Origin of the sequence: Exiguobacterium aestuarii, assembly GCF_020171655.1 — a bacterium.
In the GTDB taxonomy this organism is placed as follows: domain Bacteria; phylum Bacillota; class Bacilli; order Exiguobacteriales; family Exiguobacteriaceae; genus Exiguobacterium; species Exiguobacterium aestuarii_A.
On record NZ_JAIVAC010000001.1, the window covers coordinates 403701 to 519043 of the forward strand.

Here is a 115343-nt window from a genome sequence, read left to right on the forward strand (position 1 = left end):
GTCTAGCGACGCTCTATCAATTAAATTTAGAAATCGATGGTACCGGATTTGTCACATCGCAATCGATTGGCAAAGGGAAACCTGTCAAAACGGGCGCCTCCTTGAAAGTGAAATTGGAGACACCATCGAATTAACGCACGAGATGAAGAGGGCTGCGGCTCTCTTTTCCTATGTATGAGGAGGAAGTTTGAATGGAACAATTGACAGTTCAAAAATTAGCGTCTTGGTTTGGGATTGACGTGGAAGACGATCGTCTCGTCGAACGCGTCGCCACAGATTCGAGAGATGAGAATGGGGCAGGACTATTTGTCCCGATCGTCGGTGCACGTGTTGACGGTCATGACTACATCGAAGCAGCGATTGAGAAAGGGGCCATCGTCACGTTTTGGGAAGAAGGTCGCCCTCAACCGGACAATGTGTTCGTCATCCCCGTCAAATCGACGATCGAAGCCTTGCAAACGGCAGCGGCACGCTACTTAGAGGAAATCAATCCACTCGTGGTCGCGATTACCGGATCAAACGGAAAAACGTCTACGAAAGACATGATTGCCGTCGTACTTGAAGAAAAATTCAAGACGCACAAGACAGCTGGAAACTTCAACTCGGACGTTGGTTTACCGCTCACCGTCCTTCGCATGCCGCGCGACACGGAAGTGGCCGTGTTAGAGATGGGTATGAACGGATTTGGTCAAATCGAGCAATTATCGAAAATTGCCAAACCGGACGTGGCATTTGTCACGAACATTGGGGAGTCACACGGTGAACAAGTCGGCGGACGCACAGGGATCGCGAAAGCGAAGCTTGAAATCAAGGCTGGTCTGAAACCGGACGGACGATTGATTGTCGATGCGGACGAACCACTTCTTGCCGGTCAAGGGTATCGCGTCGGATACGATGAGACGGCGGACGGGAAAATCGAAGTGATCGAGACGACGTTTGACGCATCCATCTTTAAATACAATGGTGACTTGTACGAGCTGAAGGTGCTCGGTGCCCATCAAATCCGAAATGCGGCTTATGCCATCGCGTGTGGTCTCGAGTTCGGACTCGATCATACGATGATTCAACGCGGTCTTGACCGCATCAAACTGACGACGATGCGAATGGAGAAGCAGATGTTCGGTGAAGCGCATCTCATCAACGATGCATATAATGCGAGCCCGACATCGATGATTGCGGCGATTGAAACAGTCAAGTCGCTCGAAGGCTTCTCGAAGCGCGTGCTCGTCCTTGGCGATATGTATGAGCTCGGAGCGGATGAACAAGCCCAGCACACACAAGTGGGTGAAGTCGTAACAGCTCCTGTGACGGATTGTATTCTCGTCGGTGAAAAGGCGAAATGGATTGCGGATGGGATTCAAGACACGCGTGTGAACGTCACATCTGTTCCGAACGTGGAGGAAGCGAAGGCGCTCCTTCATCGTTATCAACGTCCGGATACTGTGGTATTGTTAAAGGCATCTCGAGGACTGGCGCTTGAGCGTCTCGTTCAATAAATAGAGTAGTGAGGTAGCAACATGTTAATTAGTTTAATTGTCTTAATCAGTGCATTATTAAGTGTATTAATCGTCATGCCGCGAGCTATTCCGGCATTGCGTCAGTTGAAATTTGGACAAGAGATTCGTGATGAAGGTCCGGGCTGGCACCAGAAGAAATCGGGAACGCCGACGATGGGCGGAATCGTCATCTTGCTCGCCATCTTAGTCGGCTTCATCGTATCTGTCATCTTCGGGGAAGCGGTCGCCGGATTCGGGACACTTCTATTCGTGACGATGGCGTTCGGGGTAATCGGCTTTTTGGATGACTATATTAAAGTCGTCAATAAACGAAACCTCGGGTTGACTTCACTTCAGAAGTTGATTGGTCAAATTGTCGTATCCGTTCTGTTCGCCTGGTTCCTATCACTTGGTGGAGAGCTTGATACATCGATTTCGATTCCATTCACATCGATTTCATTTGAGACGGGTTGGTTCTATATCGCCATCGTCATCTTCTGGCTCGTCGGCTTCTCAAATGCCGTCAACTTGACGGACGGCCTTGACGGTCTCGTCTCATTCTCGGCGATTCCGACGTTCACATTCTTTGGAATTTATGCGCTCGCACAAGATGAGCTTGGGATTGCCTGGTTCGCATTCGCCGTCGTCGGCGCATTGATCGGGTTCCTCGTTTTCAATAAGTATCCGGCGAAGATTTTCATGGGCGATACGGGTTCACTCGCGTTAGGTGGGGCCGTCGCTGGACTAGCACTCATGTTAAAACTTGAGTTGCTCCTCGTATTCGTCGGGATCATCTTTGTCATCGAGACGTTGAGCGTGATCTTGCAAGTTCTTTCATTCAAAACGACAGGGAAGCGCATCTTTAAAATGAGCCCGATTCATCATCACTTCGAAATGGTCGGTTGGTCGGAATGGCGAATCGTCCTTACGTTCGGTGGAATCAGTTTAATTACAGCAGGTTTATCATTACTACTCATGTAAAAGGGTGAGACAGATGGAAAAGCAATGGCACGGTAAAAAAGTTCTCGTCCTCGGCGCCGCTAAGAGCGGAATCGCAGCGGCGACGTATCTGCATCATGCGGGAGCTGATGTGACGATTAATACGGGGAATATCCCTCCCGAAGACGAGCAGGAAAAAATTCAGGCACTTGGGATTCAATCGGTGTTTAATGACCACCCTCTCGCTTTGTTGAATGAGACAGAGTTGATTGTGAAAAATCCAGGGATCCCGTATCACATTCCGTTGCTTCAAGAAGCGATATCCCGTGAGATTCCAATCTACACGGAAGTCGAGCTCGCCTACATGGCAACCGAGGCAGAATTCGTCGCAATCACAGGCTCGAACGGAAAGACGACGACAACGACACTCGTCTATGAGTTACTCAAAGGCGGAGAGCGCCCGGTTCATCTCGCGGGAAACATCGGATTCCCGGCTATCGAAGTCGCGACAAACGCGAAGGCGGGCGAATTGATTGTTATTGAATTGTCGAGCTTTCAGTTGATGGGGGTCGAGTCCTTCCATCCGCGTTCGGCAGCGTTGCTGAATCTATCAGAAGCCCATCTCGATTATCACGGCGACTTCGAATCGTATGCCGATGCAAAAGGAAACTTGTTCCGTCAGATGACACGTGACGACCAAATCGTCGTTAAAGTGACAGACTCCGAAGTGATGAAACGTGTCCCGGCTCATCTTGAACCGAATACGTTCAGCTTTGAGCGAGGAGATGCTTCCGTCGTGGACGGTTGGGTCACGGTACGCGGAGAGCGACTCATTCGTGTGAATGAATTGGCATTAGGTGGTGCCCATAACGTTGAGAACGTACTAGCGGCTCTTCTGTTAGTCGAACCGTTTGCACTTCCAAAAGCACACGTCGAGCGAGTATTACGAAACTTTGGCGGTGTCGCACATCGAACTGAAAGTTTAGGTGATGTTCTCGGACGTGCCGTCTACAATGATTCGAAGGCGACGAACAACGTTGCGGCGGAAGCGGCGCTACGAGGATTTGATGCTCCGATCGTGTGGCTTTGTGGAGGACTCGAACGTGGAGCGGACTTATCTTCGCTCGCGCCAGCTCTCTCAAACGTAAAAGCTGTCGTCGCGTATGGTGAGACAAAAGAGCGTTTTAAAGAGCTTGGGGAGTCCCGACAGATTCCATCTTACACGGTCGAGACGTTAGCAGACGCCGTTCCACTCGCGTTTGAACAATCTGAGACGGGAGATGTCATTCTCTTATCTCCTGCTTGTGCGAGTTGGGACCAATTTAAAACGTTTGAAGAACGAGGCGAACAGTTCGTCCATCTCGTTCGCGCATATGAGGAGGCGAACCGATGAAAGTCATGATTTCTGGTGGAGGTACCGGTGGTCATATTTATCCGGCCCTCGCATTGATTGAGACGTTACAAAAACGTCACCCGAATTTACAGGTACAATACGTTGGAACGGAGAATGGGTTAGAAGCCGATCTCGTTCCTCGAGCAGGTGTCCCGTTCAAATCGATTCAAATCGCTGGATTGAAACGGTCCCTCTCTCTTGAGAACTTAAAGACGGCGTACTGGTTCTTGAAAGCTGTTCGCTCTCTTAAAAAAGATATGGCAGCATTCAAACCGGATGTCGTCATCGGAACGGGCGGATTCGTCTCAGGACCGGTCGTCTATACGGCGCAACAACTCGGCATCCCGACTATCCTACATGAACAAAACAGCATCCCAGGGTTAACGAATAAGTTTTTATCGAAAAAAGCGGATCGGGTCGCCCTTTCCTTTAAAGGGTCCGATGTTCACTTCCCTGGGGCAAACGTTCGCTTGATTGGAAACCCGCGTGGAAGTGAAGTGCTACAAACGAAAGTGGACGATGCAGCTGTACGAGAACAGTACAATCTCGATGAACGGCCTATCGTATTGATTTACGGAGGGAGTCGTGGCGCCGAAGCAATCAACCGTGCCGTCATTGAGGCTATCCCAGCGCTTTCGGACTTACCAATCAACGTGCTCTACGTCACAGGGAAAGTTCATTACGAATCTGTATCGAAAGAAGCCCCATCATCTGAAAACGTACACGTTCATCCGTACGTCTATGACATGCCGGCCTTACTCGCTTGTACGTCAATCGTCGTCTCGCGTGCGGGAGCTTCGACGATTTCTGAATTGACCGCCCTCGGCTTACCGAGCGTATTGATCCCGAGCCCATATGTTACAGCAGACCATCAGACGAAGAACGCCTCTGCCCTAGTTGAAAACGGTGCGGCGTTACTCGTGAAAGAGGAGTCGTTGACAGGGGAGACGCTCGTCGAAGCGATTCGCCAAGTACTCGGCAAACAAGAAGAGATGGCGAACGCATCCCGTGCCCTCGGATTCCCGGACGCGTCAGATGCACTAGCCGACTTAGTAGAAGAAGTCATTCGATAAAGGAGTAGAATCCGATGGAACCAAGCCAACAAACGGTACGCAGTCTAGAAGACCGTATTCCGTACATGAAAAAGCAGCGACGGAAAAAAGCGAACCGTCGGATGTTCTCCGTGCTTTCTTTGTTTGGAATTCTCATCTTACTCGTGGTCTATATGCAAACTTCGATGTCGAACGTGAAAGAAGTGAACGTATCTGGGCTATACTGGCTTGATGAATCCTACGTGTTTCAAAACATGGAGCTCGACACATCGACAAAATTTGTCAGTCTATCACCGAGCAAGATGAGTGACCAAATGGAAAAGTTGCCGGGTGTCAAACGGGTAGACATGGACCGATCTTGGTATAACGTCGTTCACGTCAATGTGACAGAAGAGAAGATGATTGCTTATGCTCGTGCGGAGACGGGAGATGTCGTCGTGTTAGCAGACGGCTCACTTCATCCGACAGGCACCATCACCGACCCTCAGAAGTTAAAAGATGGTCCACTGCTAAGAGAGTTCAATTCGGAAAAAGAACTCGAAAAGATTGCCAGTGAGTTGGAACAAGTCGATGACGCGACGCGAGCCCGTATGTCGGAAGTCATCTTGTCTAAACAAAAGGGAGAGCCGACACGTTACGAGATCTTTATGAATGACGGAAATACGCTTCTCACCCCGACGCTGAAGTTAAGTGAGACCGTTTCGAAATATGGAGAAATCTATGAAAACATTCCGAAAGGTCAGCAAGGAACAGTCGTCATGGATGGTGGTTTTTATTTTGTTCCATACAAGAAAACGAATGAATAATCAGTTATATTACAGCCCTTAGACACATAAGGGCTGTTTTTTTGTCTTTTGTAAACGAATTGATAACGCGAAACCGCTTAAATTGTAGGATTCTACCTTTTCTCACTATCTTATTTGTTGTAAACTTAGACGTGAGATATCTTGTCGAAACCAACAATTTTTTTGGATATCTGTCATATTTGTCATGTAATTTGTACAGGAAAATTATAGAGCGGAGGTGTTTCCCTTTTGGAAGCGAATGGTTATGTGGCCGCATTAGATATTGGAACGTCAGAGATTAAGCTCGTCGTCGGTGAATTGCTCGGCGGAACGCTTAATATTTTGGCAGAAGGGTGTGCACCGTCTGCAGGGGTGAAACGTGGTGCTGTCGTAGACATCGATAAAACAGTCCAAGCGATCAAACAGGCCGTTGAACACGCGGAGACATCGTTAGGTGATCAAATTCGATCTGTATACGTTGCCATCGAAGGGGAACATATCCAAATTGCCCCATGTCATGGAATCGCATCCGTGAAGCGGGAAGATCAGGAAATTACAGATGCAGACGTGATGGAGGTCATCAATTCAGCACAAGTGATGCGATTACCGGATGAGATGAGTGTCATCGATGTAATCCCATCATCATTCACGGTGGATCAACAAACGGGCGTCGTCGATCCTCGTGGAATGCTTGGTTATCGACTAGAAATGCATGGGAAAATGGTTACTGGATCGAAGACAATTTTACATAGTATTCGTCGTTCGATTGAACGTGCCGGATTACACCTCGAAGGATTTATTTTAGGGAACCTCGCGCTCGGCATGAGTGCAGCTTCTGTAGATGAAATCGACCTCGGCATTGGTCTTGTCGATGTCGGGCACGAAAAGACGACGGTCTCGGTATTTTATCGCGGAGATCTCGTTTACTCGTATATCCTTCCAGTCGGTGGAGACCATATGACAAGAGACTTGGTCTATAAGCTAAATTGCAAATATCAAGACGCCAAAGTGGCGAAAGAAGAATACGGTCTCGCACTCGAAGAAATGGCCGATGGAACAGAAGGTTTCTCCTACACGAACATCAATGGGGAAGTGGCGTTCGAACCACAGTCAGAAATTAGCTATGTTTTAGAGGCGAGAATAGAGGAAATGTTTACCCTTATGTTGAATAAGGTTCAAAAAGTAGGTGTTCCGATGCTGAATGGCGGATACTTACTCTGCGGTGGAGCTGCTGCTCTACCAGGTATTCAAGAGTTAGCGACTCGTGTCATGGGTCAAAAGACGAGATTGTATCAACCGTCGTCGATTGGCGTCAGACATCCAAAATACGCGACAGCAGTCGGTGTTTTGAAATATGTCTTAATGAGTGATCATCACGTTTCAAAATCTCAACTCGAAAAACCGGAAGTTCGCTACGAAACGCTTCACAATAAGCAGGAACCGACCGATACTCATGTTGGAGAGAACGAATACGAGACCGATCAAGAGTCGAAAAAAGGTTTTAGTCGTTTGATGGAAAAATTATTTGGCGTTTAAGCTGACGTTGTAATACAACTTGGAAAATAAGTAGGGGGATACCTGAATGATGTACTTTGATGAGGCGATTGACGCCGTAGCAAAAATTAAAGTAATTGGAGTCGGAGGCGGCGGTTCAAACGCCGTTAACCGTATGATTGAACATGGGGTACAAGGAGTTGAGTTCATCGCTGTCAACACGGATGCTCAAGCCTTGAATATGTCGAAAGCCGATGTAAAACTTCAACTTGGTGCCAAATTGACACGTGGTCTCGGTGCTGGTGCGAATCCGGATATCGGTAAAAAAGCGGCAGAAGAAAGCCGCGAACAATTGATTGAAGCGCTTGATGGAGCGGATATGGTTTTCGTCACAGCTGGTATGGGCGGCGGAACAGGAACTGGTGCTGCACCGGTCATCGCTGAGATTTCAAAAGAAATCGGCGCGCTCACAGTCGGTGTCGTCACAAAACCATTCATGTTTGAAGGCCGGAAGCGCATGCAACACGCGCAACATGGGATTCAAGCGTTTAAAGAAAAAGTAGATACACTCATCGTCATTCCAAACGATAAGCTTCTTGAAATCGTGGAACGCAACACACCGATGATCGAAGCCTTCCGTGAAGCGGACAACGTCCTTCGTCAAGGTGTACAAGGGATCACTGACTTGATCGCCATCCCTGGTCTCATCAACCTTGACTTCGCTGACGTGAAGACGATCATGACAGAAAAAGGATCTGCACTCATGGGTGTAGGTGTTGCTACAGGTGAAAACCGTGCCGTTGAAGCAGCGAAGAAAGCAATCTCTTCACCACTTCTCGAATCTTCAATCGAAGGAGCGAAAGGTGTCTTGATGAACATTACAGGTGGGCTCAGCCTTAGCTTGTATGAAGTGACAGAAGCAGCTCAAATCGTTCAAAGTGCCGCAGATGAAGAAGTGAACTTGATCTTCGGTTCAGTCATCAACGAAAACTTGAACGATGAAATCATCGTCACCGTGATCGCAACTGAATTTGCTGAGGAAACACAAGGGGCGAACCCGTTCCTTCAGCAGCCGAAAAAACAGCCAGAGGTTGAGAACAAGGAACCCCAACCAAAAGCAAATGAAGCGGCTCAACAAGACGAAGGGAACTTCCATCGCCCAGTGTATGGAGGAGACGTCCCAGACGAGACGATCAACATCCCTGCGTTCGTGAGACAACGCCGTAACTAAACAACAAGGGGTGCCGTGACTCGGCATCCCTTTTTCTAAAAAAGGAGAAACCGATGCAACTGTTACATACATGGGAAACCGAAACGAATCGCTATCATGCTTACGTGACGACACGGACGAACGGACACAATGCCGGAAACGTTGGTCTTCATGTCGGCGATGATATTGATGGAGTCATTCAAAATCGTCAATGGTTCTTTCGACAGGCGAATCTTTCGCTAGAAGACTCTGTTTGGGCCGACCAAGTGCACGGGATAACGGTCCAAAGCGTGGATTCAGCGGACAAGGGCAAAGGTGCATTTCGATATGACGAGGCAATTTCGCAAACAGACGGACTCATCACAAAAGAAGAAGCTTTGCCGCTCGCTCTCGTCTTTGCAGATTGCGTACCTCTCTTTTTCTGTGCGAAAGACCATGGAGTCATCGGTGTCGCTCATGCGGGTTGGAAAGGGACCGTCGGCAATATCGTCACGTCCATGATCCAAGCGTTTGAAGATCAAGGCATCGATGCGACAGAAGTGGACATGCTCGTCGGTCCAGCGATTGCTGGGAATGAATATGAGGTCGATCGTCGAGTGCTAGATGCGGTTCAATCCGTTTCGCCGATTGCCTATCAACGAGCCGTTCGACAGGAGTCGGGCGACCATGCCTTGTTGTCACTCCAAGCAGTCAATGAAGTATTGGCAAACGAACATGACGCGTCCGTCATGCAATCGAATTTATCGACTGGCGCAAATACTCCGTTTTTCTCGTATCGAGACGGAGAAACGAAACGTCGGTTTGCGGCAGTCATCGTCAAGGAGCGTAAATTGTGAGTATTTCAGATAACGTAAAACAAGTTCAATCTATCATGGCAGCCCACGTTCAAGATGTGGAGCCTACTTTGATTGCCGTCACGAAATCGGTAGGCGTAGACGTGGCCAATGCTCTCTACGCAGAAGGAATTCGTGACTTCGGTGAAAATCGTCCAGATTCCTTACTTGAAAAAGTGAACGGCATGCCAGAAGACGCAAAGTTTCACTTCATCGGCACGTTACAGACACGTAAGGTGAGACAAATCATCGATCACGTGGCAGCTATTCACTCATTGGACCGTTTATCACTCGCTGCAGAAATCGATAAACGAGCGAGCGAGACGATTGATTGTTTCGTTCAAGTGAATACGTCAGGAGAAGATTCAAAACATGGTCTTGAAATAGAGGAAGTTATGCCTTTCATCGAGAACTGTAAACAGTATCCTCACATTCGAATCATCGGTTTGATGACGATGGCGCCGTTCACGGAAGAAGAGTCAGTCCTTCGTGAGACGTTCGGTCGTTTACGTCGATTACGTGATGAAGTGAACGCAAAAGGGTTTGAACACGCCCCTTGCACGGAGCTATCGATGGGGATGTCAAACGATTATCCAATCGCGATTGAAGAAGGCGCATCGTTTGTTCGTATTGGTACCGTACTTGTGCAATAATATATCTTAAGGAGGAATCCGTTATGTCAATCAAAAACAAAATGAAAGATTTCTTTGGACTCGAGGAAGATCCGAACAGCACATACGAAGAAGAAGAGTTTGCCGTCGCAAACACATCAGCAACTTCTTCAACTGAAACAGCGGTCGTGAGACAAGAGGATCGCCCAAAATCAGCAAATAATCTCGTGGCATTGAATACGAAGAAGAAAGAACGCTCGAAAGTCGTATTGGCTGAACCACGTGTATTCGCTGAAGCGCAAGATATTAGCGATCAATTGAAAGAAAACCGTGCTGTCATCGTCAATCTTCAGCGCATGTCAAAAGAGCAATCACGTCAAGTCGTCAACTTCCTTTCCGGTGTCGTATATGCGCTAGAAGGATCGATGACTTCGATTGGACATAACACGATTCTGTGTACTCCGAACAATGTCGAATTGACTGGTTCAATCTCAAACTTGATTTCGGAGGATGAACTTCATAGTAAAGGGTGGTAACTGAATGGAAAACGTAATCCCTGCCTTAGGCAATACGTTAAGTACTTTGCTTGGTATTTATAGTTGGGTCCTGATCGGCTATATCTTATTATCATGGTTCCCGAACGCGCGTGAATCCATGTTCGGACAAATTTTATCATTTTTATGTGAACCATTTTTAGCACCGTTCCGACGGATTATCCCACCAATCGGTGGCATGCTCGATATCTCTCCAATCGTCGCATTGTTCGTGCTTCGGATGGCACAAGCCGGTATCGCTGCCATTTTCGGGTGATGTATGAGCGTTTATGACCACTACCGACCAAGTGAACGGGCGTTCGTCGAACAAGTCTTGGATTGGGTACAACAAGTCGAGAACAGCTATGTATTAAAGTTGACGGACTTTTTAGACCCTCGTGAACAGCAAATCGTCAAACAGCTTGTCGGTAAACAGCTCGTCATTCACGACGATGGCGGGTTTGAAGGAGCTGAACGACGTCGGCTGATTTTGGCGCCAGAGTATTATGAGCTAAATACCGATGATTTTGAAATTGAGATTCGTCGCATCGAATATCCGACAAAATTTGTTGACCTGACACATCGGCAAGTGACTGGAACTTTACTGAACGCTGGATTAAAGCGTCAAAAGTTTGGCGACGTCGTCCTGGAAGAGGAAATCGTCCAGTTTGCTACGACCCGCGAAGCGGTCGGGTTCATCGAAATGAACTTGGAACGTGTCGGAAAAGCAAGAGTTCGCATCTCCTCTGTTGCGAAGGATGACATTCTCGTCGTTCCGAAAACAGAGTGGGTCGAAGGGTTCGGCATCGTGTCCTCGTTACGATTTGATACGGTTGTGAGCGAGGTACTCAACATATCTCGTCAGAAAGCTCAGGCGCTCGTGAAACACGGTGACTGCAAAGTGAATCATAAAGTCATTGAAGATCCGAGCTTCTTGCTTGAACCAGATGATCTTTTATCCGTCCGTGGATACGGTCGTATTAAGATGATGGAGATCCTTGGTTCGACTAAACGTGAAAAGATTAAAATCCAGTATGGGACCATACGTTAAATTTTAGGAGGAAAGTCGAATGGCGTTGACACCGATTGATATTCATAATAAAGAATTCTCTTCCCGTTTTCGTGGGTACGACATCGATGAGGTCAATGAATTTTTAGATCAAATCATTAAAGAGTTTGAACTATTGATTCGTGAGAATCGACGGTATGAAGAACTTGTCAACGATATGCAAGCTCGCATTGACTACTTCTCCTCGATGGAAGATACATTGAACAAGTCGATCATCGTCGCGCAGGAAGCAGCGGAAGAAGTGAAGAACAACGCGCAAAAAGAAGCGAGCCTCATCTTGAAACAAGCGGAGCGTGAAGCGTACGCTCGTGAAGAAGAAGCGGCCCGTAAAGAGCAACTTGCAGAACGTGAAGTCGTTCAAATGCTCAAAAAAGTCGAGTTGTATCGCACACGTTTCCGTGTCCTCGTTGACGCCCAAATGGAGCTCTTAAACAGCACCGAGTGGGAGACGATTGTCGGGGAGCCGCCTGTGCAGACGGTTCTTGACGATAGATCAGAACTTGCGTATAATGACCACGAAGTCACACAGAATGAAGAACAACATGGATAAATGATCAACACGTTGAGTAGGACGCGTCGATCGAGTCATACCTACGAAGCGACTTAGGGACGGTGAGAGCCTAAGAGAAAGACTCGAATCGGTATCCCCTATGAGTCGTCACGCTGAACCAGAGTAAGCGTGACCGCCTGACCTCGTTATCGGTTACCGAGAGCGGTCTCACGAACGTGAGACTAGTAGGGTGGTACCGCGAGTCAACCAACTCGTCCCTATCAGGGATGGGTTGGTTTTTTTTGTTTTCTAAAAAATGTTGATGGAGGAGTTTCGATGAACTACAAAGACACGCTATTAATGCCAAACACAGAATTCGCAATGCGTGGGAATTTACCAAAACGCGAACCAGCGATGCAAACAGAATGGGAAGACATGGACCTTTACAACAAGGTGCAAGAAAAAAATGCAGGGAAACCACAATACATCTTGCATGATGGTCCTCCATATGCGAACGGCGACATCCACATGGGACATGCGATGAACAAAGTATTAAAAGACATCATCGTGCGTTTCAAAGGGATGAACGGATACCAGTCTCCAATGATTCCAGGTTGGGATACGCACGGTCTTCCAATCGAGAACGCCCTTCAAAAAGCTGGCGTCAACCGTAAAGAAATGACGGTCGCTGAATTCCGCGAAAAGTGTGCAGAATATGCAATGGAACAAGTGAACTCGCAACGTGAGCAGTTCAAACGTCTCGGTCTTCTCGCAGACTTTGAAAATCCATATATCACGCTCCTTCCGGAATATGAAGCGGCACAAATCCGCTTGTTCGGGACGATGGCTGAAAAAGGATACATCTACAAAGGAAAGAAACCAGTCTACTGGTCGCCGTCTTCGGAGTCTGCACTCGCAGAAGCTGAAATCGAATATTACGATAAAAAATCACCAGCCATCTACGTGGCATTCCGCGTCGTAGACGGAAAAGACACATTGACGTCTGACGATCATTTCGTCATCTGGACGACGACGCCTTGGACAATCCCGGCGAACCTCGGGATCGCAGTGAGTGATGAGTTGACGTACACGCGCATCGAACACGAAGGAAAAGGCTATATCGTCGCAGAGACGCTCGTTGAAGAAGTGACGACTGCGCTCGGCTGGACTGATTACACTGTGAGCGGTTCATGGAACGGTCGCGACTTTGAATATATGACGGCCCAACATCCGTTGTATGACCGCACGTCACTCGTCATGCTCGGCGACCACGTCACAGCGGATGCGACTGGACTCGTCCACACGGCTCCAGGGCACGGGGAAGATGACTATCGTGTCGGACAGGCTTACGGCTTGGATGTCCTTTGTCCGGTCGATGACCGTGGTTACATGACGGCTGAGGCGCCTGGTTTTGAAGGGTTGTTCTATGAAGATGCGAACAAACAAATCGGGATGAAACTTGAAGAGAACGGCTACTTGCTCAACTTGAAGTTCATCAAACACTCGTACCCGCATGACTGGCGTACGAAAAAACCGGTCATCTTCCGTGCGACACCACAATGGTTCGCTTCAATCAAAGATTTCCGTGAAGACATGCTCCGTGAAATCGAAGAAGTGAATTGGGTTCCAGAATGGGGAATGACACGTCTTTACAACATGGTCCGTGACCGTGGGGACTGGGTCATCAGTCGTCAACGTGCATGGGGCGTGCCGATTCCAATCTTCTATGCAGAGGATGGAACGGAAATCATCACGAACGAGACAATCGACCACGTCGCAAACTTGTTCCGTGAGCACGGCTCGAACGTCTGGTACGAGCGCGAAGCAAAAGACCTTCTTCCTGAAGGGTTTACACATCCGAACAGTCCGAATGGCGAATTCCGTAAAGAACTCGATATCATGGACGTCTGGTTCGATTCAGGTTCTTCACACGCTGGTGTATTAGAGGAACGTGAAAACCTTCGTCGCCCCGCAGACCTTTACCTTGAAGGATCTGACCAATACCGCGGTTGGTTCAACTCGTCACTCTCAACAGCTGTTGCGACGACGGGCAAAGCGCCATACCGAAACGTCTTGAGCCACGGTTTCGTCCTTGATGGGGATGGACGTAAGATGTCGAAGTCGCTCGGTAACACGATTGCGCCAAACGATCTCGTGAAGCAATATGGTGCTGAAATCGTCCGTCTATGGGTCGCGTCAGTCGACTATCAGTCTGACGTTCGCGCTTCGCACGACAACTTTAAACAAGTGTCAGAAGTATACCGGAAGATGCGTAACACAATCCGTTTCCTTCTTGGAAACTTGAACGGGTTTGATCCGTCGATGCGTGTCGCATTCAATGACATGCCAGAAGCAGACCGCTTCATGGCAACGAAACTGAAACAGCTCCAAGCAAAAGTGGTCAAAGCGTATGACACGTTTGACTTCATGGCGGTGTATCATCTCGTTCATAACTTCTGCGTTAACGAGTTGTCATCGTTCTATCTCGACTTTACAAAAGATATCCTTTATATCGAGCGTGAAGACGATCTCCGCCGTCGTGCCGTTCAGACGGTCATGTACGATGCGGTCGTCCTTTTGACGAAGCTCTTGGCTCCAGTCCTTCCACACACTGCCGATGAGGCGTGGAAAGAGGTGCCTGGGAAGTCGGAAGCAAGCATCTTCTTGACGGATCTAGAAGAAGTGGATGCATTGACTGCTGACGAGCAAACGTTATTAGAGAAATGGTCGAAATTCCTCGTCTTCCGTGACGATGTCCTCAAAGCGATCGAAATCGCACGTGGCGAGAAATTGATCGGGAAACCGCTCGAGGCGAAATTGATTCTCGCACCGAAAGCAGAGACTGCGGCGTTATTGGAAACAATCGATAACGTCAGTCAGTTGCTTCAAGTATCACAAGTAGAATGGGCTGAGACGGCAGACGTCGATTATGCGACGACGAAAATCACAGTCAAGAAAGCAGATGGTGCTGCTTGTGCACGTTGTTGGACATACTCGACAGAGCTTGGACAAAACGAAGAGCATCCTGAGCTTTGCCCACGCTGTGCATCAGTAATCGGTTAAGACGAACCGGAGTGGCGTCCCCACTCCGGTTTCTTAACGGCTTGAAAGGAGACGCATATGAAACGATATTACGGATTGGCCGTCATCTTGATTCTGCTCGATCAACTCACCAAATGGGTGGTTGTTCAGACGATGACAATCGGTCAATCGATTGAAGTCATCCCGAACTTGTTATACTGGACCTCTTATCGCAATAAAGGAGCGGCTTGGGGGATGTTAGAAGGACAGATGGCGTTCTTTTTCGTCATCACGATTCTCGTCGTTGTAGGCCTTGTTTACTTCCTGCATAAAGAAGTGAACGGGTATCAGCTTCTCGGTTATAGTGTTGGACTGCTATTGGCCGGTGCAATCGGTAACTTTATCGATCGCCTGTTCCGCGGTGAAGTCGTCGACTTTGTCGATACGTATCCGTTTGGCTACAACTTCCCGATTTTTAACGTGGCCGATATGGCGCTTACGTTTGGGGTCATTTTAATGGTCATCGGGATTTTATTTGAAGAAAAATTACACAAAGAAAGGGGACAATCGTAATGGAATCCTATACTTTTGTCGCCGATGAAAAGGCAAGGATTGACAAGTGGGTGAGCGACCGTGGAGAATGGTCACGCTCACAAGTACAAGAATGGATTAAGACCGGAGCACTTCTCGTTAATGGGAGTGCCGTCAAACCAAACTATAAGCTTCAAGTGGGCGATGAAATCGAAGTGAACGTCCCGGAAGCGGTGGAACTCGAAGTGTTACCTGAACACATTCCGCTTGAAATCGTTTATGAAGATGAAGATATGATTGTCGTCAATAAAGCACGTGGGATGGTCGTTCACCCTGCTGCCGGTCACACGTCTGGAACGCTCGTCAATGCGCTTCTCGGACATTGTGATGACCTCTCAGGCATCAATGGCGTCAAGCGCCCTGGAATCGTGCATCGAATCGACAAAGACACGACAGGTCTCCTTATGGTCGCTAAAAATGACTTGGCTCATGAATCACTTGCGAGCCAGTTGAAAGACAAGACGATTAAACGTGAATATATTGCGCTCGTTCACGGCGAACTCGTTCACGAACTCGGGACAATCGAGGCACCGATTGGTCGCGATACAAATGATCGTCAGCGTATGACCGTGACGGACAAGAACGCGAAAGAAGCGGTGACGCATTTCCGCTTGCTCGAGCGCTACAAAGACTTCACGCTCGTCGAGTGTAAACTCGAGACAGGTCGTACACACCAAATCCGTGTGCACATGCGCTATATCGGGCATCCGCTCGCAGGCGACCCGAAATATGGACCACGTCGGACAATTGATTTAGGCGGTCAAGCCCTACATGCGGCGACGCTCGGTTTCCACCATCCACGTACGAAAGAATGGATGGAATTTGAGGCACCCCTTCCAGAAGACTTTAAGACAGAACTCGCAAAGTTAGATAAAATCGAGAAAACTCGTTGACTTCTGTCACGTTCCGATTTATAGTCTAGGAAGCATAACACCTTTAAACCCAGTCCAGAGAGGCTGTGAAAGGATTGTGACCGCGGTCACACTAACGTCAATTCAACCCGGCATCAGACTGCCGTTTTTGATGAAGACTCCCTTTCCAGTCGGACGAGGGAGTCTTCTTTTTTTGAATGAAGCATGAAAGGAGGAGTGACGTGAAACAGTCAGTCATTTTAGATGAATCAGCCATCCGTCGAGCGTTGACACGAATCGCTCATGAAATCATCGAGCGGAACAAAGGAATCGATGATGTCGTCCTCGTCGGGATCAAGACGAGAGGTGAGACGCTCGCTGACCGACTCGCGCGCCGAATCGAAGAGATTGAAGGCAAGCCGGTCGCACTCGGGAATCTCGACATCACGCTTTACCGGGATGACTTATCGAAGAAGTCGTTAGATCCAGAAGTGAAGGCAACAGAGTTGCCGCATGACATTAATGGGAAGACCGTCGTCCTCGTCGACGACGTCCTATATACCGGTCGAACAGTCCGTGCCGCAATGGACGCACTCGTCGACCACGGTCGCCCAGACTATATCCAACTCGCGGTCTTGATTGACCGAGGACATCGGGAGCTTCCGATTCGACCTGATTTCATCGGGAAGAACGTTCCGACATCGAAGTCCGAGCAAGTCGTCGTCCGACTCAGTGAAGTCGACACGGCAGATGAAGTGACAATCAATCAGCAATAATCTTAAAAACCTTTAAGGTGGTCCAGAGAGGCCAGGAAGGAGAAATTCAATATGAAACAACCCGTTCTACACATCCACGAGCGTCCAGCTCACTTTCCACAATGGCTGTTATTCAGTCTTCAACACGTCTTCGCCATGTTCGGAGCGACGATTTTAGTCCCGATTTTAACAGGATTGAATACATCGGTCGCCCTCGTCGCTTCCGGAGTGGCCACGCTCTCATTCTTAGCGATTACGCGCTTCAAAGTCCCAACATACCTCGGTTCAAGTTTTGCCTACATCGCCCCAATCATTGCGGTCAGTCAGCAATGGGGTGTCGAAGCGGCACTGTTCGGCGGAATCATTGCCGGCTCGGTATACGGTGTCGTTTCCTTGATCATCTATAAGACAGGCGTCAACTGGTTGCTCCGGTTGCTCCCACCAGTCGTCGTCGGACCGGTCATCATGGTCATCGGTTTGTCGCTCGCGCCGGTCGCCATCGACATGTCGATGAATCAAGACGGAGCTTATAATGGAACGTTCATGACAATCGCACTCCTGACACTTGGAATCACGATGCTCGCCATGACAAAACTGAAAGGGGTTTGGGGAGCGGTTCCAATCCTTTTCGGAATCGTCGGAGGTTACGGGATTGCCGCAGCATTCGGAATCATCGATTACTCACCAATTCAACAAGCAAGCTTGTTCCAACTCCCTGACTTCACGATGGTGTTCGTCGACTACATGCCAATGTGGCAAGTCGGTGCACTCCTCGCGATCGTACCGGTCGCACTCGTCACGATGACCGAGCATATCGGCGATCAAATGGTCACATCTAAAATCATCGGACGAGAGACGATAAAAGATCCCGGCCTCCATCGCACGCTACTCGGTGACGGGGTAGGGAAAGCAGTCGCTTCCGCACTCGGTGGTCCACCATGTACGACATACGGTGAGAACAACGGCGTCATGGCCATCACACGCGTCTACAGTGTCTATGTCATCGCTGGAGCGGCGCTCATGGCCATCAGCTTCGGATTCCTCGGTCATATCGAGGCATTCATCTCAACGATTCCGAATCCAGTCAAAGGTGGCATCTCGATTCTCTTATTCGGGGTCATCGCGTCGAACGGACTAAGGACGATGGTAGAGAGCAAAGTCGATTTGGCAGAAAAACGCAACTTGATCATCTCATCGGTCATCCTCGTCATCGGGCTAGGTGGTGCGATGATTCAACTCGGCAGCTTCCCTGTACAAGGGATGGCGCTCGCGACGGTCGTCGGAATTCTCTTAAACGCCATCTTACCGAAAGAGGAAGTCGAGACGGTCGTGGAAGTCAGCACAACTGAAGAAACGAAACAAGCAAGTAACTTTTAATTCGATCCCGTGAGGTCGGCAAAGTGAAGGCTCGTTTATTTGGGTGTACCTTGCCCAAATGAAGGCGTCCCTTCACATCGGTGAAGAGACGCCTTTTCTCTTTGCCTCTAACAAAAGGAGGAGACGAACATGAATACGATGCAAACGAATGTCAAACCAGTCAAACACTTCGTCAGCTTAGACACACTCTCGCTCGATGAGATCATGGGCATGATTGAAGAGTCATTGCGCTATAAGCAAGGGGACCTACCCCCACTATTCGATGGGAAGACGGTCGCAAACCTGTTCTTTGAAAACTCGACGCGTACGAAAAACTCGTTTCAAATGGCCGAGCGACACTTGAACATGCAAGAGATTCCGTTTGATGTGACGACGTCATCGGTCACGAAGGGAGAGACACTCTACGACACGTGCAAGACGCTCGAAGCGATTGGAGTTGACGCACTCGTCATCCGACATCCAGAAGCAGGATACTATCATGAACTCGTTGAGAAGTTGAAGATCCCGGTACTCAATGGGGGCGACGGGAGTGGCGAACACCCTTCCCAATCACTACTCGACCTCGTCACAATCTTTGAAGAGTTCAGAACGTTCCAAGGATTAAACGTTGCCATCTGTGGAGACCTCGTTCATAGTCGCGTCGCTCGATCGAATGCGAGTGTGTTGAAGCGTCTCGGGGCAAACGTCGTCGGATGCAGCCCAGCCTCATGGTGGGATGATTCGATGGGGCTTGAGCGTAAAGAACTTGATGATGTGCTAGCAGTAAGTGACGTCATCATGCTGTTACGGGTTCAGCACGAGCGTCATATCATGGGAGACATTTTCTCGAAAGAGGAATATCACACACGATATGGACTGACGGTCGAGCGAGTCGAGCGGATGAAAGAAGGGGCCATCATCATGCATCCGGCACCGGTCAATCGGGATGTCGAGATTGCGGGCAGTCTGATCGAACATGAACGGTCACGCATCTTCCCGCAAATGAAGAACGGCGTCTATGCACGCATGAGCATCTTAAATCGAGCATTAGGAGGACAACAATGATACTTCAACACGCGACATGGTATGACAACGGGACAAAACGCACGACAAACATCCTATTGAAAGACGGAAAAATCGAATCGCTCAATTATAACGGGTCGACAGCCGGGGAAGAAGTCATCGATGCGACAGACTACCTACTCGCACCAGGACTTGTCGATGTTCACGTCCACTTGCGTGAGCCGGGAGGCGAAGCGAAAGAAACGATCAAAACGGGAACGATGGCGGCAGCGGCGGGTGGATTCACGACAATCTGTTCGATGCCGAACACGCGACCGGTACCAGACGATCGCGTCACGATGGACGCGCTCCTTCAAAAGATTGAGCAAGATGCGGTTGTCCGTGTCCTTCCATACGCTGCCATCACGAAGCGGCAGCTCGGTGAAGAACAGGTTGATATGGAATCTCTATCAGATGCATTTGCCTTCACCGATGACGGGGTCGGTGTTCAATCGGCGGCGATGATGCGACAAGCGATGCGTGAAGCGAAACGGTTGAATAAGGCCGTCGTCGCGCACTGTGAAGACAATACGCTAAAAGCAGGATCGGTCCACGAAGGGAAGTTCAGTGAGGCGCACGGGATTCAAGGGATTCCAAGTCTTGCAGAGAGTATCCATATCGCCCGAGATGTGCTGATCGCCGAAGAAACGGGCTGTCATTATCACGTGTGTCACGTCTCATCGCGGCAATCGGTCCGTGTCATCCGAGATGCGAAGCGGGCAGGTATTCAAGTGACGGCAGAAGTGACTCCTCACCACCTCGTCTTGAGCGAAGACGATATCCCAGGGCTCGATGCCAACTTCAAGATGAATCCTCCGCTCCGAAGCGAGGACGATCGACAGGCGCTTCTTGAAGGATTATTCGATGGAACGATTGACATGATTGCGACAGACCATGCCCCACATACGGCAGAGGAAAAAGCGCAAGGGATCGAGCGTGCACCGTTCGGGATTACCGGATTTGAGACAGCGTTCCCGCTTCTGTACACGACGTTCGTGAAGACGGGCATCATGAAAGAACATCAGTTAATCGACTGGATGACGAAGCGTCCGAGCGACGTATTTGGATTAGCAAGAGGTGAACTGAAAGTTGGGGCGGATGCCGATTTGGTACTGATCGATACAGATAAGACGCGCGTGGTGGATCCGTCGACGTTCTATTCAAAAGGAAAGAACACACCGTTTACGGGGAAACAACTTGTCGGATGGCCGGTCATGACGATGGTCGGTGGCGAAATTGTATATAAGGGGCGATTTGATGAAACGAACATTATGGCTTGAGGATGGAATGAAATTTGTCGGTAAAGGATTCGGGGCACCAGCGGATACGATTGGGGAAGTCGTCTTCCAAACAGGTATGACCGGTTATCAAGAAATTTTGTCGGATCCGTCGTATTGCGACCAGATGATCGTGCTGACGAACCCGTTGATCGGAAACTACGGTGTCAATCGTGAAGACTTCGAAACGACAGTTCCGATGGCAAAAGCATTGATTGTAAAAGAGGCTTGCGACACACCGTCGAACTTCCGTTCCACGGCGACGCTAGATGCAACGCTTACTCGCTTCGGCATCCCAGGGTTATCCGATATCGATACGCGCATGTTGACACGTCACTTACGGGCACAAGGTGTCATGCGAGGTGTCCTCGTTGATGGTGAGTTGACATGGGACGAAGTACAGTCTCGCTTTAACGAACTGTCTCCGAACGACCAAGTCGCACGCGTCTCGACGAAACGGACGTATGTAAGTACTGGTACGGGGCCACGGATCGCGTTGATCGACTTTGGGGCCAAACTTGGCATCATGCGCGAGTTGATGAAGCGGGACTGTGAAGTCATCGTCTTTCCACATGACACTACGGCAGAAGACGTGTTGCGGTACGAGCCAGATGGCATCATGTTGTCGAACGGACCGGGGGATCCGAAAGACGTCCCGACAGCGATTCCACTCATTCAACAACTCATGCCGACGACACCGATGTTCGGGATTTGTCTCGGTCATCAACTGATCGCGCTCGCGAACGGGGCGAACACATTCAAACTTCCGTTCGGACACCGTGGAGCGAACCATCCTGTCCTTGAATTGGAGACAGGCGCCGTGACGATTACATCTCAAAACCATGGATACGCAGTAGAGGAGGCATCACTACTCGATACAGCGCTCATCGTGACACATCGTGCGGTCAACGACGGAACGATCGAAGGAGTGAAACATCTGCATCATCCGACATTCTCGGTACAGTATCACCCGGAAGCAGCACCAGGACCATATGACGCCAACGATTTATTTGACCGTTTCATGCAACTCGTTCAAGAAAACAAACAGAAAGTGGGAATTTGACATGCCAAAACGACCAGATATTCAGAAAATCCTTGTGATCGGATCAGGACCGATTGTGATCGGACAAGCAGCAGAATTTGATTATGCTGGTACACAGGCATGTCTTGCCTTGAAAGAAGAAGGCTACGAGGTCATTCTCGTCAACTCGAACCCGGCGACAATCATGACGGACCCAACGACAGCGGATCGCGTGTATATCGAACCGCTCGAACCCGAATTCGTCGAGCGAATCATCCGCCAAGAACGCCCCGATGCGCTACTCGCGACACTCGGTGGCCAAACAGGATTGAACTTGGCGTTTGAACTCGATAAGCGGGGAGTATTACGCGATTGTGGGGTAGAATTACTCGGAACGAATCTAGCCGCCATCGTACAAGCTGAAGACCGTGAGCAGTTCCGTAACCTCATGTTCGAGCTCGGGCATGGCGTTCCTGAGAGTGAAATCGTTCATACGCTCGATTCTGCTTGGGGATTTGCAGAGCGTATCGGATATCCGATCATCATTCGACCTGCTTACACGCTCGGCGGAACCGGTGGAGGGATTGCCCATGACCGTGAATCGTTCGAGCAAATCGTCGAATCTGGTTTAAAGGCGAGTCCAGTGACGCAAGTGTTGTTAGAGAAGTCGATTGCCGGGATGAAAGAAGTCGAATTTGAGGTGATGCGTGACTCGAGCGACCAGGCCATCATCGTCTGTGCGATGGAAAACTTTGACCCGGTAGGTGTCCATACAGGAGACTCAATCGTATTCGCACCGACTCAGACGTTATCGGACCGCGATTATCAGATGCTTCGTAGCGTCTCGCTCGACATCATCCGGGCACTCGGGATCGAAGGAGGATGTAACATCCAGTTCGCTCTCGACCCAGATAGCTTCACATACTACGTCATCGAAGTGAACCCACGTGTTTCACGAAGCTCGGCGCTCGCATCAAAAGCGACAGGCTATCCGATCGCCAAACTCGCTGCAAAAGTCGCTGTCGGCTATAAGTTGTCAGAATTAAAAAACCCGGTCACCGAGACGAGCTACGCATCATTCGAGCCGGCACTTGATTATGTCGTTGCCAAAATCCCTCGTTTCGCTTTCGATAAGTTTGAGTCCGCGGATCGCCGCTTAGGTACACAAATGAAAGCGACGGGTGAAGTCATGGCCATCGGTCGAAACTTAGAAGAGGCGCTTTTAAAAGCCGTGCGCTCGCTCGAACTTGGGATGGAGGAATTATATCTCCCGCAACTTAAGGACTTGAGCACAGAACAGCTCGAGCACGGTCTCGTTCACCCGACAGACGAGCGCTTGTTCATGGTATATGAGGCTCTTCGCCGCGGATACACGGTAGAAGCGCTTCATCAATTGACGAAAATCGATCGTTTCTACTTACACAAACTGAATCATATTTGGCAGACCGAGCAACAACTTGCATCGGAGCCATTGACGTCAGAGCGTTTGCTCGACGTGAAGCGACTCGGCTTCAGTGACGTCGCCATCGCCCGAATCCTTGAGACAGACGTTGAAACGATTCGTGCGCAACGTCACGGATGGAACATCCGCCCTGTGTATAAGATGGTCGACACGTGTGCGGCGGAATTCGCATCGGAGACGCCATATTTCTACGGGACCTATGAAGTGGAGAACGAAGCGGTGAAGACAGACCGCCCATCGATCCTCGTCCTCGGATCAGGTCCGATCCGAATCGGTCAAGGTGTCGAGTTTGACTATGCGACCGTTCATTCCATTCAGACGATTCGTGACGCCGGATATGAAGCCATCATCATCAACAACAACCCAGAGACGGTCTCGACAGACTTCTCCATCTCCGACCGCCTGTACTTCGAGCCGTTGACGACGGAAGATGTGTTAGAAGTCATCGATAACGAGAATCCGCTCGGCGTCATCGTTCAATTCGGTGGACAGACCGCCATCAACTTGGCGGCATCGCTCGAAGCGAACGGCGTGAAGATTCTCGGGACGTCATTAGAAGACATCGATCGCGCCGAAGACCGGAAGGCGTTCGAGGCAACCTTGTCAGCTGAACGATTGGCCCAACCACCAGGGAAGACAGCGACGAACGTCGAAGAGGCGGTTGCATGTGCGAATGAACTCGGTTACCCGGTACTCGTCCGACCATCTTACGTCCTCGGGGGACGGGCGATGGAGATTGTCTATGAACAGTCAGAGCTCGAGCGTTACATGCGAAACGCCGTCATCGCCTCGAAAGATCGTCCGGTTCTCATCGACCGCTATTTAACGGGAATTGAGATTGAAGTCGACGCGATTTGTGACGGGACGGACGTCTATATCCCAGGCATCATGGAGCATATCGAACGTGCCGGTGTACACTCTGGTGACTCGATCGCTGTATATCCACCACAACGCCTCAGTGACGCGCTGAAGCAAAAAGTCGTCGACTACACGATCAAATTGGCGAAAGCGTTCCGCATCAAAGGACTTCTGAACATCCAGTTCGTCTATGCAGATGATTTGTATGTCATCGAAGTAAACCCGCGTGCGAGCCGAACGGTTCCGTTCATCTCAAAAGTGACAGGTTTACCGGTCGCACGAATTGCGACGCAAACAATTCTCGGAACGAGCTTGAAAGAACTTGGTCTTGGAACAGGCATCCATCCCGAGTCAGAGAGCATCTCTGTCAAAGTGCCGGTCTTCTCTTTCGCGAAATTAAAAGAAGTCGATCCGTCGCTTGGACCTGAGATGAAATCGACAGGGGAAGTCATGGCAACAGACCGGACTCTTGAAAAAGCGCTCTATAAAGGTCTTGTCGCAGCTGGAATGAACATCGCCTTAAAAGGAAACGTCCTCATGACAATCGCAGATCACGACAAGGATGAGGCGATTGCCTTAGCCAAACGATTTGACCGTCTCGGCTTCCGTCTCATGGCGACGAGCGGTACGGCAGATGGACTAGAAGCGGAGCAGATGCGCGTCCGTCGGGTCGGGAAGATTCAAGAATCAGGTGAGACGATGCTCAGCGTGATCGAACGCGGGGAAGTCGACTTGATCATCAATACGACGAGTCGCGACGCACTCGTGACGAAAGACGGCTTCTTGATTCGACGTACGGCCGCCGAGCAAGGCACAGTGTGCCTCACATCGCTCGACACGGTCGAAGCGCTATTACAAGTCATTGAAAGTCTGTCATTCCAAACGGTCAGCATTCCAGCATTCACGAAGTTCGGGGTGATGGTATGAGACGTGACGTAACCATCATCAGCAATCGCCAAATCGCAAAAGCGACGATGGAGATGAAAGTACGTTGCCCTGGGGTGGAAGTCGCCCCTGGGACGTTCTTTCACATCAAGACGTCCGGCTTGTTACGTCGACCGTTGTCGGTGGCGAACGTTGAAGGAGAAGAAGTCACATTTTTATATAAGGTAATCGGAGAAGGGACTTCCGAGTTGGCAAACAAGCGTGTTGGGGACACGCTTGACGTCCTCGGACCGCTCGGAAACGGCTTTCCGCTCGCACAATATGGGAAACGGGTTGTCCTCGTCGGTGGTGGAATCGGGGTACCTCCCCTTTACTACGTCAGACGTCGTCTACATGAGATGGGGATTGAGACGATTGCGATACTTGGGTTTGATTCAAAAGAGAGCGTCTTTTATGAAGAAGCATTTCAAGCGCTCGGGGAAACGATTATCACGACCGTTGACGGGAGCCACGGGGAACGCGGATTTGTGACGGGACCACTCGCACGCATCGATGCGGACGTATTGTTCAGCTGTGGCCCGGAAGCGATGTTGAAGGCGGTCGCCGCTTCGCCGATTCCGGAGCGTTACGTCTCGATTGAAAATCGAATGGGTTGTGGCATTGGCGCTTGCTTTGCTTGCGTCTGCAAAGCACCGGAAGGCTATGTAAAAGTATGTAGCGATGGACCGGTATTCAATGCGGAAGAGGTGCTGTTATGAGATTACATGTCGAGTTACCAGGACTCCAGTTGAAAAATCCGATCATCCCGGCTTCTGGATGTTTCGGATTCGGGGAAGAGTTTGCCAAACTGTATGACCTCTCCATCTTAGGCGGCATCATGATCAAGGCAGCGACAGAAGAGTCACGATTCGGAAATGCGACGCCACGTGTCGCAGAGACGGCGCAAGGGATGCTCAATGCGATCGGCCTTCAAAATCCAGGGGTCGATGCAATCATCGAGGAGAAATTGCCGTTCCTCTCCACTTTCGATACAGAGATTATCGCCAACGTCGCCGGGTCGACGCCAGACGAATATGTGGAAGTCGCACGTCGCATCAGTGCGGACCCGACCATCAAAGCCATCGAGCTGAACATCTCATGTCCGAATGTGAAGTGTGGGGGGATGCAGTTCGGGACGGATCCTGTGATGGCTGCGGAATTGACGAGACTCGTCAAAGCGGCTTCAAGTAAGCCGGTCTATGTGAAGCTGTCCCCGAACATCACGTCGATCACTGACATGGCGCGTGCAGTCGAAGCGGCTGGGGCGGACGGCTTGACGATGATCAATACGCTCGTTGGGATGCGAATCGATATCCAGACCGGGCAACCGATCTTGGCGAATCGAATCGGCGGATTATCAGGTCCAGCCATTAAACCGGTGGCGGTCCGGATGGTATATGAAGTCGCGCAAGCGGTCGATATCCCAATCATCGCCATGGGCGGGGTTCGGACGGTTGACGACGTTCTCGAATTCATCTATGCGGGAGCGTCCGCCGTTGCGGTCGGTACCGCAAACTTTGAAAATCCATACGTCTGTCAAGAAATCATCGAGGCATTACCGTCACGACTCGATTCACTTGGGATTGAACACATTCTTGATGTGAGGGGGAAAGCATATGCACAACTTGTATCTCGCCCTTGATGTGGAGACACGCGATGAGGCGCTTCATTTATTAAAACCTTTCTCAGACCGACCTGCTGTCAAAGTAGGGATGGAACTGTTTTATCGGGAAGGTGGACGCTTTGTCGAAGAGTTGGTCGACCTCGGATATCCGGTCTTTCTCGATGTGAAAGTACATGATATTCCAGAGACGGCACGTCGCACGATGCGTCAAATCGGAAAGCTTGGGGTCGAGATGACGAACGTGCATACGCTAGGCGGTGAAAAGATGATGCGCTATGCGTTGGATGGGCTTCGCCAAGAAAATGACACGACCCGTTTGATTGGTGTCACCCAATTGACATCCACGGATGAACAGATGATGCAGACGGAGCTCGGGATAACGGGTCGACTTGATCAAGCTGTCATCCGTCAGGCATCGCTCGCTAAGCAGGCGGGACTTGATGGTGTCGTTGCATCTGTTCAGGAAGCGAAGATGATTCATCAGGAACTCGGTGACGCGTTTATGACGGTCACACCTGGGATTCGACTCGGTCAAACCGATGACGACCAGGTACGTGTCGCGACGCCTCGTGAAGCGAGACTGGCCGGTGTCCACGCGATCGTCGTCGGTCGCCCGATCACACGCGCAAATGATCCGTTAGCCATGTATGAACAATTTATGATGGAATGGGGACAATCATATGAAACAAATCGCTGAAGCCTTATTACGAATCAAAGCCGTCACATTATCACCGACGGAGCCATATACATGGTCGAGCGGGTTGAGAAGCCCAATCTATTGTGACAACCGATTGACGCTCAGTTATCCCGATATCCGTAACATGATCATCGATGGATTGGTGGACGCAGTCGGATCAATAGAAATCGATGTCATCGCGGGAACGGCCACAGCCGGTATCCCACACGGCGCTTTACTTGCCGACCGTCTCGGTCTTCCATTCATTTACGTCCGCTCGAGTGCGAAAGGACATGGGAAAGGGAATCAAATCGAGGGGAAACTCGACGGTGGAGCACGCGTGCTCGTCATCGAAGATTTGTTGTCGACAGGTATGTCAAGTATCGATGCAGCCCATGCGATTCGTGAAGCGGGCGGTGAGGTCGTCTGCATTCAAGCCATCTTCTCTTACGGATTGCCGATTTTAGAGAAGAATTTAGCGGATGCAAATCTCAGTGCCACTTCATTGACGACATTCCCTGAATTGGTCGAGGTTGCGGAATCGACAGGGAACTTAACCCAATCAGAGATTCACTCTCTTCGCGAGTGGCAACAAGATCCTCGCGCCTGGAGCGACCTCGTCACGTCTTAAGAATCCACCTTCGGGCGGATTCTTTTTCAATTCGGCATATGTCATACTTCATGGTAAACTGATGAAAGTGAACCAAGAAGGAGAGGCATATGGCGTATTCAAGAAGCAAAGAAAAAACATGGAGCGCACGATTCCGGGCAATCCCGAAACATCGTAAAATCGCCTTCGGTCTCGTCTTGACGGTCATCCCAACGCTCTTTCTCGTGAATTTATTCGTATTCAGCCATTTGTTGGCGTTAGGGGACCAGTATGAAGATCGATACCAAATGAAGAAGTTACGACTTGAGACGTATCATGGGAATGTCGAGTTCGTGCGTAGTACAAATGAAAAAGTACAAATCGAAGTGGTGCAGACCAATTCGAAAGAACGACGTATCAAAGTCAAATCGGTCGGCGATACCATCTATGTCGTCGAGCGGTATGGGTGGTTCAGCTATTTCGGCAGTCGGGCCAGTGATGAACCGTCCCGCTATAAGCTTCGCGTTGCCTTACCGAGTTCGATGACCTCGGTTCATCTCGGGGCTGAACAAGTGACCGGGCAAGGGTTAAACGTGAAAACGATTGTGATGAATGCGAACGCTGTCAATTTGAAGCAAATTGATAGTGATCGTCTGCGAATTGAGACGAAGAGTGATACGACAATCGAATCCGCACGTCTCGTAACGGGAGATATCCGTTCTTATCGTCATGCGACCATCACAGACGTCGTCGTGAACCAGGCGATGACGGTTCAAACGGAGGCAGGAACGCTTAGTTATGCGCCAAAACATGCGACAGGGCAAGTGAACGTGACGACGGCTGGGAAAATTTCTAGTAGCGACCGTTACAAAGAAGTCGAACCAGGTGTCTATCAGTTGTCGACATCGAATCGACCTGTCGTTGAGTTGATTTCTGAGACAGGGAAGGTCGAACTGAAATGAATGGAAAACGCTACATCCCGAAAATCGGGCTTCGTACGTTAAAGACCGGGATTGCTGTATCGATCACCGTCGCAATCTCGTGGTATGTATTCGGAATTTATTCTGGAATGGGTGCAATCGCAGCCGTTGTGGCGATGCAACCGACCGTCAAGCGCTCGTCTAAAATCGTGTTCAGTCGAATATTCGGAACGGTCGTCGGTCTCATGTGTGGGCTGTTCATCGTCTATTTGTTCGGCGTCAATCCCATCTCCATTGGTCTAGCGGTCATCGTGTCGCTCACGCTCAATACGACATTCGATAAGACACACATGTCGACGTATGCGGCGTTCGCCATCGTCATGATGTTAGAAAACCCGACTTCGGATTTCTTCCATTATGCATGGACACGCTCATTGTTGACGGCAGTCGGTGTATTCGTCTCGCTCGGTGTGAACTATGCGTTCTTGCCACCGCGGTATGAAGATCGTTTGTTGAGCGAGGTCAGAAAGACCTCATCTTATTTGTTCCACCATTGGCGTGAACTCGTCGGTTCCCCGGCGGAACTATTAGAGACGCGTGCCCGCATCCTCGGTCATCAGGAGTTGCATATGATGCTTCAAGAGGATATGAAAGTGACGAACGTGAAATTAAAGTATATGACAATCAAGCAGTATCGATTGCTCATTCATCTCGAAGACAAGCTCGTCTTACTACTAGAAAGTCTAGCCGAGCATCGGGAAGCCTTCTTACTCATGAGCGAGGAAGAACGTCAGGCGTTCGAATCGGAGTTCTTATATTTGCTCGCGCACCATCATGATATTCTCTATACGTGTGATAAACCGTATTCGCTCTTTAGGTTGCCGCACGAAGATTTATCCGTTTCAGAAATTTTACACGGGCATTTGCTCGATTATCATGAACAGCTCGAAGCGTTTAAGCATGACCCGAAAGCGTAAATCAAGTTGTTTCCTTACTAAAAACCCGCCATCAGAACATGGCGGGTTTCGTTTATGACTGTTTCAGCGACTTCATCAATTGCTCATCCGGTGTCACGTAGACGGTCTGTTGATCCGTATAGATGACAAACCCGGGTTTGGCACCGCTTGGTTTTTTCACGTAGCGGGCGCGCGTATAATCGACGGGCACACCGCTCGATGCGCGTGCTTTCGAGAAGTAGGCAGCGACCGATGCGGCTTCAAGAAGCGTCGTCTCATCGGGGTCCGTGGAACGAATGATGACGTGAGAACCCGGGATGTCTTTGACATGAAGCCAAATCTCATCACGGCGTGCGAACTTGAACGTCAGATGGTCGTTTTGGGTATTATTCTTCCCGACGAAGAATTCTGTTCCCGTCGAAGACGTGTACGCTTCAAGCGAAATCTTTGGATTCGCTTTTTTCTTTTGACGTTTTTGACGGATGTATCCTTCTTCGGCGAGCTCTTCCCGAATCTCGAGTAGGTCGGATGGAGAGGCGACATCGAGCTGGGCGGTGAGCGTCTCCAAATAGTCGATTTCCGCGTCGTTTAATTCGAGTTGTTTTTTCACTTCGACTTTAGCAACTTTTAATTTGTTGTACTTCTTATAATATTGTTGCGCATTCTCGTTCGGCGTTTTGAGCGGGTCAAGCGGAATCGAGATGGTCGCACCCTCTTCATCGTAGTAATCGACGACTTCAGCGACACGCATCCCTTTTTCAAGCTGGAACAAGTACGTCGTCAACAACTCGCCAAACTTTTGTAACTCGTCCGCTCGTTCTGTCGCCTTTAAGTCCTCTAAGAGACGGCGGCGCTTCAACAAGTTCTTCTCGAGTTCGGATTTCAAGAGACGCTCCACATCGTGGGCTTGTTGTCTGACGCGGTCACGGTTCGCTTTCTCATAGAAGAAACGGTCGAGCACTTCTTTACTCGATGCATATGTTTCCTCGGATACGATTTCTCCTGCCGTCAATACGATCGGGGCGAAACGTTCCTTTCCAGAAGCGAGTTGTTGGAACACATAAGGTCCTTCAAGCTGACACAATACGTTCTCGAACGCTTGCTGAATCGATTCACGGTTCGGCATCTTCGAGAGGTGCACGACTTCTTGAGCGATTTGAGGGCTGACCCCAGCGAACGTGGCGACGATCTGTTTGTCCAATTTGCCGGCATTCCAGTCGATTCGCTTCAACCCTTCCGTCAAATCAGACAACGGGTCGAACTTATGTTGTTCTGGCGGGAGGAGGTATTCACTACCCGGCATGATCGTTCGATACGTGTTTTGCGAAGGCGGGAGGTGTTTGATTGCATCTAATATTTTCCCGTCTTCTGTAGTTAAGACGACGTTCGAGTGACGTCCCATCAACTCGATGTAGACTTTTTTCGATTCTTCATCACCGAGCTCGTTTCGAGAGCGGACGGAGATGACGATGACACGGTCACGACCGATTTGTTCGACCGCCGTGATAAATCCGCCTTCTACATGTTTTCGTAGCATCATGCAGAACATCGGCGGTTCTTGCGGATTTTTAATCGGTGTATCCGTCAATTGAAGACGGGCATACATCGCGTTTGCTGATATGAGTAGTTGCGCGTTCTGTCGGTTCGAACGAATTTGGAGCATCAAATCGAGAGAATACGGTTGATGTACTTTGTTGATTCGTCCTCCGACGAGCGATTGTAATTCTTGTACGACACGATATGTCATTAATCCATCATAAGCCAATGATCTCATCACCTTTGTTCATTTTCTGTCTCTACGTTATCAGAAAAACAGAAAATATGGTACGATGGAGTAGGAAATCCGAACTTCTTCTTGCCGGGACAATTGATTGACTGCTATTATAATTAAATGTGATGTTAGAAGATGGAGGGCTTGCAGTGAATTTTAAAGAACGAGGATTATTAATCGTTTTGTCTGGACCGAGCGGTGTCGGAAAAGGGACCGTTTGTCGTGCTCTTCGCGAGGAAGAGGACAATAACCTTCAATATTCGGTGTCGGCGACGACTCGAAAGCCACGTGAAGGGGAAGTCGAAGGAGTGCATTACTTCTTCAAATCGAGAGAAGAGTTCGAACGCATGATCGAACAAAAAGAATTGCTCGAACACGCCGAGTTCGTCGGCAACTATTACGGGACGCCTGTAGAGTGGGTGCGTGAAACGCTCGAAAGCGGCCAAGATGTCATTCTTGAAATTGAGGTGCAAGGGGCGTTCCAAGTGAAGGAACTTCTCCCGGAAGCCGTCTTTTTATTCTTGGCACCACCAAGTCTTCAAGAACTTCGCAATCGTCTAATCGGACGAGGCACGGAGTCTGAAGAAGTCATCAAGCAACGCCTGCTCGTCGCGCGTGAAGAAATCGAGTTGATGGACGCCTATGATTACGTCGTCACGAACGACGAGGTCGACAAAGCCATCGATCGGATTAAAGCGATTGTGACAGCTGAGCATTGTAAACGTGAACGTGTTGCGTCACTCTATAAAAAAGCCATGATGGAGGTCATTTAATGTTATACCCTTCGATTGATGCCTTACAACGTACTATCCCGTCAAAATATACGATCGTTACGGTCGCTGCGAAACGGGCGCGTCAGATTCAAGATGGAAAAGCACCGAAAGTCGCCGAGCCAAAATCATATAAGCCGGTCGGTCAAGCGTTAGAAGAACTATTTTCGGGTGATACGACAATCATCGTGAACGAAAAAAACAACGGATGAAGTGTGACCCAAGTCGTTTGCGACTTGGGTCTCATTGTCTATAAGGGGGAGTTTGGGAATGGTGAAGGATCGTACTATTTTGTTATGTGTGAGTGGTGGCATCGCCGCCTACAAGGCGTGTGCGCTCACATCGAAATTGGTTCAAGCCGGAGCGAATGTTCGCGTCGCGATGACGAAGTCGGCAGAACAATTCGTGGGTCAGGCGACCTTCCAGGCGCTCAGTCGAAATCCGGTCTATACCGATGTGTTTGAAGAGCATGATCCAACAAAGATTGCACATATCGATGTCGTCGACTCGAGTGACTTGATCGTCGTCGCTCCTGCGACGGCCAACACGATTGCGAAATTAGCGAACGGGATTGCAGATGACTTCATCACGACGTCGATCCTAGCGGCGAAGTGCCCGGTGATTGTCTCACCGGCGATGAATGTGAACATGCTCGAACATCCTGCCACACAGCGAAATATCGATACATTAAAATCATACGGCTATCAATTGATCGAACCAGGTGTCGGTAACTTGGCATGTGGCTGGATTGGCGGTGGACGTCTGCCGGAACCAGAAGATTTGGTGCGCATCATCGAAAGCCAGTTCGTCCCGAAACTATACCTCGGAAAAGAAGTATTGATTACGGCTGGTCCGACGGTAGAACGCATCGACCCCGTCCGTTACTTATCAAATGACTCGTCAGGAAAAATGGGCGTGGCACTCGCGGAAGTGGCACGTGATATGGGTGCCCGTGTCACCCTCGTCCATGGTCCGCTTCAAGTACCCGTACCAGACGGTGTGACGGCCATTCCCGTCAAATCGAGCGAAGAGATGTTGCAGGAAGTGACAAGTCGTTTCGAATCACTCGACCTCGTCGTGAAGTCAGCGGCAGTCGCGGATTATCGTCCTAAAACGGTCCATGCAGAGAAACATAAAAAAGTGCATGGTCCACTCACAATCGAACTCGAAGAAACGACAGACATTCTCAAGACACTCGGTGAACGAAAGACCCATCAAGTGTTAGTCGGCTTTGCTGCGGAGACGGAACGACTCGAAGAACATGCGGCAGCGAAACTGAAGAAAAAGAACGTCGATTTCCTCGTCGCAAACGATGTATCCGGTAGTGACGTCGGATTCGGTGCAGATGATAATGAGGCTGTCCTGTTCCACGCCGACGGGACAAAGCTCCAGCTTCCGAAACAGTCGAAGAAACAGTTGGCGTTCGAACTGCTCACACACTTTAAGGAAGCGGTCCAATGATTGCCCATGTCCATGTTGATGCACCGGTGATCACGATTGATCGTCCGTTTGATTATGAAGTACCCGAACAGTTCGAATCCTTGATTGAACCGGGGATGCGTGTCTCCGTTCCATTCGGTTCACGCCGTCTGTTAGGAATCGTCGTTGGCACATCGGACGGGACGAGAGATGGATTGAAGCCGCTCGAAGCCTTATTAGATGAAGAATCCTCACTAACGGATGAACTGCTCGACTTGTCCATCCATGTGAAGGAGACGACGCTATGCTTCCGTTCTTCTGCACTCCTTGCGATGCTACCGGCAGCGCTAAAAGTTAGTTACGACAAAGAAATTAAAGAGGGGCATGTGCCTGAAGGTGTTCGTCTCGGGACACATTTATCGGAATATCCGAAAGACATTCAATCGGTCATTCTCGGACTTGCTAAAAAAGGGGAGCTTACCCTCGCTCCCGTTCTGAAAGAAAAGAAAACAGTCAAAACAGACATCGTCGTCGAACTGCTCGATCCGACAGTCGTCTCGAAACGTGCGAAAAAGCAACTAGAAGCGATTCAAGCGTTAGAAGAGACGCCACGTATGTATTGGTCGGCATTACGCCAAATCGGGTTGACTCGACCCCAACTTCAAAAGCTCGAAGATCTCGGTGCGGTGCGGTTGACCGAAGTGGAATTGAATCGTGACCCGTACGCGACGATTGAACAAGTACAGGAATCGGTGCAGTTAAACGATAGTCAGGCGAACGCGGTCCAGGCAATCCATGAGGCGGATGCAGGCGAGACATTACTTGTACACGGTGTGACCGGTAGCGGAAAGACCGAAGTGTATTTAGAATCGATTGGGCAAGTCATTGATGAAGGCAAGCAGGCCATCTTGCTCGTGCCGGAAATCAGTTTGACGCCGATGATGGTAAAACGTTTTAAACGTCGCTTCGGTGAACGCGTCGCAGTCTTACACAGTGCCCTTTCTAAAGGGGAAAAGTATGATGAGTGGCGTAAAATTAAGCGGAAGGAAGTCGACGTCGTCGTCGGTGCTCGTTCGGCCATCTTTGCGCCGCTCGACCGTCTCGGTCTCATCATCTTAGATGAAGAGCATGAGACGACGTATAAACAAGAAGAGAACCCGCGCTATCATGCGCGCGATGTCGCCATCTGGCGGGCCCGCTATCATGGGTGTCCCGTCGTGTTGGGGAGTGCGACACCTTCGCTCGAGTCATACGCCCGGGCGCAAAAGGGTGTGTATCGCTACTTACACTTGAAAGAACGGTACGGTGGAGAAATGCCACCGGTCCACATTATCGATATGCGCCGTGAACTGGCAAAAGGCAATACGACGATGTTCTCTGAGGAATTGTTTAATGGAATCCTCGACCGGATCGAGAAAAAAGAGCAATGTGTCATTCTGTTGAATCGCCGTGGGTTTACGACATTTGTCATGTGTCGGGACTGTGGGGAAGGAATGACCTGTCCGCATTGTGCCGTCAATTTGACGTATCATCAATATGGTGATCGATTGAAGTGTCATTATTGTGGCTATGAAGTCGGCATGCCGTCGACGTGTCCATCGTGTAACAGTAAGAAAATCAAGCAGTTCGGATCAGGCACCCAGAAGATCGAGACGGAGTTGTTGAATCGGATTCCGGAGGCGCGGATCATCCGAATGGACCAAGATACGACGTCGCGGAAAGGGTCACACGAACAATTGTTACGACGCTTCGAAGAAGGAGAGGCCGACATTTTACTCGGCACCCAAATGATTGCCAAAGGACTCGACTTCCCAAACGTCACGCTCGTCGGAGTACTTGCGGCAGATGCGACGCTCGGGATGCCTGATTTCCGTGCGACCGAGCGGACGTTCCAACTTGTCACCCAAGTGGCAGGGAGAGCCGGTCGTGGAAAACTTCCAGGTGAGGCGTTCGTCCAAACATACAATCCGGACCATTATGTCATCGAGACAGCGAGTGAACACGACTATGAGACGTTCTTCGCCAAAGAAATGGGTCTTCGTCAAGTCGGGAACCATCCGCCGTATTGGTTTTTGACGCTCGTCACGTTCTCGGCAGAAAATCCGCTCGTCGCCAAGACGGAGGCGGAACTGTTTGCATCAGACTTTTTACAGGCACAAGTGGAGAACAGCCGCTTGAACGGTCCGATGCCTGCCCCGTTATCAAAATTAAAGAATGCGTATCGTTATCAGGTGTTCATTAAAACGAAACAACCTGAAACGCTCTACGCGGAGTTAGCTCGCCTTCAACAAGCAAGAGCGAAAGCGATCAGTAAGAAAGAATATCAAATGAGTATCGATGTGAACCCATACGTATTCATGTGAGGTGGAGAGACATGTATAAAGTAGTAGAAGTACCGAACGATATATTACGCGTAACATGCGAACCGGTAACGAAGTTCGATAAAAAATTGCGTCAAACGGTCGACCGATTGTTTGATACGATGTATGAGTATGATGGAGTCGGTGTTGCGGCACCACAGGTCAACTTGAATCAACGACTCGCAGTCGTCCATACCGATGATGAGACGGGTCCTCTCGTCTTGATCAATCCTGAAATCATTGAGACGTCAGGACGTGAGGTCGGACTCGAAGGGTGTTTGAGCATCCCGGGCGAATTTGGATTCGTGGAACGCCATGAGTCGATTGTCGTCAAAAATCAGGACTTGAAAGGACGGACACATACCATTCAAGCGAGCGGCTTTTTCGCCCGGGCGATTCAACATGAGATGGATCATTTGGATGGCGTCTTATTCACAGATAAGCTCGCGGTTCCAAACCCTGGAAAAGACAAACGGATCGTCTTCATGGGAACTCCGACATTTGCAGTATCTGTACTTGAGCGACTGCTCGAAGAAGGATACAATGTCGTAGGTGTCGTCTCACAACCGGACAAACCGGTCGGACGAAAACGTGAACTGAAACCAACGCCTGTGAAAGAGTGTGCACTCCGTCACGGCATTCCTGTCTTGCAACCTGAGAAAGTTCGCACGGATTATGAAGAAATTTTAGCGTTACGTCCGGACCTCATCGTCACGGCAGCGTATGGTCAAATCGTGCCGACCGCATTACTCGAGGCACCGTCTCATGGAGCAATCAATGTCCATGCCTCGCTACTTCCGAAATATCGTGGAGGTGCCCCGATCCATCAAGCCATCATCGATGGTGAGTCGGAAACAGGTGTGACAATCATGTATATGGTCGACAAATTGGACGCAGGTGACATGATTGCCAATACGATTGTTCCGATTGAAGAAATGGATACGGTCGGAACGTTATTTGATAAACTGGCTGTAGCAGGAAGCGATCTTCTCATCCGTACACTTCCAGCTTTCTTAGAAGGATGGATTGAAGCGGTCCCTCAAGATGAGCGGGATGTGACGTTTGCACCGAACATCAGCCGTGAGCGCGAACAAATCGACTGGGGTATGGGTGGGGAAGCCATCTATAATCACATTCGCGGGATGAATCCATTCCCGACTGCCTATTCGATTCTTGACGGCGAACGCGTGAAACTGTTCATGGGAGAGAAGACGACGGGTGCAGGTCAACCTGGAGAAGTCGTCCGACTTGAAGAGGACGGATTCGTCGTGGCGACTGGGAACAGCGTTGCCATTAAAGTGACGGACTTACAACCAGCAGGGAAAAAACGAATGGATGGTGCGACCTTCATGCGTGGAGCTGGACAGAAGTTGCGTGTTGGTGACCGATTAGGAGGAACTCATGAACGTACGTGAAGCAGCGCTTGATACGCTGATAAAAATTGAACAAGGCGGCGCGTATTCAACGATTGCCGTCAATGATGCATTAAAACAAAAGAAAGTCGCTCCAAAAGATGTCGGTCTTTATACCGAACTCGTTTATGGGACACTCAGTCGAAAAGGAACGTTGGATTACATCTTAAACGATCGAATCCGTTCGCCGAAGAAGCTCGATAAGTTCGTCCTTCCGCTTCTTCGGATGAGTGTATATCAACTCTTTTACCTCGATAAGGTGCCAGATCGCGCCGTCTTACACGAAGCGGTCGAAATCGCGAAAAAACGAGGACACCATCTCGGAACGAGTAAATTCGTGAACGGGGTGTTACGTAACGTTCTCCGTGAAGGGTTCCCTGACTTTAGCGAATTGACAGATGCGGAAAGAATCTCAATCGAACATAGTCATCCGAAATGGCTCGTTTCCGATTGGATTGACCTATATGGGGTGGAAACGGCAGAAGCCATCTGTCAATTAAACAACGAACCGGCTCCTGTCACGGTTCGCGTCAACCGTAAACGCGCGTCTGTCGACGACATGATGAACCGGTTGGCCGACTTAGGTGTCTTGACGTCACGCTCTGAACTATCAAGCGATGGACTCGTTGTCGAATCGGGCAACGTCCATTCGACCCCGTTCATCGAGGAGGGCTTCTTATCGATTCAAGATGAGAGCTCGATGCTTGTCGCAGATGCCCTCGGTGTATCGAAAGATGATCAGATTTTAGATGCATGTGCCGCCCCTGGTGGGAAAGCGATGCACACAGCAGAACGGATGGAGAACGGTTCGCTCACAGCGCTCGATCTTCATCCACATAAAGCGAAATTGATCGACCAGCAAGCCAAACGTCTTCACATCAATGGAGTGACCGCACTTGCCCTTGATGCTCGTCTGGCAGGTGAACGGTTTGAAAAAGAGAGCTTTGACCGTATTCTTCTGGATGTTCCTTGTTCGGGTCTTGGTGTCATTCGTCGGAAGCCAGATATCAAATGGACGAAAGACAAAGCCCAGTTAGAAAACTTACCGAAGATTCAACGACAAATCATTGATGCCGTATTGCCACTGCTCAAACCAGGTGGTACGCTTGTTTACTCGACATGCACGATTGATCCGTCCGAGAACGAGACGCAGGCTGACTATGTATTGTCAAAAGGATTGGTGTGGGACGAGACGCTAAAAGAGCGTCTGCCGCAATCTGTTCGTCCGATCATGGCATCGGACCGTGCTGAATTAAAACTATTACCGACGACATTCGGGACCGACGGCTTCTATATCGCCGCATTTAAGAAAGAGGTATAAAACAATGAATCCAAAAGCAGTAGAAAAGAATCCACTTTTAGGCGCAAAACCGTCACTTTATTCGTTGACGTTCCCTGAACTTGAGGCGTGGGTCGTGGAAGCAGGAGAAAAATCATTCCGTGCGAAACAATTATATGATTGGATGTACGTCAAACGTGTCACGTCATTCGACGATATGACGAACGTTCCAAAAGCACTTCGTGACCAATTACAAGAGTCGTTCCAACTGACAACGTTGAAAGAATTGGTCAAACAAGAATCGCAAGACGGTACGATCAAATTCTTGTTCGAACTTCAAGATGGCTATTCAATTGAAACGGTTCTCATGCGTCACGAGTACGGGAACTCCATTTGTGTCACGACACAAGTCGGTTGCCGGATCGGCTGTACGTTCTGTGCCTCAACACTTGGTGGGTTGAAACGTAACTTAGAAGCTGGTGAAATCACGGCACAAGTTCTTGATGTACAGCGCGCCCTAGACGCGACAGGCGAACGTGTTGACTCGATCGTCGTCATGGGAATTGGTGAACCGTTTGATAACTATGATGAGTTGATGCGCTTCTTACGTACGGTCAACCATGATAATGGCCTTAACATCGGTGCCCGTCACATCACGGTATCAACGAGCGGAATCGTTCCAAAAATTTATAAGTTTGCCGATGAAGGTATGCGCATCAACTTCGCCATCTCTCTTCATGCGGCTTCGACAGAACTACGTACACGTCTCATGCCAATCAACCGTGCGTTTGACTTGAACAAGTTGATGGATGCCGTCCGTTACTATACGGAGAAGAGCGGTCGTCGGATCACGTTCGAATACGGATTGTTTGGTGGCGTCAACGATACGGAAGACCATGCCCACGAATTGGCTGACTTGTTGAAAGGCATCAAATGCCACGTCAACTTGATCCCAGTCAACCACGTATTGGAACGCGACTACGTACGCACACCGAGAGCTCAAATCTTTGCCTTCGAAAAAGTGCTCAAAGACCGCAATGTGAACGTGACGATTCGTCGCGAACAAGGTTCGGATATCGATGCTGCTTGTGGGCAACTTCGAGCGAAGGAGCGCGAACAAGAAACGAGGTAATCAGAAAGATGGAATTAGCATTTCGAACAGATCGTGGACAAGTACGCACACAAAATGAAGATGCAGTTTTAATCTTAGGCGATGCCTTCTCAGGAATTGCGCTCGTTGCCGACGGAATGGGTGGACATGCAGCGGGAGAGGTCGCGAGTCAAATCGTGATTGAAGAGTTTCGACGGGCTTTCCCGTCTCTCCCGTCGACCCCTGTCGACATCGAACAATGGTTCCGCCATCACATTCACTTGGCGAATGAACAAGTGTTGCAGTTTGCGAAACAGTCTAACCTCGTCATGATGGGAACGACTGTGGCGGCCGTTTGTTGGAACGGAGAGACAGTTGTCATCGTTCATATCGGCGATAGCCGTGTCTATGCCCTGCAAGCGAACGAATTAAGGCGTCTTACAGAAGACCATTCTTACGTCAACGTGCTCAAACAGCTCGGTGAATTGACGGAAGAAGAGATGCGCGTTCATCCGAAACGAAATGTCATCACCCGAGCGATCGGTTCAAGCGAACAAGTCGAGCCTGACGTACAAGTGCTCGCTGACCCTGAGTTTGATGTGATTTTAATTTGTACGGATGGATTGACGACACATCTGACCGATGGGGCGATTCAACACGTTTTACAACAAGCTGTATCAGCTGATCAAAAGGCAGATCAACTGATTGCGGAAGCCAACCAATTGGGAGGGAGCGACAACATCACGGTCGCCCTCGTTCAATTCACAGATAGAAAGAGAGGATGAATCCGATGCGAAGCGGAGAACGAATCAACGATCGTTATCGGATCGAACAACAAATCGGCAGCGGAGGCATGGCAAATGTCTACCGGGCTCATGACGAGATTTTAAACCGAACCGTCGCCATCAAGGTGTTGCGATCTGAATTCTCACATAACGAACAATTTATACGTCGGTTCGAGCGAGAAGCCCACGCGGCTACGAGTCTGAACCATCCGAATATCGTCGCCATCTACGACGTCGGCGATGAAGATGATTTATACTATATCGTCATGGAGCACGTCGATGGCGTGACGTTAAAACAATATTTGCAGGAAGAATACATATCTGTCGATGAGGCGTTGCGCATCATGGGGCAGATTTGTGATGCGATTGACCACGCCCATGCGAACCGAATCATTCACCGGGACATCAAGCCGCAGAATATGATGATCGATCAGCATGGAAACGTGAAAGTGACCGATTTTGGGATTGCTGTCGCGATGTCGAATGCGACGTTGACGCATACGATGTCCGTCCTTGGTTCTGTCCATTACTTCTCACCCGAGCAAGCTCGTGGGAAATTTGCGGATGAAAAATCGGACATTTACTCGCTCGGTGCGGTTCTTTATGAATTGTTGACGGGTCGTGTACCGTTCATCGGCGAGACGCCGGTCGCGGTCGCCCTTCAACATTTGCAAGATGACCCGATTCGACCGATGGACTTAAATCCGAATATCCCACAAGCGCTTGAGAACTGTGTCATGCAAGCCTTATCAAAATCACCGGGTGCCCGACATGCATCGGTCGCAGCCTTTAAAAAAGATTGCATGACCGCGTTGAGCCGTGAACGTGCCAATGAACCGAGACGACTCTCGGCAAATCAAGACGAGTTCGACCAGACGCTCGTCATGGCACCGGTCGTGCCGGAAGAAAAACAAGATGTGCCCGTGACACCACCACCGGTCACGCCACCAAAAGAACAGGAACCGGAAGAGGTGCCTGTGAAAAAGAAGAAACGAAAATGGTGGATTTGGATCTTACTCATCGTTCTATTGATTGGTGGAAGCATTGCCGCTTACGTGGTCGCCGACGAGATGTCGCGTTCCGTCGTGCCGGATGTCGTCGGCATGAGTATCGGGGATGCGACGACAGAGCTTGAAGCTTCCGGGTTTGTCGTCGAAGTGACAGAACGGGCGAGCGATGATATTGCGGAGGGTGAGGTCATTTCGCAAAATCCGCAAGAAGGACGTAAGCCAAAACGCGGAACGACCGTGACGATTGTCGTATCGGCTGGAAAAGAAACAGTCGAAATGCCAAACGTAGAAGGTCTCTCGCAAACTGCTGCCGAACGTATGTTGAAAGACTTGGCATTCAGCGACCTTGAAATCACAACAGAAGCTTCCGAAACGGTGAATAGCGGAGACGTGATTTCGCAATCGGTCGACCCAGGTGAAGAGGTCGTTCCTTCAGAGGTGACGGTCACACTCGTCGTGTCGACAGGAAGCAACAAAGTGGAACTATCGAACCTTGCTGGATATACGTTCGACGAAGCATCCATTTATGCTGAACAGAACAAATTGAAAATCGTGAAGCGGGATGAATTTTCGACAAGTGTTCCAAAAGGTCAAATCATCCGTCAACTTCCGACAGCCGGGACAGCAGTCGACCCGGGAACGGAGCTCACGGTCATCGTATCGGAAGGCGTTGAACCGACTGATATTTCAATTGAACGTGAAGTGACCGTGGAAGTCGAGCAACCGGACAAAGACAAGAAACCGAAGACGGTCGAAGTCGTGATTCGTACGGTTGACGCACGCGGTGAGATTGAGGTGCTTCGTGATCAAATCACAGAGACGACAACGTATTCGTATACGCTCGTCATTGCCCCTGACGAAGTCGGGACGGCGACGATTGAAGTCGATGGTGAGATTGTCCGAACAGATTCAGTCACATATGCACAAGCTGAAGAGGCACAATAAAGAGGTGACGGTGTCGTCACCTCTTTTTTAAAGGAGGTAGTCATAATGAAAGGAACAATCATTCGCCTTCAAGGCGGGTTTTACGATGTGATGACCGAGACGAATCAAGAGATTCGTTGTCGGGCCAGAGGAAACTTTCGAAAACGCAACATCTCACCGGTCGTCGGCGATGATGTGGTGATTCAAGATCAAGAAGATGGGACCGGCTATATTTTAGAGGTGGAAGAGCGTCAAAACCACCTCGTTCGCCCGCCGATTGCCAATATCGATCAGGCGTTCCTCCTCTTTTCAGTAAAAGAACCGGCGTTTTCATATCATTTACTCGACCGTTTCCTCGTCCTCATCGAGTCAAAGCAAATTCATCCAATCATCGTCTTGACGAAGATGGACTTGCTCGGTGAACATGAAGTCGAGCCGATACAAGAAGCGATTGCACGTTATCGCGCCATCGGGTATGACGTGATTGAGACATCGACGGAGCATGCTCACGGAGTCGATGAAGTGCGCGGTCTCTTCAAAGGGAAGACGAGTGTCTTCGCCGGTCAGACCGGTGTCGGAAAAAGTTCGTTACTTAACGCCGTCGCGCCAGAGCTCGAGTTGGCGACAGGGGAAATCTCTAAATCACTCGGTCGAGGGAAGCATACGACGCGACACGTGACGTTAATTCAATTAGCGGATGGGCTTGTTGCCGACACACCTGGATTTTCAAGCTTGGAGTTTCCGCAAGAACTTGAGGCAGATGAACTCAGATGGTGCTTCCCTGATTTCGTGGAACGCCATGACGATTGTAAGTTCCGCGGATGTGCTCACCTGAATGAACCGGGATGTGCCATCAAACAAGCCGTTGAAAATGGTGAAATCGCTTCAACACGGTACGAGAATTATGTTACCTTTATGGAGGAGTTAAACGATCGAAAACGGAGGTATTGACAGATGATTAAAATTGCACCATCTATTTTAGCGGCCGACTTTGCCAATTTGGAGGCGGAAGTGAAAGCTGTCCAAGAAGCGGGAGCGGACTATATCCATTTTGACGTCATGGACGGACAGTTCGTGCCGAACATCTCGATTGGTCTGCCGGTCCTCGCAAGCTTGCGTAAAAAATCAGACATGGTCCTCGATGTGCATTTGATGATTGACCAACCGGAACGCTATGTCGAAGACTTCGTGAAAGCGGGAGCGGACATCGTGACCGTTCACGTGGAAGCGACGAACCATTTGCATCGCGTCTTGCAACAAATCAAAGCGGCTGGCGCAAAATGCGGAGTCGTCTTGAACCCGCATACACCGCTCTCGACGATTGAACACGTGCTTGCGGACATCGACATGGTATTGCTCATGACCGTCAACCCAGGGTTCGGGGGACAAGCCTTCATCGAATCGGTCGTACCGAAAATTTCAGCACTCAGTCAGCTCCGCCAAGACCGTCAGCTTGATTTTGAGATTGAAATCGATGGTGGTGTCAACGCGGAAACGGCAAAATATTGCATCGACGCAGGGGCTGATGTCCTTGTTGCGGGATCAGCCATCTATAATCAACCAGATTATAAAGCAGCCATCGATAGCATTCGTGGCGCATCTCGTGTATAATCGACGATAGAACAACAAGATAGAGTCGCAAGGGGTGTCACATAATGTGGCTGAGAGGCATACGCTAACCCTTTGAACCTGTTCCGTTCACACGGACGTAGGGATGTGGCGAAAATGCACGTTGCGAATCCAAGCAGCATGGCGTTTACGTCATGCTGCTTTTTGTCGTTCAACCAAATAAAGGAGGAAGAAAGATGAAATCACGTTTCAAATTACAAGCGCTCATTGAAATTTCATTGTTTGCAGCGCTCGGGCTCATTTTTGATTTGCTCATTCCATACCGTTTGCCACAAGGGGGATCCATCAGTTTAGCGATGCTCCCGATCTTTGTGATGGCATTCCGCCACGGATTAAAAGGTGGTCTCGCAACAGGTGCCCTCGTCGGGACACTTCAACTCTTGTTCGGTGCCTATATTTTCACGCCTGTACAATTCCTGCTCGACTATACGGTCGCTTATGGTCTCGTCGGAATGGCCGGAGTGTTCGCGGGGCGTGTGAAGCAAGCTGCGAGCAACGGGGCGACGAAGACGCTTGCCACATATTTAGTACTCGGGGCGCTCCTTGGTTCGATGTTACGATACGCGGCGCACGTCATCTCGGGAATTGTCTTCTTTGCTGAATATGCAGAAGGTCCGGTCGTCGCCTATTCACTCGGCTACAATGCTACGTATATGGCACCATCCTTTGTCATCTCAGCCATCGTGTTAGTGCTCCTCTTCACGACAGCACCACGTTTCACGCGTGTGGCGACACGGGATCTCCGTCAATGAATATATTGATCGTCGCGGCTAGTCCGGAACCCATTCCGGACTTACCGCGTGATGCCGATTTTGTCATCGGTGTCGATGGTGGATATCAAAGATTATTAGATGAAGAGATCATGCCAGACGTCGTGGTCGGGGACTTTGATTCGTTTAAAGGACTACCGCCTGAGGAGGCGCTACGCTATCCTTCGGAGAAAGACGTGACGGACTTAGAGATTGCACTAGCGTTCGCGAGAGAACGCGGGGCGACACGGATGGATGTATATGGTGGCTTAGGCGGACGCATCGATATGACGTTTGCGAACGTCGGCTTACTTGAAGCGTATCCGGAGATGGTTCTTCACGGAGAAGGTCAAACGGTTTATCTCGTGAGAACAGGTAGCGAGGTCATTATGAAGCGAGACGGGCACTATCTTTCCTTCATGCCTTGGAAGACGGCCACGATCTCGATTGAAGGTGTCAAATATCCACTCGACCATCATGAGGTCAAGAGTGGGGAGGCGTTGACGATTTCGAATGAATGGACCGAAGCGTCTGCCCGATTGACGGTCCATCACGGAATGGTTCTTGTCATGATCATCAAAAAATAAGCAAAAAAAAAATCCCATCGGCGAATGCCGCTGGGATTTATTCGTTCGTGTATAAGTATTATACGCGTTCAACGAGACCTGATTTAAGTGCGCGAGCTGAAACCCAAACGCGTTTCGGTTTACCGTCAACGAGAATACGAACTTTTTGTACGTTTACACCCCAAGTACGTTTTGTCTTGTTGAGTGCGTGCGAACGGTTGTTACCTGATTTAGGTGATTTACCTGTTACGTAGCATTTACGTGCCATGCGTTTCCCCTCCTTTTTTATGTGGGTTCGTCCTAATAGACACTCGTTTATATTAGCACGGCTTTTTTCCCGATGCAACTAGAAAATCGTACCATGACAAGAAAAAAACTTGACATTACTCTCAAGGATTTGAATAATGAATGAGGTTATCGCGTTAATTGACCGAGTTTCTGGAGCAGGTTCTTTTAATAACTAGGTACTTATTGTAGAATGTACATTAGGAATCATTCCGAATAAAGGAGGCTACTCCATATGGCAATTGAAATGAAGACAACATATGGCAATATTGACATCACAAGTGACGTCATCGCGACACTCGCAGGTGGTGCAGCGATGGAATGCTTCGGTGTAGTCGGCATGGCTTCACAAGCACAATTGAAAGACGGCATTGCTGAATTGTTAAAACGTGAAAATTACGCGCGTGGTGTCGTCGTACGTCAAGAAGATGAAGACGTACATATCGACATGCACATCATTGTAAGCTACGGAACGAAAGTATCTGAAGTTGCATACAACGTGCAGAGCCGAGTGAAGTATACGCTTGGAGAAACTTTAGGATTAAACGTTTCGTCGGTAAATATATTCGTTCAAGGCGTTCGTCTGACGAATGACTGACGAAAACGGAGGAGGATTTGGTGTGGGTTTAAAACGTTTAGATGGATTGGCGCTCTCAAACATGATCGCGAACGGAGCGGCCAACTTGAGCCAAAACGCAGATTATGTGGATTCGCTTAACGTCTTCCCGGTTCCAGACGGAGATACGGGAACGAACATGAACTTGACGATGACGTCGGGTGCGAAAGAAGTAGCAGCGATGAACTCATCAGATATCGCAGAGGTGTCATCGAAGTTTGCTCGTGGACTACTTATGGGAGCACGTGGAAACTCAGGCGTTATTTTAAGTCAGTTGTTCCGTGGATTCGGTAAAGCGGTTGAAGGCAAAGCGGAACTGACAACGGTTGATTTTGCAGAGGCGCTCAAGCGCGGTGTCGATACGGCATACAAGGCGGTTATGAAACCGGTTGAAGGAACGATTTTGACGGTTGCTCGTGAAGCGGCCGACGAAGCGCTCCTTGCGTCAGAGTCGACAAGTGATTTCACTGAATTTATGAAACGTGTCATCGTAGAAGCGAAAGCATCGTTAGACCGTACACCGGACTTGTTGCCGGTATTAAAAGAAGTCGGCGTCGTCGATTCAGGCGGTCAAGGTCTTCTCGTCATCTACGAAGGATTCCTTGCAAGCCTTGAAGGAAAAGAACTCGAGAAACCACATGCACCTGTCATGGATGCGTTGATCGAGGCAGAACATCATGCTCATGCGGCACAAGGGTTCATGTCAACAGAAGACATCGAATTCGGCTACTGTACGGAGATCATGGTTCGTTTCCAAGACGATAAGTTAAAGGATACGCCGTTCAATGAAGACACATTCCGTAACGAATTGTCAGAACTAGGGGATTCTCTCCTTGTCGTCGCGGACGAAGAACTCTTAAAAGTTCACGTTCACGTCGAGACTCCAGGTGAGGTCATCACGAAAGGTCAGCGTTTCGGTGAACTCGTTGCAGTCAAAATCGAGAACATGCGCCAACAACACTCGACGATCCTCGAAGAAGAACACGGCGCAAATCAGCACGGTGTTCAACAGGCAGAGAAGCCAAAAACACCATTTGCAATCGTAACGGTGGCAATGGGTGAAGGCGTCAGTGAATTGTTCCGTTCGCTTGGGGCGGCACATGTCATCGAAGGCGGTCAGACGATGAACCCATCGACAGAAGATATCGTCAAGGCGATTGAATCTGCACATGCGGAACATGTCTTTATCTTCCCGAATAACTCAAACATCATCATGGCTGCTGAGCAAGCGGCGTCTGTCGCACCATGCGGCGTCTCTGTCATCCCGACGAAGACGGTCCCACAAGGTCTTGCGGCGGCAATCGCCTTCAACCCAGAGGCAGATGTCGAGATGAACGAACAAGCGATGAAAGCGGCTGCCGCGACTGTGAAGTCTGGTCAAGTCACTTACGCTGTTCGTGATACGAGCATCGATGGTGTGGAAATCAAGAAAGACGAGCATATGGCAATCGCAGAGAAGAAAATTGTTTCTTCATCGACGTCAAGCCTCGAAGCGGCTAAAAAGTTGGTCGATGCACTCGTCGAAGCAGATGATGAAATCATCACGATCTTAACAGGTGAAGGCTCATCTGAATCAGACGTGGAAGCGTTGACGTCATATATCGAATCTGTAAATGATGAGATTGAGATTGAAGTACACGACGGAAAACAACCGCTTTACTCTTATATTTTTAGTGTGGAATAAGCTGTTTCAAGTCCCTACCTTCTGTATAATGAAGGTAGGGATTTTTGAAAGGGGGAAAATGAAGTGAAATATCGTAGTGTGTTTGACATTATTGGCCCTGTCATGGTCGGACCATCGAGTTCGCATACGGCCGGTGCCGCACGCATCGGACTGATGGCAGGGAAATTATTCGGGCGAACGCCCCGCACCGCGCGCATCACGTTTTATGGATCATTTGCGGACACGTATCGGGGTCACGGTACGGATGTCGCGATTGTCGGTGGAATCATGGGATTTGATACGTTTGACTTGCGGATTCCACAGGCGTTAGACATCGCCCGCGAAAAAGGAATCGAGGTCATCTTTGAGACGAGCGACTTGTTGACGGATCATCCGAATACAGCGCGTGTCTTGCTCGAAGATGAGTTCGGGACATTTGAAATCGTCGGGATTTCAATCGGTGGGGGAACGATTGAGATTACGGAACTGAATGGGTTCCCGTTGAAATTGACAGGTGGGGGACCTGCGCTCGTCGTCTTGCATCATGACCGATTCGGCGCCATCGCTGCAGTGACTGGCGTTTTGGCAAACCATCAATTGAACATCGGGCATATGGAAGTGAGTCGTCACGAAAAAGGAATGCAAGCTTTGATGGCGATTGAGATTGATGAAACGATTCCTGCTGAAGTGATAGCAGAACTGGAACGGTTACCGCAAATCGAACGGATAGCTATTTTTGGGGAATAAGGAGAATGTGAGATGTTTAAATCAGTAGAAGAGTTAGTGACGATTGCCACAGAACGAGGCATCCCGATTTCTGAAGTCATGATCGAACAAGAGATGCACGTCAGACGCTCGAGCCGGGAGGACATCGTCGGGATGATGGACCGAAACCTCGAGGTCATGGAAGAAGCGGTTGAACGCGCCCTTCAAGGTGTCACATCGGTGACGGGATTGACGGGGAACGATGCCGTACTCATGCAAGAGTATATCCAATCAGGCAAATCACTGGCTGGAGACCTCATTTTAGATGCCGTGTCAAAAGCCATCGGGACGAACGAAGTAAATGCGGCGATGGGACGGATTTGTGCGACACCGACTGCGGGGAGTGCAGGCGTCGTACCTGGAACGTTATTCGCTGTGAAAGATCGTCTCGAGATGGACCGCGATGCGATGATTCGCTACTTGTTCACGTCAGGCGCTTTCGGTTTCGTGGTGGCGAACAACGCCTCGATCTCGGGAGCGGCAGGTGGTTGTCAGGCAGAGGTCGGTTCAGCGACCGGAATGGCTGCAGCCGCCATCGTCGAAGCAGCCGGCGGGACACCGGACCAGTCGGCGACGGCATTTGCGATCGCCCTTAAGAACATGCTCGGTCTCGTCTGTGACCCGGTGGCAGGACTCGTTGAAGTCCCATGTGTAAAACGAAACGCCATGGGTGGTGCCAATGCCATTGTTGCGGCGGACATGGCCCTCGCGGGAATCACATCCCGCATTCCTTGTGACGAAGTCATTTCAGCGATGCATGAAGTCGGTCAAATGATGCCGACCGCATTGAAAGAGACGGCGAAAGGCGGACTGGCGAATACGCCGACGGCTCGTCGCCTCGAACGAAATATATTTGGAGCGAAAGAAGATGCAAAACAATGAACGACTGACGACTCTGAAAGGTGTCGGGCCGGAGATGGCCAAAAAACTAGAAGTGATGGGACTTGTTCGAATCGAGGACGTGCTAGAGCACGTCCCGTTTCGTTATGAGAATTATAATAGTGGGACCGTAACGACTGCCGTTCATGGTGACCTCGTCAAGTGGAGTGGGACAGTCCAGGCAGAACCACTCGTTCGCTACTATAGTAAAGGTAAGAATCGACTTCAGTTCAGATTGTTGTTAGAAGAACGTTATGCGGTCCAAGTGACGATGTTCAACCGTGCGTTTTATAAAGAGAAGTTAGCAATCGGCGAGACCGTCACGGTCAAAGGGAAATGGGACATGAATCGGATGACGATCAGCGCGACCGACCTCGAGTTCGGTGCTCCTTCAGGCGGACTTCAACCAATCTATTCATTACGAGCGGGACTGACGCAAAAGAACTTTAGTCGGATCGTCAAGTTAGCATTCGAACAAGTGAGCGAGCTTCCGGAGCGGGTGCCGCCGTCCATACGGGCCAGGTATCGACTTGAGGACCGGATGGATATGCTACGCGGCATGCACTTTCCGGATACCGTGGAAACGTATAAGCAGGCGAGACGGAGTTATGTTTATGAAGAATGCCTCATGTATCAATTGAAATTACAGGCGTTTCGGAAAATGGAGCGGTCAGGAAACGGTCGGGCCCTTCAACTCGATAAGCATCAACTGAACGAGTTCGTCAAACGACTCGCATTCCCGTTGACGGGAGCCCAGACACGGGTCATCCGTGAAATCGTATCCGATTTGGAGAAGCCAGAACGGATGAATCGATTACTACAAGGGGATGTCGGGAGCGGGAAGACCGTCGTTGCCGCGATTGCCTTGTATGCGACCGTCATGGCGGGGTATCAAGGGGCGTTGATGGTGCCGACTGAGATTTTAGCAGAACAACATGCGACGTCTTTACAGGAATTGTTCGAACCGTTCGGCATCACCATCGCCCTCTTGACGAGCTCGGTGAAAGGAAAGGCGCGAGAAGCGCTTCTAACGGCAATTCAATCAGGAGACGTCAACATCATCGTGGGGACACATGCACTCATTCAAGGACCCGTCGAGTTTTCGAACTTACATTTGGCGATCACAGATGAACAACATCGATTCGGTGTCGAACAACGAAAGAAACTTCGCGATAAAGCGGAATTTGCGGACGTCTTATATATGACCGCGACCCCGATTCCGAGGACACTTGCCATCAGCGCGTTCGGAGAGATGGACGTCTCGACAATCGATGAGATGCCGAAAGGCCGAAAACCGATTGAAACGTACTGGGCGAAGCAAGACCAAATCGACCGTGTCCATTCGATGGTCGACCGTGAACTGTCTCTCGGTCGTCAAGCATATGTGATCGCACCACTCATCGAGGAGTCGGATACGCTTGAGGTCGAAAGTGCGACGGCTTTGTATGAATTGTTGAAAGAACGGTTTCCGAACTATTCTGTGGGGCTGATGCACGGAAAGTTGTCGAGCGCAGAAAAAGACGACGTGATGAAGTCATTTGCTGACAATGCGACGCAAATTCTCGTATCGACGACGGTTGTCGAAGTCGGGGTGAACGTTCCGAACGCTTCACTCATCATCATCCATGACGCCGAGCGTTTCGGTCTCGCGCAATTGCACCAGCTACGTGGCCGCGTCGGTCGTGGTGCCCATCAATCGTTCTGTATCCTCGTCGGGGACCCGAAGTCAGATGTCGGGAAAGTACGACTGAAAACGATGACAGAGACGAACGATGGATTCGCATTGGCAGAGAAAGATTTAGAGTTACGTGGTGCCGGTGATTTCTTTGGTACCGCCCAAAGCGGTCTTCCGAGCTTCCGGGTCGCAGATCCCGTTCTCGATTTAAAAGTGATGGAAGTGGCCATGCAAGATGCCGTGAAACTTCTCGGGAGCGACGCCTTTTGGCATGACGCCCAATACGAAGGATTACGTGGCTATTTGAAACAACTCGACCTTCTCGTTGGGGAAAGGTTAGAATAATACTTGAAAATGACGACTAAAGAATATATACTGCTATTAGTACCAGGTATTAAGTTCTTTAGCGATTAGTTTAGGAGGGAACTGAATGCGGGTACCTAAGAAAGAGCGGCAACGCTTGTTACAAGAAACGATTGAGCGCAACCCGTTCATCAAAGACGAAGAACTATCAAAACAGTTTTCCGTCAGCATCCAGACGATTCGACTCGACCGGATGGAATTAAAAATTCCAGAAGTGAGGGAACGAATCAAACATGTGGCTTCCGAGCACCTCGATGAAGTCAAATCGCTTTCAATGAGCGAGGTCATCGGTGATATGATTGACTTGAAACTCGATGACTCTGCGATTTCTGTCCTCGATATAGAAAAAGAACACGTCTTTAGCCGCAATGAGATTGCACGTGGGCACGTCCTGTTCGCGCAAGCCAACTCGTTAGCGGTGGCGCTCATCAATGATGAATTGGCGTTGACCACTAAAGCGGAAATCCGGTTTAGTCGCCAGGTTCATCTTGGAGAGCGAGTCGTTGCCAAGGCTCGTGTGATGAAGCTAAGAGGGGACGGGAGAACAGACGTCACGGTCGAAAGTTATGTCGGTGAGGAGCGCGTTTTTGAAGGCGACTTCACGATTTACCGACGTGGTGAGGAGGAACAAGCATGAAATTAGCAATTGATGCAATGGGTGGCGATCACGCACCGAAAGCAATCGTAGAAGGTGTGAAACGGTTCGTCGAACAATATCCGAATGAACCGATGGAACTCTTTCTAGTCGGTGATGAGGTAAAAATTGCCTCTTACGGACTTGACGATCCTCGTGTGACGGTCGTTCCAGCAAGTGAAATCATTACAGGTGAGGATGAGCCTGTTCGTGCGGTCCGCCGCAAAAAGGACAGCTCGCTCGTCGTAGCGGCAAACCTTGTTAAAGAGGGGAAAGCGGATGCTCTCGTGTCTGCCGGGAACACCGGTGCCTTGATGGCAGCTTCTCTCTTCGTCATCGGACGAATCCCAGGAATCGAGCGTCCGGCACTATCTCCGACGTTCCCTACATATACAGGTAGTGGTGTCGTCGTGCTGGATGTCGGAGCGAATCCGGATGCGAAAGCCGAACATCTTGTGGATTATGCAATCATGGGTTCACTGTATGCAGAACATGTCCGTGGCATCAATTCACCGCGTGTCGCCCTTCTCAATATCGGGACGGAAGCCGGAAAAGGAAATGCGCTCACGAAAGAAGCGTTCCCCCTCCTTGAACAGGCCCCTGTCCACTTTGTTGGGAATGTCGAAGCGCGTGAAGCGATGTCGGGAGACGTGGACGTCATCGTGACGGAAGGATTTGCCGGAAACATCTTGTTAAAAGGTGTAGAAGGGTCCTCAGCGATGCTCATGAAGATGATGAAAGAACAATTCACGAGCAACCTTGTATCAAAACTTGCCGCTCTCATCTTAAAGCCGAAATTAAGACGATTGAAAGAAACGCTTGATTATCGTGAACATGGGGGAGCCGGATTATTCGGGATCAATGCGCCTGTCATCAAGGCACACGGATCGAGCGACGCACTTGCGATTGCGAGTGCGTTGAAACAGGCGAAAATCATGGTAGACCACGACGTCGTCGATAAAATCAAGCGTGCCAAAGCGATAGACTAAGCGAAAGCAGGTGAGGACATGGGGAAAGTAGCATGGGTGTTCCCGGGACAAGGCTCTCAAGCCGTTGGAATGGGACAGACCTTTTTAGACCAACCTGAAGCCCTTCAGGCAATCGGGCGTCGACTCGGATTTGACCTTCTTGAAGTCATGTCTGCCGGGTCGAAAGAAGACCTACAAGAAACAGAAGTCGCACAACCAGCAATCGTGGCACATGCCTCGTTGCTTGCACAAGCCTATGCGGCAAACGGTGCGACACCGGATGTCGTCATCGGACATAGCGTAGGAGAGTATGCGGCGCTCGTCTCAGCGGGGGTCATCGATTTAGAAGAGGCGACCGTGCTCGTTCGAGAACGTGGTAATTTGATGTCTTCTGTAAAAGACGGGACGATGGCGGCAGTCGTCGGAATGACCGATTTACAAGAAGCGCTTCATATCACTGAAAAAATTAGTGCGAGTGGGGACTTGGTTCAAATCGCTAACTTGAATTGCCCTGGTCAGTTTGTCATTTCCGGGCAAATCGATGCGGTCGAACAGGCGAGTGTAGAACTGAAGGCAGCCGGCGCGAAACGGGTATTGCCGTTAAACGTCTCCGGTGCGTTCCACAGTTCATATATGATGCCGGTGGCGACACGTTTCCAAGATGTCCTCGCCTCATCACCGTTCCAAGAAGCGTCTGTCGATTTCATCTCGAACGTGGATGCGGCTGTGCATCGTGATCCCGAACATCTGAAAGCGTTGTTGACGAAACAACTGTATTCGTCTGTTCGTTTTGAAGAATGTGTTCGAAAAGCGATTGCAGACGGGGTGGACACGTTCATCGAATTCGGTCCATCGTCACCACTTTCGGGGTTGATTAAACGAATCGATTCGAATGTATCGATTCAAAAGGCGACCACGTTGGAAGAAGTCGCCTCGTTAGGAGGAGAAGTTCGTGCATGATCAAGTAGCGATCGTGACTGGCGCGTCCCGTGGAATCGGTGCGGCCATCGCGAAACGTTTAGGGGAAGACGGCTTCCGAGTCGTCGTGAATTACTCGGGTAGTGAAGAAAAAGCAAACGCTGTCGTGGCGGCCATCATTGAAGCAGGTGGCGATGCTACGGCCGTGAAGGCGGACGTCTCAAACGCTGACGACGTTAAAGCGCTCGTCAAGACGACGGTCGATACGTACGGACGCGTCGATTGTCTTGTGAACAATGCAGGCATCACACGTGACGGGTTACTCATGCGGATGAAAGAAGCGGACTTCAATGACGTCTTATCGACGAACTTGAAAGGCGCGTTCCTCACATCGCAAGCGGTCACACGATCGTTGCTCAAATCAAAATCGGGGCGAATCATCAATATCGCCTCAGTCGTCGGGATCACTGGGAATGCCGGACAAGCCAACTATGCGGCTGCAAAAGCAGGATTGATTGGGTTGACGAAATCAGTGGCACGCGAACTCGCAAGTCGTCATGTGACGGTCAATGCCGTTTGCCCAGGTTTCATTCAAACCGATATGACTGATGCCTTGACAGATGAACAGCGGAACGCTACACTCGAGCAAATTCCGTTCAATCGTTTCGGACAAGTCGAAGATGTGGCGAACCTCGTCTCATTCTTAGCATCTGAACAAGCCGCTTACGTGACGGGTCAGACGATTGCCGTCGATGGCGGCATGACGATGGCGTAAAAGAGAACTTTACCAATAGACAGACATTTAATATACTTACCTTTGGAGGGATTTTATCATGACAAAAGAACAAATTTTAGTAGACGTACAAGAAGCAGTAGCAGAGAAGCTCGGGAAAGACATTTCTGAGATCACTGCAGAGAAATCGTTCAAGGACGACCTTGGCGCTGACTCGCTTGAAGTAATGGAAATGGTGATGGACCTCGAAGACAAATTCGACATCACGATTGAAGACGAAGACGCTGAGAAGCTCGCGACTGTTGGCGACGTAGTAGCGTATATCGAAACAAAAGTGTAATCAAGCCATCCCACCGCTCGGTTTCGAGCGGTGGGCTTGTGCTTATTCATGGAGGGAACTATGACAAAAGACAAACGACGGTTTGACCGTCAAGGGTCGGCGCAGCGTCGCCGGCGTCAGGAAATGGAACGGGCACGCATCTTAGAATTATTCAAGTCATTAGAAGAGCGTTTAGACGTTCAGTTTTCGAATCACGACTTGCTCATGCAGGCGTTCACACACTCTTCTTATGTGAATGAACAACGTGGACTACGAAAAGACAATGAACGCTTAGAATTTTTAGGGGATGCCGTGTTAGAGTTGACCGTATCCCGCTTCCTATATGAGACTTATCCGGAGCGCTCCGAGGGGGAATTAACGAAATTACGGGCGGCGATCGTTTGCGAACCGTCACTCGTGAATTTTGCGGAGGCCTATGCTTTCTCTGACTTCATCTTGCTTGGAAAAGGTGAAGAGTTGACCGGTGGACGAAAACGTCCGGCACTACTTGCCGATGTCTTCGAATCCTATATCGGTGCTCTTTATTTAGACCAAGGGATTGAGGCAGTCGAACGATTCCTCGCCGAAGCGGTTTTTCCGAAAGTCTTAGCGGGTGTATTTGAAGAACAGACCGATTTCAAGAGCCAGTTGCAGGAAAGTGTGCAACGGGAAGGCTTAGGTCCGGTCACGTATGAAATCATCGAGGAGCGAGGACCGGCGCACAGCCGTGAATTCGTTGCCCATGCACGTCTCAGCGACGACATCGTCGGGGAGGGAGTTGGGCGCTCAAAAAAAGAAGCCGAGCAGTTGGCTGCTAAAGAAGCGCTCATCGCGTTCAATCGACGTTACGCTGATCTATAAACAAAAAGGAGTGGACCATTCACAATGGTTCCACTCCTTTTTCATGTCAATTGACCGAGTTCTTCGACAATCCCGTCGACTTCCGATAAAGAGAGGGAAGAACGTGTCATTACGTACTCGTAAATCTCTTTCACCGCTGATGGGTCAGCCGCATTATATTCTTCCGCCTTGATTGCACCGCGGTTAATAATGTTCATTTTGTCTAAAATCGCTTCAATCATCTGTTCATTCGTCATCTGTATTCCCCTTTCTACAGTTCTTTTAAGAATAGCATGATTCTGTCATTTTGACGAACTGTTAACTGTGGTAAAATATACAGATGAATGCTTACTGCGGATAGGATGGTCACGATGCACTTAAAACGAATCGAACTCGCTGGCTTTAAATCATTTGCCAAGCGAATTGAATTAGATTTCCGTCCCGGCGTCACGGCTGTAGTAGGGCCGAACGGAAGCGGAAAATCCAATATATCGGACGCTGTTCGCTGGGTACTTGGAGAACAGTCGGCCAAATCACTTCGCGGTGCCAAGATGGAAGACGTCATCTTTGCCGGAAGTGAAGGTGAGAATCACCGAAACGTCGCAGAGGTCACGCTCGTCCTCGATAATCGCGACGAACAGTTACGTCTCCCTTATGAAGAAGTGAGTGTGACCCGTCGCGTGACCCGAAGTGGGGACAGCGACTATTTTATGAATAAAAAACCATGTCGTCTAAAAGACGTCATTGACCTCTTTTTAGACACAGGTCTTTCCCGTGATGCATTCGCGATCATCGGGCAAGGTCGAGTCGAACAAGTCATTTCCGGTAAGCCGGAAGACCGCCGTGCCGTCATCGAAGAGGCGGCGGGTGTCCTCAAGTATCGCCAGCGTAAAAAACAGGCTGAGCGTAAATTGCAAGACACTGAATTGAACTTGTCACGTGTCGACGACATTTTGTTTGAATTGGCCGATCGGGTGGAACCACTTCGTGAGCAGGCGGCGCTCGCTCGGGAATATACAGTGGCCAAGGCCCGTCATGACGAGCTCGAGACGGGGATCATGGGTGCCGAAATTCAGTTGCTCCAACAAGAAATTGAACAAGTGACGGTACGTCATACAGAATCAATCAAGCAATTATCGGATTGTGATCGTTCGGTACAACACCTCACGGAGGAACGTACTCAACTTGAGGCTACGCTATCGACCCTTCGTGACGAGTTATCCGAGATGAACCAAAAAGAGCGCGAACAGTCGACGTATGTCGAACGTTTGACCGGTGACATCAAGCTCGCGAAAGCACAAGAAGAGCATGGAGCCGAGATGAAAGAGCGTCTCGTCCGTCAACGTGAAGAAGTGAGCGCCGAGATGGAAGAGCTAGAGACTCGACTGGTGGTCGTTCGTGATGAATTGTCTAAAAAAGTAGATACGTTGCGACAAACGACCGAGGCGAGAGATACGCTTCAACAACAGTTGACAGCCGCCTCGCGTGATTTCAATGCCGAGATCGAAGCGTTACAAAGTGAGGCGTTCGAACTCGCGACAACACGAGCGACAATCAGTAACCAACAAAAGCGGGAGCAACGGGATATCGATGTCGCCATCGAGTCGAAAGAACGTCTCCTTCGTGAGAACAAACATCGTCTTGATGATCGGTCTTCACAAGAAGCAACACTCGAAGCGACACGGGAACGATATGAAGATGTGCAAGGTCGTTTCGAATTACTAAGTAAAAAAGAAGCGGAACTTCGCGACCAAGAGACGGCGATCCGCGAAAAGTTGACACGGGCAGAAACGTCTTACTATGACCTCGAACGTCGTCGTCAAAAGACGGAAGATCGGATTGAGATGCTCGAACGGATGAAGCAATCGTATGAAGGATATTTCCATGCGGTTAAGTTTGTATTGAAAGACCGTTCATCAGGTGTGCTTGGTGCCGTCGCTGAACTGATTCGTGTTCGTCCTTCGTATGAAGCCGCCATCGAGACGGCTCTCGGACAGACGCAACAACATGTCGTCGTCAAAGACGAGACAGTCGGACGTCATGAAATCGATCGATTGCGCAAAGCGAACGCAGGTCGCGCGACGTTCTTACCGATGACGACGATCAAACCAAGATTTGTACCGACTGAGGTGTTACATCGCCTCGAATCGATGACTGGATTTGTTGGGGTGGCATCTGATTTAGTCGAGACGGACGAGTCGTTCGAAACGTTGAAAAAATCACTTCTCGGTTCGGTGCTCGTCGCCGAGACATTAGAAGTCGCGAACCGGATTGCGCAAATGACCGGATACCGTTTCCGCGTCGTCACGCTCGAAGGAGACATCGTGAACGTCGGTGGTTCGATGACCGGTGGGAGTCGTAAGCAAGGGGTGGCCTTGTTCACGCAATCGCGTGAGTTAGACGACTTGAAACAAGGATTGACGCAAGGGCTTGCGATGCTTCATGAGCAAAAACAACGTCTTCAAGAATACACGGAAGCGTTGAAGACAATCACTGAAGCATTATCAACGCTCCGAGACGAGAAACGTACCGTCGAAGGATTGCTTCGAGAGGTCGAGGCAGCTTACCGTACCGCCGAACGCGCCTCGCTTGATGCCAAGTCACAACTTGAACTGTTCGATCATGAGATGCTGCGTTACGAGAAAACGATTGAGACGTCGACAGCCGAACTCGAACGTTTGACGAAAACGTTGGCAGATACGGATAAAGAGCAAGCAGACATTCGTGTTCGTCTAGAGTCGCTTCGTGCCGAACAGGCAAAAAGTGCCGAAAGTACGGGGCAACTTGAAACGTTGCTTCGTCAAAACGAGCTCGACCTACAACGCCATACGCTCGAAGAAGAACGGGTTCGTTATGAAGTGGAGCGCTTGACGACTGAACGGAAACGTCTACAGGAACGCACTGATCAGATGAATCGTGAGCTCACGCGACTCGACAGTGGGGAAGTCGTCTCATCTGCCGAGTTAGAAGAGACGCTCGCTACGGCCAAACTTGAATTCAGCAACATTCAAGGGCGACTTCAAGAGATGACGGTAACGCTCAAGTCAAACGAGGAAGCGTACCGCATCATGCGTCAGCGCGTCGATCAGGCAACGGAAGCACGGCGTCAGGCGGAAGCAGTCGTTCGAAAACTAGAGACGGCGAAACAAGAGTTTGAATTAAAACGACAGTGGAAGCTCGATGCGTTAGAGGAACACGGGCTCGTTGCAGAACTCTTACCGGCGCTTGAGATTCCTCTTGATGAGGCGAAAGAAGAGTTCAAATTACTCGTTCGTCAAATTGAAGAGATCGGACCGGTTAACTTGAATGCGATCGAGGAGTTCGATAGCGTTCACGAACGCTTTACGTTCTTGTCTGAACAGCGGGATGACTTGGTCAGTGCGAAAGAAGATTTGTATGAGATCATCGCCGAGATGGACCGTGAAGTGACACGTCTTTTCAAAGAGACATATACGAACGTGCGGGCACACTTCAAACAGACGTTCACCGAGTTATTCGGTGGGGGCGAAGCCGATTTGAAATTGGTCGATGAGTCCGACTTGTTGAATACAGGGATTGAAATCGTCGCCAAACCGCCTGGCAAAAAGCTGCAGACGCTCAGTCTGTTGTCTGGAGGAGAACGTGCACTCACGGCAATCGCCTTACTGTTTGCGATTTTAAAAACGCGTCCGGTACCATTCTGTGTCCTCGATGAAGTCGAAGCGGCGCTTGATGAGGCGAACGTACATCGGTTCGGGGAATATATTCGCACGCTCTCAATCGACACGCAATTTGTCATCATCACGCACCGAAAAGGTACAATGGAAGCGGCAGATACGCTTTATGGCGTCACGATGCAACAGAACGGAGTGTCCGAAGTGTTATCGGTCGAACTGTCTGAAGCAAAACGTGTCGTAGAAATGGATGAAGAGATGGAGGAATCACGTTGAGTTTTTTCAAGAAATTAAAAGAAAAATTAACGACATCTACCCAAGAGGTGTCACAAAAGTTTACAGACGGATTGACGAAGACGCGTGACGGATTTGCGAGTGCCGTCAACGACCTCGTTTACCGTTTTCGCGAGGTGGATGAGGACTTCTTCGATGAACTCGAAGATCTGCTCATCCAAGCGGATGTCGGCGTCACGACGACGATGGACCTTGTCGAAGACTTGAAAGAAGAAGTCAAACGGCGCAACTTGAAGGACCCGGTCGCTGTTCGGGATGCTCTCGTTGAAGTGGTGGCGAAACGCCTTCAGGAAGACGAATCTGACCGCGAACTGAACATGCAAGACGGGCTCACGGTCATCTTGTTTGTCGGTGTGAACGGGGTCGGAAAGACGACGACAATCGGGAAACTGGCGCATCAATTGAAGTCGGAAGGTCGTAACGTCATGCTCGCGGCAGGAGACACGTTCCGTGCAGGAGCGATCGAGCAACTTCAAGTATGGGGCGAACGCGTCGGAGTACCGGTCATTCGTCAAACGGAAGGGTCTGACCCGGCTGCCGTCGTATACGATGCAGTTCAATCTGCGAAGTCACGTAACATGGACGTGCTCATCTGTGACACGGCGGGACGCCTTCAAAATAAAGTGAACTTAATGAAAGAACTTGAAAAAGTGAAGCGGGTCATCGAACGAGAAGTCCCGAACGGACCACATGAGGTGTTACTCGCATTAGATGCAACGACTGGACAAAACGCTATGATTCAAGCAAAAGCGTTCAAAGAAGCGACGAACGTGAGCGGGATCGTCTTGACGAAACTCGACGGTACAGCAAAAGGTGGGATTGTTCTCGCGATTCGAAATGAACTCGATATTCCGGTCAAATATGTCGGTCTCGGGGAGAAGATGGACGATTTGCAAGAGTTTGACCCAGAGCAGTTCGTCCTGGGGTTGTTCGGAGACGTTTTCGAGGACAAATCAGAAGAGGACTCAACTGAAAATGAGGACACAAACAAAGACCTCGCCTAAGTTTTACTGTTAAGAAAAAAACTTGACAAGTACTAGGCACGGCTGTACTATTGGTAGTTGTAAAGGGATTTCACTTAACATGTGGAGGTGAAAGGTTTGACGCTCGAAAAAACGAATCGCATGAACTATCTCATCGATTTCTATCAAGCGCTCCTCACACCGAAACAGCGCAATTATATGTCTCTTTATTACCTAGATGACTACTCGCTCGGAGAGATAGCGGAAGAGTTTGAAGTCAGCCGTCAAGCGGTCTACGATAACATAAAGCGTACAGAAACGATGCTTGAACAGTACGAGGAAAAGCTCGCTCTATTCGAAAAATTCGAACAGCGTCAGCAACTTCTTCAGACCCTCAAACGTCAAGTCGAGCTCACGGATGACGTGCAGGCTACGATTTCTGCGCTTGAGAATTTAGAGTAGGGGGCTGGAGCATGGCATTTGAAGGATTATCAGAACGGTTGCAATCGACGCTTTCAAAGATGCGCGGTAAAGGGAAAATCTCTGAGGCTGATGTCAAAGAGATGATGCGTGAGGTTCGCCTCGCCTTACTAGAAGCCGACGTCAACTTTAAAGTGGTCAAGCAATTCGTCAATGACGTGAAAGAACGTGCAGTTGGTCAGGATGTCATGAAATCATTGACGCCAGGTCAACAAGTCGTCAAAATCGTTCACGAAGAGTTGACGAATTTGATGGGAAGCGATGTCGTCCCGATCTCATTCAGTCAGAAACCACCGACAGTCGTCATGATGGTCGGTCTGCAAGGGGCAGGTAAGACGACAACGACCGGGAAGCTAGCGAACTTGATTCGCAAAAAGCATAACCGCAGTCCACTTCTCGTCGCGGCGGATATTTATCGTCCGGCGGCAATCAAGCAGCTCGAGACACTCGGAAAACAACTCGATTTACCGGTCTTCTCACTTGGCGATCAAGTGAAGCCGGAAGAGATTGTGACGAAAGCACTCGAGTACGCAAAAACAAATCATCACGATTTCGTGTTGATCGATACGGCGGGTCGCCTTCATATCGACGAGACGCTCATGGGTGAGCTCGAAAATGTGAAGACGATTGCCAAACCAAATGAAATCTTCCTTGTCGTCGACTCGATGACAGGTCAAGATGCGGTCAATGTGGCCGACAGTTTCAATGAGAAACTCGGAATCACCGGGGTCGTGCTCACAAAGCTCGACGGAGATACACGAGGCGGGGCAGCCCTTTCGATCAAGGCAGTCACGGGAGCGCCGATTAAATTCGTCGGTCTCGGCGAAAAGTTGGATGCCCTCGAACCATTCCATCCAGAACGCATGGCGTCACGGATCCTTGGAATGGGGGACGTGCTCTCGCTCATTGAAAAAGCCGAGACACAGATGGACCAAGACGCAGCGAGAGAGCTAGAAAGCAAAATTCGTGACGCGTCATTCACGTTCGATGATTTCATTGAACAGTTGGGTCAAGTGAAAAACATGGGCCCGATTGATGAATTACTTTCGATGTTACCTGGTGCAGGTAAGATGAAAGGGTTGAAGAACGTCCAAATCGACGAAAAACAACTCGATCACGTCGAAGCGATCATTCGCTCGATGACGAAACATGAGCGTTCCAACCCGGAAGTGCTCAACGCGAGTCGTCGGAAGCGGATTGCAAAAGGGAGCGGTCGCTCGATTCAAGAAGTGAACCGTCTCATTAAACAGTTCGATGACATGAAGAAGCTGATGAAGCAAATGTCAGGACAAATGAAAGGGAAGAAAAAGGGCTTAGGTCTTCCGTTCTTCTAACAAAAACTTTTGTCAGTCGGACAAAAAAGCTGTATACTATAAAAGTTGTCAATTCTTAAACACATGATGGAGGTATATTACCATGGCAGTTAAAATTCGTCTTAAGCGCATGGGCGCAAAAAAATCACCTTTCTACCGTATCGTTGTAGCAGACTCACGTTCACCACGTGACGGTCGCTTCATCGAGCAAGTTGGTCACTACAACCCGGTTGCAAAACCAGAAGCTGAAGTTCGCATCAACGAAGAACTCGCTCTCAAATGGTTGGCAGACGGCGCGAAGCCATCTGACACAGTACGTAACTTGTTCTCTAAAGCAGGGATCATGGAGAAATTCCACAACGCGAAAAACGCGAAGTAATGATGTGGCCGACCTTTTCTGAGGTCGGCCTATTTTGTTGAGGAGGGAACGCGAATGGATTGGTTATACGTTGGGAAAATCGCCAATACGCACGGCCTTAAAGGGGAAGTAAAGATTTTGGCGGCGACAGATTTTCCGGAAGAACGCTTTAAAAAAGGGAACACGTTGTTCCTTGACGTGGACGGAACGAAACAAGAGATGACGATCACAACTTATCGTCCGCATAAGCAGTTCCATCTCGTCACGTTCAAAGGGTTTGAGAATATCAACCTCATTGAGAAATATAAAGGCTTGAAGTTATATGTTCATGCCGAACACGTGCATAATCTCTCGGAGAACGAATATTACTATCATGAGATTATCGGTTGTGAGGCAATTGTCGATGGTGAGTCGATCGGTGTGATCGATGATATCTTTGAGACGGGTGCGAACGACGTATGGGTCATCAAACGCCCAGGAAAATCGGATGCCCTCATTCCTTATATCGAATCGGTCGTGAAAGAGATTGACGTCGAATCGAAACGTGTCGTTATCACCCCGATTCCCGGAATGATTGACGATGAAGATTGATGTGTTGACGTTATTCCCGGACATGTTCAAGACGCTCGACCATTCCATCGTCGGCCGCGCGAAAGCGCTCGGACAAGTGGAGATGTCGTTCATCAATTTCCGGGATTTTTCAACGAACAAGCATCATAAGGTTGACGATTATCCGTACGGGGGAGGGGCGGGCATGTTGCTCACCCCACAACCGATCTTTGATGCGTTTGACTCGATCGAGGCGAAGTCACCACGTGTCATCCTTACGACACCGACCGGAAAGCCGTTTAATCAGCAGATGGCGGAAGAATGGGCACGGGAAGAACACCTGATCTTTTTGTGTGGGCATTATGAAGGATTCGACCAACGCATCCACGATGAACTGGCGACAGACGAAGTGTCGATTGGTGACTTTGTCTTGACGGGTGGCGAGCTTGCGACGATGGTGATGATCGATGCGACGGTGAGACTGCTCCCGGACGTCCTCGGCGATCAGGCAAGCCACGAGGATGATTCGTTCTCAACCGGTCTACTGGAATATCCGCACTATACACGACCTGCCGATTTTCGTGGGTTGAAGGTACCGGACGTCCTCCTCTCTGGCAATCATGCCCGCATCGAGACGTGGCGACGCGAACAATCACTCGAGCGAACGTACAGACGTCGACCGGATCTACTCGAGCAACTCGAGCTGACAGAAGACGATAAAAAGTTTCTCCAATCGTTGCGCGATTGAGAAATATATGCTATGTTTGAGCATGTGGGTTAAACCCATCGATTACCGATGTTCCGCTATTGGATGCTTGGGCATATGAAGATATGAACATTGAAGAAAAAGGAGATATGATTCATGAACACACAAAAACTGTTCCGTGAAATCACAGAAGAACAATTCAAATCGGACGTACCTGCTTTCCGTCCTGGTGACACAGTACGTGTCCACGTTAAAGTTGTAGAGGGAACGCGTGAGCGTATCCAGATCTTCGAAGGTGTTGTAATCAAGCGTAAAGGTGGCGGCATCAGCGAAACATTCACAGTCCGTAAGATTTCTTACGGCGTAGGTGTTGAGCGTGCATTCCCGCTTCACTCACCACGCGTTGCACAAATCGAAGTCGTACGCTACGGTAAAGTTCGCCGTGCGAAACTTTACTACCTCCGTAACCTTCGCGGTAAAGCAGCACGTATTAAAGAAATCCGTCGTTAAGATGGGAATTAAGCTTGTCGCTTGCGACAAGCTTCTTTTTTTCTAGTACAATAAGTTCAAATGGATAGAGGAGTGAGTGAAGTTGAAAGAAGTGTTTAGTTGGCTCAAGGCCATCGTTGTCGCTCTTGTCATCGCGTTCGTCATCCGGACGTTCATCTTCGTTCCTGTCATCGTTGAAGGGGAGTCGATGATGCCGACACTCCACAATGCGGATCGAATGATCGTCAGTAAAATTTCGAACTATGTTGGTGAGCTAGACCGAGGTGATATCGTCGTATTCCATGCGACAGAATCAAAAGATTATATTAAACGTGTCATCGCCATTCCAGGCGACACGCTCGAATATCGAGATGACGTGCTCTATATTAACGGTGAAGCGGTAGAAGAACCGTATTTAGACGAGTTCCGCGCACAGATGAACGGGTTCCCGCTGACGGAGAACTTCACGCTTGAACAAGTGACAGGCGAGTCAGTCGTCCCTGAAGACTCATACTTCGTCATGGGAGACAACCGTCAAAACTCGAAGGACAGTCGTGAAATCGGATTTGTGTCGAAAGAGGAGATTGTCGGTAAGACGAACTTCATCTTCTGGCCGCTCGACGATGTTGGCACGGTAGAAGATTAAGGTGGTGCTTTTTTGGCAATTCAATGGTTTCCTGGTCACATGGCCAAAGCAAGAAGACAAGTAACTGAAAAATTAAAATTGATCGATGTCGTCATCGAGCTCGTGGATGCACGTGTGCCACAATCGAGTCGTAACCCGATGGTCGACGAGATTACGGCTGGTAAGCCAAGACTCATCGTCCTCAACAAGGCGGACATGGCCGACCCTGTCGTGACGGACGCGTGGTTACGTGCTCTGAAGCGAGAAGAGGTCGAAGTCGTCGCGGTTGATGCAAAGCATAGCAAAGGCTTGAAACAGCTCATCACAGGCGCGCAAAAGTTGATGCAAGAAAAACATGACCGCATGCGTGAAAAGGGACGTAACCCTGGCCCGATTCGTGCGCTCATCATCGGGATCCCGAACGTCGGGAAGTCGACGCTCATCAACCGTCTCGCAGGTCGTAACATCGCTATCACAGGCGACCGACCGGGTGTGACGAAGCGTCAACAGTGGATCAAGATGAAAGGTGGCGAGATGGAGCTCTTGGACACGCCGGGTATTCTCTGGCCGAAGTTTGAGGACCAACTCGTAGGATATCGTCTCGCCGCGACCGGCGCCATCAAAGACGAGATTCTCAATTTAGATGATATCGCCTTGTATACGGTTCGTGAGTTGCATGCTCGTTATCCGGAACAATTAAAGGAACGGTTCAAACTCGAAACGTTACCGGAGGACGGCGTGGAACTTCTTGAGATGATTGGGAAGAAGCGCGGTCTCATCAGTGGCGGTTACGTCGATTTTGAGAAGGCGAGCGAACTACTTTTGAATGAACTACGGCATGAAAAAATCGGACGGATCTCGCTTGAGACACCGGCTGACCATGAAATGGCGTAAAGTCCTGTGTAAACAGGGCTTTTTTGAATAGGAGGAAGAACGTGACGATTCAACAGATTAAACAACAACTAGCGGACATCCGATATGAAGAATGGGTACAAATCTTCCCAACCTTGTCACAAGACCCCCGTGCAGGCGTGCAAACGTTGCTTCGGCAAAAAGAGCGCCAATTTGAGCGAGAACAGGCATTGCAGGACGATTTTGAGCGTCGAATGACGTATGAACGTGAATGGAAGGCGCAAGGGTTCACTCGAATTGTCGGAGTCGATGAGGTCGGGCGTGGACCGCTCGCAGGACCGGTCGTGGCAGCTGCCGTCTTGCTACCGGAAGGGTTTTATATCGCGGGGTTGGACGATTCGAAGAAAATGTCGAAAACGGCGAGAGACACGGCATACGATCACATCATGGAAGTCGCAGAAATCGGTGTCGGAATCGTCGATCCTGCGGTAATCGATGAGGTCAACATCTATGAGGCGACGAAGCTTGCGATGATGGAGGCGATTCGTCAAGTCGGGGAGGTCGACGCTTTATTGATTGATGCCATGAAACTGGACCTCGACATACCTCAGCAGTCCTTGATTAAAGGGGACACGCTCAGCGTCTCAATCGCTGCGGCGAGTGTTGTCGCTAAGGTCGTTCGGGACCGGATGATGGAAGAATACGACCGGACGTATCCTGGTTACGGGTTTGCCAATAACGCCGGGTACGGGACGGAGACTCATTTAGAAGGATTGAGACGTTACGGGGTGACACCGATCCACCGTCGTACATTCGCCCCCATCAAGCATATGTGAAAGGAGTGATGGCGTTGCGCATCGATCATCAAGGGGTTTTACCATTCAAAGTGACCGAACAGACGTCGCGACCGCTTTTGCTCGGGAATACAATTGTCGGGAAGGTGTTACAACTTCTGCCCGGAAACGAGGCAGTCATGCAGTTGCCGCAAGGAATATTCCGGGTCGGTGTCAATGCGAACGTGAAAGAGAACGTGACGTATAAGATGGTCGTCACGGACGTCGAGCCGAAGCTCGTCTTGAAAGTCGTCCCACAAGCGACAGAAGCGCTCGTGGCTTCCAAATCACCTCTCCAGACATTAGGGGAACAACTTGCCCGTTTCATACGTGAACCGATTCCGACACCAGAATCGGTCAAGACAGCCGGGAAAACGATGCTAGAGAGTGGAGCGGGGTCTGATGTAAAGGCGCTCGTCGGCGAACTTTTCAAAGCGAAAGGCGAGCCGAAGTTCGAGCAGTTCGTGCGAGCTCAGGAAGCGTTCAATGCGACCCAAAGCCCTCCATACGTCGCTCAAGCATTTCACATACCGCATTTAGGTCCATTTGAAAACGTTCAACTTCGTTTAGAAGCACCAAAACGAGAGGCGATTGATTCTGATCATGCCCGAATCGTCTTGTTTCTTGAAACGCCACGATTCGGCGAAACGGGAATCGATGTGTTGATTCAAAAACGGTATGTATCCGTTCGGGTATTTAATGAGCAACATGATTTGAGTCCATACGTCCGTACATACGAACCGCTTCTAAAAGAAGGGTTGAAACGCGTCGATTTCGATTTGTCTTCTTTTTCATACGAAGCAAAGCGTGAGCGTGTGCCAGAAACATTTGCGCCTCTCGGAAAGGTGGATCTCCAAATATGAACGATCCAAAGAAAGCAATCGCTCTGTCATATGAGCAATCAATGGATGCCCCGCACGTCGTGGCGAAAGGGACGGGGATTGTCGCTGAGCGGATGCTTGAGATTGCTCAAGCGAACGGAATTCCTGTTCATGAGGACCCGGCACTCCTATCCTTACTCTCAGCATTAAACATCGAAGAGCAGATTCCGGAGGACGTTTATCAAGTCATTGCCGAACTTTTTGTCTTTCTTTATCAGATGGAACAAGATAAAATTTGATTTGTCTAGGGTTATATGTGAAAAAAAGATGAAAACTTAAAGCAAGAACGATAGACAGCGCTTTCAGTTTTTCGTTACAATAGACGTGCCGATATTAAAGGGGACTAAGGGGGAAAACATATGAATATCCATGAGTATCAGGCGAAAGAATTGCTAAGAGAGTTTGGGGTAGCCGTTCCGACGGGTTATCCAGCCTTTACTGTTGAAGAAGCTGTAGCAGCAGCTGCTAAGCTTGACGGTGAGTTGAAAGTTGTAAAAGCTCAAATCCACGCAGGTGGCCGCGGTAAAGCAGGTGGCGTCAAACTTGCGAAGACAGATGAAGAAGTGAAGCAATACGCGACAGAGATTCTCGGAAAAACGCTCGTGACACACCAAACAGGTCCGGAAGGAAAAGTTGTCCAGCGTCTCTATATCGAAGAAGGTTCTGCGATTGACCAAGAATTTTACTTAGGACTCGTGCTTGACCGTTCGATCGGCCGAATTGTCATCATGGGTTCATCAGAAGGTGGTATGGACATCGAGGAAGTCGCTGAACATACACCTGAGAAGATTCATAAAGAGATCGTCGATCCGGTTGTGGGCTTGCGTCCATTCCAAGCACGTCGTCTCGCATTCAAAATGGAAGTCCCGACGAAACTTGTGAACAAGTTCAGTGACATGGTCATGAAGTTGTACAAAGTATATGTCGAGACAGATTGCACAATCGCGGAAATCAACCCGCTCGTCACGACGAAAGACGGAAACGTCATCGCGCTCGATGCGAAGTTGAACTTCGATAGCAACGCACTTTATCGTCACTCAGATATCCTTTCGCTTCGTGATACGACGGAAGAAGATCCACGTGAAGTCGAGGCATCAAAACATGACCTCAGCTATATCGCACTTGATGGAAACATCGGTTGCCTTGTCAACGGTGCAGGCCTTGCGATGGCAACGATGGATATCATCAAACATTACGGCGCTGAACCCGCTAACTTCCTCGATGTAGGTGGCGGTGCGACAAAAGAAAAAGTTACAGAAGCGTTCAAATTGATTTTGTCTGATGACCAAGTCAAAGGAATCTTCGTTAACATTTTCGGTGGAATCATGAAGTGTGACATCATCGCAGAGGGGATTGTCGCAGCTACGAAAGAAATCGGACTCGACTTGCCACTCGTTGTTCGCTTAGAGGGAACGAACGTTGATGCCGGGAAGCGCATTCTCGATGAATCTGGACTTGCGATCACGACAGCTAGCTCGATGGCTGACGGTGCGGAAAAAATCGCAGCACTTGTTCGATAAGGGGGAAACGACATGAGTATTTGGGCGAATAAAGATACGAAAGTCATCATTCAAGGGATTACAGGGAAGCAAGGTTTGTTCCATGGTGAACAGATGCTTGCTTATAACACGAAATTAGTCGGCGGGGTAACACCAGGTAAAGGTGGTACGACCGTTCTCGACAACGTTCCAGTCTTCAACACTGTCTCTGAGGCGGTCGAGACGACTGGTGCAAACGCATCGATCATCTACGTACCACCAGCTTTCGCAGCTGACTCAATCATGGAAGCAGCGGACAGTGGCATCGAACTCATCATCTGTATCACTGAAGGCATTCCTGTAGTGGACATGATCCAAGTGAAACGCTATCTCGAAGACAAGCCGGCTCGTTTGATTGGACCGAACTGTCCTGGAATCATCACTCCAGGAGAAGCAAAACTTGGAATCATGCCTGGCTATATTCATACGAAAGGGCATGTCGGAATCGTGTCACGTTCTGGAACGCTCACGTATGAGGCGGTTCATCAGTTGACAACGGCAGGAATCGGTCAATCGACAGCTGTCGGAATCGGGGGAGACCCAGTCAACGGAACAAACTTCATCGATACGCTCAAGGCGTTCAACGAAGATGAGGACACGAAAGCTGTCATCATGATCGGGGAAATCGGTGGAACGGCTGAAGAAGAGGCGGCTGAATGGGTGAAAGCGAACATGACGAAACCAGTCATCGGCTTCATCGGCGGACAGACGGCTCCTGAAGGCAAACGTATGGGACATGCCGGCGCAATCATCTCAGGTGGTAAAGGGACGGCTGCTGAAAAGATTAAGACGTTGAACGCGAATGGAATCGAAGTAGCTGAAACACCAGCTGTCATCGGTGAAACGTTGATTCGTGTCTTGAAAAATGAAGGTCTATACGAAGCGTGTGTCACGGGTCAACCGACGACATAAGAATCATGAGGGATGCTTGCATCCCTCATTTTTTTAAAGGAGAGATTGTGATGAATCAAACAATAGCTCGGTTTGCCGCTGCACGAATTCCGGTTGAGTTTGTGCATCATTATTTGAACGGAACGCTAGAAGCACATCGCACTCATTTTTCTTCACATGTCTGGAAGCGAGCTAGTGCTGCGCTCCGATCGTCCGAATCGTTTAATCGATTTGTCACTTGGGAAGATGAAACGTTCCCGAAACGCTTGCTCGAGATTCCCAACCCGCCGTACTGTTTGTTTTACGATGGAGATTTAGAGGTACTACAAGAAAGAACGACCGCGATGGTCGGAAGTCGTGAGTTGAATCGAATTAGTCAATCGTTAGTGCAACACTATCACTCTTTAATAGAAGAAACTGTTTCCGTTTCGGGTGGAGCGCTTGGCATTGATGGTCTCGTCCACCATCATGCAGTAAATGAGAATCGTCCGACCGTGGCGGTGCTCGGAGCTGGACTGAACAACCTCTATCCAGCAGCGAATCGACAGTTGCTCTTACGGATTCCAAAGCAAGGGATTCTCTTGAGTGAGTATGCCCCAAACACACCTGTTCAAAAATTTCAATTTTTGGAAAGAAATCGATTGGTGAGCGGTCTCGGTGAAACGCTCGTTGTCTTACAGGCGAGACGAAAGAGCGGAACGATGAATACGGTCGGACACGCGCTAGAGCAGGGAAAGACGGTGTTCGCCGTACCCGGTTCACCGCTTGATCCATTGGCGGAAGGACCGAATCGATTGATTGAAGAAGGCGCGATTCCATTGACGAATTCCGATCAAATTATTCGAGATCTCAGGATTGTACGTTGACAAACCGGTGAGAACATGAATATTATGGTAGGGATTTAAATGACCTCTAAAAGGGGAGCAGATGTATGGCAAAATATTTGGTGATCGTTGAGTCACCTGCGAAAGCAAAAACAATTAAACGTTATTTAGGTCCGAATTATATGGTCAAAGCTTCGATGGGACACGTCATCGATTTACCGAAGAGTCAACTCGGTGTAGACGTCGAACACGACTTTGAACCGAAGTATATTACCATCCGTGGTAAAGGACCCGTATTGAAAGAATTGAAGACAGCGGCGAAAAAAGCCACAAAAATCTTTCTCGCAGCCGACCCCGATAGAGAAGGGGAAGCGATTGCCTGGCATTTGGCTCGCGCTCTCGGCGTAGATGAAACGACTGAATGTCGTGTCGTTTTTAACGAGATCACAAAAGATGCAATTAAAGAATCATTTAAACATCCACGTAAAATCAATCATGACCTCGTCGATGCGCAACAAGCACGACGGATTTTAGATCGTCTCGTCGGATACGGGATGAGTCCGTTATTATGGAAGAAAGTCAAAAAAGGACTATCTGCTGGACGAGTTCAGTCGGTTGCCGTGAAGATGATCATCGACCGTGAACGCGAAATCAATGCGTTCGACCCAGAAGAATATTGGACGATCAAGCTCGACTTGAATCATGATGGGGAAACGTTCGAGACTTCATTTTACGGAAAAGATGGGAAAAAGATGGAATTGAAGTCGGAAGAAGACGCTCAAGCTGTCCTTGATGCCATCAACGACGAATTCAAAGTCATCGACGTGACGAAGAAAGAACGTAAACGCAACGCTTCGTTGCCGTTCACGACAAGTTCGTTGCAACAAGATGCGGCACGTAAATTGAATTTCCGTGCGAAGAAGACGATGATGCTCGCCCAACAATTATATGAAGGAATCGACCTCGGTAAGAAAGAGGGGACGGTCGGTTTGATTACGTATATGCGTACAGACTCGACACGAATCTCGGACTTGGCGAAGGGAGAGGCGAAAGAATACATCGAATCGACATTCGGTGAAGAATACGTCGCCTCACAGAAGCAAAAGGAAAAGAAAGCTGCAAACGCGCAAGATGCGCACGAAGCGATTCGTCCGACATCGGCACTCCGCGACCCTGCTTCTTTAAAACCTTATTTGTCTCGTGACCAGTTGCGCCTTTATAAATTGATTTGGGAACGTTTGATTGCGAGTCAAATGGCACCTGCCGTACTCGATACCGTCAAGATCGATGTAGAATCGAACGGAATGATCTTCCGTGCGAATGGCTCGACCGTCAAATTCCCAGGTTTCATGAAAGTGTATATCGAATCGAAAGATGATGATATCGAGGATACGAATCAAGAGAAAGAGGGCTTGTTACCACCTCTTGAAGTCGAGGATACGGTCAGCTTTGAAGCAATTGAGCCGAAGCAACACTTCACGCAACCACCGCCGCGTTACACGGAAGCACGACTCGTCCGTGCGATGGAAGAGCTCGGTATCGGTCGCCCGTCGACATATGCGCCTACACTTGACACGATTCAACGTCGTGGCTATGTCGTCTTAGAAGAGAAGAAGTTCCTTCCGACTGAGCTTGGTGAACTCGTCATTGAAATGATAGATGAATATTTCAATGACTTCATCACCGTTCAGTTCACGGCCGACATGGAAACGCTTCTTGACTCGATTGAGCATAAAGAAGTGGAGTGGACGGAAGTCGTCGCCCCGATCTATCGTTCGTTCGAGAAACGCTTGAAGCGTGCCGAAGAAGAAATCGAAAAGATTGAAGTGAAAGATGAGCCTGCGGGAATCGATTGTGAAGTTTGTGGTTCACCGATGGTCATCAAGATGGGTCGATACGGTAAGTTTATGGCTTGCTCGAACTTCCCAAACTGTACGAACACGAAACCAGTTCAAGTTGAGATTGGTGTCCCTTGCCCAGACTGTAAGGACGGACAAATCGTGGAACGTCGTAGTAAAAAAGGTCGCCTCTTCTATGGCTGCTCGAACTATCCAGAATGTGAGTTCGTCTCATGGGATAAACCGGTTGCGAAACCGTGCCCAGTATGCGACAGTTTGATGGTCGAGAAGAAAATTAAAGACGGCGTGAAATATCAATGTACGAAATGTACCCATACCGAGGTACATCAGCAAGAGGAGGATTAATGTTGCAACAACGTGTAACTGTAATCGGAGCCGGCTTGGCCGGTTCCGAAGCAGCTTGGCAACTCGCCAAGCGTGGCATTCAAGTAGATTTGTATGAAATGAGACCGGTCCGTCAAACACCGGCGCACCACACGGATCAATTCGCAGAACTCGTTTGTTCGAACTCGCTTCGGGCGAACGGCCTTCAAAACGCGGTCGGTGTCTTGAAAGAAGAGATGCGTACACTTGACTCACTCATCTTGAAAGCGGCAGATACGGCAAGCGTCCCAGCTGGCGGCGCCCTTGCTGTCGACCGACATGAGTTTGCTGGATTCATCACTGAGAAGTTGAAGAACCATGAAAACGTCACGGTGCATACCGAGGAATTAAAAGAAATTCCTGAAGGGATTGTCATCGTCGCGACAGGGCCATTGACGTCTCCGGATTTATCGGCATCGCTCAAAGCGTTCACAGGGGAAGATTATCTTTACTTCTACGATGCGGCCGCTCCGATTCTAGATGGCGATACGATCGATCGCGATAAAGTATACTTGAAGTCGCGCTATGATAAAGGTGAAGCCGCTTACTTGAACTGCCCGATGACAGAAGAAGAGTTTGACGTCTTTTACGAGGAATTGATCAAGGCGGAAGTCGTTCCGTTAAAAGAGTTCGAAAAAGAGATTTACTTCGAAGGTTGTATGCCGTTTGAAGTCATGGCTGAGCGTGGGAAGAAGACACTTCTCTTCGGACCGATGAAGCCGGTCGGTCTAGAAGATCCGAAGACGGGTAAACGTCCGTATGCGGTCGTTCAACTTCGTCAGGACAACTCGGCAGGAACGCTTTATAACTTGGTCGGCTTCCAGACGCATTTGAAGTGGGGCGAACAGAAACGTATCATCCGTCTCATCCCTGGACTCGAAAATGCAGATATCGTTCGTTACGGTGTCATGCACCGCAACACGTTCATCAATTCGCCGAGCTTGTTGAAACCGACGTATCAGGCGCGCACGCGTGACACATTATTCTTTGCCGGTCAGATGACGGGAGTAGAAGGATATGTGGAGTCAGCAGCGTCAGGATTGTTGGCGGGAATCAATGCAGCGAAGATGATCGCAGGAGAAGAGCTCGTCGTCTTACCACGTGAAACGATGCTCGGTTCGATGGCGCACTACATCACGACAGCGGACGGGAAGCATTTCCAACCGATGAATGCGAACTTTGGATTGGTCCCATCTTTAGAGGACGCTCCGAAGAAAATGAAAAAACAAGAACGGTACGAGCGTTACGCTAACCGTGCTTTAGAAACGATTCAACAGTTTAAGGACCTTTGAACAGGAGAGCCAGTTTTTGGCTCTTTTGTTTTGAAATAAAGTTTCAATTGTGTATTTTGTTTCATACTTTGAAAATTTTCAGATTATTGAACGACTATCTATTGTCACTGTACATTCTGTATGCTATGCTAATTTCGATTTGACGAGAACATGCGTTTTTACGTGTCATCGAGGAGGCGATAAAATGGGATTCTTAGAGGATCGACAATCATTTTTACGCTACTGCCAAATTGAACGTCGACTGTCTCCTCATACGAAACGCTCCTACGAGCAAACGCTCGACCAGTACGCCGCATATTGCCAATCGACGCATCAAGATCCCTACGATGCACAGACGGCGCGGCGTTATTTATATGTCCTTTATGAGAAGCAATTGGCCGCGTCTACAGTGTCCCAAAAAGTATCTTGCCTTAAACAGTTCGGTAAATATATGGCGAGAGAACATGGGGGAGAGCCCTTGTTCCACGACCTGACTTCACCGAAAAAGCGACAATCCTTGCCGACGTTCGCCGTACCGTCCGAAGTCGAACGGTTGTTAGTGGCGGCTTCCATGCAAGACGACCCTTTTTTACAGGCGAGAGACGTGGCAATTATTGAGGTGTTGTATGGAACGGGAATCCGTGTCGCAGAGCTTTGTGGGATGAACCTATCTTCCTTTGACGATGTCTTATCTTTCGTCCATGTGATGGGGAAAGGAAAGAAAGAACGGTACGTTCCAATCGGTCAATATGCCGTACAAGCATTGAAGCGCTATGTAGAAATACGGAAAGATGTCGGACTCCCGACGGAAAGCGCATTATTTTTGAGTCAAAAAGGGAATCGGATGACAACAGACCAAATTCGGTATGTCATGAAGCGCTTGAGAAAAGACAGTGGGGTACATAAGCCGTTGACCCCGCACTCGTTGCGACATAGCTTTGCAACGGACCTATTGGAGCGGGGAGCGGATTTGCGAGCTGTCCAAGAGTTGCTCGGTCACGAGTCCTTGTCGACGACCGGACGCTATACCCACGTATCGACTGAACGATTACGTTCGATTTATCAAGCGACACATCCAAGAAAGTAGGAGGTTACGATATGTTTCATGCAACAACGATTTTTGCAGTTCGACACAATGGCCAATGCGCGATGAGTGGAGATGGCCAAGTCACATTCGGGAATGCCGTCATCATGAAAAACAAAGCGAAGAAAGTCAGACGCTTATACGGCGGGAAAGTCGTTGCCGGTTTTGCAGGCAGTGTAGCCGATGCTTTCACATTGTTTGAAAAGTTTGAATCGAAACTTGAAATGTATAACGGTAACTTACCGCGTGCCGCGGTCGAGCTTGCCAAAGAGTGGCGCGGCGATAAAATCTTGCGGCAACTCGAGGCGCTATTGATTGTGATGGATGCTGACCATTTACTGCTCGTCTCTGGGAATGGAGAAGTGATTGAGCCGGATGACGGGATCCTTGCAATCGGTTCGGGTGGTAATTACGCACTCGCAGCAGGGCGTGCACTCGTCCGCCATTCCGCTGAGAAGTCAGCGGAAGAAATCGCACGAGCCGCTCTCGAGATTGCCGGTGAGCTTTGCGTGTATACGAATGATCAAGTCATTGTAGAAACGATCGGAGGCGATGCTGAATGAATCGAGAGTTGACACCAAGACAAATCGTATCGGAACTGGACAAGTTCGTAATCGGTCAGAAGGACGCCAAACGAGCTGTCTCGATTGCATTGCGTAATCGTTATCGTCGTCAGAAATTAAGTGCAGACCTTCGTGATGAAGTTACACCGAAAAACATTTTGATGATCGGACCGACTGGGGTCGGGAAGACCGAAATCGCACGTCGTTTAGCGAAATTAGTCGGGGCACCGTTCGTCAAAGTGGAAGCGACGAAATTTACGGAAGTCGGTTACGTCGGTCGTGACGTCGAGTCGATGGTACGAGATCTCGTCGAAGCATCCGTTCGTCTCGTGAAAGAAGAGAAGAAAGAAGACGTGAAGGAACCGGCAGAGCGAGCAGCGACAGAACGATTGCTAGATGCCTTACAAGGGAAAGCGAAAGCTACACCAAGTGCATCAAACCCGTTCGAGGCGTTGTTCGGTGGGCAGACACAACAGCCTGAATCCACAACGGATACGTCAAAGAATGACCGGGCACAGCTTCGCCGTCTTCTCGAGCTCGGTGAACTAGAAGACCGAGTCATCGAAGTTGAGCTTGAAGAAAAGCAAACGATGGATTTGTTCCAAGGGCAAGGAATGGAAGGATTATCGAACCTTCAAGATATGCTCGGACAAATCGTTCCGAAGAAACGGAAGCAACGGAAGTTGACCGTCCGTGAAGCGAGACCGCTTCTCATAGCGGAAGAAGCTGAAAATCTTCTGGATTTGAACGAAGTACATGATGAAGCGGTGCAACGTAGTGAACAGATGGGCATCATCTTCGTCGATGAAATCGATAAGATTGCAACGAAGTCGCAAGACCATGCTGGTGTCTCTCGTGAAGGCGTGCAGCGCGATATCCTTCCGATTGTCGAAGGGTCAACGGTCGTCACGAAGTACGGACCGGTCAAAACCGATCACGTTCTCTTCATCGCAGCTGGAGCGTTCCATATGGCCAAACCGTCTGATTTGATTCCGGAGTTGCAAGGTCGCTTCCCGATTCGTGTCGAATTGAACAGCTTGACGGAAGAGGACTTCGTCAAAATCTTGACAGAGCCATCTCAGGCGTTAATCAAACAATATACCGCATTATTGGAATCGGAAGAAATCACGGTCCGATTCACGCATGAAGCGATTGAAGAAATCGCAAAAATTGCGACACATGTCAATCGCGAGACCGATGACATCGGCGCGCGTCGCCTTTATACTATTATGGAGCGCGTGTTAGAAGATCTTTCATTTGAAGCGGCAGATATGCCGCAAACAAGCGTGGAGATTACTCCCGCTTATGTACAAGCTAAAGTTGGGTCGATCGCGGATGATCGAGACCTCAGCCAATATATTTTATAAGATTCTGTATGCACATACAGGGAGGAAATAGACATTATGAATTTACTAGACAAAACTCGCCAATTAAACACGATGCTTCAACAAGAAGCGAGTGCGCACGTTGATTTTAAAGAAATGGCGGATAAAATGCGTGAAGTGCTTGAATCCAATACGTTTATCGTGAGCCGTCGTGGTCGCCTACTTGGCTTTGCGATCAAACAACAGATTGAGAATGACCGCATGAAGGCATTTCTCGTTGACCGACAGTTCCCAGAACCATATGCATCAAACTTGTTCAATGTGAAAGAAACGACAGCGAACATCGATATTGACAGCGAGTATACAGCGTTCCCTGTAGAGAACCACGATTTGTTCCTCAACTCAAAGACGACGATTGTCCCAATCATCGGTGGTGGTGAGCGTCTTGGGACGCTCGTGTTAGGTCGATTGGCTAACGAGTTCACAGAAGATGACCTCGTCCTCGCAGAATATAGTGCGACGGTCGTTGGCATGGAGATCCTTCGTGAGAAGGCGGCAGAAGCAGAAACGTCAGCCCGTAAAAAAGCTGTCGTTCAAATGGCAATCAATTCATTGTCGTATTCAGAGCTTGAAGCGATTGAACACATTTTCGAAGAGCTCGGCGGAAACGAAGGGTTGTTAGTTGCTTCCAAAATTGCCGACCGTGTGGGAATCACACGTTCTGTTATCGTGAACGCACTTCGGAAACTAGAAAGTGCAGGTGTCATTGAATCACGTTCATTAGGAATGAAGGGAACGTATATCAAGATATTAAATGATAACTTCTTGTTTGAATTGCAAAAACTGAAATCAAACTGAAACACAACTTTAGATGTGTATTTTCCATTGAAAACACTATAAAAAGGGACTTTGTTCCTAAAAAACCGCTTTCTTCATTGAAGAAGCGGTTTTTTTTAGTGCAAAAGTAATCATTTTCAGAATTTGTCGTTAATTCGACAAAAAGATGCGAAGCCATTTACCTATGTTTTAAAAAATATCTTTCAGAACTGTTACAGATTTGTTTCAATGAAATAGTAGAATTTCCAAATCAGGTATATATCAGTAATGAGTATATGAAAGTGAGTGAACGCCGTGAATTGGATTGGTAGTGACTATCAATTACTCAAGCAAGCTGTCAATCATGCAGTCCTCAATCAAAAAGTGATTAGTCATAATCTTTCGAATATCGATACGCCAAACTTCAAAGCAAAGCAAGCCGTATTTGAACAGACGCTCCAAAGTGAGATGCGACTGAAGCTCCAAGGTGGGCGTCCGAGTGATTCGATGCAATCTACTGTCGTCGATCGGGCAGGTGGGGCGATGCGAAGTGACGGCAACAACGTCGACTTAGATTATGAGATGAGTGAATTGGCACGTAATCAACTCCAGTATGAGGCGATGATGGAGCAATTAAATCGTAGGCTAGGTGGATTGAAAACTGTTATTCGAGGAGGTCGTTAATCGATGGGAATGTTTGATAGTTTTCATATTTCAGCTACTGCCTTAACGTCTCAACGTTTAAGAATGGATACCGTATCGGCGAACATCGCCAACGCCCAGACGACTCGAGGGAAACTTGTCGATGGGGAGTGGCAACCGTATACGAGAAAGATGACGGTGTTACAGGAAGCACCTTTCCGTAAACAGTTAAACGCCGTCAATGGTGGGGTCCAGGTAGCTCAAATCATTGAAGACGATGCGCCGTATAAGCTTGCCTACAATCCGAGTCATCCTGATGCAGACGAGCGGGGGTATGTTCAAATGCCGAACGTTGATCTACTCAAAGAAATGGTCGACCTTATGGGTGCGACCCGCTCTTACGAAGCAAATATTGCCGCGATGAACGCATCAAAAGCGATGCTCGTCAAAGCGATGGAGATTGGAAAAGGATAAGGAGTGACGAAAGATGCAAATTAATCCGATTCAATTGATGAGCCCAGAGATCACGCCATCAATGAACAAAACGAACCCATCTCAATTTGGGTCATATTTGAATGAAGCGATGAATGCGTTGAACGAGACACAACAAGCAACGAGTCAAGCCCGTCAAGATTTAGCTGTCGGGAAAGCTGACCTTCATCAAGTTATGATCCAAAGTGAAGAGTCGTCGATTGCGATGCAACTTGCCATCGAGGTGAGGAACAAGGCTGTTGAAGCCTATCAAGAAATGATGCGAATGCAAGTTTAATTGTAGAGGATGACAAGTTGCGATGAATGAACAATTAAAAGAACGATTCAAATCAATGACCGATGGGCTGAAATCGATGCCAAAGAAGCGAAAACTCGTTTGGGGTATTTCCATCGCGGTCATTTTAATCGCGGCACTCTTACTCACTTTCTTCCTTGCACGACCAAATATGGCACCTTTGTACACGAACTTATCCGCACAAGAAGCGGGGGAAGTGACAGAGAAACTGACAGCGGACGGTGTGAAGTCGGAAATTAAAGCGACTTCGAACGGGGTCAGTGTATATGTGCCAAATGAAATGGTCGACCAATTGAAAGTGAGCCTTGCCGCGGCCGGGATTCCAAAATCCGGGTCGATTGACTATAGTTTCTTCAGTGAAAATGCTGGTTTCGGAACAACAGACCGAGAAATGGCGGTCATTGAACGAAGTGCGATGCAGACGGAACTCGAGCGGCTCATTACTCAAATCGAAGGAATCAACCAAGCGAAAGTCATCATCTCGCTTCCTGAGAAGTCAGTCTTTTTAGCGGAAGACCAAGGTGAGCCGACAGCCTCGATCGTGTTAAATATCGGAGCAGGAACGAATCTAGAACCAAACACGGTCAAAGGTCTTTACCATTTGATCAGTAAAAGTGTCCCGAACTTAAAACCTGAGAACATCTCAATCATGGACCAATACTTTACGTATTATGACCTTGATCAAACCGTTGTGGCTGGTGGCTCTTCCACTGATCCGTTGGCACTGAAACGTCAAGTTGAAAAAGACGTCCGTCAACAAATTCAGCAGATGTTATCTGTTCTTCTTGGTGAACGAAGCGTTCTTGTCTCTGTCACAGCAGATATTGATACGACTCAGACGGCCGAAGAACAAAACCTTGTTACGCCAGTCAATGAAGAAAACATGGAAGGTATCGTGACGTCGGCTGAACGAATTGCAGAGGCGTATACGGGCGGTACGGGAACGGCGACAGAAGCGACTGGGACCGGTGAGAATGACACGATCAACTTCCCTGCTGCTACAGGTGACAGCACAGAAGAAAGTGAAAAAAATCATGAAATCATCAACTATGAAGTGAATCGCATTACGAAACAGATTCAAAATGCACCGTACACCATCCGCGACCTTGGGGTGCAATTGATTGTAGAACCACCAGACGGTGCGACGAGTATTGACCCACAGCTTGAAGGTGACCTGGAGACGATGATGTATTCCATCATTCGAACATCACTAGCGAAAACGGACGAAGCCATCACAGATGCGGAGCTTGAACAAAAAGTAGTCGTTGTTTCGAGACCGTTCGCTGAGGCAGAAGAGGTGGCAACGACAGAACAACCTACACCATGGTGGATGTACGCTTCAGCAGCCGGAGCAGTCGTCTTGCTTGCTTTAATCTTCTTCGCAATGCGTAGACGCAAACAAGAAGTGGTGGAAGAGACGAACGAGTGGGAAGTTCCATACGAAGATGAAGTACCTGACCTAGACCTCGAGGAACGAGGCGAAGGGGCTGTGAAGAAGAAACAGTTAGAAAAATTAGCTGAAAGTAATCCAGAAGAGTTTGCTAAACTACTTCGTACTTGGATGTCTGAGGAGTGAGTAACGTGAACTATGCCAAACAATCGAATCGAGAAAAAGCAGCAATGCTCATGATCTCATTAGGTCCAGAAGTGGCAGCGAATGTTTATAAACATCTTTCGGAAGAAGAGATGGAACAGTTGACGCTTCAAATCTCAGCGCTCAAAAAGGTGTCTCCAGAAGAAAAAGAGAGCATTCTCGGTGAGTTCCACGAACTTGCGATGGCTCAGAGCTACATTACCCAGGGTGGGATTGGTTTTGCCAAAACAGTTCTTGAAAAAGCGGTCGGCGAAGAAAAAGCGATGGCATTGATTCATCGGTTGACGTCGACTTTACAAGTTCGGCCGTTCGAGTTTGCTCGAAAAGCCGACCCGAAACAGTTGCTGAACTTTATTCAAAACGAACATCCACAGACGATCGCTCTAATTTTAGCTCACTTGGAGCCGGTCAAATCAGGGCAAATCTTATCGGAACTTCCTCCTGAGATTCAATCGGAAGTTGCGAAACGGATTGCGACGATGGACCGACTCAATCCGGATGTCATTCATGAAGTCGAACAAATCCTTGAAAAGAACCTCTCGCAGACGGATATGCAAGATTATGCCCAGTCGGGTGGAATCGAGGCGGTCGTCGAAGTGTTGAATGGGGTCGATCGTACGACAGAACGTACCATTCTTGACGCTCTCGAGATTGAAGATCCTGAACTTGCAGAAGAAATCAAGAAGCGTATGTTTGTCTTCGAGGACATCGTCACACTCGATTCACGTGCGATTCAACGAATCATTCGCGAAGTGGCGAACGACGACTTGTTGCTAGCACTCAAAGTGTCGTCAGAAGAAGTGAAACAAATCATCTTCAAGAACATGTCTCAACGGATGGTCGAAACGTTCAAAGAAGATATGGAATTTATGGGACCTGTTCGATTGCGTGACGTCGAAGAAGCACAGAGCCGAATCGTCGGAATCATTCGTCGCCTAGAAGACGTCGGTGAGATCGTGATCAGTCGAGGTGGAGGAGATGACATCGTTGTCTAATGTGATCAAACGTCAGCGCGCGACATCGCATATTCCACAGCGAATCGAATCAAAACGATTGGAAACAACCATTCCTGACCCGGCTGATGGCATCGACCATCATCAAGTCATCGAGTCGCGTTATGAGAAATTAAGACAGGATGAAGAAGTGTTCCAACAGTTTCAACAGACAGAAATCGAGCAACTCGAAAGATTCAAACAAGAAGCGTATGAACAGGCTAGATTAGAAGGTTATGAAGCGGGTCTACTCCAAGGAAGACGAGATGGATATGCCGAGTTTGAAGACGTCACGACACGCCTGAACTCGGTCTCCACTGAACTCGAACAACTGTTCCAAGAAAAATGGAAACAGGCGGAAGTACAACTCATTGACCTTGCGATTGCAATAAGTGCGCAAGTGACGACGGACCTTGTTCGAAAAGATGAGGCGCTGTTCGCGGCGATGATTCAAGAACAGATGGCGCAACTCATTGATGCGGAAGCGTTAACGATCTTCGTTCATCCCACACGTCTTGCTTCGATTCAGCGATTTGAATCGTTGTGGCGTGATGATGAGACACCACCTTTGAAATATCGGGGAGACAGCTCTTTAGATGAAACGTCCGTGCGCATTGAATCCCCACATCGAGGAAGTGAAATGGATTTATCCTACAGTTTTGAACGAATCCAAGCCAAAATCGAGGAGGTTTTAGCGGATGGCGCTTATTGAGCAGGTCATCGATACGATCAAACAGTCTACAGATGGCGAGTTCACTCGCAAAATCGGGCGAGTTTGTCGGGTCGTAGGGTTGATGATCGAGTCAAATGGACCGAGTGCGTTTGTCGGGGAGCGATGTTTCATCATGCTCCCTTCGAATGAGTCGGTCGAAGCGGAAGTGGTGGGCTTTAATGAAGAGCGCGTCCTTCTCATGCCATACGGTGAAACAACACAGATTGCACCGGGTTGTTTAGTGAAAGGGACCGGGAAGATGCTCCAAGTCCCGGTCGGTGAGGAACTGATTGGACAAGTGCTCGACGGTCTAGGACGGCCTTTGTCGGGTGAGAGACTTGCAACAGGTAAGCGGTATGATGTCCAACGCAAACCGCCAAACCCGTTGAATCGTCCTCGGATTTTAGATACGTTGTCGACGGGTGTTCGTATGATCGATGGTCTCCTGACTGTGGGAAAAGGGCAACGTGTCGGTTTGTTTGCCGGTTCTGGGGTGGGGAAATCCACGTTACTCGGCATGATTGCCAAACGCTCTTCAGCAGATATTAATGTAATTGCTTTGATTGGGGAACGTGGTCGGGAAGTAAAGGAGTTCATTGAAAAAGAGCTCGGTCCAGAAGGAATGGCCCGATCTGTCGTCATAGTGGCGACGAGCGACCAACCCCCGCTCGTCCGATTGAAAGGAGCCTATACCGCAACCGCAATCGCCGAATATTTTCGTGACCAAGGCAAAGAAGTAGTGCTTATGATGGATTCGGTGACACGCTTTGCAATGGCTCAACGAGAAATCGGTCTCGCGACGGGAGAACCACCGACATCGAAAGGATATACCCCGTCTGTTTTTGCGATGCTCCCGCAATTGTTAGAGCGAAGCGGGACGGCGGCGACCGGATCGATTACAGCATTTTATACGGTTCTTGTCGATGGTGACGATATGAACGAACCGATTGCCGATGCGGTGCGTGGGATATTAGATGGACACTTTGTCATGGACCGCGCGCTTGCAAACCGTGGACAGTTTCCTGCCATCCATGTCTTGAAGTCAATCAGTCGGGTCATGAACCAAATCGCCTCGCCATCACATCGTGAAGCGGCACAAACGTTTCGAAGTTGGCTGGCGACATATATCGATGCCGAGGACTTGATTAACATCGGCGCATATAAAAAAGGGTCGAATCCGGCGATTGACACCGCAATCGAGAAGTATCCATACTTATTGACATTTTTAAAGCAATCGATTGAAGAAGACGCCGCATTCCAACAAACGATGACTCATTTGTCACACATCGCGCGAGGTGAATCATGAACAGACTCATTCTAGAACGAATCATGCCAATTGCTGAACATGAGAAGGAAGATGCGGCTTCAGAAGTTAGAGGCTTCAAGGCGAAACTTGAAACGGAAATGGAAGCGTTGTATGACCTTCTCCTCATGTATGAGTCATTGATTAAGCATCAAGATGAACAGCAAGGGCATATTGATTTACTCATGTCTCAGTACCGAGAAAAAACACGTGAGCAAGTGAAACGTCAAATCGAAACGCAACAGCTCGTCGTCCAACAAGCCCGCAATCGTTATCACGCATCGCAAGAAAGACTGCTTGGGAAAGTAGTGGAAGAAAAGAAATATGTGACGCTACATGAGAAGGTCAGTTTACAAGAGATGACAGCGGCAAAACTCACAGAGCAATTAATGATGGACGAACTCGCTGTGATTCATCATGGGAAAGGGAAGTAGCATGGCAAAAGAGAACAATAAACGAGGCAAACAAATGATTGTGGCGTTAGTCCTCATTCCAGCAATCTTCATACTAGTCGGCGGAATGGTCGTCATGAATTATGCGATGGATCGTCCACTTCTATCTGTACCGTTCCTACAAGTTAGCGAGGAAGAAAAGTCATCAGAAACGCCTGAGACGTCTGAGGCGAAAGTGAACGTGACGGGCATCGACAGTGACGCTACGAACCGGTTGAAAGCAGCAAACAATGAGATTGAGAAACTTCGAAATGAGAATGTGGAACTGACGAATGAAGTGAAAGCGAGACAAGAAGAGATCACCGATTTAATTCGAGAACGTGACCGTCTCGTCTCCGAACTTGCAGCAGCCACAACGGAAGAGGAAAATTCATCTGACATTTCCAGTGTGTATGAAGAGATGTCTGCCAAACAGGCGGCGGCCATCATGGGAGAACTAGAGAGTCCGCAAGTGGCCGAACTGTTGAAAGAACTATCACCGAAGCAACAGGCTGATATTTTAGGTCGGATGAATGCGCAACAAGCTGCGGTTGTGACGCAGCTTCTCCAATGAACATGAGAAGGGAGGACCCACATTGAATATTGCGTTACTAACTCAAGCCATTCAAGGTTCAACGACTCGTACCGGAGTAACGGAAGGCGAATCACAGGGGGCAGGCGGTTTTTTAAGCCTCTTATCCGCCATGCTTGCCCCAATGCAAGGCTCCGGGGAGCAAGCAGGGCTTCCTCAACTTGAAGAAGGCGCATTATCTGAAGAACTCATCGACCTCGAAAAAGTGGCGCAGGAACTTGAGACATGGTTTCAAAAACCTGAAACTTTGAAATGGCTCAAATCACTTCCACAAGATGCGTATCGGACATTTATGGATGCATATGTAGGTGTACTCGGACAACTGTCTACGTCATCTGGAAATGTTGATTCAGCTCTTCCAAGCGTTGCTCAAGCGGTCGCAACAAGTAGTGACATCGTCCAAAAGACGGATTTGTCTGCAAAAACAGGGTTGACACAGGCTGTCCCGAATCAAGAGCTTGGAAAGCAGATCCAAACGATTCAACGGGTGATCACACAGTTTAATGGACCAGCCGGCAATATGAAGGAAGTTCCCGTTCTACCACAAGTTGAAACCGTGAAAGTGGCGAAAACGCTCCCTCAATCAAGCAGCGTGGATTGGTTACCGAAAGGCATGAACTGGTCACGACCACAAATTGATGTAGAGACTGTTATGTATGCTTCGAAAGGATCATTGCCTGAAAACTTACAGGCGAGAATTGAGTCCGCGCTTCAAAAAGCACCGTTTTCGAGCGGAGCGGACGGTTCGAAAGTGTTTACGGTACGTCTATATCCAGAACAGCTAGGGGAGCTCGTCGTCAAGCTTGAACGACATAACGGGGAACTCGTAGTCAAATTGTTCGCAAGCAATCAAGAAGCAAAACAACTGATTCAGTCACAAGTTCAGCAGTTGCAACAAACGTTAACGCCTCATTCCCAAAACGTTCGCGTCGAGGTCAACTTGACACAACAAGCACTCGATGCGAAGTCGACGATGCCAGACGGTTCCGAGCAACCGGAACAGGAGCAACCGCAGGAACAACCAAAAGGAGGATCTGAGGATGACGAGCATCCAGCCGAAGACGAATGATTTTACTTTGCCAGACCAGTCGCTTCCGAAAGCGACGAATCAATATGACAAGGACATGTTTATGAAGTTGCTGCTCGCTCAAATCGCGAATCAGGACCCGATGTCACCGATGGAAGACCGTGAGTTCATCGCTCAGATGGCGCAATTTTCTTCACTAGAACAAATGCAAACGATTTCGAAACAACTCGATTCTGTTTTGGTTGACCGTCATATGGCCTCGATTTCTGAATTCAGTAGCATGATCGGTAAAACGATTGACTATAGTTCGGAATCGAGTGAAGAAACGACAAAAGGCTCAGGTCGTGTCGTCTCGATTTCACGATCTGATTTAACTGGATACATGGCCGACCTTGAAGACGGCACATCGGTCAGCGTGTACGATATCACTTCCATCAAATAAGCATAGGGGGAAATTATTATGTTAAGAGCAATGTACTCAGGAATCAGTGGACTGAAGAACTTTCAATCTAAGCTAGACGTCGTCGGGAACAACATTGCGAACGTCAACACGTTTGGTTACAAAAAGGGTCGTGTCACGTTTAAAGACCTCGTCAGTCAACAAGTCGGTAGTGCGTCAGCTGGTAATGCAACAACAGGTGGTGTAAACCCGAAAGAAGTTGGTCTCGGAGGCACGATGGCGACTGTCGATAACGTGTACAACCAAGGGGCGATGCAAAACACAGGACGTGCCCTTGATGTCGGGATTTCAGGTGAAGGATTCTATGCGACGATGGTCAATGGACAAATTCAATACACAAGAGCAGGAAACTTCTATACGGATAACCAAGGAAACTTAGTTACAGGGGACGGGACATATTTAATCGGTTCACAGACGAATAATTTACCAGTAGTAGCTGGAGTCACGGCTACTCCAACTGGTGTGGACCTGAATGATGACTTAGATCAACCATACTTACCTACAGAAGCAGGTGCTCAAACAAACCAATACGGGCGAATCAAGATTCCGACAGATGCACGATCGCTTTCAATCGGAAAAGATGGCCAAGTCAGCTTCGTTGCAGCAAATGGAGAACTTCGCATTGCTGGATATATCGTCACTGCAAACTTCTCGAACAACGCTGGTTTATCAAAAGTCGGTGCTAACAACTTCGTACAGTCTCAAAACTCCGGAGCACCACAATTTGGCGTACCTGGCTCTGATGGTCGTGGAGAACTTGTCTCCGGTGCACTCGAAATGTCGAACGTCGACCTTTCTGAAGAGTTTACGGAAATGATTGTGGCACAACGTGGTTTCCAGGCGAACACACGAATCATTACAACGTCAGATGAGATTCTTCAAGAACTCGTCAACTTGAAACGCTGATGATTCGCGTCACGGCATTTCGGGGTGAGGAATTCGTGCTCAACGCTTTGCTCATCGAAACGGTGAAAGCAGAGCCCGACACGATTATCCAATTATTTAATGGCAAAACGTATCTCGTGAAAGAAACGAAAGATCAAATCATTGAACGAACTGAAGCCTTTTACCGCTCAATCGGTTTAGTCGGAACGATGTTCACAAGAGGTGAAGAAGATGAGTGAAGAAGAAAAGAAAAAAGGTGGCGGCCTGAAGGTTGTCATCATCTTACTAGTCGTCCTACTTGTCATGGGCGGAGCCGGCTTCATGACATATAAATACGTGTTCGGGGATAACGTCACCGCTAAAACGAAACCGGTTACTGCCGAAGAATTGGCGGAACGAAGCTTCACGACCGATGACATGACGACAAACATTCAAGATGAGCGTTTCATCAACGTTCAATTTACGATTGTCACAGATTCTTTGGAAACAAGAGAGAATCTAGAGTTACGCAAATTCCAAGTACACAACGTCATTCTCGGGGATTTGGCTGGAATGACAAAAACACAGTTGGCAACAAAAGAAGATATGCAAAAGTTTGAACAGACACTACGAGAACAACTTAATGGACTGCTTGAAGAAGGTGAAGTCCAACGCGTCTATATGACGAAGAAAATTATTCAGTGAGGTGGCATCATGGGAGAAGTACTGTCTCAACAAGAAATTGATGCCTTACTATCTGCACTAAGCAGTGGGGATGTCGAAGCGGATTCCTTTCTTGCACAAGAGGAAGAAAAGAAAGTTCGGCAATACGACTTCAAGCGAGCCGTCCGATTTTCAAAAGATCAGATTCGCAGTTTGACTCGAATTCACGAGCACTTCACTCGCATGTTAACGACGTTCTTCTCGGCCCAACTTCGCACATATGTTCAGTTTTCCGTCAACTCGGTCGAACAATTACCGTACGATGAATTTATTCATTCTATTCCGAGTATGACGATGATCAACTTGATTGAAGCGCCACCGTTAAACGGACGATTCATCATCGAGGTCAATCCGAACATTTCTTATGCGATGCTCGATCGTTTACTCGGCGGTCCTGGTGTCGAGATGGACAAAATTGAATCGTTCACCGAAATCGAGATGCGTATTTTGACGCAATTGTATAAGCGTGCCTTTTCAACGTATGGAGACGCGTGGGAATCGATTGCGGAAATTAAGGCGGAAATGTCTGCAGTGGAAGTAAATCCGCAGTTTCTACAGCTCGTTTCACCAAACGAGACGGTCGTCCTCATCTCGATCGGAGTGACAATCGGCGAAGTGAGCGGAACGATCAACGTTTGTCTTCCATTCGTGACAATCGAACCGGTCTTGTCAAAGTTGTCGAGTCATTACTGGATGCAGGAGGCGAATCGTCGTAATGCGAGTGAGTCAAGCAAAGAACCACTCAAAGCCCAGTTGATGAACTCGACGGTCGAGGTCGTCTCGTTACTAGGAGAAACGACAATCACGTTTGGTGATCTGTTGCACCTTGAAGTTGGGGACTGTTTGGCACTTGATCAAGTGGCGAAAGAACCTCTATCCATCATGGTAGGGGAGAATAAAGTATTTAAAGGGCAAGTCGGTGTGAGCGGGAAGCGGATGGCGGTTCAGGTGCTTCACCGTGTGAAGGAGGAAGAGCAATGAGTGAAATGCTGTCACAAGATGAAATTGACGCGTTACTACGTGGGACAAGCGACAGTACGCCGACGCCAAAGGCGGAAAAAGAAGAGCACCTAGATTCGATGGAAAGCGATGCTCTCGGAGAAATCGGAAACATCTCGTTTGGGAATTCTGCAACGGCATTGTCGACGTTGCTACAACAAAAAGTAGAAATTACGACACCGGTTGTCAGTGAAGTGAGAATCGAAGAGTTGCGTGAACGTTATCCGACGCCTCATGTGGCGTTACGTGTCGGTTACACGGAAGGGATAAAGGGTGAAAACGTCCTCGTCTTGACTCGCGAAGATGCGGCCATCATCTCTGATCTCATGTTAGGTGGAACGGGAGAGAACGTCGATCCTGAAAGCCTTGATGAGATTCGCTTATCAGCTGTTCAAGAAGCGATGAACCAGATGATGGGTGCTGCCGCGACATCTTTATCGACGGTGTTCTCGAAGAAGATTGACATTTCTCCACCACTTGTCGAGGTGTTTGATGCGACGAAGAACCAAACCATTATCGACCGCCTCGAACTTTGGGAGACAATGGTGCTCATTGAGTTCAATCTCAAAGTCGGTAATTTGATTGATTCAACAATTGTTCAAATTGCACCAATTCAATTTGGAAAACAGTTGGTCGACGAATTGATGAAAGCGACTGGTGAGGCACAAACGGCAGTGGAGCCTGTAAAAGAACAGCCGAAAGCCGAGGCACCGAAACCTCAGCCACAGGCGCAACCACAGGCACAACCACAGGCGCAACCACAACCACAACCGGAAAAGCAAAAATCGATGCCAGAGGTCGCGGTAAGCCAAGCAGAATTCATGCCGCTCCAATCACCGGCTCCGCAAGAGTCCGTGCCGGCGAACTTAGGGTTACTGTATGACGTTCCGTTGAACGTAACCGTCGAACTAGGCAGAACGAAAAAATCTGTCCGGGAAGTACTCGAGCTATCACAAGGTTCAATCATCGAACTCGACAAGCTAGCAGGCGAACCGGTTGATATTTACGTCAACCAACAGCGGATTGCTAGAGGAGAAGTAGTTGTCATTGAAGAAAACTTTGGGGTACGTGTAACAGAAATTATTCAACCGCATGAGCGGATTGGAATCGTTTAAGGAGGAAATTAGAATGAGTGCAAAAGTATTAGTAGTAGACGACGCAGCGTTCATGCGTATGATGATCAAGGATATTTTGACAAAGAACGGATATGACGTAGTAGGTGAGGCAGAAAACGGAGCTGACGCGGTCGTGAAATATCGTGAGCTCACACCGGACCTCGTCACACTTGATATCACGATGCCAGAGATGGACGGACTTGCAGCATTGAAAGAGATTCGTAGTTTCGACTCGAACGCAAAAGTCATCATGTGTTCAGCGATGGGGCAACAAGCGATGGTCATCGATGCGATTCAAGCAGGTGCGAAAGACTTCATCGTCAAACCGTTCAACGCAGAGCGCGTCATCGAAGCGGTTTCTAAAACGGTCGCACAATGAAGAAATGGTGGTTGATTATTCTTCTCGTGGTCGGTCTTTATATTCCGACCACGGTTGAGGCCGCCACCGTAGACCAACAATTCGAGCAAAAACAGACAGAAGAATTGGAAAGTAACGTTCCAACGACAGCGTCAACGATTGGGAATGGCGTGAAAGTCGTGTTGAGTCTCGTAGTCGTGGTCGGCGGTTTCATCGTCTTGATGCGTTGGCTCGGTTCCAAAACACAAGGTGTGAAAGCGACTCAGCATATGAAACATCTCGGAGGCGTCCCACTCGGAAAAGACCGTTCCGTCCAACTCGTGAAGCTTGGAGATCAAGTCTATGTCCTCGGCGTCGGGGAATCGATACAATTGATTGATCGGCTCGATGCGGAAACGATGGACGAAGAGCAGTCAGAGCCTTTATCACTCCGAACGGCGAATTCGAATGCATTTTTGGATACCTTTAAGAAACAACTTGCTCAACTAGAAGAAGTGAGGAAGAAGTCATGACAACGTTTGAGCAATTAATAAATTTAGAGACACCAGACAGTACATCTACATCGATCAAACTCTTGATTTTACTGACGTTATTGACACTTGCACCATCTTTTTTAATTTTGATGACGTGCTTCACACGTGTCGTCGTCGTCTTATCTTTCATTCGACCGGCGCTCGGTACACAGCAAACACCGCCAAACCAGTTGATTGTCGGATTGGCCTTGTTCATTACATTGTTCGTCATGTCTCCCGTTCTCTCTGATTTGAATGAGAACGCATTAAAACCTTATCTCGATGATAAAATCTCACAAGATGAAGCGTTTGATGAAGCGAGCGGAACGATGAAAGAATTCATGTCGAAATATACGAGACAAGAAGATTTGCAACTCTTTTTGAAGTATGGGAACTACGAGCAACCTGAATCACTTGATGATGTACCACTTCTCGCGCTTGTCCCGGCTTATGCGATTAGTGAATTGAAGACAGCCTTTCAAATCGGATTCATGATTTTCTTGCCATTTTTAATTATCGATATGGTCGTCGCGAGTGTCCTCATGTCGATGGGGATGATGATGTTACCACCGGTCATGATCGCATTGCCGTTTAAATTATTGTTATTTGTATTGGTCGATGGCTGGCACTTAATTGTGGAATCATTGCTTAGAAGTATGTAGGGGGAACGGACATGACACAAGAAATGGTCATTTACTTGGCAACAGAGAGTGTGTGGACATTATTAAAAATTTCAATGCCATTGCTACTCATTTCACTGATTGTCGGTCTCGTGATCTCGATTTTACAGGCCACGACTCAAATTCAAGAACAGACGCTTTCGTTCGTTCCAAAAATCATTTCGGTCTTCATCGGTCTCGTCATCTTCGGACCATGGATGCTTCAACAAATTGAAGGATTTACGCGACTGATTTTTGAGCTGATGGTCGAGGTTGCGTCGAAATGAATGCGGTCGACTTCATCAGTATGTACGGTCTTACGTTTGCGCGACTTTCTGGCTTTTTTGTCAGTGTCCCTCTGTTCTCGACGAGACAGTTGCCGGTTATGCATCGCGTCGGATTCAGCGCGTTTTTAGCGTATTACGCAATGTTCACATTGACTGAGCCAATCGTGATGACGAATGCGTTCGTCCTGCAAGTTGTCTATGAAGTCATGATTGGACTGTTACTCGGTCTATTGATTAATATTCTCTTTTTTGCTCCGCAGATTGCCGGTGGGGTCATCGATCTTCAACTCGGTTTGGCGATGGCTTCCGCATATGATCCGATGTTTGGCGGACAGTCGCCACTAATTGGACGATTTTATTATATTTTTACGCTGTTCATTTTATTGACGAGTAATTTACATTTACTCCTGATTGACGGTATATATTACAGTTTTCAAATCTATCCACCTGGTCAACCGATGATTAACTTCACGGAAGCTTCACTCATGATGGCAGTGAAAGTCGTTACGATGACGATGATGGTCGCCTTACAATTGGCTTTGCCGATGATGGCATCATTACTGCTGGTCGATTTGGCACTTGGTTTTTTAGCGAAATCGGCGCCACAGTTCAATATCTTTGCCATCGGCTTTTCGTTTAAACTCATTGCCGGATTTGCCGTCATGGTGTTGTTAATGGGATTGACATTGACAGGAATTAGTCAGTTCATTCCGCTATTACAAGATGTGATGCACGACTTTATGCTCATACTAGGAGATGCCTCATGAAGAAGTCTCTATATCCTTTATCGGTCAACTTGCAGTTTTTTGCAGGTGAAAAAACAGAAAAAGCGACACCGCGTAAGCGAGAGGATTCACGAAAGAAAGGGCAAGTCGCCAAATCAGCGGATTTGACGGGGGCATTTGCACTCTTTGCCATGTTTCTCATGCTATCTTTTTTCGGACCGATGATTGGGCAACAGCTGCTATCACTCATCGGAGATTTACTCAGCCCGCAATATTTACTCTTCAATGTATCTGAGGGCATGTCGGGTATGGTCATCGACTTGATGCTTCGAGTCGGATTGATTTTGGCTCCATTCTTCATCGTCGCTGTCGTGTTCGGGATTCTCATCAACTATTTACAAGTTGGAACGCTCTTTTCTTTGGAAGCAATCCAGCCAAAGCTCGAACGGATCGACCCGATTAAAGGGGTGAAACGGATTGTCAGCATGAAAGCGGTCGTCGAATTTTTAAAGTCCTTATTCAAATTTTTGATTATCCTGACAACCGCTGTTGCTGTCCTTTGGCAAAACCAAAAAGAATTGTCCCGTATGGCCGTCGAGCAGATTCGAGAATCCATTGTCGCGCTTGCGGGTATCACGATTGAGCTTGGGCTCTGGGTAAGTGTCGCCTTGCTCGCACTCGCATTGCTTGACTTTTTTTATCAACGATTTGATTTCGAAAAATCGATTCGAATGTCAAAGCAAGACATTAAAGACGAGTATAAAAACTCGGAAGGTGACCCACTCATCAAATCCAAGATTAAGCAGCAACAACGGGAAATGGCGATGCGACGGATGATGCAAGAAATTCCGAATGCCGACGTCGTCATCACAAACCCGACCCATTACGCGATCGTCATCCGCTACGATGACACGAAAGATTTTGCGCCGCTCGTTGTCGCAAAAGGGGTCGACCGAGTCGCCTTTCATATTCGAGATGTCGCAAAAGAGCACGATGTGGCGATTGTAGAGAACAAGCCGCTCGCACGTGCGCTTTACGCACAAATCGATATTGGAGAAGTGGTGGACGAATCATTCTATCAAGCAATCGCGGAAGTGCTCGCGTTCGTCTATCAAATGAAGCAACCGTCTTGAGGAGGAGTATGTGTTGGCAGTAAAAGCGAAAGACTTTGCAGTTTTGATTGGTGTCTTGATGATTGTCATCATGCTGATCATCCCGTTACCAGGCTTTTTATTAGACTTTTTAATCATCGTAAATATTTTAATCGCCCTCATGATCTTACTTGTGGCGATGAATGCCAGAGAAGCGCTCGACTTCTCCGTATTCCCTTCTCTCTTATTGATTGTGACGTTGTTTCGTCTCGGATTGAACGTATCGACGACCCGCTCGATCCTCTCAAACGGGTATGGAGGGGAAGTCATTGCGACGTTTGGTGACTTCGTCATCGGAGGAAATGTCCTTGTCGGATTCGTCGTCTTCCTGATTCTCGTCATCATTCAGTTCGTCGTCATCACAAAAGGTGCCGAGCGTGTATCTGAGGTATCCGCCCGCTTCACACTCGATGCGATGCCAGGGAAACAGATGGCCATCGATGCTGACTTGAACTCCGGATTGATTGATGACAAGGAAGCGCAGATGCGTCGCCGTAAAATTCAAAGTGAGGCGGACTTCTACGGTTCGATGGATGGGGCATCCAAGTTCGTCAAAGGGGATGCCATCGCCGGAATCATCATCGTGACGATTAACTTGATCTTCGGAATCATCATCGGCGTCGTTCAAATGGGACTACCGGTCGGGGAGGCGTTCCAAACGTTCTCGCTCATGACGATCGGGGACGGACTTGTCAGTCAAATTCCGGCACTCTTGATTTCAACAGCGACCGGGATCATCGTGACCCGTGCCGTCTCAGACGGCAATTTAGGGGAAGATGTCATCGACCAGCTCGGTCAAAACCCATCGCTTCTCTATATCGCAGGCGGCATCGTCTTTTTGCTCGGATTCGTGTCACCTCCACTTATTCCAGTGACGATGATCATCGCAGGTACGGCGTTCTTCGGAGCTTATACGATGCGACGAAACATCCGGCAGGCGACGGAGGAACCGATCATGGAAGAAGAACCTTCGATGGCTCCGACAGAATCTGTTGTCTCGCTCTTACAAATCGATTCGATTGAATTCGAGTTCGGATACGGCTTGATTCCTCTTGCGGATGAGTCACAAGGCGGTGACTTGTTAGATCGTGTCGTCATGATTCGTCGTCAGCTTGCACTCGAACTCGGCTTCATCTTGCCGACGGTTCGTATTCGCGACCATTTGCAACTCTCACCGAACGCGTATCGCATCAAGGTGAAAGGAAACGTCGTTGCAGAAGGGGAGTTGTTACTCGACCACTACTTGGCGATGAGCCCAGGGATTGAAGACCCAGAAGTATATGGAATTGAAACGACGGAACCGGCATTCGGACTTCCTGCCCTTTGGATTGATGAGGAGACACGGACGCGAGCTGAAATGAGTGGGTATACGGTCGTAGACCCACCATCCGTTGTCGCGACACATTTGACCGAAACGCTGAAAAAACATGCCGCCGATTTACTCGGTCGTGAAGAAACGAAACAACTTGTCGAGCACTTGAAGGAAACTCATCCGGTTCTTGTAGAAGATGTCACGCCTTCAGTCCTTTCAATCGGTGAGATTCAAAAAGTGCTACGTCATTTATTACAAGAGAACGTATCGATTCGAAACTTGCCTCTCTTGTTCGAGACGATGGCAGACTACGGAAAGGTAACGAAAGATGCAGAAATCCTCGGGGAATATTGTCGCCAAGGATTGTCACGTCAGCTGACCGATCAAGTCAAGCCACCAGAAGGTCCATTGTATGTGGTTACGTTAGGTGGTCAGACGGAACAGACCGTTCAAGATGCCGTACAGAAGACCGAGTTTGGGAACTATTTGGCGCTCGATCCGGAGCAAGCACGTGAGATCATCGAGCGTACGGGAGAACAATTGTCGATGTTCGAACGCTACGGTGCGTCAGCGGTGATTTTATGTTCACCAACGATTCGATTGTTCGTCCGACAATTGCTAGAACGATACTATCCAGATGTGCCTGTTTTAGCCTATAACGAGTTACTCAGTTCCGTCGAAGTGAAAAGTATTGGGGTGATTTAAATGCAAATTAAAAAATTTACAGCGAAAACGATGGCTGAGGCGATGACGAAAGTGAAGCAAGAGCTAGGTGATGAAGCGGTCATCCTCAATTCGCGGCAAGTAAAGACCGGATGGTTTGGTTTATTCGCTTCGAAACAAGTGGAAGTCATCGCCGCACTCGAAAAAGAGAAGGCGGTCACGAAGCCAAGGCGACCCGACTCGGTTCGACCAGAGCCGACGTCAGCACCTGCATCTGCACCAACGCCATCACCTCAAGTACCGTCAACACCTCGTATGGTAGGAGGGACAGCACCAAGGCTCCACTCGTCACTGCAACACATTGACGCGTTACTTTCGACAGAGTCGTTCGCAGAAGAGTCATGGGAAGAGACGTTGAACGAGCTGTACTATACGACGAAATCAGTAGAGGTAGCCGAACGATTCGTGTATGAGCAAGTCAAGTCATCCTTTATTGACCCACCTGAAGCGAAGCGTTATGTCATGCTCGTTGGACCGACGGGTGTCGGGAAAACGACGACCCTTGCCAAGCTAGCTGCGCATTTCAAATTAACAGAAGGCAAAACGGTCGGACTGATTACGACAGATACGTATCGAATTGCGGCCATCGAACAGTTGAAGACGTATGCAGAAATTATGAGTATCCCCGTTGAAGTAGCGTATGACTTTCATGACTTTAAGCGAGCGAAGCAATTATTTGCCCGAAAAGATATTGTATTGATCGACACGGCAGGTCGAAATTTCCGAGACCCAGCCTACGTGGAACAATTTCACGAACATCATGACTTCACGGAAACGAGTCTCTCGCTTGTATTGAGTTTGACATCCAAAATGAAAGATATGGACATGATTTATTCCCAATTCGAATCACTCCCCCTCAGTTCGCTCATCTTCACAAAAGCGGATGAGACGAGTGACATCCACGCGATGTATCGAATGGTGAAAAAGAGTGACTTGCCTGTCGCATGGATGACAGACGGTCAAGAAGTGCCAGATGATTTGATTCGAGGAGATGCGGAGGCATTGACGAAACGGCTGTTCGAGAAAGAAGGGTGGGCAAGATGGACCAAGCAAGGCGTTTAAGAGCAATCAATGATGTCCATCCGACGACCATCGCTTTTGCGAGCGGGAAAGGCGGCGTTGGAAAGACGAACGTTTGCGTCAACACGGCCATCGCCCTTTCGGAACTCGGGAAACGGGTGTTGATTGTCGACTTTGATATCGGCATGGCCAACGTCCATATCTTGATGAACGCAATGAAGTCGAGAACGATGATCGAGTCCGTAAAAGCTCGTATTCCATTGGCTGCAGCTGTTCAGAAAAATGTGCATGGTGTCGATATATTACATGGAGGGAGTGGACAAGAGCAACTCGTCCATCTCTCAGATGATGACATGCAATTTCTCATGCGAGAACTCGAAGTACTGACCGCATATGATTACGTCCTCTTCGATATGGGCGCGGGGGCGACGGACACCTCCCTGCAATTTATTGCGGGGTGTGATGAAATGTTTTTGATTTTAACACCGGAACCAACTTCGCTCATGGACGGATACGCATATACAAAACTAGTGCATCATCAATATCCCGACTTACCACTCGGCGTCATCGTGAACCGAGCGCAGTCTGGAGAGGAAGCACTGCAATGTTTCGAACGGATGGAAGTCGCATGCAAGCAGTTCTTAAATAAGACGATTCGATTCCTCGGATTTTTACCGGATGACCCTTCAGTCCGAAAGGCAGTCATCGCACAAGTCCCGTTTTATCAATACAATCGAAAAAGTGATATTAGCTGGCGACTCGAACGAATTTTGACAACGCTTACGGGAACGCCTCCAAAACCACGTCACTTGATGGACCGTTTGATGGGGAACTTACGGAAACAATGGAACCGAGTATAACGACAGGGAGGCAAAGAAGATGGACGTGAACGAATACTTAGGGTTGTTTTTAGATGAATCCCAAGAACATATCCAATCAATCAACACACAGTTACTTAAGTTAGAACAGTCGGGTGGGGCGGATGTCGTTCAAGAGATTTTCCGGTCTGCGCATACGTTAAAAGGGATGTCCTCGACGATGGGGTACGAACACGTGGCCAATTTGACGCATGAGATGGAAAGTGCACTCGACCTTGTGCGTGGCGGTAAAAAAGAAAGCAACCAACTTTTGTTGGACACGATGTTCATCGCGATGGAACAGATGGAGGACATGATTGCTGACATTGAGAACGGCGGACGAGGTGCGAACGTGGACGTTTCTGAAACGGTCGCTGCCTTCCAATCGTTTATCGGTGGAAAAGAGGTTGTGGTTACTGAGGTAAAAGAGTCAAATACATTCGAAGTCGACCTTTATACGAATTCAGTAATCGACCAGGCGAAACAAACTGGGTTTGAAGCGTATCAAATCACTGTAAAACTATCAGACGCTGTCGTCTTAAAAGCGGCTCGGGCTTACATGGTGTTTGATCGCCTTCAAGAACTCGGTGAAGTGGTACGGACACATCCGGAAACAGAAGAAATTGAACAAGAGCAATTCGACTTGTCGTTTGACGTCTTGTTCCTCTCACAAGAGACAGCGGAAGTCATCGAACACGCCATCGCCCAAGTATCGGAAGTGGAACGTGTCGAAGTCAATGTGTTCACAGTGGCGTCAGAAAGCGAACCAGAAGTCGCAGTGACAGCCGAAGCGGTAGTCCCAGAACCAGTAGTGCAGACAGCTGCAGACCAGGAAGAAAAAGAAACGAAAGATACGAAAGAACAAGTTGCGGCCCAGGCACAAGCGAAGACGATTCGTGTCAACTTGGAACGAATCGATCGTCTCATGAACTTGTTCGAAGAATTTATCATCGATCGTGGGCGTTTGGAACGACTCGCTGACGAGGTGGGGCAACCAGAATTGAATGAAACGGTTGAAAAAATCAAGCGGGGTACGAACGAACTGCAATCTCTCGTCTTGACACTTCGCATGATGCCGATTGAGCAAGTGTTCAATCGCTTCCCACGCATGGTTCGCTCGGTCGCGAAAGAAATTCATAAGAAAGTTCAATTGGATATTTCGGGTGCGGAGACAGAACTTGATCGGACGGTCATCGATGAAATTGGCGACCCGCTCGTTCACTTGATTCGGAATGCAATCGATCATGGAATCGAACGCCCTGAAGTTCGCGTGAAAGCAGGCAAGCCGGAACAAGGCATGCTAGCCCTCCGCGCTTATCATGGCGGTAACCGCGTCTTCATTGAAATTGAGGATGATGGTGCCGGCATCAATGTCGACAAAGTTCGCTCGAAAGCATTAGAACGTGGCGTCATTTCGGATGAAGAGGCGACCATGATGTCTGAGAACGAGCTGGCGATGCTGATCTTCGCCCCAGGCTTCTCGACAGCAGATGTGGTAACGGACCTTTCAGGTCGTGGTGTCGGACTCGATGTCGTCAAAAATAAAATCGAGTCGCTCGGTGGTGTCGTTTCATTAGAGACGGTCGCGGGACAAGGAACAAAATTCCAGGTCAGCTTGCCACTCACCCTCTCCATCATCTCGGCCATGCTCGTACAAGTCGGCGAGGAATCGTATGCGATTCCGTTGTCATCGATTCTTGAGACAACCTTACTTGATGAAGCGGATATTTTGACGGCGCATCGTGAGCGCGTCTTTGATTTCCGTGGGCAATTGGTTCCACTCGTCTACTTAAAAGAAATGTTTGGGATCGAATCAGAGACGAAATCCCAATTCCCGGTCGTCGTCGTTCGAAAAGGAAACAAACTCGTCGGCGTCGTCGTCAACGATTTGATTGGTCAACAAGAAATTGTCATGAAACCGCTCGGTACGTATCTTGAAGGGATTCCAGCTATCTCAGGTGCGACCATACTTGGTGACGGTCGCGTCGCCCTTATCGTAGATAGTAATGATCTCTTTTAAGGAGGAATTTGGATGGAACAGAAATGGGTAGTCTTTTCACTTGAAGAAAATACGTACGGGATCGATGTGCAGTCGGTCCGTTCAATCGAGCGGCTTCAGCCGATCACACGCGTCCCGAACGCCCCGTCACACGTGAAAGGGGTCATCAATCTTCGAGGTGTCGTCACACCGGTCATCGACCTTCGTTTACGCCTCGGTTATGAAGAAATCGAACCGACGGATGAGACGCGTATTTTAATCGCATCATTGAATCAAGGGGATGCGGGTTTCATCGTCGACCGCGCAAACGAAGTGGTCGAAAGTGATGAAGTGCGGATTGAACCGATTCCTGAATCGAGTCGCGACATGATCGCAGCACACTTGACAGCAATCGCTAAAGGGGAAGATAAACTCTTCTCACTTCTCGATGCGAATGCGTTGTTTGAGGAACAGTATGCTGAGTGAGTTTGAGCAAGACTTGTTAAAGGAACTGGGAAATATAGGGTCTGGTCATGCGGCTACTGCGTTATCCGCCATGTTAGCCAAACCGGTGAATATCACGGTCTCCTCGGCTGAAATGGAGCCGATCTCGTATTTACCTGATCGAGTGGGGGGTCCGGAGCGACACGTCGCTTCGGTGCTACTCGAGTTAGATGGTGAGATTCGCGGCATGATTCTTATTTTATTTGCCGTTGAGGACGCCGAGCAGATGGTGTCGACACTGATCAGCATGCCATTCTCGTTCCAATCTGGTGATGAACTCGGACAATCGGCCTGGGAAGAGGTCGGGAATATTATGAGTGGGGCGTACGCACGTGCATTAGGGGATTGGTTGCAGACTCCAATCATGATTCAAGTACCGGCAACCGCCATCGATATGGCAGGATCAATCGTCGAGTTTGTCGTCACATCGGTTCAACCCGAGGAAGACGCCGCACTGTATATCGATACGACCTTTATGATTGATCAAAAAGTAAGTGCAGGACATGTGTTGTTCCTACCAACACATGGTTCGCTCAAACGCATTCAAGAACGGTTGCTTGGCAATGGCTGACGTATTAAAAATCGGCATCGCCGAATGGAAACAAACGACGGCACCGAATCGGTTACGGACAGCCGGACTTGGTTCGTGCGTAGGTGTCATCTTATATGACACTCGTCTCCAATTGGCAGCGATGGCGCATGTCATGTTACCCGACTCGACCATTGCGCGGAAGAATCAAGCGATTGAAGTAGGAAAATATGCGGACACAGCCATCGATACGCTCGTCCGTTCTCTCAAACGAGAGGGAGCGACGCGGTTACAAGCAAAAATGGCTGGTGGGGCACAAATGTTTCAATTCAAATATGAGAATGAAGCGATGCGAATCGGCGAACGGAACGCCGAGGCGATTCGTCAAGCATTAAAGGTTCATCGGATTCCGCTCGTGGCCGAAGATTGTGGCGGTCATAACGGACGGACGATTGAGTTCGATGTTGCGACATCGGTCTTATCGATTCGGACGGTGAGCGTAGGTACGAAAGAACTATAAGGGGGGATCGACATGACGACTCATCTTACACAGTTGTGGGATCGCTGGAATACGGACCGTGATATGGATACAGCAAACGAATTACTAACACATTACGAGTTTCTCATCCACTACCACGTACAACGGATGATCGTGACGCTTCCAAAGAGCGTCGAACGCGACGAATTGAAAAGTTTGGGTTACATGGGATTGTACGATGCCCTTATGAAATATGATCCAGAGCATAATAATAAATTTGATACGTACGCTGCGTTTCGAATTCGAGGAGCCATTATCGATGGATTGCGCAAAGTAGACTGGTTACCTCGTTCGGTTCGTGAGAAAGTGAAAAAAATCGATCAGGTAGCAGAACAACTTGAGCAATCACTTCATCGCGCTCCGACGAAGAATGAGTTGGCGACTGCTTGTGATCTTCCTATTTCAGAAATCGAACGAACGATGGCAGAAGGGTATTTCGCCAACATGTTGTCGATCGACGAGGCCGTGACGTTACAAGAGGAAGGCAAAGTCATGTCAGTCACGTACTTCGACCCGGACTCCGAAAAACCGGAAGACACACTCCTTCAACGAGAGTTGATTGACGTGCTCGCGACAGAAGTGGACCATCTATCGGAAAAAGAACGGCTCGTTGTATCGTTATTTTATTTTGATGAATTGACATTGACTGAGATTGGGGAAGTGCTCGAACTATCGACTTCCCGCATTTCTCAAATTCATTCAAAGGCCTTGAAGACGTTGAAACAAGCGCTTGGACGGTCCTATTTAGAAGAAAAGACATCGTGAGGAGATGAACAAGTGTATATTGTGTATGTAGTAACGGCTTGTTTGGTTGCTTACGGTTTTTTATTCGGGTACCGTCAAGTCCAGACGTTACAAGAACGGGTTGAGCGGCTCGAACGAGAGAAACAGGAGACGGAGACGTTGCTTCTCTCGTTCATGGAGTCGATGAACGACCTTGTCACGAAAGAACCGGTAGAGCGTAAAGTGGACGTTCATCAGGAGGATGTGTCCGTGCCCGTTGAAACAAAAGCGGATGTCGTGTCAAACGACTTAGATGAAGACAAGTCAAAACCGTCAATTGACGTAGACGATGTGTTACTGCGCCACTCGGTTCGAGACGCGGCACGCATCCTCGGAAAAGGGGAAGGTGAACTCGCGCTATATGCGAAACTTCGCAAAAAGTGAGAGTTGCCGGATTTCGTGACATATGCTATAGTAGTTCTCGGTGTTAAACACATCACACACGTCTCGGGATGATATTCCTCGGTGCCGAAAGGTCGGAATACAACAATGAACGAGGCGGAGGACTTTTTTAAACCACAAGGAGGAAATTTATCATGGCAGTAATTTCAATGAAGCAATTGCTTGAAGCTGGTGTACACTTCGGTCACCAAACACGCCGTTGGAACCCAAAAATGGCGAAATACATCTTCACAGAGCGTAACGGGATCTACATCATCGACCTTCAAAAAACGGTCAAAAAAGTAGACGAAGCTTACAACTTTGTTCGTGAACTCGCGGCAGAAGGCGGAAACGTCCTCTTCGTAGGTACGAAAAAACAAGCTCAAGATACAATCAAAGAAGAAGCAATCCGTTCTGGTATGTTCTTCATTAACGAGCGTTGGTTGGGTGGAACACTCACTAACTTCTCAACAATCAAAAAGCGTATTAACCGCTTGAAGCAACTCGAAAAAATGGAAGAAGACGGCACGTTCGAAGTACTTCCTAAGAAAGAAGTCATCATCTTGAAAAAAGAAATGACTCGTCTTGAGAAGTTCCTCGGCGGAATCAAGGATATGCCTGGTGTGCCTGACGCCCTCTTCATCGTTGACCCACGTAAAGAGCGTATCGCAATCGCGGAAGCTCACAAATTGAACATCCCAATCGTTGCGATTGTCGACACAAACTGTGACCCAGATGAAATCGACTACGTTATCCCAGCGAACGACGATGCAATTCGTGCAGTTAAATTGCTCACTTCGAAAATGGCAGACGCAATCATCGAAGCGAAGCAAGGTGAAGAAGAAGTTGCTGAAGAAGCTGTAGCGACAGAAGCTGAAGCTACAGAAGCTGAGTAATCAGTGAGACAATAGGTGATAAAGGGAAAGCCTTTTATCACCTTTTTTTAGGACAAGTATTCAAAAAGCCTCGTGCTTTTTCTTAAAATTCGTAAGTTTTACAAGGAGGAATTTCCGATGGCAGTTACAGCAGCAATGGTAAAAGAACTTCGTGAAAAAACAGGAGCAGGAATGCTCGATTGCAAAAAAGCACTCGTTGAAACAGACGGTGACATGCAAGCAGCAATCGACTTCCTTCGCGAAAAAGGAATCGCTAAAGCAGCAGCAAAAGGTGATCGTATCGCCGCTGAAGGTTTGACAGCAGTAGCAGTTGAAGGCAACAAAGCTGTGCTCGTCGAAATCAACTCAGAAACAGACTTCGTTGCGAAGAACGAGAAGTTCCAAACACTCGTCAACAACGTAGCAAAAGCAGTACTCGCTTCAGGCGCAACAACTGCAGAAGCAGCACTCGCAGCTGATTACGAAGCAGGCAAAACGCTTGAAACGTACATCCAAGAAGAAGCTTCTACAATCGGAGAGAAAATCTCACTCCGCCGTGTGGCTGTTCTTGAAAAAGCTGACGACGCTGTATTCGGTACGTACCTCCACATGGGTGGTCGCATCGGTTCTGTAGTCGTAATCGACGGCACGTCTGACGAAACAGTTGCAAAAGACGTTGCAATGCACGTTGCAGCAGCACGTCCACTTTACGCGACACGCGATGAAGTATCAGCTGAAGAAATCGACCGTGAGAAGAAAGTCTTGACTGAGCAAGCTCTTAACGAAGGCAAACCTGCTAACATCGTTGAGAAGATGATTGCTGGTCGCATGAACAAGTACTTCGAGGAAATCTGCCTCGTAGACCAAACGTTCGTAAAAGACGGCGACTTCAAAGTTGGTAAGTATGTAGAATCTAAAGGCGGGAAAGTCAACTCATTCGTACGCTTCGAAGTAGGAGAAGGTATGGAGAAACGTGAAGAGAACTTTGCTGAAGAAGTTATGAACCAACTTAAAAAATAATCTGCGTCATCGTATATGATGCATTCAAAATTGGGAACACGTCTTTATAACCTTGAGTTAGTTCGTTAAGGGAGCGTGTTCCCTTTTTTCAAGCAAGAGGAGGCAAAGTTATGGAACCGAAATATAAACGAATTGTGTTAAAATTGAGTGGAGAAGCGCTCGCTGGAGATCAAGGTTATGGGATTGACCCTAACATTGTAAACTCAATCTCAAATCAAATTAAAGAATTGATCGAGATGGGTGTAGAAGTGGCCGTGGTTGTTGGTGCCGGAAACATTTGGCGTGGAAAGACGGGTAGTGAACTTGGAATGGACCGGGCAAACGCAGACTACATGGGAATGCTCGCCACTGTCTTAAACTCACTTGCCCTTCAAGACAGCCTTGAAACGTACGGTGTCCAAACGCGTGTCCAAACATCAATTGAAATGCGACAAGTTGCTGAGCCATACATTCGTCGCCGTGCAATGCGTCACCTTGAAAAAGGTCGCGTCGTCATCTTTGCAGCGGGTACAGGAAACCCATATTTCTCAACGGATACGACAGCTGCGCTTCGCGCTGCTGAAATCGAAGCCGATGTCATTTTAATGGGTAAAAACAATGTGGACGGCGTATACTCTGCCGATCCGAAATTGGATGCCACTGCAGTGAAATATGATACGTTGTCTTATCTTGATGTCTTAAAAGACGGGCTTCAAGTCATGGACTCAACGGCAACATCACTCTGTATGGACAATCACATTCCATTGATTGTATTCTCATTGCTTGAAGAAGGTAACATTAAACGTGTCGTACTCGGGGAACATATCGGGACGGTAGTAGGAGGAGTCAATTCATGAGTGTCAAAGAAGTATTGCAAACAGCTGAAGAAAAAATGGAAAAAGCGCACACGTCACTGAAACGTGATTTTGGTACGCTTCGCACTGGCCGTGCCAGCGCATCGATTTTGGATCCTGTTCAAGTTGATTACTACGGTGTTCCGACACCACTCAATCAAGTAGCAAACATCAATACACCAGAAGCGCGCTTGCTCTTGATTCAACCATGGGATAAATCAATGGTTTCAGAAGTAGAAAAAGCGATTCAAAAGGCAGACCTCGGCTTGTCTCCATCTTCTGACGGAACAGTCATCCGTTTGGCGATTCCTGCCTTGACGGAAGAACGTCGTAAAGAATTGGTTAAAATCACGAAGAAATATGCGGAAGAGGCGAAAGTCGCTGTCCGTAACGTTCGCCGTGATGCTAACGAAAACTTGAAAAAACTCGAAAAAGATGGCGAGTTAACAGAAGACGATCTCCGCGGATATGCAGATGACGTTCAAACGTTGACGGATTCGTATATCAAGAAGATTGATGAATCTGCAGCAACGAAAGAAAAAGAAATCATGGAAGTGTAATCACGGAAGTGGTATACCAAAAAGCTGTGTGGGGACCCTTTTTCTGAGAGGGTCCTTCTTTCATACAATCAGGAGGATAACAGAATGTTTAAATGGGTGAATCCTAAAACAAAAATCGAGGCAGAATTAAGTGTTCCTGAGCACGTAGCCATCATCATGGATGGAAATGGACGTTGGGCCAAAAAACGTGGTCTCCCTCGCATCATGGGTCACCGAGAAGGGATGAAGTCAATCCGTGAAGCGGTTCGGACAGCGCAAGAACTCGGGATTCAATCACTGACGCTTTACGCGTTTTCTACGGAAAACTGGACTCGTCCGGAAGAGGAAGTCTCGTTCTTGATGAAGTTGCCGAAACAATTTTTAGAGACCGATTTGAAAGAACTTCATGAACAAAATGTTCAGGTGCTCGTCGCTGGGGACACGACGAAGCTTCCACGCGAGACGCGGGAGGCTGTCGATCAGGCGAGAGAACGGACCGCTACAAATACAGGGTTGAAACTCGTCTTCGCACTCAACTACGGTGGTCGGGATGAGCTCGTCCAAGCGATGCGTAGCATTGCCGAGGATGTACGGTCTGGTATGATAGTACCAGACGCCGTGGATGATCAGTTAATCGGTGAACGACTCATGACTCACGTTCAAGATGTGGATCTCATCATTCGTACAAGCGGTGAACAACGACTGTCAAACTTTTTACTTTGGCAAAGCGCATATGCTGAACTCCACTTCACAGAAGTATTGTGGCCGGAATTTAAGCGTGAGCATTTTGTAGAAGCGATTGAATCTTACAACGCGCGCACGCGACGTTTTGGTGGGGTGTAACATGAAGACACGAATTATTACAGGCCTATGGGCGGGCGCAATCTTTATTACCGTCATCGCACTCGGTGGTAACGCCTTTGTTTCTTTAATGGGGATTCTCGCCCTCATTGGATTGAGCGAATTCACATTGATGCGAAAACATAAGCTGTTGGCGTTCCCATTTTTAGTGACATCGCTCCTCGTTGCTTTCCCGTTCGTCTTGTTGTTACTGGAAACGCGAATCGTCACGGGCGAGATGCCGTTCACGATTGAACAGTGGCTCGTATTAGGGCTTGTGTTATTACTGTTTTGGACAGTCGTCACAAAAAATCGATTCACGTATGAAGATGCTGGGTTCTATTTTGTATCCGCTGTCTACTTGGTCGTCGGTTTCTCAAGTTTCGCACTCGTACGCCTGTCTGACGACGGGTTGTCGAAAGTGTTGCTCATCTTGTTTATGATTTGGGCGACGGATTCTGGAGCCTATTTCACTGGGAAAGCGTTCGGGAAGGCAAAATTATGGCCATCGATCAGCCCGAATAAGACGATTGAAGGGGCAATCGGCGGAATTGTATCGGCCATTGTACTCGGTATCATCTTCGTCTGGATCGATCCGATCTTACCGGTATTAGAAGTGATTATTTTAGCCATTGTCGTTGCCGTCGTCGGACAGCTCGGTGATTTGGTACAATCCGCTTATAAACGTCAGTACGGAGTAAAAGATTCAGGTCATCTCTTACCTGGGCATGGAGGAATCCTTGACCGGTTCGACAGTATGATTGCGGTCTTTACCGTCATTTGGGTGTTTAATCTGCTATAAGAAGGAGTGTCGAGATGAAGCGAATTAGCTTAATTGGGGCGACAGGTTCGATTGGCGTGCAGACATGTGACGTCATCGAACAGCACCCCGACCTGTTTGAATTAGAGGCGTATGCGTTCGGCACGAACGTCGATGTTGCCACGGAATGGATCAATCGACTTAGACCAAAATATGTGTCGGCGACAAGTATCGAGGTACTCGAACAATTGAAGCCGCGCCTTACATATGAACCTCTATATTTCATCGGTCCTGAAGGTCTCAAAGAGTGTGCGACGGCAGAACGCGCGGATATCGTCGTGACAGCAGTCGTGGGAGCGGTCGGTCTCGAGCCAACGCTTGCTGCGATTCAAGCAGGAAAAGATATTGCACTCGCCAACAAAGAAACACTCGTTACGGCAGGGCACCTCGTCAAGGCGGCCGTGAAAGAACATGGAGTTAAACTTTTACCGGTCGATAGCGAGCATTCTGCCATCTACCAATGTTTGAATGGGGAACGAAGAGAAGATGTTTCAAAAATTATTTTAACAGCGTCTGGTGGAAGCTTCCGTGACCGTTCGCGGGAAGAATTAGCCGACGTGACGGTTGAAGATGCATTGAATCATCCGAACTGGTCGATGGGGGCTAAGATCACAATCGACTCTGCGACAATGTTTAATAAAGGGCTCGAGGTGATCGAGGCACACTGGCTGTTCGATATCGATTATAATGATATTGAAGTCATCTTGCATCGTGAATCGATTATTCACTCGATGGTCGAATTTAAAGATGCAGCCGTGATGGCACAGCTCGGAAACCCGGATATGCGGGGACCGATTCTCTATGCGCTTTCGGAACCGAAGCGGCTTGAAATTGAGGGGAATAAGCGGTTAAACTTGAAAGAAATCGGTAAGCTACATTTTCAAGAGGCTGATTTCAACCGTTATCCGGCACTTCGGTTAGCGTTTGAAGCAGGAAGAATCGGCGGCTCCATGCCGACAGTCCTGAATGCGGCCAATGAGATGGCAGTGGACCTGTTCTTAAACGGTCAGATTACCTTCTTAGAAATTGAACGACTCGTGGAAGAGGCGATGGCTCAACATGAAGTGATTGCCGAACCGACGCTCGCACAAATTCTAGAAGTAGACCGAGCAGTACGTCAACAGATTCAGCAAGGAATTGAAGGTGGGGAATAAATCATGACGACTTTTATCGCCATCGTCCTGATGTTCGGGGTTCTCATTTCTGTACACGAGTGGGGACACCTCGTCATGGCGAAACGGGCAGGCATTCTCTGTCACGAGTTTGCAATCGGATTCGGTCCGAAAATTGTTTCATTCCGTAAAAATGAAACGCTCTATACTATCCGTCTCTTACCAATCGGTGGCTATGTCAAAATGGCTGGGGAAGATTTCGAACCGATTGAAGTACGCGCAGGGCAACACGTTGGACTTCGTTTAACCGAACAAGGCACAGTGGATCGGGTCTATTTTCAGCCGGACACCGCTACGGATGTTCAAGTCGTCGGTACCGTCGATAAATTTGACGCGACGCATGAATTAAAAGTACAGCTCCTCATCGATGAGGAAGTACGTGTCTATTCGTTAGAACGGGATACACTTCTTGTCGACCAAGGGATGGAAATTCAAATCGCACCGTATGATCGCACGTTCGGTGCCCAATCGGTATGGAAACGGGTCTTGGCGATTGCAGCCGGTCCAGCGATGAATTTTGTCTTAGCGTTTATCTTGCTCATTATCGTGGGTCTCGTTCAAGGAACGCCGACGAACGATGGTCAAATCGGTACCGTTCAACCTGATTCAGCCGCTGATGAGGCAGGGTTGATGAGTGGAGATGAAATTGTTTCGATTGAAGGCGAACCAGTCACAGATTGGCTCGACTTGCGCACGGCTCTAGCTGACCGCGCCGATACGCCAACGGATGTCACGTACGTCCGTGATGGTGAGGAGGCGACCGTCACTGTCACACCACAAGCGGTTGAACAAAATGGAGAAACGGTTGGGATTCTTGGTGTCACGAACGCATTAGAGCGTTCACCGGTCAAAGCCGTGACGACAGGTGCTGAGACGACGTGGACGATGTCCACCCTCATCTTCTCAGCCGTTGGTGATTTGGTGACGGGACAGGTTGGTGTCGATCAGTTGGCAGGACCTGTTGGAATCGTACGGATGACAGATGAAGTGGCAGCGAGCGGCTTGATCATGCTGTTGAACTGGACAGCGCTCCTTTCCGTCAACCTCGCTATCTTCAACTTGCTCCCACTTCCGGCATTGGATGGAGGACGATTGATTTTCCTCTTATTCGAAGCGGTACGAGGGCGTCCGATTGATCCGAAAAAGGAAGGATTCGTCCACTTTATCGGGTTCGCCTTATTGATGATCTTAATGTTGATTGTCACTTGGAACGACATTCAATCATTCTTTAAATAAGCTGTTTGTAGAGAAGGGAAACGTTGAACTGTATGAAACAATCTAGATTGCTCATGCCTACATTGAGAGAAGTACCGGCTGACGCGGAAGCGGTCAGCCACCAACTTCTCGTCCGTGGAGGATTCATCCGTCAAAATGCGGCAGGAATCTATTCTTATCTTCCACTCGGACATAAAGTGTTACACAACATCCAAACAATCATCCGTGAAGAGATGAATCGTGCGGGTGCACAAGAGTTATTGATGCCTGCTATCCAACCGGCAGAACTTTGGGAAGAGACGGGACGATGGGGCATTTATGGTCCGGAGTTGATGCGCTTGACTGACCGTCATGACCGTCGCTTCGCACTCGGTGCGACACACGAAGAATTGATCACGTCAATCGTCCGAGACGAGCTCAACTCGTATAAAAAACTTCCGATGAACTTGTATCAGATTCAAACGAAGTATCGCGACGAGCGTCGTCCGCGCTTTGGATTGCTTCGCGGGCGTGAGTTCTTGATGAAGGATGCATATTCATTCCATGCGACACAAGAAGACTTAGACGAAGAATATACAAACATGTATAACGCGTACTCACGCATCTTTGACCGCACAGGTCTTAAGTATCGTCCGGTCGTCGCAGACTCTGGAGCAATCGGCGGGAAAGATACGCACGAATTCCAAGCGCTCGCTGATATCGGTGAAGACACGATCGTTTATACCGATTCATCGAACTATGCGGCGAACATTGAAATGGCAGAAACACTCGACCGTTATGAGATGCAACAAGCTGCCGTACGTCCACTCGAAAAAGTGGACACGGAAGAAAATCGCACGATTGAAGATGTAGCGAAATTCTTGAACGTCGATCCAAAGACGACCATCAAATCTGTACTATTCAATGTGGATGGAGAGACGGTGATGGCAATCGTCCGTGGCGACCACGAAGCGAACGAGGTCAAAGTGAAGAACGCACTCGGTGGACTCGATATTCAACTCGAAGATGAAGCGAAAATCGTCGAGTTGTTCAAGTGTGCACCAGGTACGCTCGGACCAATCCATGCGCCAGTTAAAGTCGTTGCCGACTATGCGGTCAAGTATCTCGTGGACGCTGTTTGTGGAGCGAACGAAGCAAACACGCACTACACAGGCGTGAATGCCGAGCGTGACTTAGCAGAATTGACTTATCATGATTTACGTTTCGTTGTCGAAGGCGATTTAGCACCTGACGAGTCGGGTCCTGTTCGTTTCGCTCGCGGAATTGAAGTCGGACAAGTCTTCAAACTCGGGACACGTTATTCGGAAGCGATGGGAGCGACATTCTTAAACGAAGAAGGTCGTGCTGAACCACTCATCATGGGTTGCTATGGAATCGGTGTGTCACGGACACTCTCTGCCATCGTCGAACAACATCATGACGATCGTGGAATCATCTGGCCACGAAACGTGGCGCCGTTCGATCTTCATTTGATTGCGATCAACACGAAAGATGAGGCGCAAGTGGATCTTGCAAATCGTCTTTATGAAGAGCTCGGCCAAACGTACGATGTCTTGTTCGATGATCGAAAAGAACGAGCGGGCGTCAAATTTGCAGATGCAGACTTGATTGGTCTTCCGATTCGCGTCAACGTCGGGAAAAAAGCCGGTGAAGGAATCGTTGAAGTAAAAGTACGTGCCACAGGCGAAGTGATTGAAACTTCAATCGACGAATTGAAACAAGTCATCACTTCAAAATTTAGCGAAGTTCATTAATTAATGGATGAAGGTGACAGCGTAAGCGGTCACCTTCATTTGTCGAATTGGCATAAAGGGGGAAAGACGGACCCGTGGAAGCAAATCAAAAGATGCAACTATTATTAAGTGATCTTGGGATCACGACTGAGACAGACCTGTTCGACGAAGCGGAACTCTCACGACTCGTCGTCAATAAAACACGACGTACGTGGACATTTTATTTTACATTTCCGACAGTCTTACCGTACGACGTCCATCAATTGTTCATGAGTCGGTTAGAAAATCGGTACGCGACGTTCGCTGACGAAGTGTATGCGCGGTTCTCGACGGCAAAAGGTGGGAGCGAGCAGGACTATATCGATTACTGGCCACGAATCGTCAGTGAATTGAGTCAAGTGTCCGGAGCGATGCGAAGCTATTTCGGATCGGTCTCACCGCGATTTGAACAGAATAAATTGTTGATCCCGGTACGGTCCGGACCTGAGGCGAGCTATGTGGACAAAGAGCTCTGTCAAGAAGTCCAAGCGCTCTATAGCGCTTATGGGTTCACGAAAAAACCGTGTCAGGCACACTTTTCTGAAGACGCCGAAGCCAGTCAGGCTTTACGTGAACAAGTGGTACAAGAAGATATCGAGCAAGCGAAAATGGCACTTGCGGCACAATTCGCTAAAGCGACAGAAACGAATGACGAGCCCATCACAGAGATTCGGATGGGTGCGCTCATCAAAGATGAGATTGTCCCAATCAAGACGATTATCGAAGAAGAGCGCCGCGTCGCCATTCGTGGTCTCGTCTTCTCCGCGGAGCGAAAAGAGCTGAAGAGTGGGAAAAAGCTATTCACTTTCAAAATGACGGATTATACGGATTCGCTCATCGTGAAAGTGTTTGCGCGCGATGACGATGACGATCGGATGCTCAGTGCCGTCAAAAAGGGCATGTGGATTCAAACGGCAGGACGAGTCGAGGATGATTCGTTCATGCGTGAATTATGCATGATGGCGTCGCAACTCCAAGAAGTGAAAGTCGAGCCACCCCGAGATGAATGGGAAGGTGAGAAGCGGGTCGAACTCCACGCGCATACACAGATGAGTCAAATGGACGCAGTCACGAACGTGTCCGCTCTCGTTGCGCGTGCTGCTAAGTGGGGACATCGTGCGATTGCGATTACCGATCATGCTGGTGTCCAAGCGTTCCCGGAAGCGTATTATGCCGGGAAGAAAAATGACATCAAAGTGTTGTATGGGGTCGAGGCGAACGTCGTCAATGATGGCGTTCCGGTCGCATATCATCCAAGTGATGTGTCATTAGATGATGCAACATACGTCGTCTTTGACGTCGAGACGACGGGACTTTCTGCCGTCTACAATAAAATCATCGAGCTCGCTGGTGTCAAAATCAAGGATGGGGAGATCATCGACCGCTTTGAGGCGTTCGCTGACCCAAAACATGCGTTGTCGGCGACGACGATCGAGTTGACGGGAATCACGGATGACATGGTTCAAGGACAACCTGACCCAGAAGTCATCACGAAACAGTTCGTCGAATGGTGTGGTGACAGTATCCTCGTCGCCCATAACGCATCGTTCGACATGGGCTTCCTCGAGGCGACACTTCGGAGCGGAGGTCATGAACCGGATGATTACCCGGTCATCGATACACTCGAGCTGGCTCGTACGTTGATGCCGACCTTGAAGAATCACCGACTGAACACGCTTGCGAAGCGATTCGATATCGAATTGACTCAGCATCACCGTGCGATTTATGACGCGGAAGCGACAGCGTATTTGTTGATGAAACTTCTCGACCTTGCCAAACAGATGTTTGAGATGACGACGCATCGCTCGTTGAACGCCAAAGTCGGGAGTGACGTGTCGAAGATTCGTCCGTTCCATGCGACGATTTATGCGAAAAATAAAAAGCCAGGACTTCGTCATTTATATGAACTCATTTCACTCTCTCATATCGATTATTTATATCGGATGGCACGGATGCCACGTTCAGAGCTCGTGAAACGTCGTGAAGGGTTATTGATTGGTTCGGCTTGTGACAATGGTGAGATTTTTGACGCTGCTTTGAACAAGTCGGATGATGAGCTCGAGAAGATGATGTCGTTTTATGACTTTATCGAGATTCACCCGCCGGCGCTCTATCACCATTTGATCGATAAAGAGATTGTCGCGAATGAGATGGAGCTCCGTGAAATCATCAAACGAATCATCCGTGTCGCGGAGAAAGCCGAGTTGCCGGTATGTGCGACAGGGAATGTGCACTATTTAGATCGGTCCGACCGTTCGTATCGTGAGATCTTGATTCGTACCCAAGGTGGGGCGAACTTCATCAATACACGTAAAGAGTTGCCACATGCCCACTTCCGGACGACGAAGGAAATGATGGAAGAATTCAAGTTTCTAGGTGACGACTTGGCACGTGAAATTGTCATCACGAACCCGAATGCGATCGCCGATCAAATCGAATCGATCCAAATCATTCCGGATGACTTATATACGCCGAAAATTGAAGGCGCGGATGACGAGGTTCGGAATATGAGCTACGACATGGCCCGTTCGATTTATGGGGACGAGCTTCCTGAGATTGTGGAGGCGCGACTAGAAAAAGAATTGAAGTCAATCATCGGTCATGGATTCGCGGTCATTTACTTGATCTCACATAAACTTGTTAAGAAATCTCTAGACGATGGGTACTTGGTCGGGTCGCGTGGGTCGGTCGGATCGAGTCTCGTCGCAACGATGACAGAGATAACCGAAGTCAACCCGTTACCGCCGCACTACGTATGTCCAAACTGTCAACATTCGCACTTCTTCAACGACGGATCGGTCGGTTCGGGATATGACTTACCGGACAAAGAGTGTCCGGAATGTGGCACGTGGTATACAAAAGATGGACATGATATTCCGTTCGAAACGTTCCTCGGATTC

The 115343-nt window shown here is 48.8% G+C and carries 119 protein-coding genes, 1 riboswitch and 1 other annotated feature (2 of these 121 cut by a window edge); of the genes, 116 read left to right on the forward strand and 3 right to left on the reverse strand.

Annotation, left to right across the window (positions count from 1 at the left end; genetic code table 11):
* From LCM29_RS02100 to LCM29_RS02240, 29 genes are all read left to right on the forward strand, one after another.
* Positions 1-134 carry the 3' end of a penicillin-binding protein gene (locus LCM29_RS02100; protein WP_214819591.1) on the forward strand. 2014 nt of this gene lie to the left of the window's left edge, so 134 of the gene's 2148 nt are visible here — the last part of the coding sequence; its start codon lies off the left edge, out of view; the stop codon is at positions 132-134.
* A gap of 57 nt (positions 135-191) precedes the next feature.
* Positions 192-1496 (forward strand): UDP-N-acetylmuramoyl-tripeptide--D-alanyl-D-alanine ligase, encoded by a 1305-nt coding sequence (locus LCM29_RS02105; RefSeq protein ID WP_224860601.1) that lies wholly within the window; start codon positions 192-194, stop codon positions 1494-1496.
* Between the two features lie 21 nt (positions 1497-1517).
* Positions 1518-2477 carry a phospho-N-acetylmuramoyl-pentapeptide-transferase gene (mraY, locus tag LCM29_RS02110; protein ID WP_214745601.1) on the forward strand — a complete coding sequence of 320 codons (960 nt, stop codon included), beginning with the start codon at positions 1518-1520 and terminating at the stop codon, positions 2475-2477.
* Between the two features lie 13 nt (positions 2478-2490).
* A complete protein-coding gene (murD, locus tag LCM29_RS02115) occupies positions 2491-3828 on the forward strand; it encodes a UDP-N-acetylmuramoyl-L-alanine--D-glutamate ligase (protein WP_224860603.1) in 1338 nt (445 codons plus the stop codon).
* A complete protein-coding gene (gene murG / locus LCM29_RS02120; RefSeq protein ID WP_224860605.1) occupies positions 3825-4901 on the forward strand; it encodes an undecaprenyldiphospho-muramoylpentapeptide beta-N-acetylglucosaminyltransferase in 1077 nt (358 codons plus the stop codon). The genes murD and murG overlap by 4 nt, the downstream gene beginning before the upstream one ends.
* Before the next feature lie 14 nt (positions 4902-4915).
* On the forward strand, positions 4916-5686 hold the full coding sequence (locus LCM29_RS02125; protein WP_224860607.1) for a cell division protein FtsQ/DivIB: 771 nt from the start codon (positions 4916-4918) through the stop codon (positions 5684-5686).
* Positions 5687-5914: 228 nt separating this feature from the next.
* A complete protein-coding gene (gene ftsA, locus LCM29_RS02130; RefSeq protein ID WP_214691764.1) occupies positions 5915-7201 on the forward strand; it encodes a cell division protein FtsA in 1287 nt (428 codons plus the stop codon).
* Positions 7202-7247: 46 nt separating this feature from the next.
* Positions 7248-8390, forward strand: coding sequence for a cell division protein FtsZ (ftsZ, locus tag LCM29_RS02135; protein WP_214691765.1), 1143 nt, complete (start codon positions 7248-7250; stop codon positions 8388-8390).
* A 53-nt stretch (positions 8391-8443) separates the two neighbouring features.
* The gene (pgeF, locus tag LCM29_RS02140; protein WP_224860609.1) at positions 8444-9205 is read left to right on the forward strand and encodes a peptidoglycan editing factor PgeF; all 762 of its coding nucleotides are present in this window, start codon (positions 8444-8446) and stop codon (positions 9203-9205) included.
* On the forward strand, positions 9202-9855 hold the full coding sequence (locus LCM29_RS02145) for a YggS family pyridoxal phosphate-dependent enzyme (protein WP_224860611.1): 654 nt from the start codon (positions 9202-9204) through the stop codon (positions 9853-9855). Before pgeF ends, LCM29_RS02145 begins: the two co-directional genes overlap by 4 nt.
* Positions 9856-9878: 23 nt before the next feature.
* Positions 9879-10349, forward strand: coding sequence for a cell division protein SepF (locus tag LCM29_RS02150; protein WP_214691768.1), 471 nt, complete (start codon positions 9879-9881; stop codon positions 10347-10349).
* Between the two features lie 4 nt (positions 10350-10353).
* Positions 10354-10623: a YggT family protein gene (locus tag LCM29_RS02155; protein ID WP_074034873.1), complete on the forward strand. Its 270-nt coding sequence runs from the start codon at positions 10354-10356 to the stop codon at positions 10621-10623.
* A 3-nt stretch (positions 10624-10626) separates the two neighbouring features.
* Positions 10627-11397, forward strand: a complete 771-nt coding sequence (locus LCM29_RS02160) for an RNA-binding protein (protein ID WP_224860613.1) — start codon at positions 10627-10629, stop codon at positions 11395-11397.
* 19 nt (positions 11398-11416) lie between these two features.
* The gene (locus LCM29_RS02165; protein ID WP_074034869.1) at positions 11417-11965 is read left to right on the forward strand and encodes a DivIVA domain-containing protein; all 549 of its coding nucleotides are present in this window, start codon (positions 11417-11419) and stop codon (positions 11963-11965) included.
* Positions 11966-11968: 3 nt separating this feature from the next.
* Positions 11969-12188: a binding site (T-box leader), on the forward strand.
* 53 nt (positions 12189-12241) lie between these two features.
* Positions 12242-14968, forward strand: coding sequence for an isoleucine--tRNA ligase (gene ileS, locus LCM29_RS02170; RefSeq protein WP_214691770.1), 2727 nt, complete (start codon positions 12242-12244; stop codon positions 14966-14968).
* Between the two features lie 57 nt (positions 14969-15025).
* Positions 15026-15499, forward strand: coding sequence for a signal peptidase II (gene lspA, locus LCM29_RS02175; protein ID WP_224860615.1), 474 nt, complete (start codon positions 15026-15028; stop codon positions 15497-15499).
* On the forward strand, positions 15499-16410 hold the full coding sequence (locus tag LCM29_RS02180) for an RluA family pseudouridine synthase (RefSeq protein ID WP_224860617.1): 912 nt from the start codon (positions 15499-15501) through the stop codon (positions 16408-16410). The genes lspA and LCM29_RS02180 overlap by 1 nt, the downstream gene beginning before the upstream one ends.
* Positions 16411-16586: 176 nt before the next feature.
* Positions 16587-17144, forward strand: a complete 558-nt coding sequence (gene pyrR / locus LCM29_RS02185; RefSeq protein ID WP_251126017.1) for a bifunctional pyr operon transcriptional regulator/uracil phosphoribosyltransferase PyrR — start codon at positions 16587-16589, stop codon at positions 17142-17144.
* A gap of 51 nt (positions 17145-17195) precedes the next feature.
* Positions 17196-18500: a uracil-xanthine permease family protein gene (locus tag LCM29_RS02190; protein WP_224860619.1), complete on the forward strand. Its 1305-nt coding sequence runs from the start codon at positions 17196-17198 to the stop codon at positions 18498-18500.
* 129 nt (positions 18501-18629) lie between these two features.
* Entirely contained in the window at positions 18630-19544 is a 915-nt protein-coding gene (locus LCM29_RS02195; protein WP_224860621.1) for an aspartate carbamoyltransferase catalytic subunit, read from the forward strand.
* Positions 19541-20821, forward strand: a complete 1281-nt coding sequence (locus LCM29_RS02200; protein ID WP_224860623.1) for a dihydroorotase — start codon at positions 19541-19543, stop codon at positions 20819-20821. The genes LCM29_RS02195 and LCM29_RS02200 overlap by 4 nt, the downstream gene beginning before the upstream one ends.
* Positions 20799-21881 (forward strand): carbamoyl phosphate synthase small subunit, encoded by a 1083-nt coding sequence (locus LCM29_RS02205; protein ID WP_224860625.1) that lies wholly within the window; start codon positions 20799-20801, stop codon positions 21879-21881. Before LCM29_RS02200 ends, LCM29_RS02205 begins: the two co-directional genes overlap by 23 nt.
* A 1-nt stretch (position 21882) precedes the next feature.
* On the forward strand, positions 21883-25086 hold the full coding sequence (carB, locus tag LCM29_RS02210) for a carbamoyl-phosphate synthase large subunit (RefSeq protein WP_224860627.1): 3204 nt from the start codon (positions 21883-21885) through the stop codon (positions 25084-25086).
* Complete coding sequence (locus LCM29_RS02215; RefSeq protein ID WP_224860629.1) at positions 25083-25802, forward strand: dihydroorotate dehydrogenase electron transfer subunit; 720 nt, start codon at positions 25083-25085, stop codon at positions 25800-25802. The genes carB and LCM29_RS02215 overlap by 4 nt, the downstream gene beginning before the upstream one ends.
* Positions 25799-26725 carry a dihydroorotate dehydrogenase gene (locus LCM29_RS02220; RefSeq protein WP_224860631.1) on the forward strand — a complete coding sequence of 309 codons (927 nt, stop codon included), beginning with the start codon at positions 25799-25801 and terminating at the stop codon, positions 26723-26725. The genes LCM29_RS02215 and LCM29_RS02220 overlap by 4 nt, the downstream gene beginning before the upstream one ends.
* On the forward strand, positions 26700-27404 hold the full coding sequence (pyrF, locus tag LCM29_RS02225) for an orotidine-5'-phosphate decarboxylase (RefSeq protein WP_224860633.1): 705 nt from the start codon (positions 26700-26702) through the stop codon (positions 27402-27404). The genes LCM29_RS02220 and pyrF overlap by 26 nt, the downstream gene beginning before the upstream one ends.
* Positions 27388-28014, forward strand: coding sequence for an orotate phosphoribosyltransferase (gene pyrE, locus LCM29_RS02230; protein WP_224860635.1), 627 nt, complete (start codon positions 27388-27390; stop codon positions 28012-28014). Before pyrF ends, pyrE begins: the two co-directional genes overlap by 17 nt.
* A gap of 89 nt (positions 28015-28103) precedes the next feature.
* Positions 28104-28934: a hypothetical protein gene (locus tag LCM29_RS02235; protein ID WP_214875376.1), complete on the forward strand. Its 831-nt coding sequence runs from the start codon at positions 28104-28106 to the stop codon at positions 28932-28934.
* On the forward strand, positions 28931-29869 hold the full coding sequence (locus LCM29_RS02240) for an FUSC family protein (RefSeq protein WP_214783850.1): 939 nt from the start codon (positions 28931-28933) through the stop codon (positions 29867-29869). Before LCM29_RS02235 ends, LCM29_RS02240 begins: the two co-directional genes overlap by 4 nt.
* Before the next feature lie 52 nt (positions 29870-29921).
* Here the strand turns inward: LCM29_RS02240 and LCM29_RS02245 are convergent, their stop codons facing one another.
* A complete protein-coding gene (locus tag LCM29_RS02245) occupies positions 29922-31613 on the reverse strand; it encodes an NFACT family protein (protein ID WP_224860637.1) in 1692 nt (563 codons plus the stop codon).
* 131 nt (positions 31614-31744) lie between these two features.
* On the opposite strand from LCM29_RS02245, the gene gmk reads away from it, so the two are divergent.
* The 13 genes from gmk (at position 31745) to LCM29_RS02310 (ending at position 45633) form a co-directional block, all read left to right on the forward strand.
* On the forward strand, positions 31745-32392 hold the full coding sequence (gene gmk / locus LCM29_RS02250) for a guanylate kinase (RefSeq protein WP_031421596.1): 648 nt from the start codon (positions 31745-31747) through the stop codon (positions 32390-32392).
* On the forward strand, positions 32392-32601 hold the full coding sequence (gene rpoZ, locus LCM29_RS02255) for a DNA-directed RNA polymerase subunit omega (protein WP_015881337.1): 210 nt from the start codon (positions 32392-32394) through the stop codon (positions 32599-32601). The genes gmk and rpoZ overlap by 1 nt, the downstream gene beginning before the upstream one ends.
* 58 nt (positions 32602-32659) lie before the next feature.
* Positions 32660-33850, forward strand: coding sequence for a bifunctional phosphopantothenoylcysteine decarboxylase/phosphopantothenate--cysteine ligase CoaBC (coaBC, locus tag LCM29_RS02260; protein ID WP_224860639.1), 1191 nt, complete (start codon positions 32660-32662; stop codon positions 33848-33850).
* Positions 33847-36171, forward strand: coding sequence for a primosomal protein N' (gene priA / locus LCM29_RS02265; protein ID WP_224860642.1), 2325 nt, complete (start codon positions 33847-33849; stop codon positions 36169-36171). The genes coaBC and priA overlap by 4 nt, the downstream gene beginning before the upstream one ends.
* Before the next feature lie 11 nt (positions 36172-36182).
* Entirely contained in the window at positions 36183-37583 is a 1401-nt protein-coding gene (gene fmt / locus LCM29_RS02270) for a methionyl-tRNA formyltransferase (RefSeq protein WP_224860644.1), read from the forward strand.
* Positions 37570-38901 carry a 16S rRNA (cytosine(967)-C(5))-methyltransferase RsmB gene (gene rsmB, locus LCM29_RS02275; RefSeq protein WP_224860646.1) on the forward strand — a complete coding sequence of 444 codons (1332 nt, stop codon included), beginning with the start codon at positions 37570-37572 and terminating at the stop codon, positions 38899-38901. The genes fmt and rsmB overlap by 14 nt, the downstream gene beginning before the upstream one ends.
* A gap of 4 nt (positions 38902-38905) precedes the next feature.
* The gene (gene rlmN, locus LCM29_RS02280; RefSeq protein WP_214691788.1) at positions 38906-39991 is read left to right on the forward strand and encodes a 23S rRNA (adenine(2503)-C(2))-methyltransferase RlmN; all 1086 of its coding nucleotides are present in this window, start codon (positions 38906-38908) and stop codon (positions 39989-39991) included.
* An 8-nt stretch (positions 39992-39999) separates the two neighbouring features.
* Entirely contained in the window at positions 40000-40734 is a 735-nt protein-coding gene (locus tag LCM29_RS02285) for a Stp1/IreP family PP2C-type Ser/Thr phosphatase (RefSeq protein ID WP_214745525.1), read from the forward strand.
* Positions 40735-40739: 5 nt separating this feature from the next.
* A complete protein-coding gene (pknB, locus tag LCM29_RS02290; protein WP_214783830.1) occupies positions 40740-42689 on the forward strand; it encodes a Stk1 family PASTA domain-containing Ser/Thr kinase in 1950 nt (649 codons plus the stop codon).
* A gap of 42 nt (positions 42690-42731) precedes the next feature.
* The gene (gene rsgA / locus LCM29_RS02295) at positions 42732-43619 is read left to right on the forward strand and encodes a ribosome small subunit-dependent GTPase A (RefSeq protein ID WP_224862728.1); all 888 of its coding nucleotides are present in this window, start codon (positions 42732-42734) and stop codon (positions 43617-43619) included.
* A 3-nt stretch (positions 43620-43622) separates the two neighbouring features.
* Positions 43623-44279, forward strand: coding sequence for a ribulose-phosphate 3-epimerase (rpe, locus tag LCM29_RS02300; RefSeq protein ID WP_224860648.1), 657 nt, complete (start codon positions 43623-43625; stop codon positions 44277-44279).
* 20 nt (positions 44280-44299) lie between these two features.
* A riboswitch (TPP riboswitch) is annotated at positions 44300-44400 on the forward strand.
* 73 nt (positions 44401-44473) lie between these two features.
* On the forward strand, positions 44474-45049 hold the full coding sequence (gene thiT / locus LCM29_RS02305) for an energy-coupled thiamine transporter ThiT (protein ID WP_074034820.1): 576 nt from the start codon (positions 44474-44476) through the stop codon (positions 45047-45049).
* Complete coding sequence (locus LCM29_RS02310) at positions 45046-45633, forward strand: thiamine diphosphokinase (RefSeq protein ID WP_224860650.1); 588 nt, start codon at positions 45046-45048, stop codon at positions 45631-45633. The genes thiT and LCM29_RS02310 overlap by 4 nt, the downstream gene beginning before the upstream one ends.
* 58 nt (positions 45634-45691) lie before the next feature.
* Here the strand turns inward: LCM29_RS02310 and rpmB are convergent, their stop codons facing one another.
* Entirely contained in the window at positions 45692-45880 is a 189-nt protein-coding gene (rpmB, locus tag LCM29_RS02315; protein WP_015881349.1) for a 50S ribosomal protein L28, read from the reverse strand.
* 252 nt (positions 45881-46132) lie between these two features.
* Between rpmB and LCM29_RS02320 the strand changes: the two genes are divergently transcribed.
* The 11 genes from LCM29_RS02320 (at position 46133) to rnc (ending at position 56291) form a co-directional block, all read left to right on the forward strand.
* Entirely contained in the window at positions 46133-46495 is a 363-nt protein-coding gene (locus LCM29_RS02320) for an Asp23/Gls24 family envelope stress response protein (protein WP_015881350.1), read from the forward strand.
* A 22-nt stretch (positions 46496-46517) separates the two neighbouring features.
* Positions 46518-48197, forward strand: a complete 1680-nt coding sequence (locus LCM29_RS02325; protein WP_224860651.1) for a DAK2 domain-containing protein — start codon at positions 46518-46520, stop codon at positions 48195-48197.
* Between the two features lie 63 nt (positions 48198-48260).
* Positions 48261-48923: an L-serine ammonia-lyase, iron-sulfur-dependent subunit beta gene (sdaAB, locus tag LCM29_RS02330; RefSeq protein WP_074034808.1), complete on the forward strand. Its 663-nt coding sequence runs from the start codon at positions 48261-48263 to the stop codon at positions 48921-48923.
* A gap of 12 nt (positions 48924-48935) precedes the next feature.
* The gene (sdaAA, locus tag LCM29_RS02335; protein WP_214760387.1) at positions 48936-49823 is read left to right on the forward strand and encodes an L-serine ammonia-lyase, iron-sulfur-dependent, subunit alpha; all 888 of its coding nucleotides are present in this window, start codon (positions 48936-48938) and stop codon (positions 49821-49823) included.
* Positions 49810-51840 carry an ATP-dependent DNA helicase RecG gene (gene recG, locus LCM29_RS02340; protein WP_224860653.1) on the forward strand — a complete coding sequence of 677 codons (2031 nt, stop codon included), beginning with the start codon at positions 49810-49812 and terminating at the stop codon, positions 51838-51840. Before sdaAA ends, recG begins: the two co-directional genes overlap by 14 nt.
* Before the next feature lie 85 nt (positions 51841-51925).
* Positions 51926-52495, forward strand: coding sequence for a transcription factor FapR (gene fapR, locus LCM29_RS02345; RefSeq protein WP_074034802.1), 570 nt, complete (start codon positions 51926-51928; stop codon positions 52493-52495).
* Positions 52492-53481: a phosphate acyltransferase PlsX gene (gene plsX, locus LCM29_RS02350; protein WP_214745504.1), complete on the forward strand. Its 990-nt coding sequence runs from the start codon at positions 52492-52494 to the stop codon at positions 53479-53481. The genes fapR and plsX overlap by 4 nt, the downstream gene beginning before the upstream one ends.
* An 18-nt stretch (positions 53482-53499) precedes the next feature.
* Positions 53500-54420 carry an ACP S-malonyltransferase gene (fabD, locus tag LCM29_RS02355; protein WP_214745501.1) on the forward strand — a complete coding sequence of 307 codons (921 nt, stop codon included), beginning with the start codon at positions 53500-53502 and terminating at the stop codon, positions 54418-54420.
* Positions 54413-55153 (forward strand): 3-oxoacyl-[acyl-carrier-protein] reductase, encoded by a 741-nt coding sequence (fabG, locus tag LCM29_RS02360; RefSeq protein ID WP_214691798.1) that lies wholly within the window; start codon positions 54413-54415, stop codon positions 55151-55153. The genes fabD and fabG overlap by 8 nt, the downstream gene beginning before the upstream one ends.
* Before the next feature lie 58 nt (positions 55154-55211).
* Complete coding sequence (acpP, locus tag LCM29_RS02365) at positions 55212-55451, forward strand: acyl carrier protein (RefSeq protein ID WP_074034794.1); 240 nt, start codon at positions 55212-55214, stop codon at positions 55449-55451.
* A 123-nt stretch (positions 55452-55574) separates the two neighbouring features.
* On the forward strand, positions 55575-56291 hold the full coding sequence (rnc, locus tag LCM29_RS02370) for a ribonuclease III (RefSeq protein ID WP_214693956.1): 717 nt from the start codon (positions 55575-55577) through the stop codon (positions 56289-56291).
* Positions 56292-56332: 41 nt separating this feature from the next.
* Here rnc and LCM29_RS02375 read toward each other — a convergent pair whose 3' ends face one another.
* On the reverse strand, positions 56333-56527 hold the full coding sequence (locus LCM29_RS02375; RefSeq protein ID WP_015881361.1) for a DUF1128 family protein: 195 nt from the start codon (positions 56525-56527) through the stop codon (positions 56333-56335).
* A gap of 114 nt (positions 56528-56641) precedes the next feature.
* Here LCM29_RS02375 and smc point away from each other — a divergent pair, with 114 nt between their 5' ends.
* From smc to LCM29_RS02690, 63 genes are all read left to right on the forward strand, one after another.
* On the forward strand, positions 56642-60199 hold the full coding sequence (smc, locus tag LCM29_RS02380; protein WP_224860655.1) for a chromosome segregation protein SMC: 3558 nt from the start codon (positions 56642-56644) through the stop codon (positions 60197-60199).
* Positions 60196-61221, forward strand: coding sequence for a signal recognition particle-docking protein FtsY (gene ftsY, locus LCM29_RS02385; protein WP_074034782.1), 1026 nt, complete (start codon positions 60196-60198; stop codon positions 61219-61221). Before smc ends, ftsY begins: the two co-directional genes overlap by 4 nt.
* 96 nt (positions 61222-61317) lie before the next feature.
* Positions 61318-61641, forward strand: coding sequence for a putative DNA-binding protein (locus LCM29_RS02390; protein WP_074034780.1), 324 nt, complete (start codon positions 61318-61320; stop codon positions 61639-61641).
* Positions 61642-61652: 11 nt separating this feature from the next.
* On the forward strand, positions 61653-62993 hold the full coding sequence (gene ffh, locus LCM29_RS02395; protein ID WP_214783803.1) for a signal recognition particle protein: 1341 nt from the start codon (positions 61653-61655) through the stop codon (positions 62991-62993).
* 82 nt (positions 62994-63075) lie between these two features.
* On the forward strand, positions 63076-63351 hold the full coding sequence (rpsP, locus tag LCM29_RS02400) for a 30S ribosomal protein S16 (protein ID WP_015881366.1): 276 nt from the start codon (positions 63076-63078) through the stop codon (positions 63349-63351).
* 54 nt (positions 63352-63405) lie between these two features.
* Entirely contained in the window at positions 63406-63921 is a 516-nt protein-coding gene (rimM, locus tag LCM29_RS02405; protein ID WP_224860657.1) for a ribosome maturation factor RimM, read from the forward strand.
* Positions 63911-64627, forward strand: a complete 717-nt coding sequence (gene trmD, locus LCM29_RS02410; RefSeq protein ID WP_224860659.1) for a tRNA (guanosine(37)-N1)-methyltransferase TrmD — start codon at positions 63911-63913, stop codon at positions 64625-64627. The genes rimM and trmD overlap by 11 nt, the downstream gene beginning before the upstream one ends.
* A gap of 114 nt (positions 64628-64741) precedes the next feature.
* The gene (rplS, locus tag LCM29_RS02415; RefSeq protein WP_015881369.1) at positions 64742-65095 is read left to right on the forward strand and encodes a 50S ribosomal protein L19; all 354 of its coding nucleotides are present in this window, start codon (positions 64742-64744) and stop codon (positions 65093-65095) included.
* Between the two features lie 82 nt (positions 65096-65177).
* Complete coding sequence (gene lepB, locus LCM29_RS02420; protein ID WP_074034770.1) at positions 65178-65720, forward strand: signal peptidase I; 543 nt, start codon at positions 65178-65180, stop codon at positions 65718-65720.
* Between the two features lie 12 nt (positions 65721-65732).
* Entirely contained in the window at positions 65733-66593 is an 861-nt protein-coding gene (ylqF, locus tag LCM29_RS02425) for a ribosome biogenesis GTPase YlqF (protein ID WP_214745483.1), read from the forward strand.
* 41 nt (positions 66594-66634) lie between these two features.
* Entirely contained in the window at positions 66635-67387 is a 753-nt protein-coding gene (locus tag LCM29_RS02430; RefSeq protein ID WP_224860661.1) for a ribonuclease HII, read from the forward strand.
* 8 nt (positions 67388-67395) lie between these two features.
* Entirely contained in the window at positions 67396-68247 is an 852-nt protein-coding gene (locus LCM29_RS02435) for a hypothetical protein (protein WP_224860663.1), read from the forward strand.
* Positions 68244-68504 carry an EscU/YscU/HrcU family type III secretion system export apparatus switch protein gene (locus LCM29_RS02440; RefSeq protein WP_074034763.1) on the forward strand — a complete coding sequence of 87 codons (261 nt, stop codon included), beginning with the start codon at positions 68244-68246 and terminating at the stop codon, positions 68502-68504. The genes LCM29_RS02435 and LCM29_RS02440 overlap by 4 nt, the downstream gene beginning before the upstream one ends.
* A 120-nt stretch (positions 68505-68624) precedes the next feature.
* Positions 68625-69785, forward strand: coding sequence for an ADP-forming succinate--CoA ligase subunit beta (gene sucC / locus LCM29_RS02445; RefSeq protein WP_074034761.1), 1161 nt, complete (start codon positions 68625-68627; stop codon positions 69783-69785).
* Positions 69786-69797: 12 nt separating this feature from the next.
* Positions 69798-70715: a succinate--CoA ligase subunit alpha gene (sucD, locus tag LCM29_RS02450; RefSeq protein ID WP_074034760.1), complete on the forward strand. Its 918-nt coding sequence runs from the start codon at positions 69798-69800 to the stop codon at positions 70713-70715.
* A 50-nt stretch (positions 70716-70765) separates the two neighbouring features.
* Positions 70766-71560 (forward strand): DNA-processing protein DprA, encoded by a 795-nt coding sequence (dprA, locus tag LCM29_RS02455; RefSeq protein WP_224860665.1) that lies wholly within the window; start codon positions 70766-70768, stop codon positions 71558-71560.
* A gap of 65 nt (positions 71561-71625) precedes the next feature.
* Positions 71626-73722, forward strand: coding sequence for a type I DNA topoisomerase (topA, locus tag LCM29_RS02460; RefSeq protein ID WP_214745468.1), 2097 nt, complete (start codon positions 71626-71628; stop codon positions 73720-73722).
* Positions 73722-75032: an FADH(2)-oxidizing methylenetetrahydrofolate--tRNA-(uracil(54)-C(5))-methyltransferase TrmFO gene (trmFO, locus tag LCM29_RS02465; protein ID WP_214691808.1), complete on the forward strand. Its 1311-nt coding sequence runs from the start codon at positions 73722-73724 to the stop codon at positions 75030-75032. Before topA ends, trmFO begins: the two co-directional genes overlap by 1 nt.
* A 184-nt stretch (positions 75033-75216) precedes the next feature.
* Positions 75217-76098, forward strand: a complete 882-nt coding sequence (locus LCM29_RS02470) for a tyrosine-type recombinase/integrase (protein ID WP_224860667.1) — start codon at positions 75217-75219, stop codon at positions 76096-76098.
* A gap of 11 nt (positions 76099-76109) precedes the next feature.
* Entirely contained in the window at positions 76110-76658 is a 549-nt protein-coding gene (gene hslV, locus LCM29_RS02475; RefSeq protein ID WP_074034743.1) for an ATP-dependent protease subunit HslV, read from the forward strand.
* Positions 76655-78025, forward strand: coding sequence for an ATP-dependent protease ATPase subunit HslU (gene hslU, locus LCM29_RS02480; protein WP_214745463.1), 1371 nt, complete (start codon positions 76655-76657; stop codon positions 78023-78025). Before hslV ends, hslU begins: the two co-directional genes overlap by 4 nt.
* A gap of 36 nt (positions 78026-78061) precedes the next feature.
* Positions 78062-78841, forward strand: a complete 780-nt coding sequence (gene codY / locus LCM29_RS02485) for a GTP-sensing pleiotropic transcriptional regulator CodY (protein ID WP_214691812.1) — start codon at positions 78062-78064, stop codon at positions 78839-78841.
* A gap of 273 nt (positions 78842-79114) precedes the next feature.
* Complete coding sequence (flgB, locus tag LCM29_RS02490; protein WP_214745459.1) at positions 79115-79483, forward strand: flagellar basal body rod protein FlgB; 369 nt, start codon at positions 79115-79117, stop codon at positions 79481-79483.
* Between the two features lie 3 nt (positions 79484-79486).
* Complete coding sequence (flgC, locus tag LCM29_RS02495; RefSeq protein WP_074034731.1) at positions 79487-79915, forward strand: flagellar basal body rod protein FlgC; 429 nt, start codon at positions 79487-79489, stop codon at positions 79913-79915.
* A 13-nt stretch (positions 79916-79928) separates the two neighbouring features.
* Positions 79929-80210 carry a flagellar hook-basal body complex protein FliE gene (gene fliE / locus LCM29_RS02500; protein ID WP_214760359.1) on the forward strand — a complete coding sequence of 94 codons (282 nt, stop codon included), beginning with the start codon at positions 79929-79931 and terminating at the stop codon, positions 80208-80210.
* 22 nt (positions 80211-80232) lie between these two features.
* Positions 80233-81804, forward strand: a complete 1572-nt coding sequence (gene fliF, locus LCM29_RS02505; protein WP_224860669.1) for a flagellar basal-body MS-ring/collar protein FliF — start codon at positions 80233-80235, stop codon at positions 81802-81804.
* Positions 81805-81809: 5 nt separating this feature from the next.
* Entirely contained in the window at positions 81810-82817 is a 1008-nt protein-coding gene (fliG, locus tag LCM29_RS02510) for a flagellar motor switch protein FliG (protein WP_074034724.1), read from the forward strand.
* A complete protein-coding gene (locus tag LCM29_RS02515) occupies positions 82801-83526 on the forward strand; it encodes a FliH/SctL family protein (protein ID WP_224860671.1) in 726 nt (241 codons plus the stop codon). Before fliG ends, LCM29_RS02515 begins: the two co-directional genes overlap by 17 nt.
* Positions 83513-84832 carry a flagellar protein export ATPase FliI gene (gene fliI, locus LCM29_RS02520; protein WP_214691818.1) on the forward strand — a complete coding sequence of 440 codons (1320 nt, stop codon included), beginning with the start codon at positions 83513-83515 and terminating at the stop codon, positions 84830-84832. The genes LCM29_RS02515 and fliI overlap by 14 nt, the downstream gene beginning before the upstream one ends.
* Positions 84829-85263 carry a flagellar FliJ family protein gene (locus tag LCM29_RS02525; RefSeq protein ID WP_214745454.1) on the forward strand — a complete coding sequence of 145 codons (435 nt, stop codon included), beginning with the start codon at positions 84829-84831 and terminating at the stop codon, positions 85261-85263. Before fliI ends, LCM29_RS02525 begins: the two co-directional genes overlap by 4 nt.
* A gap of 1 nt (position 85264) precedes the next feature.
* A complete protein-coding gene (locus LCM29_RS02530) occupies positions 85265-85834 on the forward strand; it encodes a MotE family protein (RefSeq protein ID WP_224860673.1) in 570 nt (189 codons plus the stop codon).
* Between the two features lie 22 nt (positions 85835-85856).
* Complete coding sequence (locus LCM29_RS02535; protein ID WP_224860675.1) at positions 85857-86921, forward strand: flagellar hook-length control protein FliK; 1065 nt, start codon at positions 85857-85859, stop codon at positions 86919-86921.
* Complete coding sequence (locus tag LCM29_RS02540; RefSeq protein ID WP_214691822.1) at positions 86893-87321, forward strand: flagellar hook capping FlgD N-terminal domain-containing protein; 429 nt, start codon at positions 86893-86895, stop codon at positions 87319-87321. The genes LCM29_RS02535 and LCM29_RS02540 overlap by 29 nt, the downstream gene beginning before the upstream one ends.
* Positions 87322-87339: 18 nt before the next feature.
* Positions 87340-88245, forward strand: coding sequence for a flagellar basal body rod protein FlgG (gene flgG / locus LCM29_RS02545; RefSeq protein ID WP_224860677.1), 906 nt, complete (start codon positions 87340-87342; stop codon positions 88243-88245).
* Positions 88245-88463 carry a flagellar FlbD family protein gene (locus tag LCM29_RS02550; RefSeq protein WP_031421671.1) on the forward strand — a complete coding sequence of 73 codons (219 nt, stop codon included), beginning with the start codon at positions 88245-88247 and terminating at the stop codon, positions 88461-88463. The genes flgG and LCM29_RS02550 overlap by 1 nt, the downstream gene beginning before the upstream one ends.
* Entirely contained in the window at positions 88456-88908 is a 453-nt protein-coding gene (locus tag LCM29_RS02555; RefSeq protein WP_214691824.1) for a flagellar basal body-associated FliL family protein, read from the forward strand. The genes LCM29_RS02550 and LCM29_RS02555 overlap by 8 nt, the downstream gene beginning before the upstream one ends.
* 9 nt (positions 88909-88917) lie before the next feature.
* Positions 88918-89907: a flagellar motor switch protein FliM gene (gene fliM, locus LCM29_RS02560; RefSeq protein ID WP_074034699.1), complete on the forward strand. Its 990-nt coding sequence runs from the start codon at positions 88918-88920 to the stop codon at positions 89905-89907.
* Positions 89904-91040: a flagellar motor switch phosphatase FliY gene (gene fliY, locus LCM29_RS02565; protein WP_224860679.1), complete on the forward strand. Its 1137-nt coding sequence runs from the start codon at positions 89904-89906 to the stop codon at positions 91038-91040. The genes fliM and fliY overlap by 4 nt, the downstream gene beginning before the upstream one ends.
* 13 nt (positions 91041-91053) lie before the next feature.
* Positions 91054-91419 (forward strand): response regulator, encoded by a 366-nt coding sequence (locus tag LCM29_RS02570; protein WP_074034690.1) that lies wholly within the window; start codon positions 91054-91056, stop codon positions 91417-91419.
* Positions 91416-91910, forward strand: a complete 495-nt coding sequence (locus tag LCM29_RS02575; RefSeq protein ID WP_074034689.1) for a flagellar biosynthetic protein FliO — start codon at positions 91416-91418, stop codon at positions 91908-91910. Before LCM29_RS02570 ends, LCM29_RS02575 begins: the two co-directional genes overlap by 4 nt.
* Entirely contained in the window at positions 91907-92572 is a 666-nt protein-coding gene (gene fliP / locus LCM29_RS02580) for a flagellar type III secretion system pore protein FliP (protein ID WP_074034688.1), read from the forward strand. The genes LCM29_RS02575 and fliP overlap by 4 nt, the downstream gene beginning before the upstream one ends.
* Before the next feature lie 11 nt (positions 92573-92583).
* Positions 92584-92856 carry a flagellar biosynthesis protein FliQ gene (fliQ, locus tag LCM29_RS02585; protein ID WP_015881403.1) on the forward strand — a complete coding sequence of 91 codons (273 nt, stop codon included), beginning with the start codon at positions 92584-92586 and terminating at the stop codon, positions 92854-92856.
* Entirely contained in the window at positions 92853-93623 is a 771-nt protein-coding gene (fliR, locus tag LCM29_RS02590) for a flagellar biosynthetic protein FliR (RefSeq protein ID WP_214745446.1), read from the forward strand. Before fliQ ends, fliR begins: the two co-directional genes overlap by 4 nt.
* Entirely contained in the window at positions 93620-94714 is a 1095-nt protein-coding gene (gene flhB / locus LCM29_RS02595; protein WP_224860681.1) for a flagellar biosynthesis protein FlhB, read from the forward strand. Before fliR ends, flhB begins: the two co-directional genes overlap by 4 nt.
* A gap of 13 nt (positions 94715-94727) precedes the next feature.
* Positions 94728-96749, forward strand: a complete 2022-nt coding sequence (gene flhA, locus LCM29_RS02600) for a flagellar biosynthesis protein FlhA (protein WP_263600777.1) — start codon at positions 94728-94730, stop codon at positions 96747-96749.
* A complete protein-coding gene (locus tag LCM29_RS02605) occupies positions 96750-97829 on the forward strand; it encodes a flagellar biosynthesis protein FlhF (protein ID WP_224860683.1) in 1080 nt (359 codons plus the stop codon).
* Positions 97808-98647, forward strand: a complete 840-nt coding sequence (locus LCM29_RS02610) for a MinD/ParA family protein (RefSeq protein WP_224860685.1) — start codon at positions 97808-97810, stop codon at positions 98645-98647. Before LCM29_RS02605 ends, LCM29_RS02610 begins: the two co-directional genes overlap by 22 nt.
* A 19-nt stretch (positions 98648-98666) precedes the next feature.
* The gene (locus LCM29_RS02615) at positions 98667-100664 is read left to right on the forward strand and encodes a chemotaxis protein CheA (protein ID WP_224860687.1); all 1998 of its coding nucleotides are present in this window, start codon (positions 98667-98669) and stop codon (positions 100662-100664) included.
* Between the two features lie 12 nt (positions 100665-100676).
* Positions 100677-101108, forward strand: coding sequence for a chemotaxis protein CheW (locus tag LCM29_RS02620; RefSeq protein WP_214783739.1), 432 nt, complete (start codon positions 100677-100679; stop codon positions 101106-101108).
* On the forward strand, positions 101098-101697 hold the full coding sequence (locus tag LCM29_RS02625; RefSeq protein ID WP_224860689.1) for a chemotaxis protein CheC: 600 nt from the start codon (positions 101098-101100) through the stop codon (positions 101695-101697). The genes LCM29_RS02620 and LCM29_RS02625 overlap by 11 nt, the downstream gene beginning before the upstream one ends.
* On the forward strand, positions 101690-102175 hold the full coding sequence (locus LCM29_RS02630; protein WP_074034679.1) for a chemotaxis protein CheD: 486 nt from the start codon (positions 101690-101692) through the stop codon (positions 102173-102175). The genes LCM29_RS02625 and LCM29_RS02630 overlap by 8 nt, the downstream gene beginning before the upstream one ends.
* A 12-nt stretch (positions 102176-102187) precedes the next feature.
* Positions 102188-102958 carry a FliA/WhiG family RNA polymerase sigma factor gene (locus LCM29_RS02635; RefSeq protein ID WP_224860691.1) on the forward strand — a complete coding sequence of 257 codons (771 nt, stop codon included), beginning with the start codon at positions 102188-102190 and terminating at the stop codon, positions 102956-102958.
* A gap of 12 nt (positions 102959-102970) precedes the next feature.
* Positions 102971-103360 (forward strand): hypothetical protein, encoded by a 390-nt coding sequence (locus LCM29_RS02640; protein ID WP_224860693.1) that lies wholly within the window; start codon positions 102971-102973, stop codon positions 103358-103360.
* Positions 103361-103512: 152 nt separating this feature from the next.
* On the forward strand, positions 103513-104253 hold the full coding sequence (gene rpsB / locus LCM29_RS02645) for a 30S ribosomal protein S2 (protein WP_015881415.1): 741 nt from the start codon (positions 103513-103515) through the stop codon (positions 104251-104253).
* A gap of 117 nt (positions 104254-104370) precedes the next feature.
* Entirely contained in the window at positions 104371-105252 is an 882-nt protein-coding gene (gene tsf, locus LCM29_RS02650) for a translation elongation factor Ts (RefSeq protein ID WP_074034676.1), read from the forward strand.
* Between the two features lie 110 nt (positions 105253-105362).
* Positions 105363-106088: a UMP kinase gene (gene pyrH / locus LCM29_RS02655; protein ID WP_214740153.1), complete on the forward strand. Its 726-nt coding sequence runs from the start codon at positions 105363-105365 to the stop codon at positions 106086-106088.
* Positions 106085-106645, forward strand: coding sequence for a ribosome recycling factor (frr, locus tag LCM29_RS02660; protein WP_074034674.1), 561 nt, complete (start codon positions 106085-106087; stop codon positions 106643-106645). The genes pyrH and frr overlap by 4 nt, the downstream gene beginning before the upstream one ends.
* An 84-nt stretch (positions 106646-106729) precedes the next feature.
* Positions 106730-107467: an isoprenyl transferase gene (locus tag LCM29_RS02665; RefSeq protein WP_224860695.1), complete on the forward strand. Its 738-nt coding sequence runs from the start codon at positions 106730-106732 to the stop codon at positions 107465-107467.
* A 1-nt stretch (position 107468) separates the two neighbouring features.
* The gene (locus LCM29_RS02670; protein ID WP_224860696.1) at positions 107469-108266 is read left to right on the forward strand and encodes a phosphatidate cytidylyltransferase; all 798 of its coding nucleotides are present in this window, start codon (positions 107469-107471) and stop codon (positions 108264-108266) included.
* Between the two features lie 14 nt (positions 108267-108280).
* The gene (dxr, locus tag LCM29_RS02675; RefSeq protein WP_214691839.1) at positions 108281-109438 is read left to right on the forward strand and encodes a 1-deoxy-D-xylulose-5-phosphate reductoisomerase; all 1158 of its coding nucleotides are present in this window, start codon (positions 108281-108283) and stop codon (positions 109436-109438) included.
* A gap of 3 nt (positions 109439-109441) precedes the next feature.
* A complete protein-coding gene (gene rseP / locus LCM29_RS02680; RefSeq protein ID WP_214691840.1) occupies positions 109442-110692 on the forward strand; it encodes an RIP metalloprotease RseP in 1251 nt (416 codons plus the stop codon).
* Positions 110693-110724: 32 nt separating this feature from the next.
* Positions 110725-112425 carry a proline--tRNA ligase gene (locus LCM29_RS02685; protein ID WP_224860697.1) on the forward strand — a complete coding sequence of 567 codons (1701 nt, stop codon included), beginning with the start codon at positions 110725-110727 and terminating at the stop codon, positions 112423-112425.
* 92 nt (positions 112426-112517) lie between these two features.
* Positions 112518-115343 carry the 5' portion of a PolC-type DNA polymerase III gene (locus tag LCM29_RS02690; RefSeq protein WP_263600809.1) on the forward strand. 1449 nt of this gene lie beyond the right edge of the window, so 2826 of the gene's 4275 nt are visible here — the first part of the coding sequence; it begins with the start codon at positions 112518-112520; its stop codon lies beyond the right edge, outside the window.

Coding starts and splice junctions, on each gene's coding strand:
- LCM29_RS02105 (WP_224860601.1), top strand. CDS start 192: ATGGAACAATTGACAGTTCAAAAATTAGCGTCTTGGTTTGGGATTGAC.
- mraY (WP_214745601.1), top strand. CDS start 1,518: ATGTTAATTAGTTTAATTGTCTTAATCAGTGCATTATTAAGTGTATTA.
- murD (WP_224860603.1), top strand. CDS start 2,491: ATGGAAAAGCAATGGCACGGTAAAAAAGTTCTCGTCCTCGGCGCCGCT.
- murG (WP_224860605.1), top strand. CDS start 3,825: ATGAAAGTCATGATTTCTGGTGGAGGTACCGGTGGTCATATTTATCCG.
- LCM29_RS02125 (WP_224860607.1), top strand. CDS start 4,916: ATGGAACCAAGCCAACAAACGGTACGCAGTCTAGAAGACCGTATTCCG.
- ftsZ (WP_214691765.1), top strand. CDS start 7,248: ATGATGTACTTTGATGAGGCGATTGACGCCGTAGCAAAAATTAAAGTA.
- pgeF (WP_224860609.1), top strand. CDS start 8,444: ATGCAACTGTTACATACATGGGAAACCGAAACGAATCGCTATCATGCT.
- LCM29_RS02150 (WP_214691768.1), top strand. CDS start 9,879: ATGTCAATCAAAAACAAAATGAAAGATTTCTTTGGACTCGAGGAAGAT.
- LCM29_RS02155 (WP_074034873.1), top strand. CDS start 10,354: ATGGAAAACGTAATCCCTGCCTTAGGCAATACGTTAAGTACTTTGCTT.
- LCM29_RS02160 (WP_224860613.1), top strand. CDS start 10,627: ATGAGCGTTTATGACCACTACCGACCAAGTGAACGGGCGTTCGTCGAA.
- LCM29_RS02165 (WP_074034869.1), top strand. CDS start 11,417: ATGGCGTTGACACCGATTGATATTCATAATAAAGAATTCTCTTCCCGT.
- ileS (WP_214691770.1), top strand. CDS start 12,242: ATGAACTACAAAGACACGCTATTAATGCCAAACACAGAATTCGCAATG.
- lspA (WP_224860615.1), top strand. CDS start 15,026: ATGAAACGATATTACGGATTGGCCGTCATCTTGATTCTGCTCGATCAA.
- LCM29_RS02180 (WP_224860617.1), top strand. CDS start 15,499: ATGGAATCCTATACTTTTGTCGCCGATGAAAAGGCAAGGATTGACAAG.
- pyrR (WP_251126017.1), top strand. CDS start 16,587: ATGAAGCATGAAAGGAGGAGTGACGTGAAACAGTCAGTCATTTTAGAT.
- LCM29_RS02190 (WP_224860619.1), top strand. CDS start 17,196: ATGAAACAACCCGTTCTACACATCCACGAGCGTCCAGCTCACTTTCCA.
- LCM29_RS02195 (WP_224860621.1), top strand. CDS start 18,630: ATGAATACGATGCAAACGAATGTCAAACCAGTCAAACACTTCGTCAGC.
- LCM29_RS02200 (WP_224860623.1), top strand. CDS start 19,541: ATGATACTTCAACACGCGACATGGTATGACAACGGGACAAAACGCACG.
- LCM29_RS02205 (WP_224860625.1), top strand. CDS start 20,799: ATGAAACGAACATTATGGCTTGAGGATGGAATGAAATTTGTCGGTAAA.
- carB (WP_224860627.1), top strand. CDS start 21,883: ATGCCAAAACGACCAGATATTCAGAAAATCCTTGTGATCGGATCAGGA.
- LCM29_RS02215 (WP_224860629.1), top strand. CDS start 25,083: ATGAGACGTGACGTAACCATCATCAGCAATCGCCAAATCGCAAAAGCG.
- LCM29_RS02220 (WP_224860631.1), top strand. CDS start 25,799: ATGAGATTACATGTCGAGTTACCAGGACTCCAGTTGAAAAATCCGATC.
- pyrF (WP_224860633.1), top strand. CDS start 26,700: ATGCACAACTTGTATCTCGCCCTTGATGTGGAGACACGCGATGAGGCG.
- pyrE (WP_224860635.1), top strand. CDS start 27,388: ATGAAACAAATCGCTGAAGCCTTATTACGAATCAAAGCCGTCACATTA.
- LCM29_RS02235 (WP_214875376.1), top strand. CDS start 28,104: ATGGCGTATTCAAGAAGCAAAGAAAAAACATGGAGCGCACGATTCCGG.
- LCM29_RS02240 (WP_214783850.1), top strand. CDS start 28,931: ATGAATGGAAAACGCTACATCCCGAAAATCGGGCTTCGTACGTTAAAG.
- gmk (WP_031421596.1), top strand. CDS start 31,745: ATGTTAGAAGATGGAGGGCTTGCAGTGAATTTTAAAGAACGAGGATTA.
- rpoZ (WP_015881337.1), top strand. CDS start 32,392: ATGTTATACCCTTCGATTGATGCCTTACAACGTACTATCCCGTCAAAA.
- coaBC (WP_224860639.1), top strand. CDS start 32,660: ATGGTGAAGGATCGTACTATTTTGTTATGTGTGAGTGGTGGCATCGCC.
- priA (WP_224860642.1), top strand. CDS start 33,847: ATGATTGCCCATGTCCATGTTGATGCACCGGTGATCACGATTGATCGT.
- fmt (WP_224860644.1), top strand. CDS start 36,183: ATGTATAAAGTAGTAGAAGTACCGAACGATATATTACGCGTAACATGC.
- rsmB (WP_224860646.1), top strand. CDS start 37,570: ATGAACGTACGTGAAGCAGCGCTTGATACGCTGATAAAAATTGAACAA.
- rlmN (WP_214691788.1), top strand. CDS start 38,906: ATGAATCCAAAAGCAGTAGAAAAGAATCCACTTTTAGGCGCAAAACCG.
- LCM29_RS02285 (WP_214745525.1), top strand. CDS start 40,000: ATGGAATTAGCATTTCGAACAGATCGTGGACAAGTACGCACACAAAAT.
- pknB (WP_214783830.1), top strand. CDS start 40,740: ATGCGAAGCGGAGAACGAATCAACGATCGTTATCGGATCGAACAACAA.
- rpe (WP_224860648.1), top strand. CDS start 43,623: ATGATTAAAATTGCACCATCTATTTTAGCGGCCGACTTTGCCAATTTG.
- thiT (WP_074034820.1), top strand. CDS start 44,474: ATGAAATCACGTTTCAAATTACAAGCGCTCATTGAAATTTCATTGTTT.
- LCM29_RS02310 (WP_224860650.1), top strand. CDS start 45,046: ATGAATATATTGATCGTCGCGGCTAGTCCGGAACCCATTCCGGACTTA.
- rpmB (WP_015881349.1), bottom strand. CDS start 45,880: ATGGCACGTAAATGCTACGTAACAGGTAAATCACCTAAATCAGGTAAC.
- LCM29_RS02320 (WP_015881350.1), top strand. CDS start 46,133: ATGGCAATTGAAATGAAGACAACATATGGCAATATTGACATCACAAGT.
- sdaAA (WP_214760387.1), top strand. CDS start 48,936: ATGTTTAAATCAGTAGAAGAGTTAGTGACGATTGCCACAGAACGAGGC.
- recG (WP_224860653.1), top strand. CDS start 49,810: ATGCAAAACAATGAACGACTGACGACTCTGAAAGGTGTCGGGCCGGAG.
- fapR (WP_074034802.1), top strand. CDS start 51,926: ATGCGGGTACCTAAGAAAGAGCGGCAACGCTTGTTACAAGAAACGATT.
- plsX (WP_214745504.1), top strand. CDS start 52,492: ATGAAATTAGCAATTGATGCAATGGGTGGCGATCACGCACCGAAAGCA.
- fabD (WP_214745501.1), top strand. CDS start 53,500: ATGGGGAAAGTAGCATGGGTGTTCCCGGGACAAGGCTCTCAAGCCGTT.
- acpP (WP_074034794.1), top strand. CDS start 55,212: ATGACAAAAGAACAAATTTTAGTAGACGTACAAGAAGCAGTAGCAGAG.
- rnc (WP_214693956.1), top strand. CDS start 55,575: ATGGAACGGGCACGCATCTTAGAATTATTCAAGTCATTAGAAGAGCGT.
- LCM29_RS02375 (WP_015881361.1), bottom strand. CDS start 56,527: ATGACGAATGAACAGATGATTGAAGCGATTTTAGACAAAATGAACATT.
- smc (WP_224860655.1), top strand. CDS start 56,642: ATGCACTTAAAACGAATCGAACTCGCTGGCTTTAAATCATTTGCCAAG.
- ffh (WP_214783803.1), top strand. CDS start 61,653: ATGGCATTTGAAGGATTATCAGAACGGTTGCAATCGACGCTTTCAAAG.
- rpsP (WP_015881366.1), top strand. CDS start 63,076: ATGGCAGTTAAAATTCGTCTTAAGCGCATGGGCGCAAAAAAATCACCT.
- rimM (WP_224860657.1), top strand. CDS start 63,406: ATGGATTGGTTATACGTTGGGAAAATCGCCAATACGCACGGCCTTAAA.
- trmD (WP_224860659.1), top strand. CDS start 63,911: ATGAAGATTGATGTGTTGACGTTATTCCCGGACATGTTCAAGACGCTC.
- rplS (WP_015881369.1), top strand. CDS start 64,742: ATGAACACACAAAAACTGTTCCGTGAAATCACAGAAGAACAATTCAAA.
- LCM29_RS02435 (WP_224860663.1), top strand. CDS start 67,396: ATGGCGTTGCGCATCGATCATCAAGGGGTTTTACCATTCAAAGTGACC.
- LCM29_RS02440 (WP_074034763.1), top strand. CDS start 68,244: ATGAACGATCCAAAGAAAGCAATCGCTCTGTCATATGAGCAATCAATG.
- sucC (WP_074034761.1), top strand. CDS start 68,625: ATGAATATCCATGAGTATCAGGCGAAAGAATTGCTAAGAGAGTTTGGG.
- sucD (WP_074034760.1), top strand. CDS start 69,798: ATGAGTATTTGGGCGAATAAAGATACGAAAGTCATCATTCAAGGGATT.
- dprA (WP_224860665.1), top strand. CDS start 70,766: ATGAATCAAACAATAGCTCGGTTTGCCGCTGCACGAATTCCGGTTGAG.
- topA (WP_214745468.1), top strand. CDS start 71,626: ATGGCAAAATATTTGGTGATCGTTGAGTCACCTGCGAAAGCAAAAACA.
- trmFO (WP_214691808.1), top strand. CDS start 73,722: ATGTTGCAACAACGTGTAACTGTAATCGGAGCCGGCTTGGCCGGTTCC.
- LCM29_RS02470 (WP_224860667.1), top strand. CDS start 75,217: ATGGGATTCTTAGAGGATCGACAATCATTTTTACGCTACTGCCAAATT.
- hslV (WP_074034743.1), top strand. CDS start 76,110: ATGTTTCATGCAACAACGATTTTTGCAGTTCGACACAATGGCCAATGC.
- hslU (WP_214745463.1), top strand. CDS start 76,655: ATGAATCGAGAGTTGACACCAAGACAAATCGTATCGGAACTGGACAAG.
- codY (WP_214691812.1), top strand. CDS start 78,062: ATGAATTTACTAGACAAAACTCGCCAATTAAACACGATGCTTCAACAA.
- flgC (WP_074034731.1), top strand. CDS start 79,487: ATGGGAATGTTTGATAGTTTTCATATTTCAGCTACTGCCTTAACGTCT.
- fliE (WP_214760359.1), top strand. CDS start 79,929: ATGCAAATTAATCCGATTCAATTGATGAGCCCAGAGATCACGCCATCA.
- fliF (WP_224860669.1), top strand. CDS start 80,233: ATGAATGAACAATTAAAAGAACGATTCAAATCAATGACCGATGGGCTG.
- LCM29_RS02515 (WP_224860671.1), top strand. CDS start 82,801: ATGACATCGTTGTCTAATGTGATCAAACGTCAGCGCGCGACATCGCAT.
- fliI (WP_214691818.1), top strand. CDS start 83,513: ATGGCGCTTATTGAGCAGGTCATCGATACGATCAAACAGTCTACAGAT.
- LCM29_RS02525 (WP_214745454.1), top strand. CDS start 84,829: ATGAACAGACTCATTCTAGAACGAATCATGCCAATTGCTGAACATGAG.
- LCM29_RS02530 (WP_224860673.1), top strand. CDS start 85,265: ATGGCAAAAGAGAACAATAAACGAGGCAAACAAATGATTGTGGCGTTA.
- LCM29_RS02540 (WP_214691822.1), top strand. CDS start 86,893: ATGACGAGCATCCAGCCGAAGACGAATGATTTTACTTTGCCAGACCAG.
- flgG (WP_224860677.1), top strand. CDS start 87,340: ATGTTAAGAGCAATGTACTCAGGAATCAGTGGACTGAAGAACTTTCAA.
- LCM29_RS02550 (WP_031421671.1), top strand. CDS start 88,245: ATGATTCGCGTCACGGCATTTCGGGGTGAGGAATTCGTGCTCAACGCT.
- LCM29_RS02555 (WP_214691824.1), top strand. CDS start 88,456: ATGAGTGAAGAAGAAAAGAAAAAAGGTGGCGGCCTGAAGGTTGTCATC.
- fliM (WP_074034699.1), top strand. CDS start 88,918: ATGGGAGAAGTACTGTCTCAACAAGAAATTGATGCCTTACTATCTGCA.
- fliY (WP_224860679.1), top strand. CDS start 89,904: ATGAGTGAAATGCTGTCACAAGATGAAATTGACGCGTTACTACGTGGG.
- LCM29_RS02570 (WP_074034690.1), top strand. CDS start 91,054: ATGAGTGCAAAAGTATTAGTAGTAGACGACGCAGCGTTCATGCGTATG.
- LCM29_RS02575 (WP_074034689.1), top strand. CDS start 91,416: ATGAAGAAATGGTGGTTGATTATTCTTCTCGTGGTCGGTCTTTATATT.
- fliP (WP_074034688.1), top strand. CDS start 91,907: ATGACAACGTTTGAGCAATTAATAAATTTAGAGACACCAGACAGTACA.
- fliQ (WP_015881403.1), top strand. CDS start 92,584: ATGACACAAGAAATGGTCATTTACTTGGCAACAGAGAGTGTGTGGACA.
- fliR (WP_214745446.1), top strand. CDS start 92,853: ATGAATGCGGTCGACTTCATCAGTATGTACGGTCTTACGTTTGCGCGA.
- flhB (WP_224860681.1), top strand. CDS start 93,620: ATGAAGAAGTCTCTATATCCTTTATCGGTCAACTTGCAGTTTTTTGCA.
- LCM29_RS02605 (WP_224860683.1), top strand. CDS start 96,750: ATGCAAATTAAAAAATTTACAGCGAAAACGATGGCTGAGGCGATGACG.
- LCM29_RS02610 (WP_224860685.1), top strand. CDS start 97,808: ATGGACCAAGCAAGGCGTTTAAGAGCAATCAATGATGTCCATCCGACG.
- LCM29_RS02615 (WP_224860687.1), top strand. CDS start 98,667: ATGGACGTGAACGAATACTTAGGGTTGTTTTTAGATGAATCCCAAGAA.
- LCM29_RS02620 (WP_214783739.1), top strand. CDS start 100,677: ATGGAACAGAAATGGGTAGTCTTTTCACTTGAAGAAAATACGTACGGG.
- LCM29_RS02625 (WP_224860689.1), top strand. CDS start 101,098: ATGCTGAGTGAGTTTGAGCAAGACTTGTTAAAGGAACTGGGAAATATA.
- LCM29_RS02630 (WP_074034679.1), top strand. CDS start 101,690: ATGGCTGACGTATTAAAAATCGGCATCGCCGAATGGAAACAAACGACG.
- LCM29_RS02635 (WP_224860691.1), top strand. CDS start 102,188: ATGACGACTCATCTTACACAGTTGTGGGATCGCTGGAATACGGACCGT.
- rpsB (WP_015881415.1), top strand. CDS start 103,513: ATGGCAGTAATTTCAATGAAGCAATTGCTTGAAGCTGGTGTACACTTC.
- tsf (WP_074034676.1), top strand. CDS start 104,371: ATGGCAGTTACAGCAGCAATGGTAAAAGAACTTCGTGAAAAAACAGGA.
- pyrH (WP_214740153.1), top strand. CDS start 105,363: ATGGAACCGAAATATAAACGAATTGTGTTAAAATTGAGTGGAGAAGCG.
- frr (WP_074034674.1), top strand. CDS start 106,085: ATGAGTGTCAAAGAAGTATTGCAAACAGCTGAAGAAAAAATGGAAAAA.
- LCM29_RS02665 (WP_224860695.1), top strand. CDS start 106,730: ATGTTTAAATGGGTGAATCCTAAAACAAAAATCGAGGCAGAATTAAGT.
- LCM29_RS02670 (WP_224860696.1), top strand. CDS start 107,469: ATGAAGACACGAATTATTACAGGCCTATGGGCGGGCGCAATCTTTATT.
- dxr (WP_214691839.1), top strand. CDS start 108,281: ATGAAGCGAATTAGCTTAATTGGGGCGACAGGTTCGATTGGCGTGCAG.
- rseP (WP_214691840.1), top strand. CDS start 109,442: ATGACGACTTTTATCGCCATCGTCCTGATGTTCGGGGTTCTCATTTCT.
- LCM29_RS02685 (WP_224860697.1), top strand. CDS start 110,725: ATGAAACAATCTAGATTGCTCATGCCTACATTGAGAGAAGTACCGGCT.